Genomic DNA, 96932 nt, shown 5'->3' with positions numbered 1-96932 from the left:
TAAGCGATAAACTGCCAAGTTTATCCGAACCTCATCGGGTTCGGGTATTTCCTTAGAAAGGAGGTGATCCAGCCGCACCTTCCGATACGGCTACCTTGTTACGACTTCACCCCAATCATCTACCCCACCTTCGACGGCTAGCTCCCTTGCGGGTTACCCCACCGGCTTCGGGTGTTGTAAACTCTCGTGGTGTGACGGGCGGTGTGTACAAGACCCGGGAACGTATTCACCGCGGCATGCTGATCCGCGATTACTAGCAATTCCGACTTCATGCAGGCGAGTTGCAGCCTGCAATCCGAACTGAGACCGACTTTGATAGGATTGGCTCCACCTCGCGGTTTCGCTTCCCGTTGTATCGGCCATTGTAGTACGTGTGTAGCCCAGGTCATAAGGGGCATGATGATTTGACGTCATCCCCACCTTCCTCCGGTTTGTCACCGGCAGTCATCCTAGAGTGCCCACCATAATGTGCTGGCAACTAAGATCAAGGGTTGCGCTCGTTGCGGGACTTAACCCAACATCTCACGACACGAGCTGACGACAACCATGCACCACCTGTCTCCAATGCTCCGAAGAGGGGCACTATCTCTAATGCTTTCATTGGGATGTCAAGACCTGGTAAGGTTCTTCGCGTTGCTTCGAATTAAACCACATACTCCACTGCTTGTGCGGGTCCCCGTCAATTCCTTTGAGTTTCAGTCTTGCGACCGTACTCCCCAGGCGGAATGCTTAATGTGTTAACTTCGGCACCAAGGGTATTGAAACCCCTAACACCTAGCATTCATCGTTTACGGCGTGGACTACCAGGGTATCTAATCCTGTTTGCTCCCCACGCTTTCGCGCCTCAGCGTCAGTTACAGCCCAGAAAGTCGCCTTCGCCACTGGTGTTCCTCCACATCTCTACGCATTTCACCGCTACACGTGGAATTCCACTTTCCTCTTCTGTACTCAAGCTTTGCAGTTTCCCTTGCGACTTGGGGTTGAGCCCCAAGTTTAAACAACAGACTTACAAGGCCGCCTGCGCGCGCTTTACGCCCAATAATTCCGGACAACGCTTGCCCCCTACGTATTACCGCGGCTGCTGGCACGTAGTTAGCCGGGGCTTTCTTCTCAGGTACCGTCACCTTGAGAGCAGTTACTCTCCCAAGCATTCTTCCCTGGCAACAGAGCTTTACGATCCGAAAACCTTCATCACTCACGCGGCGTTGCTCCGTCAGACTTTCGTCCATTGCGGAAGATTCCCTACTGCTGCCTCCCGTAGGAGTCTGGGCCGTGTCTCAGTCCCAGTGTGGCCGATCACCCTCTCAGGTCGGCTACGCATCGTCGCCTTGGTGAGCCGTTACCTCACCAACTAGCTAATGCGCCGCGGGTCCATCTATAAGTGATAGATTACTCCATCTTTCCCGATTCAGTCATGCGACCATATCGCGTATCCGGTATTAGCATTCGTTTCCGAATGTTATCCCAGTCTTATAGGCAGGTTACCCACGTGTTACTCACCCGTCCGCCGCTAAGTATCAGAGGTGCAAGCACCTCATCAACTCCGCTCGACTTGCATGTATTAGGCACGCCGCCAGCGTTCGTCCTGAGCCAGGATCAAACTCTCCAAATTGGTGTTTGACTTGTTCAGTTTTCAAAGAGCAATCTTTTCTCTCTTGTCGACCGTGTATCTCGTTGGCGACCTAGATAATATATCATAGGCGCCTATGGCATTGCAAGTGTTTTCTTCATTATTTGCGAAAAACTTTTCTCATTAGCATTTCATACCTTCTTTTCGCCTTTGCGGCTAGCCATAATGACTTGTTTAAACAATATAACTTGCTACAACATATTATATAATTTCCTAACTTTCATTAATTATTCTTCTAATACAATAAAAAAAGCAAGTACAGTGTTATGGAGAGAAGACTTCGTTTAGTCTCCTTATCGTTACACAGTACTTACTTAAAGTTTTGACGAATTCGCTTATCTGAGCACTTCTTTAATATGAAGATGCCTGTCCACGATTAAGTTTACAATGATACCTTCAATGGAAACCCAAGGCCTAGTCGGATAATTACGATCCGAGAATACAATCTCTCCAATACGTTCATCGCTAAGCTTAACGACCGTTCCATTATGGAACTGAGTAGCCTTCTCTACAAATGTACGGACATAGGTAGGATCCAGCTTCCCGAAGGAATCGCTTTGGATTTGTTCCAATACGAGATACGGAGATGCAGCTTTCCTATATGCCTTGTTCAAAGTCATTGCATGAAATATATCAGCAATCGCTACGATCTTGGCATACGGGTTTATCTTCGTCGCATCAATGCCGAGTGGATAACCTGTTCCGTCAACCTTCTCATGATGCTGAAGCGCCGCCATCTTTACCCCCTCATTAAGAGCAGATACATTCTTGAGCAATTGGTACCCAAGAACCGTATGACGCATCATTTCTTCTTTTTCTTCTGTTGATAATGTATTAGGCTTCGTCAAGATTGCTTTGTCAATTCGGACGTTACCGATATCATGCAATAAACCGGCAAATGCAATTTGCATCCAATCCTTTTGAGGAAAGCCCGTCCACTGTGCAATTTGATAGGAGGTTAATGCAGACGTAATGCTGTTATGAAGCAAATAGTCTTTCTCCAAAAATTGACGCGGTACAAAGGTCAGCAAGTTGTAGCTCTTTATGTGCTCCAGCATTTTCTCAAGCTGCTTGCGTACATCCATGATCGGCATGGCTTGACCCGCTGCAACAGAATTAAATACTTGGCGTAAAACAATAATCATTTTGTCGTACTCTTCATGAAGGGGAGATGCGACTAATGCTGAACTCGGTTCTTGGCTTGCATCCTCATCGGTATCCTCTTTGGTCTTGCTCAAATCAATATTCGATTCAATCTCGACACTTGTGATGAGAAATGCTTGCAATATTTCTATTTCTTTAGGGGTAACGATCTTCCCCTTTTGAAATAAAACACTGCCAAGTGGGGTGAGGACATCTTCAATGATTTTGTCGCCTAATTTGAGATGTAATAATGTTACTGCTGCCACGAGAGTCCTCTCCCCTTGTGCCTGAATAGTATTATGTACTCCCATAAATAAAGCAAACCTAGGCTGACCCGTCATGCGACGGAGTCAGCTGCGTCTGCTTTCATTTATTCTTGCGTCGTTTCGCCGCCATCTTGCTCTTCATTTTCATCTATAGCTTCATTCTCTTCACTGCGAGCAACACGTGTAACAGTCGCTACCGTATCATCTTCGCGTGTATTAATCAGCCTTACGCCTTGCGTATTCCGTCCCATCGTAGATATGCCTTCCATGCTGGTACGAATCATCGTGCCAGATGAAGTCATAATCATAAGATCCTCATCATTCTCAACCACTTTGAGTGAGACGATCGGTCCATTCTTATCGGTTACGTTAAGCGTCTTAATCCCTTTACCGCCACGGTTCTGAATACGATAATCGGCCACTGGTGTCCGCTTGCCGTAACCTTTGGAGGTAACGATCAGGATATCATTACCCGGTACGATAACATCCATATCAATAACGGTATCTTCATCATCAAGCTGGATACCTTTTACGCCTGTAGCGGAACGTCCCATTGAACGGACATCCTGCTCAGAGTAACGTATGGACATGCCCTGAGCCGTTCCCATAATAATTTCCTGGTTGCCGTCAGTCAGCTTAACGCCAATTAGATCATCGTCCTCACGAAGTGAGATTGCGATCAATCCGACTTTCCGAATGTTGACGTAGTCATCAAGCGGAGTCTTCTTCACAACCCCTTGCCTTGTAGCAAAGAACAAGTAATGTTCCGAATCAAATTCTTGTACAGGTATGACCGCATTGATCGTCTCACCCTGTTCAATTTGAATGAGGTTGATAATAGGCGTACCGCGTGCAGTACGGTTAAGATCAGGAATCTCATAGGCTTTCAGCTTATACACCTTACCTTTGTTCGTAAAGAACAGCAGGTAGTGATGCGTATTGGATACAAATAGATGCTCAACAAAGTCATCATCCTTAGTACCCATGCCGACAACGCCTTTGCCGCCGCGCTTCTGACTGCGGTAAGTGCCAACCGGCAAACGCTTGATATAGCCTGTGTGAGTAATGGAGATGATAACATCCTCACGAGGAATAAGATCCTCATCGAGAATTTCCTCATCACTTGCCATTATCTCCGTACGACGCTCATCACCGAAACGGTCCTTCAATTCAGCAAGCTCTGTGCTAATAATATCGAGCACAAGCTGCTCATCAGCTAGAATCGCTTTATATTCAGCAATTTTACGCATAAGTTCTGCATACTCTGCTTCTATTTTATCTCTTTCCAGACCAGTCAGGCGCTGCAAACGCATATCCAAAATCGCTTGCGCCTGCTCATGGCTGAGCGAGAATCTTGTAATTAAGCCTTCACGAGCTTGGTCAGCTGTTTGGGAAGCGCGAATGAGTGCAATGACCTCATCCAAATGGTCAAGCGCTATTCGCAAACCTTCCAAGATATGTGCCCGTGCTTCAGCCTTTTTGAGATCATACTCCGTACGACGACGAATGACCTCGATTTGATGCTGTAAATAATGATAAAGCATATCGCGTATGTTAAGCGTCTTAGGCTCACCATTTACGAGTGCCAGCATGTTAATCCCAAAGTTGGATTGCAGCTGTGTATGCTTGTACAAATTATTAAGTACAATGCTCGGGTTAACATCACGACGAAGCTCAATGACTACGCGCATGCCGTTACGGTCCGATTCATCTCGCAAATCAGTAATGCCTTCAATTTTCTTCTCGCGAACGAGCTCGGCAATTTTCTCAACTAAACGAGCTTTAATGACTTGATAAGGCAGCTCATGCACAATGATGCGCGCTTTGCCGTTATTCTCTTCAATCGTCGCCCTTGCTCGCATTGTTACCGAGCCGCGGCCTGTCAAATAAGCTTGACGAATCCCCATACGGCCCATTACAAAACCGGCTGTTGGAAAATCCGGACCTTTTATGTGTTCGATGAGTTCGAGTGGCGTAATGTCTGGATTAACAATAAGCGCCTGTACGCCATCGATAACCTCATTCAAGTTATGAGGTGGAATATTCGTAGCCATACCAACCGCTATCCCAGTAACCCCGTTTACGAGAAGGTTTGGATAACGTGCTGGCAATACAACTGGTTCCGACTCTTCACCGTCATAGTTAGGAATGAAATCAATCGTTTCCTTGTTGATATCGCGCAGTAACTCCATTGCCATCTTCGAAAGACGAGCTTCCGTATAACGCATGGCAGCTGCAGAGTCGCCATCAACTGAACCAAAGTTACCATGTCCATCTACGAGCATATAACGCATGGAGAAATCTTGTGCCATCCGTACCATCGACTCATAAACTGCGGAATCACCATGCGGGTGATACTTACCGATTACTTCTCCTACAATTCTCGCTGACTTCTTATGGGGCTTGTCCGGTGACATGCCCAGCTCAGACATCGCATACAATATGCGTCGATGCACTGGTTTAAGTCCATCCCTAACATCGGGAAGAGCGCGACTTACGATGATACTCATTGCGTAATCCATAAAGGAATCCCGCATCTCCGTACCAATATCTCGATCTCTTACAGACATACGTTGTTCTTCCGCCATGATTTACCTCCCTGACGCCATCTATAGCTACTCTTAAATCAACATAACTCTTATATTACTTTCTCAAAAAGCGAGCATATAAACCTTTTGTGCTCATGCTTTTGGAATTCCTGCTAAACTTTCGTCTTTACTTGCTAAAAATAGGTGAATTACCGCTCTCCATACATGAAAACCTGCCATAAAATAAACAGACCCAACTTTCATTATACCACTCAATCGAAAGTCTGTCTCCTGCATCATTTCAAATCGATGACCTGTAAAAGCAGCATTTTGAAAGGAGAAAAATCGTTGAGCATACAACGCGTTACGAGCAAATGGGCCAAAACAAAAGTCATGTTGAAATCTGACTATTTGCGCTCATATATGCCCCCAACAAAACTATTCGGACGCGGCAGCCTTCAGTCAATGCTTAGTGAATATGGTATGGTCTACGTCAAGCCGATAAACGGTACTTTCGGCAATGGCGTCATCCGCGTGGAGAGAACTACTGTACCTGCTCTCGGATATCGCTATCAGTTAGGGACAAAAATCTTGTTTTTCTCAACACTCGACCAGTTATACCATAAGCTAGCTGGGCAAACGAAGAAGCGAAGCTATCTTGTTCAAAAAGGTATCCATTTGCTAAAACATCAAAAGCGGCGCTTCGATATTCGCGTTATGGTTCAGAAAAACCCTCATAACGAATGGGAGGCCACTGGCATTATCGGTAGACTCGCCCATCCTGCGAAAATAGTAACCAATTATCACAGCGGCGGGACTCCGATGGCACTTGAGCGGCTCATGGGCGATCATGCTAATGCTTCAGAGCTTGCTGCCTTCAAAAACAAATTAAGAAAAGTCAGCATTACGATTGCCAACCAGCTACAAGGTGCCTACCCCAATATAAAAGAGCTAGGCGTGGACATCGCCATTGATGCAAAACTGCATCCATGGATTTTGGAAGTCAATACATTACCCGACCCATTTATCTTCCGAAAGCTGCCTGATCAAAATGTTTTTCATAAAGTATATCGTTATGCAGTCGCCTATGGCCGATTTAAAAAAAGAAGCAGTCGTCCATAATGGGCGGCTGCTTCTTTACGAAATCCTTTATTTTAAACATCTAGATTCGTTACGTATCTAGCGTATTTTTGAATAAATTCGCGGCGCGGTTCAACATTATCGCCCATAAGCGTGTCAAACACGATATCCGCTTCAATTGCATCCTCAATCGTTACCTGGAGCATCGTGCGGCTTTCAGGATCCATCGTTGTCTCCCAAAGCTGAGTAGCATTCATCTCTCCCAGACCTTTATAGCGCTGAACGTTTACTTTTACGCCTTCTCCAAATTCAGCCAAAATCTTCTCGCGTTCCTTCTCGGTTTGCGCGTAGCGAATAACTTTATTACGCTCGATCTTGAATAGAGGAGGCTGTGCAATATAAATATAGCCAGCGTCTATAATTTCACGCATATAGCGATAGAAGAACGTTAAGATGAGCGTACGAATATGAGCGCCATCGACATCCGCATCAGTCATAATGATGATTTTGTGATAACGTGCTTTAGTTAAATCGAAATCATCACTAATACCGGTGCCCATCGCTGTAATCATTGCCCGAATCTCAGCATTGCCAAGAATACGATCGAGACGCGCTTTTTCTACGTTCAAAATCTTACCGCGAAGCGGCAAAATGGCTTGGAAATGACGATCGCGGCCCTGCTTGGCAGATCCACCGGCAGAGTCACCTTCTACGATGTACAGTTCGCTGATCGATGCATCCTTGGATGAGCAGTCAGCAAGCTTACCAGGTAGTGAGCCAACTTCCAGAGCGCTCTTACGACGAGTCAGCTCACGCGCTTTGCGCGCTGCTTCACGAGCACGAGCAGCAGATAGACCTTTTTCTACGATTTTGCGCGAAACAGAAGGATTCTCTTCTAGAAATTCCTGCAGCTTCTCGGCAAAAAATGATTCTACGATTCCGCGGACTTCGCTGTTGCCAAGCTTAGTCTTTGTTTGTCCCTCAAATTGCGGTTCCGGGATTTTGACAGAAATAATAGCCGTCAAGCCCTCACGCACATCATCGCCGGAGAAATTCGAATCATTATCCCTGATGAGATTTGATTTGCGGGCATAATCGTTAATAATACGCGTAAGTGCGCTCTTAAAGCCCGACTCATGCGTACCGCCCTCATGTGTATTAATATTATTTGCGAAAGAGTATATATTCTCGGTGTAGCTGTCATTATACTGTAGAGCGACTTCTACTTGGATATGATCCTTCGAGCCTTCCACATAAATTGGCAGCTCATGCAAAGGTTCGCGATTGCGGTTCAAGTATTTTACAAACTCGATAATACCGCCCTCATATTTAAACGTATTGGATACGCCAGTACGCTCATCACTAAGCACAATTTCAATGCCTTTATTCAAAAACGCAAGCTCGCGAATACGCGATTGCAGCGTCTCATAGTCGTATACGGTCGTTTCCGTAAAAATTTCTGTATCAGGCTTAAACGTTACTTGAGTACCTGTTTCCGTTGTCTCGCCGACAATTTTAATATCATACTGAGGAGCACCCTTGCGGTACTCTTGCTGATAGATATTGCCTTCGCGTTTTACTTGAACAATGACAAGCTCGGACAGTGCGTTTACGACAGATACGCCGACCCCGTGCAAGCCGCCGGATACTTTATAGCCCTCTCCGCCGAACTTACCTCCCGCATGCAAAACAGTCATAACGACTTCTAGCGTCGATTTTTTCAGTTTCGCATTCTCTCCTACAGGGATACCGCGTCCATTATCGATAACCGTTACGCTGTTATTCTCATGCACGATAATTTCGATTTTTGAGCAATAACCGGCCAAAGCCTCGTCAATACTGTTATCAACAACCTCCCATACGAGATGGTGAAGACCTTTGCCACTAGTGGAGCCAATATACATCCCCGGACGTTTGCGTACCGCCTCTAAACCTTCCAAGACCTGTATCTGACTCTCGTCATACGTATGCTGTTCCAAAGACATGCAACTTCACTGCTCCTCTCAACTGCTGTTCCTGATCGCCTTCGCTCTAGCCGTTAGCCACAAACTGATGGGCTCTTTTCTTAAGCGTAGAGGATGAAATAGGCGAATAATATATTTTTTGCTTCGTTACAACGATCGATTTTGGCTCTTCCTCGCCTATCGTTTCAACGTCCTTACGCTTGCGTGCTCCCGCAACGAATTGCTTGGATAGTTTAGAGGATTGCTCGATAGAAATATCAAAGATGGCCACGAGCTCCGCAGCCCGAATTATTTTCTCGCCGCCCAAATGGATGTACATGTCCTCTTCCTCACCTCTCCTATTCGCAATTTAACGTGTCACTCGGCCGTCATGCACATGATAGATGCCGGCATCTTGAAGCCTGCTCACATTCACGCTTTCAAGGCCGGTCGTTGTAATAAAGGTTTGTACTTTGCTCTGAAATGTCTCAATAAGCTGCGTCTGACGGTTCTGATCAAGCTCTGACAGTACATCGTCAAGCAGCAAAATCGGATACTCACCGATTTCCTCGTTAATGAGTTCTATTTCTGCCAATTTTAAAGACAGGGCCGTTGTTCGCTGCTGCCCCTGTGAGCCGTAGACTTGCGCTTCTTTTCCGTTGATATAAAACGCCAAATCATCACGATGCGGACCCACGAGCGTAACGCCTCTGCGAATCTCCTGATCTTTCACCTGTGTTAACTTTATCATAAATTGATCAAATAAAACAGATTCATCTTGCTGGGCATCTGTATCAAAAGAAGGACGGTACTCAATGGTGAGCTGCTCAGTCCCGTTCGTTATGCCTGCATGTATTCGTTCTGCAAACGTTTGTAATTTATGTATAAAGTGTTTCCTTTTTTTCATGATTTTAACACCATGCTCTGCGAGCTGCTGATTCCACACCTCGAGCATCGTTTGATTTGCCCCTCCAGGGTAGGAGGCTTTCAAAAAATTGTTGCGCTGCTGCAGCACTTTTCCATATTGCTGGAGTGTATACAAATAGCCGGGCTGTACTTGTCCGATTTCCATATCGAGAAACCGTCTTCGCACTCCCGGCGTTCCTTTTACAATTTCAAGATCCTCTGGCGCAAACATGACGACATTTACCGAACCGATGAAATCACTGAGCTTACGCTGCTCAAGTCCGTTTATTTTCGCTTTTTTTCCTTGCGCTGAGAAAAGGAGATCCAGCTTAATCGCTCCGTACTTCTTATCGACCTCGCCAGTAATGCGAGCGGAGCTTTCTTGCCAGCCAATAAGCTCCTTATCCTTAGAGGTGCGATGAGACTTCGTTAACGCAAGTACGAATATAGCCTCTAGCAAATTGGTTTTGCCTTGAGCATTTTGCCCAAGAAATATATTGACCTTATTCGGCGTTTGTAAGTCAATCTCGCTGTAGTTCCGATAATTTTGCAGCTGTATGCTCGTTAAAAACACGTTTTGACCTCCCGGTCCGTTGGTGCGTTACTCTTTACCTACCGTAAAGACGCCGCAGCCTTCAACTTCTACTTTATCGCCAGCATACAATTTTCTTCCTCTGCGGTTGTCCGCTTCTCCGTTAATAACGACAGTGTTTTCTTGAAGGAAAAACTTCGCATGACCGCCGGTTTGAATGCAATCAGAAAGCTTCAAAAATTGGCCAAGCGTTATATATTCCGTCTTGATGGCGATTTCTTTCATGAAAATAGGTCAGCCCTTTCTTGCTTATATTTGAGATTTAGCCCGTTGTTCTATAAGGCAAGATGACATACATGCTATATGCATGATCCATAGGACGAATAATAATAGGGCTCATTGCGCCTGTAAAGCCAATAAACAATTGCTCGCTATCAATGACTTTAAGGACGTCGAGCATATATTTAGAGTTAAATGCGATTCGAAGAGGCTCGCCGTTAAATTCTTTTGCTTCAAGCTGCTCCGTTACTCGTCCAAGCTCAGTCGAGCTGGATGAAATTTCAATCGTTCCATCTTCAAGCGTCATAAGGCGAACGATATTCGTTTTTTCCTCACGAGACATGAGATAGGCACGATCAATCGCGTCCATTACATTTTTTGTATCAAGTACAAGTTCTGTTTTGAACGTTTGCGGAATAATTTTAGAAGTATCGGGATAAGTTCCATCAAGGATACGTGTATAAAATAATACATTTCCGAGTTTAAACAACACTTGGTTGTCTGTTACAACGATATCGACAAGAGCATTTTGCTCCGGAACGAGCTTGGATAGCTCAATAAGTGTTTTTGCTGAAATGACGACATTGCTGAATTTGAGCTGTGCTTCTGTTTCAACTTGTGCCGTACGGCTTGCTAGACGGTGGCGGTCCGTTGCTACAAATTTCAATTCCCCTTCAAGCAAGTTCCAAAGTACACCTGTCAAAATAGGGGTTTGTTCACTTGCTGAGGCTGCAAGCACAGTTTGACGAATCATTGCTTTTAATAGATCGCCAGGCATTTGCAATATATCGTTTTGTTCGATGGAAGGAAGTACTGGAAATTCTTCCGGATCAAGTCCGACCATTTGTATTTCAGTAGAGCCCGAACGGATCATCGTCTGGTAAGTATTGCTCACATCGATAACGACTTGCTCGGATGGGAGTTTTTTTACAATCTCCACGAAAAACTTTGCGGGCAAAACGACGCTTCCCGGTTTATCCACATGTGCAATAACGAATTGATCTCTTTCCACAGGGATGAAGCTTTGAATAGAGATATCGGTATCGCTTGCTGTAAGTGTTACCCCAAGATGAGTAACCTCAATTTTGATACCGCCGAGAATAGGTATAGCTGGACGTGAGGAAGCAGCCTTTGCTACTTGCTGGATCGCATCGTTTAATTCATTTTTTGAGATTGTTAATTTCATGATTTCACTCCTAGCGTTCTTATAAATTCATCCAAGTATGAGCTCTCACAAACGATTTTTTTGAAAATGGCGTAATTTGGTTATGTGTTGATGATTTCGCATTTGATTTTAAACGTTATACAAACCTTATACTTCACCGCGAAGCGAGCTTTTGCCTGTAAAGGCTGGCATCAGCCGTTTTGCCGTATTTGATGATGTTTTTTTAAAGATTTTTAGTAGTCGTAGTAGTAGGGGCACTGAATATGTGGATAACCCCATGGAAGACCGATAAAGCAAGCCTATCCACATGTGCATAGCTTGTGCATAGGCTTGCTTAGTTGTTCACATATGATTTTTGATCTTTTCGGTCAGGTTTTGAATGATTTTGTACAGGTCCTGATCTATTTTAAGCTGCTGTGTAATTTTCTCATGTGCGTGGATAACGGTTGTATGGTCACGCCCGCCAAAAGCCTCGCCAATCTTCGGAAGCGAGAAATCGGTGAGCTCCCTGGATAGATACATTGCGATTTGCCTAGGATAGGCTACCGCCTTCGTTCGTTTCCGCGCTTTGAATTCCTCTAGCCGCAGCCCGTAGAACTCCCCAACCTTCGTCTGAATATCATGCATCGTAATCATTCTAGGTCTGCTTGAAGGAATGATATCCTTAAGCGCTTCTGCTGCCAAATGCGACGTAATGTCTGCATTTATCAAGGATGAATAGGCGACTACCCGAATAAGGGCACCCTCCAGTTCACGAATATTTGTATCGATTTGATTCGCGATATAGATCATCGCTTCGTTAGGAATATCTAGATTCTCAGCGCGTGCTTTCTTGCGCAGTATTGCAATCCGCGTCTCCAGATCCGGCGGCTGAATGTCGGTAATAAGTCCCCATTCAAAGCGAGAACGAAGCCTTTCTTCCAGCGTAGGAATTTCCTTTGGAGGCCGGTCACTTGAAATGACAATTTGTTTCCGCTCCTCATGCAGCGCATTAAAGGTGTGGAAAAACTCTTCCTGCGTCTGTTCTTTTCCGGCTAGAAATTGAATATCGTCAATGAGCAGAACGTCGATATTGCGATACTTTGTACGGAAACTTTCACCACGATTATCACGGATAGCGTTAATGAATTCGTTGGTGAATTTCTCAGACGAGATGTAAAGGACTTTCGTATTCGGGTTGTGATCCATGATGTAGTGGCCAATGGCATGCATTAAGTGGGTTTTACCTAGCCCAACTCCACCGTATAAAAACAATGGATTGTAAGCTTTGGCCGGCGCTTCCGCTACGGCTAGCGATGCTGCATGCGCAAAACGGTTGTTAGCACCGATAACGAATGTATCAAACGTATACTTCGGGTTAAGCATATGAGTAGGTGTCGCTTCCTCATTCATGACAGGGGAATGCACCGCTTTCGGCGGGAACATATATGCGGGCTCCGCACCCTTCGGTTCCTCAATAGAGAAGCGAACATCGACTTGTCTGCCCAAAAACTCAAACAGTGTCGTTCTTATTAGCTTCGTATAACGGCCCTCCAGCCATTCGGCCGCAAATGTTGTCGGCGCTGTTACTTCAAGCATGGAATCATCAACAAAATTAGCTTTCGTTGCTTTGAACCAAGTGTCAAAGCTCGGTTTGCTCAATTTCGTCTGTATGATCGACAACACTTGCTGCCATAAATCATAGGTATGGCTGTCCACAGACTGTCACTCCTTATCCAAATCGCCACAAGTGGCGCAGTTGCAAGAAAAAATGTCGAAAACAAGGGTATTATAACGAAAGCATCCACATTATGAAGAGAAATAAGTGAATGAGTTATAAATAGGGGATGAGTTTGTTCACAATGTTATCCACAGGCTGTTGATAAAACTGAGGCAATATTGATCTAATCCACAGTGAAAACATAATTATCATAGCAAAAGATGCCTTATATTTCAACGAAATCGCATATTTTATCCACATTCTCAACTGCTTGTGCATAAAAGTTATCTACACCACTACATATTGTTTATATCTTGTTAAGATTTCGACAAAGTTCGTTTAACCCGCCTGTGGATTGTGCACATGTTATTAGTTTTTGAAAAATGAAGTCAATTCATGCGTTTATCCACAGCTGACTTGAAATTATTTTTATCAACAAGAGGGCGCTGGAGCTGATCATTGACTTTTGGGGCTGGGCATGGTTTAATAAAAAAAGCGTTTTTTTAAATATAAGACGTTATAGGTGCATGCTTATAATGCTGCTTATATACACCGCGAAACGATGCTGCTCCGTCAAACTATGACGGCGAGAGCCGTTTACGCTTGATTGGAAACACGCAGTATAGGAGGTGCAGAACGATGAGACCTACATTTAGACCTAATGTAAGCAAACGCGCGAAAGTGCATGGATTCCGCAAACGGATGAGCACGAAGAACGGACGTAAAGTTTTGGCAGCGCGTCGTCAAAGAGGAAGAAAAGTACTGAGCGCATAAGCAGAAGACCACGTCCGGTGGTCTTTTTTTTTTGCTTGTGAGGATGAGGAGTGAGTGAGCAGCAGCTTAGGCTGCTCGCTTGCTGACTATACTTAGAAGATGAACAAGAGAACGGTGGCCAACAGTCGTGCATAGAAAATTGCGTCTTCGCAATCGTGAAGACTTCAGCCGGATTTATCGAGGCGGCAAATCGTTTGCGAATGGGCAATTCGTCGTCTATTGGTCGAAGCAACCATCGGCGGAACCATTTCGCCTCGGTGTATCGGCAAGCAAAAAAATAGGCAATGCGGTAGTACGTAATCGCATGCGCAGAATGATTAAGGAAATTGTTCGTCACCAAGCCAATCGAATCGTTCCCAGAACCGACTTCATACTAATAGTAAGAAAGCCTGCTACATTGATGAAGATGAAGGATATGGAGAAGAGCGTTCTTCATGTATTGAAGAAGGCCGGTTTGCTGAAAAGCACGAGTATTTCAAAAGAGAAGCAGGCAGATTAACGATATTTTGCCGGCTTGCTTCGCATGCCTAAAAAACGTGATACAGCATGCGCCAAGAAAGCGGATGCATGGATAGTCTCGTTGTTTCTTTGTCCCATAAATTATGGTATAGTCTAGATTGAAAATATAAGATTGTATTAGTCATACAATGCCTGTATTTTTCCACGAAACATATGCTGCGCCGCAAGAGTACGGCTATTGCCGCTGACGCTTGATGTAATGGCTTTCAGAGAGGAGTTTTAAAGTTGTTGTTTTGGACAAAAAACAAGAAAATGATTTTAGTGTTCGGTCTTGTTCTGCTTATGGGTGTGCTGGCAGGATGCGGCGCTCCATCAACAGAGACAACCGAGACTGCTGATCTATTGAAGGGGAACTTCTGGGAGAAGAACGTCGTTTATTACTTTGCCTTAACGCTTGATACGTTCGCAGGCTGGTTTGGCGAATCCTACGGACTTGCGATATTGCTCCTGACGATCATTGTAAGAACATTGATTTTGCCGTTAACGCTAAAACAGTACCGCAGCTCCAAAGCTATGCAGGCGTTGCAGCCGCAAATGGCTGAAATTAAGAAAAAACACAAAGACAATCCGCAAAAGCAGCAAGAAGAGACAATGAAGCTTTTCCAAACGCATAAGGTAAATCCGATGGCGGGCTGTTTGCCTCTAATTGTTCAAATGCCGATTTTTATCGCTTTGTACAATTCAATCTACAAAAACCCTGATATTCGTGAGCATACATTCCTGTGGCTTCAGCTTGGAGAGAAAGATCCGTATTACATTCTTCCTATTCTCGCAGCAGCTACAACGTTCATTCAGTCAAAGATGATGCAGAAGCAGCAAACACAAACAATGCCAGGTATGGGCATGATGCTGGCGATTTTCCCTGTGCTCATTTTTGTAATGGCACTTTCTTTCCCAGCGGCTCTTCCTTTGTACTGGGTTTACAGCAACATTTACACAATAGTTCAAAACTACTTCCTATACGTTCGTTCATCTGACAAAGGTAAGGAGGCCCCTGCGAAATGAAGAAAATCATTGCATCGGGGAAAACGGTAGAAGATGCTGTACGTAACGGATTATTACAATTGCAAGTAACTGAAGACCGCGTTAAACAAGTTGTGCTTGAGCAGCCAACCAAAGGTTTCTTTGGACTGTTCGGCGCAAAGGAAGCGAAAGTTGAGCTTGAGCTTATTCCCGATCCCATGCTTGAAGCGGAGAATTTTCTCCGTGAAGTAGCTGGCACGATGGGATTGCAAGTAAACATCGATCGAAAGCAAACAAGAGACGGTATTCATATTGCTGTAACAGGCAGTGGAGATCTTGGCATGCTGATTGGACGTCGCGGACAAACGTTGGATGCATTACAGTACTTGGTTAATATTGTGGCTAATCGTTATTCAGACAGTCATTTGCGTATCGTACTTGATGCAGAAGATTTTCGGGAGCGCCGCCGCAAAACGTTAGCGGATTTATCCGACCGTTTGGCGGGACGAGTTATCCGCACCAGGAAAGAAGTTGTCTTGGAGCCGATGTCGCCGCATGAGCGCAAAGTTATTCATTCGCAGTTGCAGAACCACCCTAAGGTGAAAACGTTTAGTAAAGGCGATGAGCCGAATCGGCGAGTCGTTATTGCATTAAGACAATAAGCTGTACAATATAAATGTATACGAATCAATACGCTATCCACAGCAATGGCTCATAATGGTCATTGCTGTTTTTCCATTTGAGAGGTGCTGACAGCAATGGTACATGATACGATAGCTGCCATTTCCACAGCAGTCGGAGAAGGCGGAATCGCAATAATAAGAGTAAGCGGTCCTGAGGCAATTGCAGGTATCGCGAGTGTTTTTCGTTCGAAAATAAATCTAAATGATGCGGATACACATACGCTGCATTATGGTCATGTTCTCGATCCGAGGTCTGGAGAAGAGGTTGAAGAAGTTCTTGTTACGGTGATGAGAGGTCCCCGTTCATTTACCGCGGAGGATGTTGTCGAAATTAATGCACATGGCGGCGTTATTGCTGTTAAAAAGGTGCTTGATGTCGTATTGCAGTTGGACGGCTATCGTACAGCGGAGCCAGGCGAGTTTACGAAGCGTGCCTTCCTAAATGGTCGAATCGATCTTATGCAGGCAGAGGCTGTTATCGATTTGATTCGTTCCAAATCTGATCGCGCATTTTCCGTTGCCCGCAAACAAGCAGAGGGCGTTCTGTCGAAGCGGATTAAAGCTTTGCGGCAGACGGTCATTGAGCTGCTTGCCCATATAGAAGTGAACATCGATTATCCGGAGCATGACGTAGAGGAAATGACGAGCTCGTTCATTCGTGACCAATGCGATTCTGCTATTAATGAAATAGATCGTCTGTTAAAAACCGCAAACGAAGGCAAGATACTAAGAGAAGGTATTGTAACAGCAATCGTTGGGCGGCCTAATGTCGGTAAATCGTCTCTAATGAATGTACTGACGCAGGAGAATAAGGCTATCGTTACCGATATCCCGGGTACGACTCGTGATGTCATAGAACAATTTGTAGCGCTAAACGGAATTCCACTTCGACTGCTCGATACGGCTGGTATTCGTGAAACAACGGATGTTGTTGAGCGAATTGGGGTGGAGCGCTCTCGCAATGCGCTTGAAGAAGCGGATCTCATTTTGCTAGTGCTGAACTATAATGAGCCGTTGCAGGCTGATGATCGAGAGCTATTGTTGCAAATGAAGGGTCGCCCAGTCATTGCGATCATAAATAAGACTGACTTGCCGCGTCAATTAGAAATTGAGGTGGTGGAGGAGTCGATTCCGGTCGATTCCATCGTTAAAATGTCGGTTCTTGAGGAAGATGGGTTAGACCGCTTAGAGAAGACGATAAGTGAGATGTTTTTTGAAGGCCAGCTTGAATCAGGTGATCTGACATATGTGAGCAATGTTCGACATATTGCTTTATTGAAGCGGGCAAGGCAATCGCTAGTCGATGCAATAGAAGCATCTGATACAGGAATACCGATTGACCTTATTCAGATCGATGCCAGGTCCGCGTGGGAATCGCTTGGTGAAATTTTGGGTGATGAGGCTGGAGATTCATTAATTGATCAAATTTTCTCGCAGTTCTGCTTAGGGAAATAGATGGAAGTAGGCTTTTGCAGCCGATATGAATTAAACTTACAACATGTGGCTTTAATGAATAAGTAATGTTTAGTTCGTTGCTAAAAAGTGATTTCGCTAATGAGGCAGAGTTTTCAGCTGTCTCTGTGATTTAAGATTAGTGCAGCTCTAAGTGTTAATTAAGGAAATAGAATATCGAGCTAATCGTTATTCTATCAGCATATAGGTTTCACTGAAATGATGGGCATAAGAAAGGCTTTCTATGAAAGCTTTTGGATATGCTTACGAAGTGGTTTTCTACGAAAACCTAAGTTAATGCTTACGAAGTTGGTTTTCTGCGAAAACCTAAGATAATGCTTACGAAGTGGTTTTCTACAAAAACCTTTAATATACAAAGTAGGTTTTCGTAGAAAACCTTTGGGAGGGTAAAGGACAATGAGATATATAGCTGGTGAATATGACGTGATCGTCATTGGAGCGGGGCATGCAGGCTGTGAAGCTGCACTTGCGGCTGCACGTATGGGCTGCGAAACGCTGCTGCTTACAATAAATCTAGATATGGTTGCTTTTATGCCATGTAATCCATCTATCGGCGGACCGGCAAAAGGCCATGTGGTACGTGAAATTGATGCGCTCGGCGGTGAGATGGGACGTAATATCGATAAAACGTTCATTCAAATGCGGATGCTTAATACAGGTAAAGGTCCTGCGGTGCATGCACTGCGTGCGCAAGCTGACAAGTTTGATTATCAGCATTTAATGAAGAAGACAATTGAAGAAACACCTCATTTGACCCTGAGACAAGGAATGGCTGAAGAGCTTATTGTTGAGGATGGAAAATGCTTGGGAATCGTTACAAAGACAGGCGCTGAGTATCGTGCAAAGACTACGGTTGTTACAACGGGCACCTATTTGCGCGGCAAAATTATTATGGGCGAGCTGATGTATGAGAGCGGACCAAATAATCAACAGCCTTCAGTCAGACTTTCGGCAAGCTTGAAGGAGCATGGTTTGGAGCTTGTACGTTTCAAGACAGGTACGCCTCCTCGTGTTCACAAAGATACGATTGATTTCTCGAAAACAGAAATTCAACCTGGTGACGACAAACCGAAGTTTTTCTCGCATGAGACGGAATCATCAACAAACGAGCAATTGCCTTGCTGGTTAACGTATACATCTGAAGCGACGCACAAAATTATCAATGACAATCTTCATCGTGCGCCAATGTTCTCAGGTGCGATTGAGGGAACGGGCCCAAGATATTGTCCTTCTATTGAAGATAAAATCGTCCGTTTTGCTGATAAGCCCAAACATCAAATCTTCTTAGAGCCAGAAGGCAAAAATACCTCTGAGTATTATGTACAAGGTCTCTCCACAAGTATGCCGGAAGATGTACAGCTTGGTATTTTACGTTCTATACCAGGTTTGGAAAAAGTTGAGATGATGCGTAACGGTTATGCGATCGAATATGATGCGGTAGTTCCTACACAGCTATGGCCATCCTTGGAGACAAAGGTAATTGACGGTTTATTCACAGCTGGACAAATAAACGGAACTTCTGGTTATGAGGAAGCAGCGGGGCAAGGCGTTATGGCTGGCATTAATGCTGCACGCAAGGTACAAGGGAAAGAACCAATTATTATCGGTCGTGCAGATGGCTATATCGGTGTAATGATCGACGATCTTGTTACGAAGGGGACGAACGATCCTTATCGTTTGCTTACTTCAAGAGCGGAATATCGTTTGCTGCTTCGCCATGACAATGCAGATTATCGTCTAACGCCAACTGGCTACGAAATCGGTCTTATTTCGGAAGAACGTTACAATAAATTTTTGCGTAAAAAAGAATTGGTTGAAATGGATATTGAACGTCTACGCGGAACTAAAGTAAAACCTGATCAAGCAAATGAAATGCTGATAGCAGCGGGTACGGCTCCCATGGAGCATGGCACTGATGCGTTATCGTTGCTTCGTCGACCGGAAGTTACTTATGCGATGCTGGAAACGGTTGTACCTTCCGTTCCTGAAATGACAGAGGAAATGAAGGAACAGGTTGAAATTCAAATTAAATATGCAGGTTATATTGAGAAACAGCTTGTGCAAGTAGCACGTTTGAACAAAATGGAGAAAAAACGTATTCCTGATGACATTGATTATAGTGATGTTCGCAGCTTAGCATCTGAAGCGAAGCAAAAGCTTTCAGTTATCAGACCGTTATCTATTGGTCAAGCATCACGGATTGCTGGTGTTACACCAGCTGATATTTCCATACTGCTTGTTTACTTGGAACATTACAACCGTGTTACTGCAGCGAGAGGATCATAATATGGACGAAACTTTAAAATGGTTTACAAAACGAATGGAGGAGAGCGGTATTCCGCTTTCTCCCGTTCAGCTTGAACAATTCGAAACTTATTATCGCCTGCTCGTTGAGTGGAATGAGAAAATGAATTTGACCGGCATTACCGAACGAGATGCTGTATACGAGAAACATTTTTATGATTCCGTATCGCTTTCTTTTTATACGAAGATGGACAGTGTTCGCAAGCTTGCTGATATAGGTTCAGGAGCGGGTTTTCCTAGTATTCCTTTGAAAATCTGTTTTCCTCATTTGCAAATCATGATTGTTGATTCTTTGAATAAAAGAATACAATTTTTAACGCATCTGAAAGAGCAGCTTGGTTTAGATCAGGTTTTATGCTTGCATGGCCGGGCTGAAGATATTGCACAATTACCAGACCACCGTGACAAGTACGATTTAGTAACGGCAAGGGCAGTTGCGAGATTAAATGTATTAAATGAATTTTGTTTGCCCTTCGTAAAAAAAGGCGGATTGTTTGCTGCAATGAAAGGCTCGCAATCGGATGAAGAAGTTCGGGAGGCAACTTTAAGCCTAAGAGAGCTCAAAGGAAAAATTAAATCTCAGCATCAGTTATCGCTTCCAAACGAGCAATCAGAGCGACATATTATTTTAATAGAGAAGCTAGATGCTACTCCGCGTAAATACCCTAGAAAAGCAGGCACTCCACTAAAACAGCCACTTATGTAGCTGGCATCTAATGTTCCACGTGAAACATTTTGCAAATGGTTACTTGGGGAAAAGAACTTCCATTTTCTTATAACAATTATTTGTTCTAAAATGATGTCAAGCAGGAGATCGTCCAGTGATAGTCGAATTATTATAGTAGATGAAGAGACTGGACGATACCGTTACATAGACGAACCAATAAACGTCTTCATGAGACACATTGAAGTTCGTATCACGGGCAAATATAAGCATCGTATCAAGCTTTACAGCCATACCTGATTATATTTTAACTGAAGCCTCTCCTATCATTTCCGAATGAATTTTGTTATGGATGTTCGCCGTGCAGTTGACGATTATTACCTGAGAGAGGTTCTAGTAACCGAAATAATCCAATTGGCAATGAACCAATCTTACTGCTGAAGCGTATTTATTGCAAAAACCTTGTAATTGCTTTTTAATAGAATGGAGACATTTTCCTAGTTTACTAGTGTTAATGCAGACATTTTGTGTGAAACGCATGCTTCCCATTACTATGATGGGGGATATGGTTTCTTTTGAAGTGATTAGAAACAAGGTTTATCTCATGATCGGGTGGTAATTATCGATATGAAAGAACAATTTTCTCGATTGTTCGGCCTGTCCGAGCAGCGCATACCGCAAGAAGAAGTTCGGCAAATACCGATTCAAGAAATCGACGCAAGCCCATTTCAGCCGCGGACGATTTTTGATGATGACCGAATTGAAGAATTATGTCAAACGATAAAAACGCATGGTGTTATTCAGCCTATCGTTGTTCGTATGCGTAATGGAAGATATGAAATCATAGCAGGGGAACGTCGCTGGCGTGCTGTTACTAAGCTTGGTTACGATACGATCCCTGGTATTGTTCGTGAATTCAACGATTCGCAAACGGCTTCCATTGCTTTAATTGAAAATCTTCAAAGAGAAGGTTTATCAGCAATTGAGGAAGCGATAGCCTATCAAAAATTAATCGAGCTTCATCAATTAACACAGGAAAGCTTGGCTCAGCGTCTAGGGAAAAGTCAATCGACGATTGCCAATAAATTAAGATTGTTAATGTTGAATGATACGATTAAGATGGCTCTAATGGAACGGAAAATTACGGAACGACATGCAAGGGCTTTGTTGTCGCTCGATAATGAAGAATTGCAGCTTAAAGTATTAGATGAGATCATAACTAAAGATTTGAATGTTAAGCAGACTGAGGTTAGAATCGCTTTCCTAAAAGAGTCGACCAAACTCAAGAAAGCGAAACGTATTTCTTTTACTAAGGACGTACGTCTGGCTCTTAATACAATCAGACAATCCATTGAAATGGTTTCTGGTTCGGGATTGCAAATTAAGACGAATGAAAAGGATCATGAAGATCATTATGAAATTACGATCCAGATCCCTAAAAGATAGAGTTATATCTTAAAATAGTATAATTTAATGCTTATTTGTGCCGTCCTCACTGAGGGCGGCGATGCCATTTGTAGCTAGTTTTTTATTAAATGTGCTGCACATGTATGATTCATGATAATTAACTAGTTTTATGTTATTAGCATTTTTAAGTTAGTGGATCTTAAGAAAATAGCACATAAAAGTTGTACACATAGAGGTGAGCCGGTTTTGTCGAAGATAATTGCAATAGCCAACCAGAAGGGCGGTGTCGGAAAAACGACAACGTCTGTCAATTTAGCTGCCTGTCTTGCATCACTTGGTAAAAAAGTGCTGCTAGTTGATATTGATCCACAAGGGAATACAACAAGTGGTCTCGGTATTAACAAAGGGGACGTAACGAATTGTATTTACGATGTGCTTATTAATGAAGTCCATCCAAAGGATGCAATGTTCGAGACGGCTGTTCCAGGTCTGAAAATCATTCCAGCAACGATTCAATTGGCTGGTGCCGAAATCGAATTAGTACCGACGATATCAAGAGAGCTGCGTTTGAAAAAGTCTTTGCATATGGTTAAGGATGATTTCGATTATGTACTTATTGATTGTCCTCCTTCACTTGGGATATTAACGATAAACTCGTTAACCGCAGCTGATTCTGTTCTTATTCCTATCCAGTGCGAATATTATGCTCTTGAAGGTTTGAGTCAACTGCTCAATACGGTTCGACTCGTTCAAAAGCATTTAAATACATCGCTTCAAATTGAGGGTGTTCTTCTGACTATGCTTGATGCGAGAACGAATCTGGGAATTCAAGTTATTGAAGAAGTGAAAAAATATTTCCAACAAAAAGTGTATCAAACGATTATTCCACGTAATGTACGTTTAAGTGAAGCGCCATCACATGGACAAGCTATTATCACATACGACCCGCGTTCTAAAGGTGCAGAAGTTTATCTTGAACTCGCAAAGGAAGTGATTATGTATGAGCAAGCGGCTAGGTAGAGGGCTGGATGCGCTTATCCCATCGCTTTCTGTGAATGACGATGATAAAGTGATTGAAATTACCTTATCCCAACTAAGGCCTAATCCGTATCAACCTAGGAAAACATTTGATGAGGATTCGATTAAAGAATTAGCAGAATCCATTAAGCAGCATGGCATCATTCAACCTATTATTGTTCGTACTGTATTGAAAGGTTACGAAATCATAGCAGGTGAAAGACGCTTCCGTGCTTCGCAATATTGTGGAAATGCAACAATTCCTGCTGTTGTAAGATCGTTTACTGATCAACAGGTTATGGAGATTGCTTTAATAGAGAATCTACAGCGCGAGGATTTGAATGCAATTGAAGTTGCGATTGCTTATCAGGCGCTTATCGATAAGTTCAAGCTTACGCAAGAAGAGTTGTCCATGAAGGTCGGAAAGTCCCGTTCTCATATTGCCAACTTCGTTCGGTTGCTTTCGTTGCCAACTGAAATAAAAGATAATGTTTCACGTGGAACAATTTCTATGGGTCACGCAAGAGCCTTGGTCGGCATTAAAGATGATAAGGTGCAAAAGGAATTAGCAGATCTTACCGTTTCTCAAGAGTGGAGTGTCCGCGAACTTGAAGAGGCGATTCAGAAGCTTGACTCGAAGCAGCCGGAAGATACAGCCAAGCCGAGTCAGAAAAAACGCGATCCGTATATTGACCATTTAGAGGAGTCGCTTCGTGAACGATTCAAAACGACAGTGAAAATTAAACAACAAAAAGATAAAGGTAAAATTGAGCTTCAATACTATAGTAAACAGGATTTGGAACGTTTGCTAGAATTGCTTCAATACATGGCATAGACTATACCAAACAATGGCATACCTTAGTTGTAATCTTGCTTTTGAAAGATTAAACTAAGGTATGCCATTGTTGTGAGCAGGCAGCTATGAAAGGTGTGAAATTCGTGAGCAATCATAATCAATCACTTATTTATTTGGATCATGCGGCAACCTCTTGGCCTAAGCCGCCTGCAGTAACAGAAGCAGTCGTTAATGCTATGTTAAATGATGCTGCTAATCCGGGAAGAGGCAGTCATGCTATGGCTGTGCGAGCAAGTCGAATATTATTTGAAACGCGTAAACAATTGGCTAAACTATTTAACATAAAAAACCCGAATGATATAGCATTCACCTCTAATACGACGATGTCATTAAACATGGCGATAAAAGGTTGGTTGAAGCCTGGTGATCATGTTATCGCAACCTCAGTTGAACATAATTCAGTAAGAAGACCTTTGTATTTTCTGGAACAGACAATCGGTATTGAAGTGACATATGTAGAATCGGATGAGCGCGGAAATATTAACATAGATGATGTTGCCTCAGCTATTCGTTCTAACACAACACTTGCAATTGTTAATCATAGTTCCAACTTATTAGGAACAATTATGCCTGTAGCGGATATAGCTGAACTAACAAGGAAGCATGGAATAAAATTGCTAGTTGATGCAGCGCAAAGCGCAGGTATTTTACCTATAGATGTAAGAACAATGGGCATTCACATGCTGGCATTCCCGGGACACAAAGGGTTACTCGGCCCACAAGGCACAGGAGGGCTGTACATCGATCCTGAGCTTGATTTGGTGCCTTTACTGCATGGTGGAACAGGGAGTCAATCTGAGGCTGTTGAGCAGCCTCAAGTGCGGCCTGATCGTTATGAGGCGGGAACACAAAATACACCGGGCTTGGCAGGGCTCAAAACCGGTGTACAGTATGTTCTGAATGAGACGGTGCACAATATCCATACTAAGGAATGGATGCTTACTCAGAGATTAATGCAAGGCCTTGAACCAGTAAAGGGAGTCAAAATACTGGGACCAGAGCTTGGGGAACAAAGAACAGGTATTGTAGCTTTTAACCTAGAGGGCGTTGATCCTTCTGAATTATCATTCATCTTGGATCAGCATTACCGAATTGCTGTGCGAGCTGGATTTCATTGCACTCCACTCGCACATGCTTGTGCAGGAACATTGGAAACAGGAGCTATACGAGCAAGTGTCGGTGTATTTACAACGAATGAAGAAATTGATGCGTTAACAGGTGCAATCAGAGAGATTGCACAGCAATATGGCGTTTAGCATTGAACTGGGGGCGGAGTAGCTAAGATGGAAGATTGGACATCAAATCCGATGAATGCAGTTACGGTGGGCATTGCGTTATTTGCCATCGTATTATTCATTTGGATAGCGGTTTTAGGCGGACGGCTGAAAAAGCTAAGAAAGCAATATACAGCGGTTATGGGGAATACAGGTGTGACGAATATGGAAGATGTCATTGTTGAATTGAAGCAAGGCCTTGCCGATCAGCAGCAAGCGAATACGGAGCTGAAGGCGCAGCTAATTGAAATGCAATCTACTGTAACAAAGCAAAAAGGAAAAGTAGGCGTCATTCGTTATAACGCTTTTGCTGAACAGGGCAGTAATCTCAGCTTTTCAATCGCAATTATCAATGATGAGAAGGATGGAGCCGTATTTTCAGGTATTCATAGCAGGGAAAATACTTATGTCTATGCAAAGCCTCTTGAAAAAGGTCAATCCGTTTACCCATTAACCCCTGAAGAGCATAAAGCTATTTTGGAGGCAAAATAGGAAACTTAATTGTTATTAAGTATTATCCGAAGCTGCAGTTTGTTCAAGAACGCTGGTCGTAATATGCGCATTGTTCGCAATAGCAGTAAATAGACTGAGCGAAATAATGTCGGCCATTTTCATAACGAGATGCAGACGAGTGTTTTGCAGCACAAAATACTCCATAAATCCGCCTACATTAACGATACCAGTAATATGAATGTCGCCAACAGGAGGAAGGTCCTTGTTGACGCCAGCACCAGGACGCACAGGGCCTACACCAACTTGAATGCTGCCTACGCTGGATACTTGACCAAGGCAGGCATCAATGCCAATCACAAATGGTTTGTGGAACCGCCGATTGATCTCGATAAGGGTATCATCTAAATTCATAGCATGAACCGGATTTTCAAGCGTGCCAAATAGTGAAAAATGAGGGCTGCGGTATTTCGATAGTGAGGTTCCAATCAGCGGTCCTAAAGAGTCTCCTGTTGAACGGTCCGTGCCTACGCAGACAACTACGATGGGGCGTGCAGCAGCCATTTCTTCGAGCATGGCTGTAAGTCGATTTACTAGCATGCCAATTACGTTTGCGGTGGTGTAGGGTATCTTCAAAGGCGTCTCTTTAATAAATGAAAGCTTCATAGAATCCCTCCGATTATACCGATATGCTACTAGTATATGGATAGGACAACCATTTTATACGTCAGATAGTTTTGATATTTTGTTTGCCAAGAAAGTTTGTCATGCTAATTTAATGGAGGTCTTGCTTGTGTTAATTGCCTTCGATTCAACTCAGCAAGCATTGCGTGCAGAAATGCTGCTCGAATACGCAGATATTGAAATTGACATATGTCCCACGCCGAAGGAAATTACAGCTGGCTGCGCATTATCTATTCATTTTCCTGAGGAAGATTTGATAACGGTTAAGGAAGTTATTGTGCAGGAAAACGTGGAAGTTAGAGGTATATTTAAGCCGATTGAGGCCGGTTATGAGCAAATCGACATGTGAATATATTTAAAGTTAATGAGGAGGAATTGTGATGTCAATCAGAGAACGATATGATGAATTTGTTGATTGGTTGACAAACAATGAATTATGGCAAGCATTTGGGAGTTCTGCGCTGCGAATCGTCATGTTCTTATTCATTGGCCGTGTAGTTGTATGGGTGATCCATAAAACCATTGATCGGATTATTTTAGAGCGTGAGAACAAGATGTTGATCAACCACACAAGGCGAATGACAACCGTAGGCAAGCTGATGAAGAATGTAACTTCTTACGTCGTCTATTTTATAACCATTATGCTCATATTGTCTGAATTCGGGATTAATTTAGGGCCATTGCTGGCAGGAGCAGGTGTACTTGGACTTGCTGTCGGGTTTGGTGCGCAAAGCCTGGTGAAGGATATTATTACGGGATTTTTTATTGTACTCGAAGATCAATTCGCTGTAGGTGATGTGATTCAGACAGGGCAATTCAAAGGAACCGTAGAAGTCATTGGACTTAGGACAACCCGTATTCAGAGCTGGACCGGGGAGGTTCATATTGTTCCCAATGGCATGATCAATGAGGTTACAAATTTCTCGATTAATAATAGCATCGCAGTTGTTGATATTTCGATTGCATTTGAGGAAGAAGTAAATCGTGCGCTAGAGGTCATTCGACATACGATGATCACGATGAAGGATGAGAATTTAATTAATGCACCGGAAGTGCTTGGTATTCAGGCTATTGCTCCAACAGGGGTAACGCTTCGAGTGATTGCTGAGTGTCGACCGAATACGCATCCGATCGTATCACGCAAGTTAAATATGGAGCTGAAAAAGGCATTAGATGCGAGTGGTATTGAAATTCCATATCCTCGAATGGTCACTTATCATCGCAATGGAAAGGGAGGCGAAAAAGATGGAGCGTAAGCAATTTGAGCTAGGTGATGTTGTTCAAATGAAAAAACAGCATCCATGCGGCTCTAATGAAATGGAAGTCATTCGAATGGGGATGGACATCCGCATTAAATGCGTCGGTTGTAAGCACAGCGTTCTCATACCTAGAGCTAAATTTGAAAAAAACATGAAAAAGGTGCTGCGCTCCAAAGCCTCTGAAGAAGACTTAACGTAAGCAGAAGTACGAACGGCTGAGGGGTTTTAAGGAAATACTTGCGCGTTGACAAGCACTGTGATACAATAATTTTTACATGCGGAGAGGTACCCAAGAGGCCCAAGGGGGCTGACTCGAAATCAGCTAGGCGGGTCAAACCGTGCGTGGGTTCGAATCCCACCTTCTCCGCCATTATGTTAAACATTTACGGTTCCTTCAGAGGAACCGTTTTTTTTATGTCTTTTTAATAGATTAGGAAATACGAAGGAATAAATAAAATAGAAAAGAGAGCTCTTGCGAGCCCTCTTCCTGACGGTGAATAATGGCTGAGTCGATCAATTCTCACTGCAAGCTGTTGAAACATCATTCGTCAATCGGAACAAATCAGCTAAAGCTTCATTAAATCCTTTTGAGCACAATCATACACGACCGATTGAACGGTAACATGTATCAATGCTCGAATGCGCGTGTGTTACAGACAAGTGTCTTTGGCACAACCCTCCGCTTCTCTCCTGAGTGGACGAAATCCTCACGCGATGAGAGCTAATCCGTTTTTAGACGGGTATAGTGTCTCCGCGTTTGCCGAAATGGTTCAATGGAACCACACCTCTCTTGCACCGTCAAAAATTAGAATGGCCAAACTGATGTTTTATTATTCAAAACCTTGTAGAAAAATTAATGGCCCATTCGTTTCCATTTACGTTCGTGATTAGAGGTGTCAGGAAAACGTTGCCCTTTGCTGAGCTTGACCTTCTTCGGATTATTGATTCCCATATGAAATGAGTTCACACCGTCCTCGATGTATGTGCCATCATTCGGAGCTTTGTCGCCCGGCGAAAACATTGTACCTTCACCCATTATGATCAGCCTCCAGCTTATATTTAGAGCGGATAGATAAATGCACATGATCTATCCCTTCATGGTGTAGTATTAGCGGGCAATGGAATTTGCATGAGTAGCAGATAACGGCTATAAAATGGATGAACCATCGCCAGAAGTTGCCTACGCAGTAACATCATCTATTTTCGCTTGTCATAGGCGTTCAGATTTGATATAGTATAGAGATGCGAGCAGAAGCTCGTTCCTTGCTCCATTTATGGGGCCGTTAGTCCAAGAGGAGGTGAAACAATATGCGCAAATATGAAGTAATGTACATCGTTCGTCCAGACGTTGAGCAAGAAGCCTTGCAAGCGATCGTTGACAAATTCCATGGCATTATCTCCAATGGCGGAGAAGTCACAAAGCAAGATGTGAGCGGAAAACGTCGTCTTGCGTATGAAATCAACAAGCTTCGTGATGGTTATTTTGTACTCGTTCATTTCAATGCAACTACTGAAGTTGTAAATGAACTTGACCGTATCATGAAGATTACGGATGAAGTTATCCGTTCGTTGATCGTCAGAGACGCCGCTTAATCCAAGCTGGATTGTTCGATTGGGAGGTCAGAAACGATGTTGAATCGTGTTATACTAATTGGTAGATTGACGAGAGACCCAGAGCTTCGCTATACACCTGCAGGTGTCGCAGTTACACAATTTACGTTAGCGGTAGATCGTCCGTTTACAAGCGGTGGTCAAGGTGAGCGTGAAGCGGATTTTATTCCGGTTGTAACATGGCGTCAACTGGCCGAGACTTGCGCCAACTATTTGCGCAAAGGCCGCTTAACAGCGGTTGAAGGTCGCATTCAAGTTCGGAATTACGAGAACAACGAAGGCAAACGCGTCTACGTGACGGAAGTTATCGCTGATAACGTTCGGTTCTTGGAATCCAACAAAGATGGCGGTGGATCGCGTGAAGAGGGTGGAAGCAGCTACAGCGGCGGTACAAGCACCGGCGGAAGCAATTTCGGCGGCAATGCGTCCCAAAGCAGCGGTAACCGTCCATCTGGTAATAACTCACGTAACGACAGCCGTGATCCGTTTCAGGATGACGGACGCCCGATTGATATATCAGAGGATGATTTGCCATTTTGATAATAGTGTAGCTCAGGCTGCACATGTCAATGGAGCAGTTGCACAGCCTTTAGCTGTTGTGTAATTGTAATATTTTCAACGATAAGGAGGATACCTATCATGGCTTTCAAGCAAAGAGATAACGGTGGCGACGAGCGTCCAGAACGTAAGTTCAGCGGACGTAAAGGCGGACGCAACAAACGCCGTAAAGTTTGTTTCTTCACTGTAAACAAAATTTCTAAAATTGACTATAAAGATGTTGATTTGTTGAAAAAGTTTATTAGCGAGCGCGGCAAAATCTTGCCACGTCGTGTGACTGGTACAAGCGCGAAATACCAACGCTTGCTTACAATCGCAATTAAACGTTCACGTCAAATCGCATTGCTTCCTTACACGACTGAATAGATCGCTGTCTGGAAACAAAAAGCCTACTGAGCTTTCTCAGTAGGCTTTTTTTGTATTTCTAATCGAATGATACGCATATATTCACGAGGTAAATAAGGGGAATAGGGCTCTAAATGATGGATAGAATCATGCGCTGAATATATTTTGTATTGAAGTAAGGATGCAGGCTGCAGCAGCTGTTTGCTTCGCTGCTGGTCCATTTGCTGATCCAAACGCCATGCGCCAGCTAAAATCAGAATGAAAATGAATGAGCTGATCGCTATTTTTGTATGCAGCATGATGATCACTCCTTTAGTAAGAGTAATCCCCATTTTCACTATTTTCATTCTCCCTGTTTTGTCATCTCAATTCTTTTGACAATTTTAGACTTGAACGATATACTAAAGTGTAGTCAAAAAACAACTAAATTAACTTTTTTTATCGGAGGAGCCTGCCAACAGCGGGCTCTTTTTGCGTTTTTTTAAGGCTCCGGCAGAAATGGAAGTACTTTTATAAAAATAGGGAAAAGCTATGGAAGTCATTTGTAGAGGAAGGGGAGAGTGTTTTTGCTATCTGTCATCATCATTTTACCATTTATTATGGCTGCTATTAGTCCTTTGCTGCGAAAGCTGCTGCATGGACTTCATACGGGTTGGATTATTCTGCCTTTGCCAATTTTGCTGTTTAGTTATTTTCTATGGAAAATACCAGCGATTCAAAGCGGTGAAACCATAACAGCAACCATCCCATGGATACCTTCATTAAGAGTCAATTTCACCGTATATTTGGATGGTTTAGGTTTATTATTTGCCTTATTAATTACGGGAATTGGCGCGTTAGTCGTCCTTTATTCGATTTATTATTTGGATAAAAATAAGGAAGCGATAACATCCTTTTATGTTTATTTGCTTCTATTTATGGGGGCTATGCTCGGGGTTGTCCTATCAGATAACCTTATTGTGCTGTATGGTTTCTGGGAGCTGACGAGCATTTCCTCGTTCTTGCTGATCGCTTTCTGGAACCATAGAGAGAAATCGAGATATGGCGCATTAAAATCTATGCTTATTACAGTATTCGGCGGCCTTTCTATGCTGGCTGGTTTTGTACTGCTGTATGTGATGTCAGGCACCTTTAGCATTCGTGAGATCATCGGCAGCGTTGATACGCTAAGCGGCCATGTATTGTTTTTGCCCGCGATGCTGCTTATTCTAGTCGGAGCGTTTACGAAATCGGCGCAGTTTCCATTCCATATTTGGCTGCCCGATGCGATGGAGGCTCCAACCCCTGTAAGTGCGTATCTGCACTCAGCGACGATGGTTAAGGCAGGTTTATATTTAGTCGCTAGGTTCAGTCCAATCTTCTCTGGAGAGTCGGCATGGTTCTGGCTCGTTTCGTTCTTTGGTCTTGTGACGATGATTTATGGCTCTTTCCGAGCGATGAAGCAGACGGATTTAAAATCATTGCTCGCATTCTCAACGATTAGCCAGCTCGGCTTGCTGATGAGTTTATTTGGACTCGGATCGGCGGCGGCTTTCTATACAGGAGGTACAGATTCACTCTTTTATGCAAAAGCAACGATGGCGGCCATCTTTCACTTGATCAACCACGCAGTGTTTAAAGGCGCTTTGTTCATGGTTGTCGGAATCGTTGACCATGAAACAGGGACGAGAGACATTCGCAAGCTAGGCGGACTTATGGCTCTAATGCCAATAACCTTCTCCATTGCGCTTATTGGAGCCTTCTCGATGGCAGGCCTGCCGCCGTTTAATGGCTTTTTGAGCAAGGAAATGTTTTTTACAGCGGCTCTTAATATTAGGCAGCTGGACTTTTTCAATGTTTCATTTATGCTGGCTATCATTCCCGTTATCGCATGGGTTGCAAGTATATTTACATTTGTATACAGCATGATTTTGCTATTTAGAACGTTTACGGGACCGGCACAATTCGAGAAGCTAGCGAAGAAGCCGCATGAAGCGCCGCTCGGCATGCTTATTTCCCCGGTCATTCTTGCTTCATTAGCTGTCGTTATCGGTTTTTTCCCAAACCTGCTTGCGTACTCTTTAATTGAACCTGCCATGGCTGCGATTCATCCGAATGTGCTGCTGCCCGGCGAGCGTTTCCTCGTGCATATTCAATTCTGGCATGGCTGGACAGCTGAAATATTTATGACGATGGGCGTCGTAATTGCAGGGACACTTTTGTTCAAGTTTCATCAACGTATCCAGTGGATCAATCAACCGCTTTTCCAGCACATCTCATTGAACCAAATGTATGATGGAGGACTTCGAGTATTGGATAGAGGATCCAATCGGTTGACCAACCGTTATATGACGGGTTCCATTCGCCACTATTTGATGTACATTTTTGTATTTCTAATTGTGTCGCTTGGGTTAACGATGATCCAAGAAAAAGTGAATGTGTTCCAGTTCTCGGACTACGCTCCAATATCCGTATATGAGGCGGTTATTATTATCGTCTTAGTCATATCGGTTATTGCTATACCGTTTACGAAGTCGAGAATGATGGCTATCATTTTGACGGGTGCGGCAGGTTATATGGTCACCTTGTTTTTTGTCATCCTACAGGCGCCTGATCTAGCTTTGACTCAGATGATTGTCGAGACAGTATCGGTGACGCTGTTCCTCTTATGTTTCTATCATTTGCCGAAGCTGAGCAAGGAAATAGCCGCCCTGCGTTTTCGACTATCTAATTTTGTTATTGCGCTTAGTGTAGGGATTATAATGACTTTAATTGCGCTTGGTGCAAGCGGAAATCGCGCGTTTGATTCTATATCAGACTTTTTCTTAAAAGAGAGCTACGAATTAGCGGGCGGCAAAAATGTGGTTAACGTCATCCTCGTTGATTTCCGTGGCTTCGATACAATGCTTGAAATTGTTGTCCTTGCCATCGCTTCATTAGGTATTTATGCCATGATTAAGCTGAAGCTGGATACAGAGGCAGAGGATGAAAGAGTGTTTCTACCTAAGCAAAGCAATAGAGGAAAGCTGGCATTTCCAGTAGTAAGAAGCAACGATGTTATTTTGAAGACGATAGCGAAAGTCGTTATCTTCATTATATTGACGTTCTCAGTTTATTTAATGTTCGCAGGGCATAACCATCCAGGCGGAGGATTTATCGGAGCATTAATGGCGTCGTCTGCATTTATTTTGCTTACGATGGCCTTTGGATTGCAGACGATGCGAGAGGTTATTCCTATCGATTTCCGAGTATTAACAGCAATTGGGCTGTCGATAGCTATTTTGACAGGAGTAGGATCTTTTATATTTGGCGCACCATTTCTCAGTCATGCCTTTGGACACTTCGAACTGCCGCTATTGGGCGATACGGAGCTTGCTACGGCAATGTTGTTTGATTTAGGGGTATATTTGACCGTTATTGGCGTGACGATGACCATCATTTTAACGATAGGGAGGGATAAGTAGCTATGGAATTGTATATGTCACTCGCAATCGGTGTTATTTTTACAGTCGGGGTGTATCTGATCTTGTCCAAAAGCCTGCTGCGTATCATTTTGGGAACCTCTATCCTTACCCATGGTGTTCATTTGCTGCTGCTTACGATGTCCAAGCTGAAAACAGGATCTGCGCCGCTGCTTGGCGAAAAGGCGGAAACGTATGTTGATCCGCTGCCGCAGGCTCTGATTCTTACTTCTATCGTCATCAGCTTCGGCGTGACTTCCTTTTTCTTTGTACTCGCTTATAAGGCTTATCAGAAGCTGGGTACGGACGATATGGAGCAGTTAAGGGGGAATGACGATGAATAATCTGCTTGTATTCCCGCTTCTCATTCCGCTGTGCACGGCAGTTATTCTTTTGTTTTTTAAAAATAGCGTGACCGGGCAGCGCTGGGTAAGTGCGATTGGTATGCTTTTTAATCTGGCTGCTGCTATTGTCCTTATCTATCAAGTAAAAACGGAGGGCATTCAAACGCTGCACATGGGAGGCTGGCTGCCGCCGTATGGTATTGTGTTCGTTGGGGATATGCTTGCCGCATTGCTTGTTTTGGCTACTTCGATTGTCGGCACCTTCTGTTTGTTCTTTACATTCGGGACGATCGGCAAGGAGAGAGAAAAATATTATTTTTATCCGTTTTATCAGTTTCTGCTTGTCGGTGTGAGCGGATCGTTTCTTACGGGAGATTTGTTTAATTTATTTGTTTGCTTCGAGGTTATGCTTATTTCCTCCTATGCGCTTATCGTGCTTGGAGGGACGAAGAAGCAGCTCCGCGAAACGTTGAAATATATTTTAATTAATATTTTATCCTCAACACTATTTGTTGCAGCAGTCGCCTATTTGTACGGAGTTGTAGGTACTTTGAATATGGCGGACCTATCACAGCGCATAGCTGAAGTAGGCCAGAGCGGCGTCTTGAACGTCATCGCGATATTGTTCATGATTGTATTTTCGCTAAAAGCGGGCCTGTTCCTATTTTTCTGGCTGCCCGGCTCTTATAGTGCGCCTCCGGCAGCGGTATCCGCATTGTTTGGTGCGCTGCTCACGAAAGTAGGCGTATATGCTCTCATACGGACATTTACGCTTATCTTTTATCATGAACCTGCGATTACGCATCATTGGATGGCTTGGATGGCCGCTGCAACGATGGTTTTAGGCGCTTTCGGGGCAGCGGCATATTCCGATATTGGCCGTATTTTGAACTACAATGTCATCATCAGCGTTGGTTTTCTAGCTTTTGGGTTAGCGGTGAGCTCAAAGGAAGCGCTAGATGGAGTCGTGTTCTATTTGCTGCACGATATGGTTGCCAAGGCACTCCTTTTTATCATTGGAGGAATGCTGATGTATATTGCTGGTACGGGGCGTTTAAAGGAAATGGGAGGCTTGATCAAGCGTTATCCGTTTATGGGCTGGATGTTTTTTATCACAGCGTTAGCCATTGCAGGCATTCCTCCACTTAGTGGATTCACTGGGAAACTGCTGATCATAATGGGCGGATTTCAGGAAAAATATTTTTGGCTTACAGCTGTGTCGCTAGCATCAAGCTTCATCGTGCTCTATTCCTTGATCAAAATATTTATGGCGGCTTTCTGGGGTGCAGAGATGAAAAATACCGATTCGCTGCCTGCCGTTAATAAAGGATTTATCGTTTCTGCAGCAGGGTTGTGCTTGATCGTTGTTGCGATGGGCATCGGCTCAGAGTGGGTGTATCAATACGTTTCTGAAGCAGGGCATACGCTTATCAATCCGGCGCAGTATATCGATGCCGTATTAAAGGAGTAGATGAGATGGCTTTGCAAATCTTATTAAACTTAATCATTTCTATCGTATGGATGTTTCTTCACAATGACTGGTCGGCTCCGCGGTTCATCGTAGGATATATCATCGGTATTTTATTTATAGGGCTGCTCAGCCGCTTTTGGCCGCATGACTTTTATATGAAGAGAGTATGGGCAATTCTTAAGCTTCTTGTCCTTTTCATAAAGGAATTGTTTGTTTCCAGCTTCGTTGTCATTGGACTAATCGTTCGTCCTAAGCTCGCCATACGTCCAGGGATCTTTGCTCTGCAAACCGAGCTCAAAACAGACTGGGAAATCACAGTGCTGTCCTGCCTAATCTGTTTGACGCCAGGGACGCTGACGCTCGACGTATCCAAGGATGGCCGAACGTTATATATTCATGCGATGGATATGGATGATGCGGAGCTGCTCTCACAGCAGATCAAGGATTCTTTTGAAAAAGCGATTATGGAGGTGACTCGGTAATGCTGTCCACTTTGCTTATTGCATCATTAGTTATACTGTCACTAGCTATTTTGGGTTGTATGTACCGGCTGCTCAAAGGTCCTTCCATAACGGATCGGATTGCTGCTTTGGATACGATTGGTGTCATTTTATTATCGATGATTGCAGTCATTTGCATGCTGCTAAAAACAAAAAATTATTTCGATATCATATTATTGATCGGCATATTGACCTTTATCGGGACAACCGCTTTTGCAAGATATATTGAAAGGGGTGTCGTTTTTGAACATGGAGATGATAAGTAAAGCAGGAGAGCTGATTATTGGTCTGATGGTTCTGTTTGGTGCTTTAATTGGTGCTCTAAGTGCTTTTGGCTTAATTCGGCTTCCTGACGTTTATTTACGATCACATGCGGCAACCAAAAGCGCGACGCTTGGCGTGTTGTTCATTCTGGTGGCTGCTTTCCTATACTTTATGATTTATTTGGAGCATACGAGCGCCAAGCTGCTGTTAGGCATTGTGTTCGTATTCATCACGGGACCGGTAGCCGGACATTTGAACGGAAGAGCGGCCTATCGTTCAGGCGTACCGCTATGGAATAAAAGCATACAGGATGATTTGAAGGACGCCTCTAAGGAGGAACAGGGTTAATTATGATTAAGGACGGCATATCTTTTTAGTCGATCCGCTTCAAAAAGGAATGAAACATGATCTTTAATAAAATAAGATGATAGGCGAGTCCGATGCCAAATGCCCCTAAAGCAGCTAAAGGCTCGCCTGCTATGCCTAATAAATAGCTTTTGGCAGGCCAGTAGCTTGGAATCCATGCTCCTAAATACTGCCATGGCAGGGAGGTGAAGGCAGCAATAATAGGTCCTGCAAAAAGTAAACCGCTTATCTTGGACAAGGCTAAGCCTTCGACCTTATTTGATGCAAAAGTCGCTAGAAACAAAGCCAAACATGGGGCCTCTAGGGTTAGCAATACGATGGTATACAAACTTTCGATTTGAAGCTTTGCAATGCCCGATAATAGGATGAATAAACTGGCCAAGCTTATTGCAAGAGCGCATGGCAGCAGTAATCGATACAAAAAATAGCCTTTGCGTGTGAAAGGGGTAATCGCATAATAAGCAATCATATTTTCATCCCGTTCATCGAGCATAAGAAGTCCAGCCATTGTCCCTGGAAGAAGCGGTATGACAAGCATAAGGAACGTTACCGCGAAATTGGAATAATCCATCAATAAAAAGCCGTACTGCTCCTGTATCCAATCGGATAATGGAGGGAAGGCATAACGAGCAACCACGATAATGGCTAGGGGACCAAATAAACTGGCCATAAGCATAGGATCCATCCTAATTTGCCTCGCATCATTCCTCATAAAAGCTTTAATTTTCAGTATCATCATGAATCCCTCTTTCCTATTTTCATAAGAATGACCTGCTGAAATGACCGTTTAGCCCATAAGAAAACGAGTGTGTTGCCTAATAATAAAATGAAAATGGCATACATCGTTTCTGCGACAGATGGCTGTTTGATCATCGATTTTAACAATAAGAGGGTTCCTTCCGTAGGGATGATCATGTATAAATATGGATTGCCAATCTGAAAGAAGCCGAGTAGAGGAAGCGCAAACGGCAGAGCATAGAGCTGTGAGAGTAGAATAAAACCGTTTACCGATTGCGAGCGTACAACTACGCCAATGGATAACAAAGTGAAAAAGCTGGATGTAAGCAGGATGCCAATCGTGAAATGAAAAGGTGAAGCGGGTACACCAATGGAAAATAGATGTATAGCCCAGGCAGATGAAATGGAGAGTAAGGCAAGAGAACAAGCTTTGGCAAGCAAATATTCGGTTACACGAAGCGGGGTAACGAACAGACTGTCATGAATGCCTTGGTCTTTCTCAAGCAAGACAATGCCGCCGGCTAGAATTAATCCTAACGCACTTGGATCAGAGAAGGTAAGCAATAGAGCAACGGTTGTTTTGTAGTCTGTGGGAATAGAGTGGAGCAATAGGAGATATATTGTGCAGACGAGCATGTAGATCAGGTAAAATTTATGGCGCCACTGGAAACGAAGATCATGACATACGGTCATCCACATTCTCATACTAAAGCCCTGCCTGTCACATCAATAAATATTTGTTCAAGAGTTGCTTCTAAGGAATGAATCGTTTCGATTTTTTCATGATGGATAAGGTTCATAAATTGCTGATTCCCCGCAAGCCCATCCATAGAAAAGTGTTCGGTTATCAGCTCATGCTGCTTTAAATATTCAATTCGAACACTGTTTTGGCCATGTCGCAGTCTTAGCTCTCTAGGAGAATCAATAAGCTTAATCTGACCATCGACAATAAAAGCAACACGGTCGCAAAGCTCCTCGGCTGCTTGCATGTTATGTGTTGTGATGACAATGGTAGTACCCGCAGCTTTCCTCTCCAAAATTAACTCTTTCATCCGCTTTGCATTTACGGGATCAAGGCCGGAGGTCGGTTCGTCGAGAAACAAAATGTTTGGTTGATGCAGCAATGCACGACAAAAATTCAACCTCATCTTCATGCCTTTGGATAGCTGTGACACCTTCATATTCGCGGCATCCTGCAGTCCAACCTGGGAGAGGAGCTGCATAGGGTCCAAGGTAACGCCTGCATAAAGAGAACGAAACAATTTTAAGTTTTCAAGGACTGTAAACTTGCTGTAGAAGTTGGGGAATTCAAAAGCAACGCCGATTTGTTCATAATAGTCGGGACCAGTGCTCTTGATTTCATGATCAAAAACACGCACACTGCCTGCGTAACCTTTAAGTGCACCGATCAATATTTTTTGCGTGGTGCTCTTTCCAGCACCTGATGGACCGAGAAAACCAAATACTTCTCCTGGCGCGATTGAAAAGGTAAGGCCGTGCAGAATCGTATTTGTGGTACCGGGATACTTGTACTCAAGCTGATTCACTTCGATCATTCGATAATTTCCCCTCCTAAATCACGCTTTGCATACATACCTTCCGCAACAATATCAAGCATAAATGAAATGGTATCGGAATAAATGCCTGGCCCGATTTCCTGCTTATGCAAGGTAAGAAGGACAAGCGCTCTGATCATACTAACGATAAGCTCAGGCTTTGTATGAGTGAGAATGCCAGCTGCTTGCCAATGGTGAATAATTGGCATTAAGGCATCTGCATCATCAGAGAAATTATGTTCCAAGAGCTCTGGAGGCAGCTTGCGTACAAGCTGAGCAAATTCACCTTCCAAGTACATTTGACGAACCATAGGGCTTTCTCCTAATAGACGGAAGGATTCAATAAGAAATTGATGAATACTCTCTTTGGTTACGAGTTCACTCCGATTTAGCGAAGCAAGCAGACGATTGCGGATTAAAGCCTCCTCTTCAAGCAGAATGTGATAAAAGAGCTCCTCCTTCGAATTGAAGAACATATAGAAGGAGCCTTGTGCAATGCCGCAAGCTTTCGTTAAATCTTCAATGCTTGTTTTGCGAAGACCAGCAGCTTCGAAGCAGCGTTTGCCTTCTTCGAACAGCTTTTTGCTAATCCATTGTTTCTCTTGCTCACTGAATTTTTTGGGCATAAGGATTCTCTTTTCTTTTTTGTGATTTTATGAATAATTTTATTTTATATTCACAATAAGCGATAAAGGAGATTCCAGTCAAGCATAATAAAAGAGCAGTACCCAAGTAGAGGATACTGCCCTGATTTTGATATCTTAGAAAGCAGATCGTTTGCTGCTGTTATCTTATATTTCTCTGCCAAAGAGGCTAGTATCAGCTTCAGCGTCTCCGTGAAATTCTGCTTTTGCCAACTTTAATGGAAGGTTTAGACGTTCGCGGCTTGGTGAATACTTTGCTTGAGCTATTCTTTTGCTTATTGTCTTTCACAATCTTGCCTTTGGTCGCTGGCTTTGTGGTGATTGTATTCGTGCTTGCTTTGGGGGAGGAGGAGGAAACACCCGCCTCTTTGGAGCGTCTCATAACCGAGCCGGTACGATTAACGGTAACTGGTGGTGCAAGCTTCTTATCATCAACGGTAGGTATGCGGTACGTTGTCTTAGGCTTGTAGGTATCCTTTGACGAATAACCTCGGTATTTGCCGCTGCCGTATTTGCCCTTATCGAACAGATCATCAAGAACACTCGCGATTAAGTAGGCTTGGAGAAAGCTTGAGCTATAATTCTGACGTACATATTCTGTTGAGTTAATTTCGATCAGTGTATCTTCCGGTGCATCAGGAGCCTGCTGCAAATCGATGACTTCATCGGAATAGACGAGAAACATCCGCTCTGTACTTGTCTCGCTCTGCTGCTTCGGTTTACGTTGATCGTTAAAATCAGAAGCGACATCAGGAACGGAACGATTTGCGGCACGATAGACGTAAGAGGTTTGATTGCCAGAGCCGTTGACTGATTCTAACGGGTACTGCTCCTTAACTGTATCTGAAATGGTGCATGCTGTGAGAAGCGGGATGATAAAGCTAAGCAGAAGCAGGTATTTCAAAGATTGATGCCACCATTTGTTCATTGTTATCCTCCTAGCCGCCGCGCAGCACGCGAACATCTGCAGGCAGCACGCTTTCTCCTTCATAGAGCATGAAGCGCCCGTTTTGCCATTCGATACGAAGCAGCTTCATATCATCCGATTGATATTGCCAGACAGACTGTTCGCCTCCCTGCATATATGGCGTTTTGCCGGTCGCCGTAATTAAACCGGAGAATTGCTCCTCCATATGATATGTACGTTCATCCAGCTCCAAAATGGTAGGCACCTCGTCAATTGATTCCAAGCGCCCGTCTATAGGGTCATAAAGCGCAAATACGGTTCTTTCTCGCTCCTCTATCGTTAAATAACGAATGGTTATGCCATCCTGAAGCGTGAGGACAATCGCGTTGCGTGCACGATTATGAGTTCTGCCTGTGACGTTATAAGTTATTAAGGAAACCTCACAAGCATCGCCAGGTGACAATGTCATTATGCTCTTCTCAGCAATGGGCGGAGGAGAAGTAGCAATCAGGTTTTTGATCCGTTTGAACAAGCTCATCGTATATACTCCTTCTGAATAATTAGATAGACCCGATAATTAGTGCGCCTGCAACATGCAGAGAGCCTGCGAATAACGCGTAGTTGACTTTACCCTCATGAATACCTTGCTCCAGCTTCATACCGCTGACAGCAATGACGATTTTCTCTACGATCCACTCCAGTATGAGCAACAGCACGAAGGAGATGAGCGAGATGAGTAGAGCTTCCCACATTTCACTTGATTTACTGATGGATTGGGACAGTATGTACGCTTGAGCAAATAATTTGAGTACGAAGCGAGTCGTTACCGCAGTATTTCCTTTTTTAATTTCCTGCAAATCATTGTACTTCGTAAAACGCGAGTCTAAAAACATGATGATGATTAACAAAATTGCTCCAGCACCTGTCCAAATCGGAATTCGAATAAGGTCAATCCAAGACATCGTCAGTTCCTCCAATGGTTCAATTTATAAAAAAGACCGCTTCCGTTAAAACCGGTCCTCCGATTCGTAACATAAGCGGCCACACTAGATAATATTTATGAAGTGACTAAGCTATTACTGTTTCTCGTATTGCTTCATCAAGGCGGCAAGCTCATCATCGACCGCTTTATCCTTGCCGAGCTTCTCAAACTCAGCATCAAGCGATTTTCCTTTGGCGCTTAATTCGTTACTGGCTTCAGCTTGCGCTTCCATTTGCAGCATCTTCTCTTCCATACGCTTCATGCCTGAAGCAGCTGAATCGGTACCGAAGCCAGACATTGCTTTATTAATTTCCGTTTGTGCCTTGGCTGCATTGTAACGAGCGACGAGTGTTTCACGTTTGTTTTTAAGCTCAGTGAGCTGTTGGCGCATCTCATCCAGCTTGCCGCGCAAATTGTCTGCGAGCAATTTATTCTGATCGAAGCTCGTTTTGTACTCCGTTGATTTCTGTTCGGCTGTTTTCTTCTCTTCCAAGGCACGACGAGCGAGCTCAATGTTTTGCGCTTGTGCTGCAAGATGGGCTTGCTCACTGCGCTTCTCAACCAGCTGTGCTTGCTCTTCATAAAGCTGCTTGAATTTTTTCTCAATGGCAATTTGTGCTGCGACTGCTTTCTCGGCATCGGCTAGATCCTCTTGCATGTCGCGAATATATTGATCGGTCAACTTAACAGGGTCTTCCGCTTTCTCAATTAGAGCATATACATTCGATAAAGTAAGATCACGCAGTCGTTTAAATATGGACAATGAAATCCCTCCTAGAATCGTAGTACGCATAAGTTATAATACGCGAAGAGCAAGCGAGTCGTTGCAAGTAAATGCAGAATCGCTGCCATTCGCGTTTATATTTAAAGAAATGCTACAATAAACCAAAATGATTACCTGTATGAGAAGAAAAGAGGGAGCATAACCATGGAAAATAGCAAAACTGGAACGGAGCGGTTTAAGCGATTTATTTTGAACAATAAGTTCGTATTATTTCTGCTTGTTTTGTTGCTTGTTGGACTAAATATTATGGTGCTGACGAAAATTTCATACATTTTCACGCCTTTAACCGTGCTGCTCAAGACCTTGCTGCTGCCGGTCATATTGGCGGGAATTGCTTATTACTTACTTAATCCGGTCGTCGACTTCTTAGAACGAAAGGGAGTCAAACGGATATATTCTATTATTATGCTGTTTCTGGTTGGCGCAGGACTGATTACAATTTTGCTTGTCATCGTCATTCCATTATTAAATGGGCAAGCCGTGAGCTTCGTGAACAGCTTCCCTAAATACGGCGAGCAATTGCGGGTTAAATTTGAGCAGTTTATGGATAGCGCTGGATTTATTCAAGTACAAGAGTGGTTTAATTTAAATCCGGAGAAGCTGACGTCGAATATTACAGAGCAAGCCACGTCCATTTTGAATGGAACGTTAACAAGCGTGGGTTCCTTTGTGGGAGCACTTAAAGAGGTTATTCTTGCGATATTGACGCTTCCGTTTATTTTGTTCTATTTGCTAAAAGACGGAAAAAGGCTGCCGGAAACGATCGTTAGTGTCCTGCCTAACAAGCTTCAGCCGCACACGAAACGAATTATGGCAGAGATGAACGGACAAGTCAGCAGCTATATCCGAGGTCAAATTATAGTGTCTTTCTGTATTGGGCTGCTGTTATATATCGGTTACTTAATTATTGGCCTGGAATACTCACTTGTGCTTGCGCTGGTAGCTGCATGCACAAGCGTTATTCCGTATCTAGGGCCTGCCATTGCGATTACACCAGCTTTAATTGTTGCTATGGTGACGTCGCCAGTCATGCTCCTGAAGATGGTGGTTATATGGACGATTGTTCAATTAATCGAAGGTAAGTTCATCTCGCCGCAAATCATGGGAAAATCGCTTCATATCCATCCGATCACTATTATTTTTGTTATTTTGACAGCAGGCAACTTGTTTGGTCTTGCAGGGATTGTACTTGCTGTACCGGGTTATGCAGTCATCAAGGTTGTTGTAATTCATCTGTTCGAATGGTTTAGAAGCCGCTCCATTCTATATGAAGAAGATAAGAAAGGCGAAAACGTGCTATAATAACCGATTTCGCTTAAGCAGCTTGAAATATATAAAGACAATACCGAAAGCCAGCAGGTAGGATAAAAAGGTATACCCTATATTCCAGCCGTTTCCGTAGGATACTTTGCCATAGATTAGAGCCATAAACTCAAGCAGTGTAGTGCCTAGTATGAACAAGAACAAGATTAGCACGGTTAATACGGGGCGTGAATTGATCAGCCAGATCATAAAGCATGCTAGTAGCGGGTAAAGACCGATATCAAGCGGCAAGGCGGAAACGGACTCGTCATTGGGGATAAGAGGTGTGAAATCCCAAAACTTTAATTGAAAACCGATTGAGTTGATGACTAAAGAGGAGACCGCTCCGATAGGGAAAATAAGAAGCAAGGTTTTGGGGCTTTTTACGCCCAAATATATACCGGCAATCCAAGGAACAAAGAACCCAAATATAATATTGATAAGCATTATAAGTTCCTTTCTTGAACATTTTTTATTAGAATGTCCTGAATCCAGATCAGCATGCGTGAAAAAGAAAAAAGGAAGGCGCCAAGTGCGCCTTCCTTTTTGTTTTAACCTACCTCTGGTTTGAGCAGTCGAATAGGTGGACCGATCGTCAGCTCAACTTTATTAATGCGATGTTTGCTTACTTCACGAACGGTAAAGGTCAAATTATGAAAGCCAAATTGTTTGCCTGGCTTAGCTTCTTCCATTTCACTGTACAGCCAGCCGCCGACCGTGTCGACCTCTTCATGCTCAAGCTCGGCTCCTATGAGGTCGCCTAGCTCAGTGAGCGATACCTTGCCATCCAGCATATATGAGGTATCCGACAGCATCTCGATATCTTTGCGTTCATCGGCATCAAATTCATCTCTGATATCGCCGACAATTTCCTCCAAAATATCCTCAATCGTTACAAGGCCGGAAGTGCCGCCATACTCATCTACGACGATCGCAAAGTGTACGCGCTCCTGCTGCATCCGTTTTAGCAATGTCTTGACAGGCATCACCTCGGATACGGACATGACAGGCTGTATAAGTGTTTGCAAATCAATTTCTTTGTTTACTTGATATTGAAGAAACAATTGCTTCGTGTTGATCATCCCGACGATATGGTCTTTGCTGTCGCCGGCAACAGGGAAGCGGGTATACTGTTCCTTGCGAATAATATCCATGTTTTCTTGCAGCGTATTGTTCTTATATAAGACGGTCATGTCTGTACGCGGAACCATAATTTCTTTAGCTAAAATTTCATCAAAAGCAAAGATTCGATTTACGTAACCATATTCCGTATTGTTGATTTTACCGCTCTCTAAGCTGTCTGTTAAAATAATTTGAATTTCTTCTTCGGAATGGGCGTTCTCATGCTCCTTCGCTGGCTTTAAGCCAAACAAACGAACCAACGCATTGGCAGATCCATTCAAGACCCAGATGAACGGGTACATGACTTTGTAGAAAAGAATAATCGGTTTTACGACAGTGAAGCTGACAAGCTCTGCCTTCTGGATGGCAATGCTCTTAGGAGCAAGCTCACCAACGACCACATGGATAAATGTGATGAATAGAAAGGCGATTAGAAATGACAAAATGTGACTCAAATTACTGTTTAGATTCCATTGCTCGAATAGAGGGAGAAGCAGTTTTTCAACGGTAGGTTCTCCTAACCAACCAAGTCCGAGCGCTGTAATTGTAATGCCAAGCTGACAGGCAGATAGGTAACCATCCAAATTGCTTACAACACGTTGAACGGCAATTGCGTTTTTCTTGCCTTCAACGACTAACTGGTCGACACGGCTGGAACGAAGCTTAATGATTGCAAATTCAGTAGCTACGAAAAAAGCGGTTAACACAATTAGTAAAGCAACTAAGAGCAGATTAAGTCCTATACCCATAATAAATGTTCACAATCCTTCTTATTCGTATTTAATTGATGTTATTTAATAGTACGAACTTTCTGCCAATTCATCAAACCGCTGAAAGAGGGTTATACGGCTGCAAAAGCTCAATTTTACCGATTTAGAGAAGCCAGTAGAACAATATTAGCCGATACCTAGCGATTACGAGATTATTTGTCTGGTTTAATGAATAGTTCTTATGAACTTGAAATGAATAAAAAAAAGAACGGCAGCAGGCCGTCCATTTTTTTTGAAATATAAGAAAGGATATGATTTACTGTTACTTACCTTATATTTCGTAGTCCAGGCGATATTAAAACTTATTTGCCTGCTGCTCTGACCACTCACCGATGACAGGCAGCTTATTCAGCTTCCCTTGCAGCGTGAGCAGCATGAGGCCAATCCATGCAATAAAAGCGGCTAGACCGAGCAATATCCCTAGCAGCCAACCAATTATCGGGATAAAGCCTAACAAAATATTAGCGGCGATGAAAGCGACCGATAAGACGATAGACTGTACAGCATGCAATCTAACGAAGCGGCTCTTCTTCTCTAGCACAAGGAATATAATGCCGGTTATAAAACCTGCCAGGTAGCAAAGCAAGCCTGCTACTTTCGGATCAAGTCCCGTTGATGAGCTGTCTGGATGTAAGGATGGAGGTTGATTCAAGAGATTCACCCTTTCTATTTTACCTATACTTGCAATGATTGTATTCGTCATACATTTTCAGTAGACCTCTTTATTTTATAAAATATTATCCAAAATTGGTATCAAAACTTTGTAAAAGGTTTGTAACCTGTTTCGACAAATTATCGTCTAAACTAAAGAATGCGTATTTATAAAAGAATTGATAAGATAGGAGAAGTCATCATATTATGAATAAAATGAATAAACGCAGATGGTTAATTGCTGCATCAGCTGCAGTAGTGCTTCTTGGTGTTGTTGGTTTTTTCAACAGAGGAACATTGGCTATGCTAGGGTTTGATTGGTTTCTGGAAGGTCAGGTAAAGAAGCAGCTCGAGCAATCTTATAAACCTATCGATGGACGGGAACCCGTTCCAGTGAGTACAATTAATAAGAAACAAGATCCATTCTCCATCCTGCTGCTCGGCATTGACCAACGCGGCAAGGAGACTGGACGGTCGGATACGATGATCTATACGGTCGTTCGTCCAAATGACGGCGAGATGCTCATGGTTTCCATACCCCGTGATACGTATGTAGATATCGTCGGTAAAAATAAAGAGGACAAGATTACGCATGCATATGCTTTTGGCGGTGCGGGAATGGCAATGAACACGGTTGAGAAGTTTCTAGACACACCTATTCAATATTATGCTTCAATTAACTTTGAAGGATTCCGTAACGTGATCGACACGCTTGGCGGAATTTCGCTTCCTATTGAAGAGGATATTGTGAACAAAGATGCTGATCATGAGAAATTTGTCATTAAAGCAGGCCAGGACACTTACAACGGTAAGGATACACTGAACTATGTTCGTTATCGTGAGGATGCTGGCGGCGATATCAATCGTACAGAGCGTCATCAGATTTTCTTGAATCTTCTTATGGATAAAGCGAAACAAATGAATCAATGGTCCAAAATTCCTGAGCTTATGGATATTATGGGCGATAATTTCAGTACAGATATGCGTCCGCAGCAGCTAGTCGATTTAGGTCAAATCATGCTCATGGCGAAGGATCGCAAAATCTACAGCCATTCGCTGCTTGGTGATGGACATCGCTTGAAGAGTGGCGGAGCTTGGTATTATTTTGCCGATGAAGAAGATTTATCGAAGGTACAGACCATGATCAAAAACTGGTTAGATGCAGATACACCTGCTTCCAGCTTAATATTGCCTGATAAGTACAATGAAGATAAGGTCAAAGATGTAGGTGCATTATCAAGCAGCGAAACGACGACTAAGCAGCCTTAATGCTGCTTGCTCCGCTCCGTCTTGCTGCTTTAGGACCAATGGGAATGGAAAGAGCAAACGGATCGGAGTGGTTTAAGAAAAATGAATATCGCGTTTTTTTTGTTGCCGAAGCAAGAGGTTGTGTGTGTTACTCAGGATGTAACGTTAAGACAAACGCTAGAGCGTATGGAGTATCATCGCTATACGGCGGTTCCTATCATTAATGATGATGGCGGTTATGCAGGTACGGTTACGGAAGGCGATTTGTTATGGTATTTTAAAAATCATGCTGACTTATCACTGGAACAAACCAATAAGGTGAAGCTAATTGATGTACCGCTTCGTATGAACAACAAGACGGTACGAATTGATGCCAATATGGATGATCTGATCTCGCTGGCGAAGGTGCAAAACTTTGTACCGGTTGTCGATGATATGAACCGTTTTATTGGCATTGTACGCAGAAGCGAGATCATTGATTATTGCCAAAAAATTATTATGGAGCAGCATAATGTGCTGCAGGATAAATAAGAAACGGCAGCGATTGGGATCGTCTTCAGGTACTATTTTCAAACTAGGCAGGGCAATATAATAAGCAATAAGACGGAATAAGCTTGCTGTTCCGTCTTTTTCTTTTATAGGAAGCGCCTAAGCGGACGTTTCGACTAAAGAGTGTGCCTGCTGGAATGTGAGTGATATGTTTAGCTTTTATGCTATAATGAGTTGTAAAAGTTTCGTAAGAAACCAGATTATATAAGCAAGAGGTGAACGGTTTGAGAACCGGCTTGAAACCAGTGCTGTGGAGCTTTGCGGCACTCCTTTTATTATTGTCCCTTCTAGTACCGCTATTTAATGTAATTACCATGCTGCTGCTTATGGTGCCGTATGTCGTGCTGTATACGATACTGTCGCCAAAGTCATTTGTGCTGCATCTGCTTCCGGTATGGGCGCTGGCATTTATTATCGGCGGGCCAGCTACACTTATTATCGGATTGTTTTTCCTCATACCGTCTATTGTGATGGGCCACTTGTATATGAAACAAGCGCCTGCCTCAAAAGTCCTTCGGACGGTCAGCGTCGTCGTTCTTGCTCAGTTGATGCTTGAGTTGATCATATTCGAGGCGTTCTTGAATATTTCGCTCATTAAAGAGCTCAGAACATTTATAAGGTCAACAGTCGATGAACTGATGACGAAGCAGCTGCTTCCTACAGAATGGAATTCGGATCTAACTGAGGTTGTTGCTCGTACGATGGTCAATTCTATTCCTGTAACCTTTATTATTATCGCTTTCGTACTCACTGCTATATCGCAATTTATAGCTCGCAGAGCTGTAAAGTGGAGCGGCGGCCCGGAAGTGCCTAGGTTTACGCGTGCCAAAGACTGGCGTTTGCCTCGTATACTCGTTGTGCTTTATTTAATTACTTATGTAATCGAGCTGTTCTCGTCGACGACGAGCGATTCTTTTTTTGCAGTGGCTTTGATGAACTTGGTACCTCTGCTTAGTTATGTTTTTGCGTTTCAGGCTGTCGGATTTTTCTTTTTCCTTGCTCATCAGCGAGGATGGAACAAAGCGGTACCGATTCTTATTGCGATTCCGGTGCTATTGATCCCGCCGCTTAGCTTGATCGGCGTGCTGGATACTGCTTTTCCAATCCGCAAGTCGTTTACGAAACCATAGCACAGGAGCGGATAGGAAATGCCGAAGTTTTTGGTTACACGATGGCACGGAATGCATCAAATGTGGGCCTTTGCATTGATGGTGCTCATGTCAGTGGGACTTGCATGGTTCGAGTGGCTGCTTGGGCTGCTCGGATTACTGCTCACGGCCTTGGTATTGTTTTATACCATAATGGCAGAACGTGCTTTCCGCAAAGATTTGAAATCGTATCTAGGCACGTTGTCCTACCGGGTTAAAAAGGCAGGAAACGATGTCGTCAGCGAGCTTCCTTTCGGAATTATTTTATATAACGAAGATCGTATGGTGGAATGGCATAATCCTTATATTGCTAATATGGTGGAGCGGGAAACCGTCATTGGCGTTCCGCTTGCGGAGCTGTTCCCATCATTGCAGCAAGTGAAGGAACGCGAAGGAACGATTGAAGCTACAGTAGGCTCGCAAGTTTACCAGCTGATTTTCAAGCAGAAGGAACGCATTCTTTATGTGAAGAACATTACGGATCTGTGGCAGCTTGGTCGCAAATACGATGATGAGAAGCTCGTTATCGGTATTGTAATGATTGATAATCTTGAAGAAGTTACGCAGGGTCTCGACGATCACCAGCGCAGCTCTATGCTCTCAAAGGTGACGACGGAAATTACCGAGTGGGCTCAAAAATATCATATTTATTTGAAGAGGCTCACGTCGGATCGTTTTCTGCTCGTGACGGATCAAAAAACGTTAAAGCAGCTTGAGCAGTCTCGTTTTGTCGTGCTGGACGAGGTTAGAGATATTACCGGCGATCACAAAATTCCGGTTACGCTGAGCATCGGTTTTGCGGCAGGGGCTGAGCATATCATCGAGCTCGGTCAATGGGCGCATATGAGTCTTGATATCGCGCTCGGACGAGGCGGCGACCAAGCAGCGGTGAAGGTTGGCAGTCGGCAATCCTTTTACGGCGGCAAGTCGAATGCGGTGGAGAAACGGACACGCGTGCGCGCACGGGTGGTCGCACATGCATTACGTGATCTGATACGCGAGAGCCATAACGTAGTCATTATGGGGCATAAAATGCCCGATATGGATGCGATTGGAGCAGCTATCGGTGTTATGAAGGCAGCGCAGCTGTTCGGCAAGGAAGCTTATATTGTGTTAGAAGGCGTAAATCCAGCCATTCAGAAAATGATGGAGCTCATCCGCGAAGATGAGAAGCTGTCCAAACGCTTTGTCTCACCAGAGCAGGCCTCGGCATTGATTACACCTCAGACGCTCGCTGTCGTTGTTGATACGCACAAGGTATCGATGGTGAAGGAGCCTAAGCTTCTTACACAGACAGACCGCATTGTTGTTGTCGATCATCACCGCCGCAGCGAGGAATTTATCGCGAATGCGATATTAATTTATATGGAGCCTTACGCTTCATCAACATGTGAGCTCGTAACGGAGCTGCTGCAATACATCCATGATCGAGTTGTACTCGATGTACGGGAATCAACAGCTTTGCTTGCCGGTATTACGGTAGATACAAAGAGCTTCTCGCTTCGCACTGGTGCGAGAACGTTTGAAGCGGCATCGTTCCTGCGCCGCAATGGGGCAGATTCGATGATGATTCAGCGGATGCTGAAAGAGGATCTTGAAGAATACGTGCGCAAGGCTGAAATTATTAAGCATGCTGAGGTGCTTTATGAGCATGTCGCCATTGCAGTAACCGAAAGCGGTCGTAAATATTCGCAGCTGCTCATCGCACAATCAGCGGATACGCTGCTGAATATGACGGATATACTCGCTTCCTTCGTTATCGGAGAGCGCCAAGATGGACTTATTGGCATTAGTGCGCGTTCACTAGGCCATATGAATGTACAGGTCGTCATGGAGAGAATGGGCGGAGGCGGACATTTGACGAATGCTGCCGCTCAGCTGGAAGGCTCTGTGGTGGAAGTAGCGGAGCGTTTGAAACAAGTGTTAGAAGAAATTGAAAAGGAAGAGGGGTTATTTGAATGAAAGTAATCTTTTTGCAGGATGTTAAAGGGCAAGGGAAAAAAGGGCAAGTAAAGGATCTGTCCGAAGGGTATGTACGTAATTTTCTATTGCCGCAAGGGCTTGCGAAGCTGGCATCCGACGGCAACCTGAAGACGCTTGAAGTACAGCATGCTTCTGAACAGAAGCGCAAGGATAAGGAAAAGCAGGACGCGCAAGAACTAGGCAAGAAGCTTGAAGAGATGACCATCGTAATTAAGACAAAAGCAGGCGAGGGCGGCAGACTATTTGGTGCCATTACGAGCAAACAAATTGGCGAAGCATTAGCGGCGAAAGGCATTAAAGTAGATAAACGCAAAATCGAGCTTGATGATCCAATCCGTACGCTGGGTGTTACACAAGTCGTTGTGAAGCTTCACCCTGAAGTGAAAGCAAAGCTGAACGTGCAGGCGTCTGAAGAATAGAGCAGTCTAAAGTATAAGCCAAGGTTTGTTACAGAACCTTGGCTTATGCTTACGAAGTAGGTTTGCTACGCAAACCTTTTAGGAGGGGCCCATGAGCACTGAATTGATGTTTGATCGTGTTCCACCGCAAAACTTAGAAGCGGAACAAGCTGTTATCGGAGCGATATTGCTGCAATCAGAAGCCTTGATTACAGCGATGGAGCGCGTGCGCAGTGAAGACTTCTACAGCGGTCCTCACAGACAAATATATGAGGCGATGGTTGAAATCGCGGAGAACAACCAGCCGGTTGATCTCGTGACCTTGACTGCGCATTTGCAGGATCAGCATTTGCTTGAGGAAATTGGCGGAGTCAGCTATTTGGCGAAGCTTGCCAACTCGGTGCCAACCGCAGCAAACGTTGACTACTATGCACAAATTGTAGAAGAGAAGTCGATGCTGAGGCGCCTTATTCGCACAGCAACAAACATCGTATCCGATGGTTATGCGAATTCGGAGGATGTAGGTGTACTTCTCGGAGATGCAGAGAAACAAATTCTCGAAATATCGAATCGCCGCTCCGGCAGCGGGTTCATCTCCATTAGAGACGTATTGATGGAGGTATTCGAGAAGGTAGAGCAGCTGTACCAGGATAAAGGCGGCACAACAGGCATTCCATCCGGATTTACCGATCTGGATCGGATGACGGCCGGCTTCCAGCGAAGCGACTTGATCATCGTTGCTGCCCGTCCTTCTGTAGGTAAAACGGCATTCGCGCTTAACGTAGCACAAAATGTCGGCGTTCGCGCACGCGAGACCGTCGCGATCTTTAGTCTCGAGATGTCAGCGGCACAGCTTGTACAGCGTATGATTTGCGCAGAAGCAAATGTAGACGCCCAGCGGATGCGGACAGGGCACCTTGAAGGCGATGACTGGGAAAAGCTGACGATGGCGATTGGATCGCTTTCGGAGGCACAAATCTTTATTGATGATACACCGGGCATTACAGTCGCAGAAATTCGCGCCAAATGCCGTCGCTTGAAGAAGGAAAAAGGGTTAGGCATGATCATGATAGACTATTTGCAGCTCATCTCCGGCCGCGGCAAAGCGGGCGAGAATAGGCAGCAAGAGGTTTCCGAAATTTCACGTACACTGAAGCAAATTGCGCGTGAGCTAGAAGTTCCCGTTATTGCACTTTCTCAGCTGAGCCGGGGCGTTGAGCAGCGGCAAGACAAACGTCCGATGATGTCCGACCTTCGGGAATCGGGATCTATCGAGCAAGATGCTGATATCGTATCGTTCCTTTACCGGGATGATTATTACGACAAAGAGTCTGAGAAAAAAGATATTATCGAGATCATTATCGCTAAGCAGCGGAATGGACCGGTAGGCACGGTTGAGCTCGTGTTTCTCAAAAAGTACAATAAATTCGTAAGTATCGATCGCGCGCATCAAGATCCGATGCAAGCGTCGTGAATATCCGAACAATTGCATGTGTAGTTATGCAATTGTTCGTTTTTCGTTTGACTTCTCGATGTTGGACTGCTACACTATTAATGCTGTCTTTTGACTTGTGACACGGGCCCTTTTATAAAAGGTTTGCTGGTGTATAAAGCATTGGGACGGTAATTTTCGGTGCTTATAAACACCGGACGGGGGTATAATTATGTCTACGGTTGTTGTAGTTGGTACACAGTGGGGAGACGAAGGTAAAGGCAAAATCACTGATTACTTGGCAGAGGGAGCCGACGTCGTCGCTCGTTACCAAGGAGGAAACAATGCCGGACACACCATCCTTATTGATAACAAAAAATATAAATTGACGATGATTCCATCGGGTATTTTCAATCATGATAAAACTTGCGTCATCGGTAACGGAATGGTTATTAATCCGGAAGCTCTGATTGACGAAATTAACTATATTCACGAAAATGGCTTCTCTACTGATAATTTGAAAATTAGCGATCGCGCTCATGTCATTATGCCTTATCACCTTGTGCTTGACGGTCTTGAAGAGGATCGTAAAGGCGATAATAAAATCGGCACAACTCGCAAAGGGATCGGCCCTTGCTACATGGATAAAGCGGCACGCAACGGCATTCGTATTGCTGATTTGATGGATGCTGAGGAATTTGAATCCAGAGTTCGCAGCATCATCATCGAGAAAAACCAATTGATTGAGCAAGTATATGGCGGAGCGCATCTTAATGCGGATTCCATTGTTGCGGACTATCTTGGTTATGCAGAAGTGCTTCGCAAATATGTAACAGATACTTCTGTTATTCTAAACGATGCTATCGATGCTGGTCAGAAGGTTTTGTTCGAAGGCGCTCAAGGCGTTATGCTTGATATTGACCAAGGAACTTATCCGTACGTAACATCATCCAACCCATCAGCTGGCGGAGTTTGTATCGGTTCTGGCGTTGGCCCGTCAAAAATCCAGCAAGTTATTGGTGTTGCTAAAGCATACACAACTCGTGTAGGCGATGGTCCTTTCCCAACAGAGCAAGACAACGAAATCGGTCAAATGATTCGTGACAAAGGCCATGAATACGGTACAGTAACAGGTCGTCCACGCCGCGTTGGCTGGTTCGATACGGTAGTTGTTCGTCATGCACGCCGCGTTAGCGGTATTACAGGTCTTTCTCTGAACTCGCTAGACGTTCTTACAGGCCTTGAAACAGTTAAAATTTGCACAGGCTACAAATTGCGCGGCGAAGTGATTGATACTTACCCAGCAAGCCTCAAAATGGTATCAGAGTGCGAAGCGATTTACGAGGAGCACCCAGGTTGGTCAGAGGATATCTCTGGCGCGAAAACACTTGAGGATCTTCCAGTGAATACACGCAATTACTTGAACCGTGTATCCGAGCTTACAGGGATTCCAATTGCGATTTTCTCCGTAGGCCGTAACCGCGAGCAAACAAATCCGGTTCGTCCGATTTACGAATAAAATGTTTTTTACAAAGGGTGGCCTGCGGGCCATCCTTTTTTTTGTATATAAAAATGTTGAAAACTTGTTTTAAAACACTCAATTTATAGGAAATTAATAGAGTGTGGAAGAATGGTTGTCCCTAATGTTGACCATAATGGTATATAACAGTTTATGGCAATTGCAGCTGCTAAATAACAATTTGTCAGCTGCTGGACGAAGGGATTGGTGCGGCAATGTTGAAAAAAGTAGAATGGCTGGCGAAAATTGTAGCAGCAGGATTAATCGTAAGTTTCTTATCCATTTGGACGACGGGATATATTGTAACCAGCTATGTGGAAACGATATTAAAACAATTCAATTTACCGCTTGAAGTGCCGCCGATGGCAATGTCAGGCGTATGGGGCAAACTATGGGGAGCAGATCCGCTGGTAACGACGGATATTGCAGATAAAGAAGAGAAGAAGACTATAGTGGATGGTGAGGACACTCCAGCAACAGATGCAGGTGGAGATGAGCAGGCTGATCCACCGGCAGCCATCGACGCCTTTGGCCAAGCAACGGATGCTCCGCTTACCGATATGGGCATTGGCGGGGGCACCGAAGCAGGAAGTGGAGCAAAACCTGAAGATGGCAGTGTTGAAGAGGGAACAGCAGGTGTTGATGATACTGAGACAGCGATGACAACGGATGATTTAACTGAGGTAAAGGATCAAATGAGCGATGAGGATAAGGAAAAGTTATTCAGTCTGCTTATGACAAAATTACCGCAAGAATCGTGGCAAACAATCTCTCAATATATCGAAAATGGGCTGACAGAACAAGAGTTGACAGAGATTCAACAAATAATGGCACAACACCTCGACAAGACCGAATATGGGCAAATGATGGAGATTCTGAAAAAATATTAATATTGTGAATAGGGTGTAAAGGTTGCTCCAATTGTTGGGCATATGTTACAGTATTAGGCGAACGATCCGACAGGATAATTCGTCTTTTTTTATGTCGGAAATCGGAAAAAAAGTTGCATTAGCGCGAAAAGGAGACAATCATGACCGTTTTCAGGGACAAGGGTCGGATTCAGAAAGTATGGAATCAAGCGATTCAGTACTTTCGGCATGACCGATCGCAACAACTGGATGGCAAGACACAGCAACAATCCGCAAGTGATCAGGCAAACAAGCCATTTTGGCGAAAAAAGCCGGTTCAGTTAGCGGGCGGGGCGCTCGTACTCCTCACAGTAGCCGGATTTAGCGGAATCCAATATGTTCAAGCAAACACAGTCGAATTTTATAACGTATATATGAATGGAACAGCCGTTGGAACCGTAAGTGATCCACAAGAAGTAGAGCAGCTAGTTTTGCTGGAAACCGAAGAGGTTCAGCAAGCTAACCCGGGCATTAACATGGTGCTTGATACAGGAACAATTACCTATGAGCCTGATCATGCATTCAAAGGAACTCCAGAAACTGCTGGTACGCTGGACAAGCTTGAAGGGTTGTTTACCTCTCATGCGGTTGGTGTCGAAGTGAAGGTTGATGGAAAAGTCATCGGCATTGTAAAAGACCAACAGACAGCAGATGAAGTTTTATTGCGCGTGCAAAGCAAGTTTGCACCAAAGCTTGCCGCAGCGAAGAAGGAAGCAAAGGAAGTGAAGTCGCTTTCGTTCAATGCAAAAGATGCAAAGCCGCCAGCGCTTGATTCGAAGGCAGCCTCTAAGCAGCCTGGGCGTGAAGTGACAGAAGTTGAATTCATTGAAGCGGTAATGATGGAATCAATCGATACCGATCCAGAACAGATCATGGAAGCAGAAGCTATTTATAAGATGCTGGTTCAAGGCAGTATTCAACCAACTAAATATACGGTACAAGCAGGCGATTGCGTCGGTTGTATCGCACAGAAATTTGATATTTCCCCAGAGGTTATTTATAAGAATAACGCATGGATTAAAGATGATAAGATAACGATTGGTGATGTTCTTGATCTAACGGTGCTCCAACCGGAGCTCACAGTAAAGACAACCGAGAATTTAGTTGAAGTTGAAACGATTGAACCACCCGTTGAAATTAAGAAAAATGCGAGCATGCGTGTAGGCGAGTCGAAGACGATAGCAAATGGTACGGCTGGCTCTAAACGAATGACTTATCGAATCGTGAAGCAAAATGGTTACGTCGTATCCGAAGAGCTACTCACGAAAGAAGTAATTAAAGAAGCGACTCCAAAAATTGTTGAACGAGGAACGAAGGTTGTTTTGGGCGAAGGATCAGGACGGTTTGCAATGCCTGTCTCCGGATCTAGAATGACTAGTAAGTTCGGGAAACGTTGGGGACGCATGCATAACGGTATTGACCTTACTGGCAACAAGAGCATTCTTGCATCCGATACAGGAAAAGTTGAGTTTGTTGGAACGAAGCCGGGTCTAGGCAAAACGGTTATTATCAATCATAAGAACGGCTACAAAACCGTATACGGTCACCTTAGCTCTTACAATACCAAAGTAGGGGATATTGTTGAGAAGGGTGAAAAGATTGCTATCATGGGCAGTACAGGAAACTCTACTGGCGTTCATTTGCATTTTGAAGTACACAAGGACGGCGTCTTGCAAAATCCATTAAAGTACTTATAACATATACCCATAATTTACTAGAGAGAAACACTTTTGCTATAAGCGAAGTGTTTCTTTTTTTTGCGTATAAAATGATGTGTATGGACATGGAGTATTTAACTTATTCATGCAGTGATGGCGGACTGAGGAAAAACCTTTCAACATGAGGGAAGTTTCATTGTGAAGCAAGGGATAACAGTGTTAAAATAGAAGGTAATAAAAAGGACAAGCGACGGGCGGGTGTAGCGATGCACGGAAAAATATTAGTGGTCGATGACGAACAGCCGATTGCAGATATTATAAAGTTTAATTTGGAGAAGGAAGGGCATCAAGTTATTTGCGCTTTCGATGGCGGTGAGGCGGTTCGGCTTGCGTTCGAGGAGCTTCCTGATCTTATTTTGCTGGACCTGATGCTGCCTGTAAAGGACGGTATGGATGTATGCCGCGAGGTTCGCGCCAAGCTGCAAATGCCAATCATTATGCTGACGGCCAAGGATACGGAAATTGATAAGGTGCTTGGGCTTGAGCTGGGCGCTGATGATTATGTGACAAAACCATTTAGCACAAGGGAATTGCTCGCGCGAGTGAAGGCGCATCTGCGCAGGCAGCAAAAGACAGAAGAAGCTGCAAGCGGTGATCATTCTGGCACTGCCGATCATTCCGCCGAACAAGAGCAGCAGGGCTTTAAGCTGTTCAACCTATTTGTGGATACAGACATGTATGTCGTTTATAAGGACGGCGTACCGCTTGATCTGACACATCGTGAGTATGAGCTCGTTTATTATATGGCCCGCAACAGCGGCAAGGTGATGACGCGGGAGCATCTGCTTCAAGCGGTATGGGGATTTGAGTATTTCGGAGACGTGCGAACGGTTGATGTTACGATTAGAAGATTGCGCGAGAAGATTGAGGATGATCCAAGTCGCCCTGAGTACATTATGACACGGCGAGGTCTCGGCTATATGATGCGCAACTCCAAGTCCGGAGGCTTCGGCCCAGGATGAAGGGCAAAAGTTTTTTTCGCACAATCCAAGTAAAGCTGGTCATCATCTATTTGTTGCTTATATTGGTGGCTATGCAGTTGATCGGTGTTTATTTTATAAGTACGGTCAAAAACTCCTTAATTGACAGCTTCACGAAAAATTTGAAGGAGCAAGCGGATATTTTATCTAAGTTTGCAGCTCCGAGCTTAGCGGCTAAACCGGATACTGAGGGTGATTCTGCGGAAAGCACGACAGAGGATCTTAGTTTGGTCGTTCGCAATCTGTTCAGCATTAGCGGCGCCGAGGTGCAGGTGCTTGATTCGAACGGGAAGATGGTAGCGACGTCCGTTCAAAGCAATGAGACCTATATTGGCCAGAAGAACAAGTCGCTTGCTGTAAGCCGGGCACTTCAGAACATTACAGACAATGAGCAAGAAATTATAGATGATGATAATACTCGCAAAAAGATGATTGCCCAGCCAGTGACGATTAATGACAACAAGGTGGTTGGGGTTGTATATGTTGTTGCGTCGATGAACGAGCTGTATGAGACCGTCAACAGGGTCAATCAAATCTTTTTCTCAGGGACGCTTATTGCGCTTGGCCTCACGGGTGTGCTTGGCATATTGCTTGCTCATACCATTACGAGCCCGATTCAAGGTCTGACGAGGCAAGCAGAGGCGATTTCACAAGGGAAATTCGATCTGCAGGTGCCCGTGCTTGGCGATGATGAGATTGGCAGCTTGAGCGTTGCCTTCAACGACATGACGATTCGGCTTAAAGAAGCTCTATCGGTAAATGAAGAGGAAAATGAGAAGCTGAATTCCGTTCTCTCCAACATGAGCGATGGCGTTGTTGCTGCGGATGAGAACGGCAAGGTCATCGTATGGAACAGGAGAGCGCTAGAACTGCTCGATGTACGTTCCTGTGAAGGACTTGAATTGTCCGAGCTGTTCGATCTATCCGAGGAGCGGCTCGAAGAGCTGCAGCAAGGGCGCGGTCAGACACTGCTTATTGAACGTGATGAGGATGGGCAGGAGATGAACGATAATGACGAAGGGCTGCTTAAAGTGACATTTACGCCTATTCATCGTCGGGATAAGGGCATTACCGGAACGATAGCTGTCTTGCAGGATGTGACAGAGCAAGAGAAGCTTGAGCAATCGCGGCGTCAGTTTGTCGCGAATGTATCGCATGAGCTGCGTACACCGCTTACTACAATTAAGAGTTATGCAGAAGCACTTAATGACGGTGCGCTGGATGAACGGGAGTTATCCGAGCGGTTTGTTGGCGTTATTCGCAATGAAACGGAGCGGATGATTCGGCTCGTTACTGATCTGCTGCATTTGTCGCGGCTCGATTCAAACCAAGCGCCGCTGCGCCGCAGACAGACAAATGTTCATGACATGCTTGATGAAGTGGCTGATCGTTTCTCATTTCAGCTTAGGCAGAAGTCGATTAAAGCCGCAGTGAGCGTTGATCAAGGGCTGGAGTCCGCATGGCTGGATCGCGATCAGATAGATCAGGTGCTTGATAATTTATTCTCCAATGCAATCAAATATACGCTGGACGGTGGAACGATTGAATTAACGGCGAAGAAGCCGGCCGATTCGGCATCGCTTTCAATTAGTGTGAAGGATACTGGCATAGGAATTCCAAAAAAGGATTTGAATCGTATTTTTGACCGCTTCTATCGTGTAGATAAAGCACGCTCACGCAATATGGGCGGTACCGGCCTTGGGCTTTCGATTGCCCGGGAAATTGTGAAGGCACATAGCGGTACGATTTCACTTGATTCCGAGCTAAATGAAGGAACTACGGTTACATTCACTCTTCCACTTCTACAGGAAGGGGGCGAGCTGGCATGAAAGAAAAAATAAAGACAACAACGCTTATCCTGCTGGTTGTGCTTAGTCTCCTTCAAAGCTATTTGCTTGCATACAGCATGCCTGGTCTTGGCGCTACAGTAAGAAGCGATCAGGATTATGTTAACGCAGAGCCAATAGGAAAAGTGACAAGCGTAGAGAGTGTTATTTTTCCAGAAGCGTTAGTTATCCACTTGGGCGGCAATAAACATACCATCATCTATCCGGGGACACAGTTCTACGAGATGATTCTTAACCAGCGCATTCAGGGTAGAGAATTTAAAGGGTTCCAGCGAAGCCCTTCGGATGTGCTCAACTGGGAAGAAATTCGCAAAAACGATATCGGTATCGAACTTCGCTTTGATAACGGCATTCCAGTAGAGCTGCTGCAGAAGCTGCTCAAGCTGGAAGGCGATTTGCTGTTCTTGAACGAAACGATTGACCGCATCTGGATTTTCAAGACATCGGGCACCGAGGAAATTCGAACGTTCTTTTTTAGCGCTGATGGCGAGATGGTTTATGAGTCCGTTCGTGCGGATCTAACGGTACGCGATGTGCAGGATTATGTCGGGTTCGGACAGTTCCAGCCTAAGTACACCATGACAGCAGACGGCCTATATATTCCGGTTGCGCCGATTCAGTCAACGGAAATCGTATTTCCTTATGAGACGTATTCGCCGGATTTGATGAAACGAAGCTTACCCTTCGATCAAAGCACAACAAGAGCACTTGAAGACCGAGGCGGTTCGCAAATTTATACAGACGGCAAGCGGGGATTGCAGGTAGAACAGAACGGCAAGTGGATCAGCTATACAGATCCAAGCGCTCCGCAAATAACGGAAAATCTACTTAGCGACAATGTTTATGCCTCAGTAGACTTTGTCAATCAGCATGGCGGATGGGACGGCACACATCGTTTTGTGAATGCTATGCCGGGCAGCGAAGGCAAGGATATTAGATTTAAGCAATATGTCGAGCAGTATCCTGTTATAGACACGAAGCCGTTCCGCTATGGGTATATGAGATTAAGGCTTCAGCAAGGTGTCGTAAACGAATATTCGAGATCACTTATTACGCTTGGAGCACAGTCGGAATCGAGGAATGTTCGCTGGTTGCCAGGCGGGGAAGAGCTGGAGAAAACGCTCAGTAATTACGATAGACGCAGCGAAGTGACCGCTTTGTTCCCAGCACTGCAAGCAGCTCCGATCGACGAGAACAGGCTTCGGTTCATACCGGTATGGGCTGTTCGCTTGAAAGACGGTACGGAAGAAATATTGTTAGAGGCATATCGGAGCGGATATACGCCGCCTGAGCAGAAGGATGAGGACGCTGTGCAAGGTGAGGCTGATGGCAATTCAGATAAGCCAAATGATACGACAGCTACAGCAACTAATGCTGCAGGAGCTGTAAGCTTATCAGCAGGTGCGAGCCAGATTCGTTCGCTTAATGGACCATAGAAATAGAATACAAAAGCAGGAGGTGAAGGCGATTGGATTGGGGACGAGCGAAAAACGTGCTTATTATTTCGTTTTTGCTGCTCAATGTATTACTTGGTTATCAGCTATGGCTGGATATCAGGGAACAGTTGAACATTAATGTAAATACGGCGGAGCTGCCGCAGGATAAGTTACTGCTCATGCAGCAGAAGCGTATTTCGTTAGAAGCCAATCTGTCGCTGGAAACACCTGAGCTCAAGGATTTAACTTATTTGCTCCACTCTGACAGCCGCAAAAATGCGGAGCCGGTCATATTGAAAGAACCGGTGGATAGTACGATCATCTATTCCAAAAAAGAATTAATAAAGACACTGGGAGATCGTATTCCTGAGCTTGATCAATATGCATTTGATTTGCTGAACAGCAGCGTAGGCGAGTCTGTTTTTTATCGAGTAGTAGAAGGACGTCCGATGTTTGATGTGAAGCTGAAGCTTTATATTAAGGATCAGAAGATTACTTCTTTTTTGCAGGATCGCGTAGAGCTGCTCGGATCTGGTGAAGCCAAGCAGGTGCTGCCAGCTGCCAAGGTGGTAGCGAGCTTAATTGAAACTTATTTACCCGATGGTGCGGTCATTACCGATATCCAGCTTGGCTATAAAGGACAAATCTTTGATTCGGAGCGTCAAGTGTCGGTGCCGTCATGGCGTGTTATGCTGGAGGACGGCCATCAGTTTTACGTGCATGCCATCAGCGGCGAGGTTGCAACGGATGATGAGCAAGGGGAAGCGGCAGCGAACGGTTTACGTTAACGGGAGCAGGAGAAGGGACAGGAAAAAGCAATTATGGGACTTCGATTCACAGTACTAGGAAGCGGATCGACCGGCAATGCAACCATCGTGCAAGGGAATGATAAGATGGTCATTGTAGATGCCGGTATGAGCGCGAAGAAGCTGGATGAACTCATGCGCGAGCGCGGAGTAATGGGTCATCAATTGGACGGGCTGTTCGTCACACATGAGCATTCCGATCATATTAAGGGATTGGGTGCTTTTGCAAGGAAATATGATTTGCCCATTTATGCCAATGAGGCAACGTGGGCTGCAATGGAGAGGCATGTTGGCACGATTGCACCAGAGAAGCGAGTGTTTATGGAGACAGGTGAAGAGGTGAACCTCGGTTCAATGGCCATTCAATCGTACCCGATCTCTCATGACGCGGCAGAGCCTGTAGGTTATTGCTTTGTAGAGAATGGCGAGAAGCTAAGCCTAGCTACTGACCTAGGGTATGTAAGTGAAAAGGTCAAACGTCAAATTATTGATTCCGATGTGCTTGTGCTTGAGGCCAATCATGATACGGAAATGCTTCGTATGGGGCGATATCCGTGGAATACGAAGCGCCGGATATTGAGTGATGTTGGCCATTTATCCAATGTAGCTGCAGGCGAAGCGCTGCTAGAGCTTATGACAGATCGAACGAAACGCGTTTATTTGGCTCATTTGAGCCTTGACCATAATTTAATGGATTTGGCAATGCTGACCGTGAATACTATATTAGAGGACCATGGAATATTTTATAAGAAAGAAGAACACCCTCTACGCGCAACCTATCACGACCGACCTACGTCATGGGATGTAGTGAAGCAGAAATAAGGGATTCCAGCTGTGCATCAAGCGCATCCGCTTTAGCACTTAGCTCTTCTCTAGTAAGTATGCCCTTATCTATAAACAATTCTAGCATCGCACTTAAGGTGAGAACGGTACGGTAGTGATCATCCTTTAAATCCGCTAGCTTTGCAGCAAGCTGAACATGTTCCCAAGCGACAGGCGTTTTGGATTTCATATATCATTTCTCCTTTAGTGGAACGACTTTTGAAGCGCAACAAAAAACTTCTGATAAGCATCGCATGATTCTATTATTATTTTAGTCATTTCTTCCGAAAACATTCCTAGATTCAAAAAAATAGTCTTGATGTCCGAGGCATTGAGAGGGGCGATAGTAATGAGCTTATTCGACGACGATTTTTATTCAACCAAAGTATCCAAGCGTGCTGCTCGCGAGAGTAAGAAAGGAGACTTTGCATTTCGATATAAGAGCGGTGGACGCAAGTGGTCCAACGTTCGTATTGCATTTGTATCTTCTATCACGAGCGCGGTAGCTGCAACGTTGTTGTTCGGTGCTGTGTTTGGCGGCGGAGGCAGTGGTACGACCAGCGGCGGCGGCGGTGCACCGGTAACGGGTGGTATACAAGTGATTGATCCGCTTGAGCGTCCTATACAGGCTTCAGCGAAAGTAAGACCGGCCGTCGTAAGCGTCATTAATCAGCAAATGTTCTCTCTTGGCATTGGAAAAGACAAATCGCAGCCGGAAAAAGAAGAAGGTAAAGGTACGCTTCGTGAAGCGGGTGTGGGCTCAGGTGTCATCATTAGCAAGAAAGATGGCAAAGCGATTATTATTACGAATTACCATGTCATTGATCAGGCACAAGCGGTAAAGGTTGTACTGATGAATGGAGAAGCGCGTGAGGCACGTATTGTCGGTAAAGATCAAATTACGGATCTTGCAGTGCTGGAAATTGACGCAAAAGGAATCGAAGTCGTTGCAGAAATTGGCGATTCGTCTGCGCTTCGCCCTGCTGAATATATTATTGCGATCGGCAACCCGCTCGGACTCGGAGAGTCTGTGACAACGGGCAGCGTGAGCAAGACAAGACAAATTGTACCGGTATCACTTAATCAAGATGGAGTATACGACTGGGAACAAGAGGTTATTCAAATTGATGCATCCATAAACCAAGGAAACAGCGGTGGGCCGCTTATCGATTTGAATGGACGTGTAGTTGGCATCAACAGTATGAAAATAGCTGATCTTGGCGTAGAGGGCATTGGCTTTGCTATCCCGATCAATCTGGCTATGCCGATTGTTGAAAGCTTAATCAAGCTGGGCCATGTGCCGCGCCCATATCTTGGCGTATACACGATGGATTTGGAGCAGTATTGGGAGCAGCAGGACTTTGAGGATGCGTACAGCAATCCTGGCGAAGGCGGGATTTTGCCGGAGGGCGATGTTCCTCATGACGAAGAAGAGGCTGTTCCAGGTGATGATCAGATTCTTGAGGGCGGACAGAAGCTTACGCTGCCAGACGAGGTTTACGATGGTGTAATCGTACTTGAAGCGGTTGGCCCTGCTAAGGATGCAGGTTTGCTGTTCAATGACGTGATCGTTAAGCTGGATCGTCATCCGATCAGCAGTACGATGGACCTTCGCAAATATTTGTACCAACAGAAGAAGATTGGTGACGAGATTGAGATTAGCTTTTACCGTGATGGGAAGCTGAAGGTTACGAAGTTTAAGCTGGCTGAGAAGACAGATGAGGAATAAGTTCGAGTGCATAAGCTGGATAAAGCTTGGTTAGTTCAAGCTTATTGAGCTGGAATTTTAGGAATAGCCCGAATGAGCCGCGGTATGCAAATGGTAACCCATTTGTGTGCTGCGGTTTTTTTTGTGCGTGGATGTGGGGAGCATACTGGGAAAGGGATCGTGCGGAGATAATACGAAAATTGTCGTCTTCACATGGAGAGGCGTTTTCTGATATGCTGTGTATAGACAATAAGGACGACCATCAACTAGGGATAGGAAGCGTGCAGACGATGTATTGTGTATGTAAAGAGCATATTGAGAAAGCATTGGACCGTTTTGTAGATGAGTATGAGGATGCACCAGACGTAGTAGATCTGAAGGAAACACAATTCGCAGATTGGGATCCACCGCGCAAATGTGATTTTTGTGAAGAACCAGCTACTTTTTTGGTGGTGTAGAAATGCATATACAGATAGCTGCTGTTGGTAAGCTGAAGGAAAAGTACTTAGTGCTTGGCATAGCGGAATATGCCAAGCGGTTAGGGCCTTACGTGAAGCTTACGCTCACGGAAGTGCCCGATGAGAAGGCGCCGGAGACGATGAGTTCGGCGGAGGAAGCGATTGTGCGCGAGCGAGAGGGCGAGAGGCTTCTAGCGCAGCTGAAGCCTGATGCGCATGTTGTCGCGCTCGCGCTGGATGGCGAGCTCTGGTCAAGCGAGGATCTCGCGGGCCAGCTCGATAAATTAGCCACGTATGGGCGCAGCCACGTGGCTTTTGTTATTGGCGGGAGTACGGGATTGTCTCCCGCAGTAATTAAGCGCGCCCAGCAGAAGCTGAGCTTTGGGCGCATGACCTTGCCGCACCAGCTCATGCGACTGGTGCTGATTGAGCAGATTTATCGCGGAGTGAAGATAAATCGTGGGGAACCGTATCATAAGTAAGCCGAATTATTTTGAACAAATTTCTTATTTGATACTGCATAGTACAATTGGGTTAGGGTGAGACTTAACATAGATAATATTCAAACATATCAAAAAGCCGATTCTTCCTTCTGGGAGAATCGATTTTTCGTTAAAGGGGCTTGTTGGAATTACGGGAAAAGAACGACAAAAAGGGCAAGAGGAATTGTCCTTGTTTATCCTATAACATTCAAACTAAATTGAAATAGGGTGGGAAAATGGATAAGGAATATAAATTAGCTAGCCAACTATTAACACTGCTTGATACGGAACAAAGGTGGTTTACCTTAGCCGAAGTTGAGAAAAGTTTAGGAATCTCAGATAAAACCATACGTAAGATGGTTGAAGAGATAAGCAAGCAGCTGCCACCCGATATCACCATTGAGGTGACAAGAGGAAAGGGAGTATTTCTTCGACGTGATGGGCGAGGGAAGACGATTAGTGAAGTGGTTTCTTTTATGCTCAGACAAACCACTTTTTATCGGCTGATGAATCTATTGTTTACCACTGACGGACGATTCTCAGTAGAGGAGCTTGCTGGTGAAATGTTTATGAGCACCTCGTCTTTGAAGAAGTTGATTGTAAATTTAAATAATAATGATCTGAAGCCGTATAAGCTGCACATTACTTATTCCACCCCTAAGATCAAAGGGAATGAAATGAATATACGGTATTTTTATTGGAAGTTGTATTGTGATGCCTATGACTTTACTGGATGGCCCTTTGAGAATATTGACTTTGCTTATATTAATGAGTTAATCACAAATATAGAGAATGAGAAAAATATAGTTTATTTTATCAATTCCAAAAGGAAATTATCCTTTTTGCTGGCGATTGTAGTAGATAGAGTTACAAGAGGGAAATGTGTAAAAGTCGACGAGGTTAGATATCCCTGGGAAAAAGGGATGTTTTATTTGCCGGTGAAAGCTCTTGCGAAGAGTCTAGAAGAACAGCTTTCTATAGCATTTCCTGAAAGTGAAATATTCTTTATGCAATCACGAGTGAGACTCAGCCAATACCATTATTACGAAGGATCGGAAATGACACCGATGAAAGAATTCGAATTATACAAGGATAAAGAAGAGTATCAAATGGGTAATCTGCTTTTTACATTACTGGCAAAGGTATATCCGAATATGGATATGGAAGAACGATTTACATTGGAGGTATATGACTTCATTGACAAGCTTTTAATGGATAATGCCATTCCTGAATGGATGATGATTTCAAAAAGCAATTTATCGACATATGTTCAAAAAGAGTGCCAGCAGATATATCAACAATTGCAAGACTGCATGAAAACGTGGAATGAAGCTTATCCTTCTGTCATGTATAATGATTTCCATTTAACAAAACTCACCTTAATTGTTCGTTCAAGCTTGCGTTATAAAAGAAAAAAGGCCTTCTTAGTGATCGGTGAAGAATTTTCGATTCGCCATTACATAGCGGATTTGATTAAAAAGGAAATTGGGGATCAGTTGATCGTTAATACTTCCATTATGAAAGGACTAACCGACGAAATGGTGCAGCAGCATCAAATCGATTTTGTCATTAGTAACTTCCCGGTTTCATTAAAGACAGTACCTGTTGTTACTATTTCTACGATTCCATCTAAAAGAGACCTGGACAATATTCGTAAAGAATTACTTTTATAATTTGACCAATTATTTTCCGTACCCTACGTAAGATTTTGGTCTAGTTTGCGATGATAAAAAACCTTATGCTCAAAGCAGGTTCTAAACGATTAAGGCTGACCTTCCTTAAGGAAATTCGTTTGGAAAATACTAAAGCATCTATTTTCCCGTCGGTAAATGGAAGCGATTTCGGAAAATCTGAGTGCAGTATTCAGATTATTGGAGGAAACCATATGAGCAGGCATTTAGGTGCAAAAAAAGGAGAAATAGCAGAACGTGTTTTGCTTCCAGGAGATCCTTTGCGTGCAAAATTTGTAGCAGAGAATTTTTTAGAGGAAGCCTATTGCTATAACGAAGTAAGAGGTATGTATGGATACACTGGGTTATACAACGGTGTGCCGGTGTCGGTTCAAGGGACAGGGATGGGGAACCCATCGATGAGCATATATGCAACGGAACTGATCATCGATTACGAAGTGAAGAAATTGATTCGCATTGGCACATGTGGCGCGATGCAAGAAGAAGTAAATATCCGTGATATTGTATTAGCCCAAGCCGTGTCTTCAGACAGCAATCTGACGGAGAAGATTTTCCATGGCTGCAACTATGCGCCTACGGCGGATTTCTCATTGTTAATGAAAGCATATCAACAAACACAAGGTAAGCAAGCGAAAGTCTTTGTTGGCAACATTTATAATTCTGATGAATTTTATCGTGAAACGTTGGATCGACTTCACAAATTTATGGACTTTGGCGTATTAGCAGTAGAAATGGAAAGTACATCGCTCTATACGTTGGCTGCTAAATATGGTGTAAAAGCACTGTCCATTTTGACCGTGGGCAGTCAATTATTAACGCAGGAGCACTTAACTCATCAAGAAAGTGAACAGTCCTTTTATGAAATGGTAGAAGTAGCTCTTAATACAATCATTGATGAAACTAGTTTATAGGTTTAAGGGTTAGGAAAAGAGAGTGAGAAAGAAATGAGAGTAATTCTGTCCGGATTGCAGTGGATGATTTTTATGATCGCAGGCGCAATTGCTGCACCAATTGCTATCGCAGATTTATATAACTTAACACCCATTGAGACTGCTGGACTCATCCAGAGTACCATTATTACTTTGGGGATAGCAGGCTTTTTACAAGGCCTGATTGGTCATAAACTTCCTATTCATGAAGGTCCGGCAGGGTTATGGTGGAGCATTTTTACCATTTACGCGAGCTTAGTGGGGGTATTATATTCTTCTAACATTGATGCTCTGCAAGCTTTAAGTGGAGGAATGATCATTAGCGGTGTCTTATTTATCCTCATTTCAGCCTTTAAGCTAATGGATAAAATAGCCCGATTATTTACACCAACCATCACTTTTATATATTTACTGTTATTGATCTTTCAATTAAGCGGTTCTTTTATGAAAGGGATGATGGGAATTACATCTAGCCATACGACGTTAGATGTTAAAGTGTTTTTGCTTAGTGGGATTGTGGTTTGCATTACCTTTTGGTTAGGGAGCTGCCGCATCGCGTTACTTCGACAATTTTCGGTGATCATTAGTATATTGTTAGGTTGGCTATTATTTATAGTTTTTGGTAATATACCGGTTTTTTCACAAGCAGAAAACCTAGTTAATCTACCCGAAATGTTGCCATTTGGATGGCCGCGATTTGACGGTGGGACCATCACTACAGCGTTGTTATTAACACTGCTGTTAATAACCAATGCGATTGCATCCATCCGGTTGATGGAAACCGTGATAGAGCAAAAGCAATCCACGGATCATCGCCGTTATTGGCGTGCTGGAATTATTTCCGGGGTTACACATTTTATTGGCGGCTCTCTAGGAGCGATTGGCTCGGTGCCTATTTCGGGAGCAGCGGGATATGTTGAACAGACAGGTATGAGAGAGCGTAGGCCGTTCTTAATAGGGTGCAGCTTAGTGATCGTTTTATCCTTGTTTCCGCCAATTATGAATGTCATATCCGGCATTCCAGCTCCGATTGGCTATGCTGTTACATTCGTTATTTTTGTGAAGATGGTTGGAATATCGTTGAGGGAATTGCGAAAGGTCATTCATGAAGAGCGACCTTTTATTGTTAGTGGAGTTTCTCTGCTAGTGGGTGTGGGGTTAATGTTTATCCCTTCATCAGCCACAATCCATTTGTCTCCGATCGTGATCGCCATTTTAAATAATGGGTTAATATGCGGAAGCCTGTTAGCGATTATTTTGGAACAGGGGTTCATGTGGAGGGAAAAACAGCGGAGTAAGGTAAGACAATAAACAAAAATTTGGAGGGGTAAAGATGCATTATCTCATTTCTGTTGCTGGTCTAATTCTTGTTCTAATACTGGCATGGCTTGCAAGTAATGATAAGAAAAAGATTAAATATCGACCAATTATTGTCATGATTGTGGTTCAGATTGTTTTAGGAATACTTCTACTAAAAACGAGTATAGGGGAATTATTAATTAAGGGCTTTGCCAATAGTTTTGATAAATTACTGGGATATGCAAATGAAGGGATTAACTTTATTTTTGGTGGAATGGCAAACGAAGGGGCACACACGTTTTTCCTCTTTGTATTGATGCCTATCGTATTTATGTCAGCGATTATCGGGATTCTGCAACATTATAAAATACTGCCGTTTATTATAAAGTATATTGGTCTGGTCCTAAGTAAAATAAATGGTATGGGAAAATTGGAATCCTATAATGCGGTTGCGGCTGCCATTGTCGGACAAAATGAAGTGTTTATTTCGGTGAAAAATCAACTCGGATTATTGTCTAAGCAGCGTCTGTACACATTATGTGCATCAGCAATGTCGACGGTATCCATGTCAATCGTTGGTTCCTATATGACGATGCTGGAGCCTAGATATGTTGTAGCTGCATTAATACTAAACCTATTTGGCGGTTTTATTATTGCATCCATCATCAACCCATATGAGGTTAAACCTGAAGAGGATATTGTTGAAGTTCAAGAACAAGAAAAACAAACGTTTTTCGAAATGCTGGGTGAGTATATCATGGATGGCTTTAAGGTAGCCGTCGTGGTTGGGGTTATGTTGGTTGGTTTCGTTGGGTTAATTGCTTTAATTAACGGCGTTTTCGCTGGAATATTCGGTATCTCGTTCCAAGAAGCATTAGGTTATGTCTTTGCACCGGTTGCCTTTGTTATGGGTGTGCCATGGTCTGAGGCTGTTAGTGCAGGCAGCATCATGGCGACCAAATTAGTGGCGAATGAATTTGTGGCTATGCTTGATTTTGTAAAAATTCAAGACAGCTTTAGTGATCGTACGACAGCCATCGTCTCTGTGTTTCTAATCTCATTTGCTAACTTTGGGTCCATTGGTACAATCGTGGGTGCCGTAAAAGGCTTGAATGAAAAACAAGGGAATGTGGTTGCTCGATTTGGATTAAAGTTGTTATATGGCGCGACACTTGTAAGCGTTTTATCAGCCATCGTTATCGGAATCATATTTTAGTTGAGTACAGCTAAAATAGAAGGAGCATCAACATGAAACAAACACCTCGGTTTAAGCGGATTTTCGTCATTGTTATGGATTCTGTAGGCATCGGAGAAGCTCCGGATGCTGAAAAGTTTGGGGATACAGGATCACATACATTACGGCATATTGCAGAAAGAATGAATGGGCTGCATGTTCCAGTTTTATCTAAGTTAGGGTTAAGCCATATTGACCAAATACCCGGAGTACCCAAAGTAGAGCAGCCTTTAGCTTATTTCACCAAAATGCAGGAGGCTTCGAACGGGAAGGATACAATGACTGGACACTGGGAGATTATGGGCATAAAAATCGATGTTCCTTTCAAAGTGTTTCCTGAAGGGTTTCCAAATGAATTAATTAACGAATTAGAACAAAAAACGGGACGAAAGGTTATTGGCAATAAGCCAGCTAGCGGTACAGCTATTCTGGATGAACTTGGGCAAGAGCATATGAACACTGGTACACTCATTGTCTATACTTCAGCAGATTCAGTGATTCAGATTGCGGCTCATGAAGAGGTTGTCCCTGTGGAAGAACTTTATCAAATCTGTGAGGTAGCTAGAGAAATTACGTTACGCGAGGAATACATGTTAGGCAGAGTGATCGCCAGGCCATTCCTCGGAGAGTCTGGAAAATTCAAGAGAACATCGAACCGTCATGATTATGCCTTGAAGCCTTATGGAAGAACCGTGATGAATGAGCTCAAGGATGCTGGGTTCGATGTATTAGCGATTGGCAAAATCTCAGATATATATGATGGTGAAGGTGTCACCAAGTCTTTGCGCACAGTGTCGAACATGGATGGCATGGATAAACTCATGGACACCATTCATACTGATTTTACAGGACTTAGTTTTTTGAATCTTGTTGACTTTGATGCACTTTATGGACATCGTAGAGACCCGATCGGGTATGGGAAAGCGCTAGAACAATTTGATGATCGATTAAATGAAGTGCTTGCCGAGCTGAGCGATGATGATCTTCTCATGATTACAGCAGACCATGGCAATGATCCTGTTCATGTGGGTACAGATCATACCCGTGAATATGTTCCTTTACTCCTCTACAGCAAGAGTTTCACTCAGCAAAGTGAGTTACCTGTAAGTAAGACATTTTCGGATATTGGGGCAACGGTTGCAGATAACTTTAATGTGAAAATGCCGCAGTTTGGACAGAGTCTCTTACAGGAGCTTAAATAAACTTGATCTGGAACCGCCTGCCCATTTTAAATTAGGGAGTATCACACTACAGATGATCGACATCTGCGAACCAAAAAAATGCTAAAACGCTACTGACATTACGTTGTCAGTAGCGTTTTTGTATATTAGGTGTATGCGAATAGCGCAGTGTTTTGGAGATAGGGTGACCTTTCTCATAATCCTATTATAGAGGTGGAATTTATTCATGAGTAATATCAAATGGGAAGTGGATCCGGACCACAGCTCCGTCGAGTTTTCGGTGACGCATTTAATGATTAATAAAATTAAAGGAGTATTTGAGCGTTTCCAAGCGATTTTAAGTTTTGATCCCAACGAGTTAACAACCATGGGTATTCAGGCTTCCATAGAAGCAAATAGTATCACAACTCGTCAAGCACAACGAGATGAACATTTGAGGAGCGACGATTTTCTTCATGCTGACAAGTATCCAACTATTGTGTTTCAAAGCACCAACTGCGTCTTTGCTGGCGAACGACAGTATGAACTTACGGGCAATCTAACTCTGCATGGAATAACCAAACCTGTCACTTTTCATACCGTTTTTGAAGGACTAAACAAAGACCCTCGCGGCCGTGAACGTGTAGGCTTTCATTCAACAGCCAGTATTGATCGTAATGAATTTGGTTTGAAATTCAACTCGCCTCTTGAAACGGGTGGAATTATTGTCGGAAATGAAGTGATAATCGAACTTTATATTGAGGCAATTAAAATAAATTAGAGATCCCAAAGACCATCCTTTTATCGGGATGGTCTTTGTTCAAAAGCTAGCCGTTGCAGACAAAGCGGAGAACCATGCCATATGTGACGGTGAAAAGCTTTGTTGTGAAAATTTGGAGAGATCAAGGCTATATCTCTAACATTGCAACCGTAAATTCCAAAATTCAGGTGAAAAGTAGGTAGACTCAGGACAAGCGATCACTATAATGGAAATAAGATACATATATAGAACCAATCTATAAGATATAAACAAGAATCAGGTTGAGTAAAAAAGTGATTAGAGGAGGCGATCTCGTGGGAAGATCATTTGCGAATTTGCATATTAAGTCGAAAAACCTTGAGAAGACTGTTGATGCATTAAGAGAGCTAAGTGAAGGGCATGCCACAGTATTAGGCGAGCCAAATAATGAGGCTCAAGAGATCAAAGTCGTCATGTACATAAGCAAAAGCAACGAAAACTGGATTAGCGTGCTGCACGATTATTTTGTATGGGGTACGGTGAAGGAGGTTGGCAAAACATTGTCCCGGCTTATCGAAGAGCCAGTGATGACCGCCGGATATATGAATGAGGAATTATTCGAGTTGTCGTTTTTCGAGAATGGAGAGATTAGGGCCGAAAAAATCTTTTGTGAACAGTGGATGAGGGATGAATATGAACAACTCAAAGAAGAGCGTATTAATGATGACTACCTGCGGATAGCGTTGGATATTCGTAATGAGGATTTTGACGACTTCATTAGCATTACGAGTCCAGTACAAGCCGTAGATAAGCTGTCAGAACTCGTAAAAATGTCTTTATGGAGTGATTCGGAGTGGATACCGCACGAAGAATCTCTCAGAAAACAGTTTGGGAAATATGAATTTTGAAAAGAATTTTCCATGAAGTACATCCGACTGCCAACAGCGGCAGACTTAATAGTCCAAATAGGGGGAGTATTCATGTACATTGTATCGCGGCCAAAACCGCTGTCAGATGGTCAAAACCAAGCACTTGCAAAGGAAGACGCCGCTGTTTATCCACCGGGCTACCTCCGGTTTTTGCGGCGATTTGGCGAAGGGACTTACAGAGGTTGGTTGAATGTTCAGCTGCCGGATACGGAGGTGCTTAAACCCTTTGCTGAGTACGGGTTATGGGAGCATGACGAAGACAGCCCCATTACTGAGCAACAGATCAGTGAGTGTACCGTTATAGGCACAACGGTAGACGGCGATTTTCTGGCCGTGCATCCCCAGACGGCTGTACTGCTCTGGCTGCCTCGGCATGCGGAGCACGTTAAGGCGATTTCGCTGCAGGATCGGGAGCAGGAAGACGAAGGGATGTACGCCTTGGTGCTGGACGAAATATTTCGTCAGGTGTATGGAATCAGTCAAGATGAAGCTGTCTATTATGAACCGTGGACAGGTACTCGGAGCCATCTCTTTTTACGTTTGCCACAAGGGCAGGATCAGCTTTCGCTACCCGATTTGGCTGGGATGTGCCAAGCAGATTTTCCACCGGATTTGTCCATTGAGACCCCATATGCATGCTTCCTGTTCTACCGGCAACTAGGTGGCTATGTACGATTGAATTATGCTTACCAACAAGAGGTGGCTGTTTTCTATGAACAGGATGTACAGCAGGCGTTTGCCGTTATGAAGCAGTGGCTCTTGTCAAAAGGGTGCGAAGCAATTTCAGAAAATAACAGTTGAGCTAGGTGTAGGAGCGATTAATGAATGATAAATCTAAAAGATATTGGGAATTTCGAGGATCTGCCGGAAATCGCGATGCACATTTACAAAGGAAATATTCCTGCTTTGCAAGCTGCAATTACAGCAGGCTGGGATATTGAAGCTGGCATCATACTCAGCAAGCATACCACCTTAAGTCCGCTTGATCTGGCGCTTATATTGCAGCAAATGGATGTTGTAAAGCTGCTGGTAGCGCACGGCGTCAACCTGAATGTCAATCATAATCCGGCCTTTTTGCGAGCAGTTCGCTATTGCAAGGAAGACATCATTCGCTACATTGCAGCGCAAGGAGCCAAGCTGGACAAGCTCAATCAAACCGGGTCTGGCGCATATTCACAGGCTTACTATGGCAACAAAAGCAATATCCCGCTCATTCATGAGCTGGGGTTAGATATGAAGTTGCATGGCGGTGCTGTATTGCGTCAAGCTGTATCGGATCATGACTATAAGACACTCACCTATTTGCTCGATCATGGGGTGAACATCAACTATAATAAACCGGATATGGTCTATCCTTACCAAGCGACTCCGTTAACCGTTGCCGCGCGCATGGGTAATCTGGCCATGGTCAAATTTTTGATTGAACGCGGTGCGGACGTGACTTTTGCGGAAAAGGACGGCGAGCGCCCGTATACGATTGCGGTCAGCAATAAGAATACAATCTTGGCTGACTATTTGAAATCGCTGGAGCCGGCAGAGCTTCATAATATGGAAAATAAAAAGTTTGAGCTAAAAAAATATAAACTGACCGATGAACTGGTCAGCTTTCTTATTGGAGACAAGCTGCGCCTTGAGCTTGCGCAAAATGAATATAAAATCGGGTATATCGATTTTTTTACATTAACTGATACGATCGAGATGAAAGTTGGCAGGCAAAAGCTGTTGCGTCTGTCAGCCGATATCGACAATTACTCTGATCTGCAGCTAGTATGGAATCCGAAGAAAAAAGGCTTGGTAGGCTGTTATGACGTGGAGCACCAGGAGTATGCGGATTTGTGCAGCTTTACAGAGTTCCTCGTGCAGCCTGAAATGTACCTCATTAAGTTTCTTGAGGGAGAGTTATAAATAAAGAATCGCTATTGGTCACATTAGTAAAGGAGAAAGTGTACAAAGGAGATTAACTTATGAAGGATGCGTTAATGGAGAGATTAAAGAATTTCCTTCATCGGGAGGATAATAGCACACTAGTAGGCATTCCGGCGAGCCAAGAGGAAATTGCTAAGGCACAGCAACGGCTGAATGTAAGCTTTCATGAAGATTACGTACATTTTATAAGGACGTTTGGCGGAGCATATGCAGGTCTTGCGGTACATGCATTCTCTAACGGTTCTAGTCTCGGAAATGAAACGGTTATTGATTTGACGTTGGAGTTCCGAGAGCAATTCAAGGAGCTTCCCTGCGCAGAGGTTTTACGAACTAGTTATGTCATTTCTATGGATGGTTCCGGCGACCCGATTATCATCGATCGGTCAGGAAAGGTACTCATCTGTTACCACGATACCGGGGAGATCAAGTTAGTAGCGGATTCATTTGAGTTGCTGGTCGAGGAAAACTTTTATGAGTGGTGATTAGTCCAATTCGGTAGACCCGTTAAGGCGAACCGTATTATAAGTAGGGCAAAACTCTTTCAAGAAGCCTTACGAAGCATAGTAATAGCGCTCGCTGTATTAAACCTATAGTCTTGAACCACCTGTTTAACTACGAGGGTGGTTCTTTTTTTTGTTTGAGGTAAATCATCATATGCTGCCGTATCCTCGCGACCATTGGACAAACGTGCTTTTTTTTCCTTGTCCACATTTATACCTTACCAAAATCTATTAATTTGCATTTAATGAACTATACCAATATCAAGGAGGTTTTGAAGATGGGAAATAGAAGACCTACGGGTTACGACCCTGTTCAGATATTTAACTCCACATCGTTTAATGCGTTTGGAAAAGTTGAATATGCATCCATCTTTTGTAGTGACGACAATTATGCGGTTCAGCGTGACGAGACTTGGACAGCTTCTAGCCGTGGTGTTTGCTTGGTGACTAGAATCACCGCAACGGTTAGAACACCGAGTGGAAATATTGAGGCGGAACCGTATACTTCTTCCGGCACTTCTTTCAGCAAGTTTGCCATTATACAGGTAGGGGTAAACAAGTTCCAAGTGACGCGTGTTGTAAGTACAAGTAGACGCAAGTAAAATCCCAAACGGGGCATGAACAAGAATAGGTTATAAAAATGAAAAGACGACAAGCCAAGGATAAAAGGCTGGTCGTCTTTTTTCGCTCTAATGTTTCTTATACCATGATATTCTGCGCTGCATCGAGGAATCTTTCAAGAGCCGAAAAGGGCGCAAGTCTGGTTGATAATTGCCTTCAATGATCCAAATTCGATGCTTTCTGTCGATGCCTATATCGAACCCGACTTGTCTAAGCTTGGGGTAACGCTCTCCTAGTCTTTTGGCAGCCAATAGTGCGATCCGTTCCGCTTTGACAAGCAAGCTTCGATCTCCGATTCGGGCTAAATTTAGCGCCTCAAGCACTGGAATGGTGCGGCTAGTTACATTTGTGACTAGATATCCTTGCGCCGCTACTTTTGCGTATGAGCCTGTCACGTTCCAAGGGGAAGAAGAGTCTTTTTTCCGCTGAGTTATTATGCGAATGTCGAATGGCTTGTGCCCAATTTGAGCAAGCTGCAGACGTCTTTGGACAATATATCCATGAGTACTGTTTTTTTTACGGAGCCATTTGAGTATTTTATCAGTGTCTCTCATGGTAACCGCATTCTGTTCATTATGAATACGGTAGGCATTTGCACCGTTCCGTTTGATGAACACGATATCCCTTCCGTAACTCCCGTTGCGAGGTTTCAGTACGACGCTTTGATATTGAAGCAGCATTTTCGATAAGGTGTTCTTCTTAAGTAACTGTGTTTGTGGCAACCGTCCGGCGAGAGAGGGCCTGCTGCGAAAGATGCGATATTGCAACCATTTGTCTCTTTTGATTAACATTAGAATCACAGCCTTTTTCAATCTTATATGGTAATTCTAAGTCAAATTAGTGATCAGCATAAGTGACGATTCGTCCATATTTATAAACTGAAGCAGGTAAATAAGGCTTTTGAACCCGTACCGCATATCATTTCTGTTTTCTCCGCTTTGCGTAGTAGAATGGTGGGGATAAGGAATGATATTATAAATAATGACAAGTTTTGTTGGAAATAATGTTATAAAAGGAGAGATGGACATGTCTTATATCGTTGATTTTAAAAATGTGTCTACGGTTGGTTTAGAGTCTTCACCTGTAGCAAAAGCGCTTGCTGGTTTGCGCGCTAATGAAGCCCGTTACTTTATGAATAAATACAAACATGAATTTACGGTTGTGCCAGCTAGCGAAAGTCAGGATACACTTGATTATGTGAACCAAGTTTTGAAAGAGCGTGATATTGCGTTTGCGGCCAAGCCTTTAGAAACGTCGCGTTTTCAAGTGGAGAATATTAAATTTGCTTACGTCTTTTATGAAGACGGTCTTGGAATTAATGTCATGTATACAGTTGATGACGCTAAGAAGCGGGCCGTTGGCTTTAAGCTTTCCGAGGGGATGGAGATACCAAAGGAGTTAGAAGAAAAGTTTAAGTTTGCGAGGCAGAAGTCTAAACTAGCTGGAACAATACGAGGTTCGTTTTTTGTAATTAAAAAAGAATATTAAATAAGCAACAGCGAAAATTTGGACTGTAGAGGGCTAGCGGCCTGTAAGCTCGAATCGTAATAAGAATGTCTAGGGGCTGTCCCATAAGCATCAAGCTCGCTGAGGAATAGCTCGCTTTGAACGGGTGTATTGGTAAATATATAGCAGTACAGGAGAGCTATTCCTGTACTGCTATTTTTCTATTCTGGTCTATGGTTGCTTGCTTCATAGGATTATGGGCAAGCGAAAGCCACCCGACCTCCAGACTTACCTTAGGTAAGCTGCGAAGCAGAAACGCCGGAATCCTTGGTTATTCTTTATCTGCCCTAAAATACTTTCGGGTTCAATCATTCGTCTTACCGACAGCGAATATCCTTCCTCGCAGCTCAGTTTTTCCCTTGCTTGCTGCTTGTAGCGCATAATAACTCAGACTGACCATATCCAGCATCAGCGATGATCGTCGTATGATTGTAATGTGCGCGAACCGATAGTGGAGAGTAAATAAGTGTAAAAGTGCACCTGTTTTTAACAAACAAGATTGGAATGTTGCAAATAGGTGTACTAATACCTCTAATTGATCAGATTTGAAGAAAATTTGGTTAAATAAGTGCATTTCTGCACTTAGATGAAGATGCTGCAGGCGCTGCCGCAAAAGTCTTTGCATCAGGGAAACATCCCCGTTTTCAAATGAAAGGACTTCAAATTCCACTGTATAGTGGAGCTTGAGGTTCTTTTTCTCGATGAAAATAAGTTCTAAGTAGTGCTCAAAAAATCGCAAAATGACTTTTGAGACAGCCCCTTTTTTATATGCAGAAAACAACAACGTTTTCCATATCATGGTATAATTTTGCTAATAGTCCTTATGTATTTTAATGATAAGGAACAATAATATCCTAGGAGTGTTGCATGGAATTATACAAGCTTTTGTCTGAGCTTCTATCACGAATAGAAGAAAATGTTTCTGGTACTAGGGAGGCAGAATATGTGGTCGATCTCCCGATTTCCATTGTTCATTTGCGTCGACTATTCAAATTCGCTTTTGGTGTGCCGCTACAAAGCTATAGCCGCTCTCGAAAGCTTGCCGCGAGCTTGGAGCATTTGATGCTTACCGAGAAACGAATTCTCGACATTGCAATCGAATGTGGTTATGAACATGATCAAACCTACATACGCGCGTTTAAACGCGAATATGGGCTTACGCCTGGCGAATGCAGACATTCCGGAAGAAACATTCATATAACAGCTCCTCTTCATCTATTTCCGAAAACAATGTTTGCGGAAACTTGGTATACGGGCTGAATATGGTCATGATGCCATCGTTTCATTTAATTGGGCAAATGTATCGAATTGAAATTGCTGAAGCGCCGACAAAAGCGCCCGAGGCTGCTAAGCAATTTTGGTGGAACAATCGACATAAAGTGCCAAGTCCAGTAGAACCCAATATTTATTATGGTCTAACAAAGACACTTGATCCATCACTTAGTTGGACGCACTATCTACCGTCTATACGGGTACAGAATCTGAACGATATTCCTGACGGCTTTTCAGGTGACACCGTCCCTGCTTCCTTATGCGTCGGCTTTCGTTATATAGGGAACCATCATTATGAGGAGATTAGTGAACTGCGCGCAGAGGCGCTATATCATGCTATCGATAGGCTTGCAAAGGAGAACGAAGGGAAATATGAGCTTCTGGATAGCGAATTTTTCGTAGAAAAAATCGACACGGATGCATACGATGGCGAGTACTGTCAGATGGAATGGTTTGCGCCCATCAGAGTAAAATGATCAAAAAAGTCCATTGAGCGTGCCGCTATTATGGTACGTTCTTTTTATAGAGTAAGAAAAAATAAATGTTTGTGCGGAAAGGGACTTGTATGAATTATAACGAGGTTGTTTCAATCAGTGATACCTATTTGCTTACAGTAGTATCGGAGCTATTCGGATTAGAAGGCTATGAAATTCAGCTGATTCCGGCTCATGATGGAGGAAGGAATGTCGTATATACCTGTGTGAAAGAGGGCGCCGACGCAAAAATACTTAGAATCGCTTTTTTACCTGACAGGAGCCGGGAAGATTTTCTGGGAGAAGTTGAGTATGTTAGATATTTATTCGAGCACGGAGGAAGTGTCTCTAATGTAATCAGCTCCCGGAAGGGGAATCTGCTGGAGGAGATTACACATAATAACCACACCTTTTTTGTCTGTCTGTTTGAAAAGGCTAAAGGAAAAATGCTTGTAGAAAATAATTATCAGTACCGAGAAGGAGCTCCAATTACCGAATATTATTACAATTGCGGCAAAGTCTTGGGGAAACTGCACCAAATATCGAAAGGGTATATGCCTGTCCATCGCCGGCATAGTTTTTTTGACAAATACAATGCCGAATATATTGATAAATTGATCCCAGACTCCTTATCTCTGCTTAAAGAAAAACTGGTAGAGCTCCTTAATACCTTAAAAGGATTGGACAGCAACCAGGATACTTTCGGAATGCTCCATTTTGATTACAACGATGGGAATTATTCCATCGATTTTGATACCGGACAAATAACCGTATATGATTTCGATAATTCATGCTTCGGTTGGTATATGTTTGACTTGGCAGGCCTCTGGACAAGCGGAGTGGGCTGGATACAATTTGAGCCCGACGCCGGTAAACGTAAAAAGTTTATGGATGACTATTTTGAAACAGTCCTCGCGGGATACAGATCCGAGACCAAGCTCGAAGATTCGGCGTTGGATAAGGTGCCTTTATTTATCAAAGTAAATCTCTTGGAAAATATTATTGATGCATTCGAGGTCATGCAGAACAACGGTGAGGAACCAAAGTGTGATGAGGAGCTGTCGTATCTTATAAAATGTTTGGAAGACGATATCCCGTACAAAGGGTTTTTTCATGAAATGTACTCTTGTGAAGAACCCTTTGAGTATGAGGAACGAAATATTTAGTTTTTACAGAGAAACCGTGTTGTAGACGGCTGAAGTCGACATCAAATATTTAGATTTTTATCCATTTTGATAGGTGTGGCATCCTCTTAAAACGCCCCTTTTTGAAAAGATATGGTAGAATTAGGCTATTGTTGAATAGTAGGGGGAAGGTAAATGAAGAAGAAATATTGGGTGGGGATTATTGCAGCAATGTTCTTGCTTGGCAACGCAACTGGAGCCTGGGCAGGATCTGCTTGGAAGGAAGTAAAGGCGCTCTTTAATCCTTCAATTAAAGTGGAGATGAACGGTCAGGAAATCGATGGTATCAAAGCATTACAGTACAATGGAAGCTTATATTTGCCAGCCAAGAGTGTTTCCGATTATTTCGGTCTAACTTCGAAGCTCGTTTTCGACAACAAGACAAATAAATTAATCATCGGTGGTCCTATGTATGTGAATTTGTCTGATCATGACACCGCGAACTTCTTCCAGATTGTCATTAATGGCAATTGGAGACCCTCTGTAATGACTGATAATCGGAAGTTGTACAGCAACTATTATATGGGAGTGGACTTCCAATTGGAGTCAAAGAAAGGCTTGGGCTTGGACGAGTATGCCAAGCAGGCTTTAAAGAATGGGTACAATTACGTTAAAGTGAACAAGCAAACGAACACAAAGATCGCCGGAGCAGAAGCGCAGGTGATCGATTACGAGACAAGTGACACGGTCGGCAAGCTGGTCTTCATCCAAAAAGATTCTAATTTCGCAACCCTGATGTTTTTTGTCGATAAGACTCGGTATCAAGATAAAGATTTGAAGGAATACGACAAAATTATTGCCAGCTTCAACATTCAATAGACTCTGGGACATAGAATCATGAGTCGAATATCAATATAAATTAACGGGCGCGCCGGATTGGGCGCCCGTTTTTTTAATAAAACTTGCTGTTACAGACATTGCGGAGAACCGTATCATAAGTGACGGCGAAATGAGGTTCAATTACGCGAGGAAAAGAGGCGGCCACTATGGCAAAATGGGATAACATGCTGTCTATGCTGTGGATGCTGCGTTCCGGAAGGAAGCTCACCGCCGCGCAGATTGCAGATAGTTTGGAGATTAGCGTCCGCACCGTGTACCGGTATATCGACGCACTATGCGCCAGCGGTGTGCCGGTCGTCGCGGAATCGGGCCATGACGGCGGCATTCGCATTATGGAAAGCTTCAAGGAGACACCATTGTTTTTCAATCCCTTAGAGCTGAAGGCGCTTGTAGACGCGTTTAAATTTACGCAAGGCGCTGGCTACCCCTATACAGAACAGCTGGAAAGTGCGTTGAAGAAGGTGGAGAACGGGCTGCACGAAGATCAGCTTAACGATCTAACCCGTCAGACGAGCGGCATGGATGTAATTGCTCTGTCGCGTCCGCCTTCCGTCGTTCCGCTGTTGCGAGACCTGGAGCAGGCGGCGGATGACGGACAAACAATGCGCATCACCTATCGTAAACCAAATGCGGAACAGTCGGGCGAACGTAACATCGATCCCTACGGGCTGGCTTATGTCCGAAACGAATGGTACGCTGTCGCATTCTGCCATCGGTCGCAAGCGGCTCGAACGTTCCGCGTGGACCGTATCTCACGGTTGGAGCCGACCGATATGCGGTTCGAAAAACCGGAGCACTTCTCAGCATCCGCCTATTTCCATGACCAGTCCAAGCGGGAACGAGAAGCGGACGGACCGTTGACGGTCATTCGCATCGAGGGGGACCCGGTCACGTTGAACGCAGTTTGCGGGCACTGGCATATGCGCCACTATTTGACGGAACGGACCGACCGGGAGGCGCAGTTCCTGCTCGATACCCCAACAATGAACAAGTACCTTCCAATGTATCTGATGACGTTCGGCACGGCCATTCGCATTCGGGAGCCGCTGGATCTGAAATATCGCATTCAGGAATTAGCGATAGGAATTGCAAAACATTATGCAGACGATTCCGATTGTACTTCGCTGACAACAGTTGTCAACAAACCCGGTGTATGATAGTGGAAAGGCTGCAGCAGCCGAACGACGATGAATAAAGGAAGGTGGATTCACCCATGCTTAAACAAACGCATCAATTGTACGATTATCACGTTTGGGCGAACGAGCGTTTATTCGGACATCTAGAGCAGCTTCCGAAAGATGTGTTCCATGCGGAAGTAACGAGCGTTTTCCCGTCCGTGTCACAAACGTTCGGGCATATGTACTTGTTCGAACAGCTTTATCTGTGCGTGCTCGCGGGAGTTCCGAACGAGAACATTTTTCCGAGGATGCCGGTCTGGGCGGAGCAAGCGCAAGGCAAAACAGTGGACGAGACACGGCAGCTGTTCGCCGGCGTCGCCGAACAGTACCGAGATTTGCTGCAGCGAACGCCAGGCCCAGACAAGGAGATGACGATCGAGCATCCGAAGTACGGTAGTCTCAATACGCGGTTCTCTGAGATTCTGCAGCATGTGGTTAACCACGGGACGTATCATAGGGGCAATGTGACCGCGATGCTGAGGCAGCAAGGATATGCGGGGTTCCCGACCGATTATCTGTTTTATTTGTTGAACCAACAGGAAAGTCAGCGGTAAATCGAGCGAAACGAGCGGGGACGATATTCGTCTAAAGCAGGGAGAAAATTAAAAAAACTCAAAAATGCGCTTGGAACCCCAAGCGTATTTTTTTATTACAATTGCATAAAATAGCGCCGCGGCGGAGTTTGCGCCATTAGACAAAATAACCTGTGTTCAAAATTAGCGACGCAAAAAAAATGGGAGAGAGATACAATTCCACTTGCACCTTACGTAACGTAATGTTTTACAATAGAGCTACCGGTATATAGCTAGCGCCAAAGATCGGAGATGGTTAATGAAGAAACATTGGAAGGTCGGGGACCTCGCCAACCTGACGGGGCTGACCGTAAGAACGCTGCGCTTTTATGATCAAATCGGTTTGTTATCGCCATCTGACCAGACGGAATCGGGTCACCGGCTATATAGTGAATCGAACTTATCACGCTTGCACCAGATATTATCGCTTAAGGAGCTGGGGTTATCTCTCGAGGAGATTAAGCTGGCCTTAAGCGGCGGGCAGATCAGCCCGCTTGAGATCGTCAACCTGCAGATCAATCAAATCAAAGAACAGATCAAACGACAGCAAAAACTATTGGAGCAGCTCAGGCATGTATCCAAGCTAATGCAAGGTCAAGCGGAATTAACGGTTGAAGATTTCACAAGCCTTCTGCAAGCGATGAAAATGGAATTCGAGAAACCGGTCATTGAACGGCAAACGAGTTGGGAGCGACATTTGAATCTATTAGGGGACTTTCTAATCGAGGAGAGCGGAAGTCCAGAACATAAGGAGGAAAATCAATGAACGAACGATTTGTCAAACATGGAACTTTTGTCGTCGAGCGGACTTATGCAGCTTCGCCGGAGAGGGTTTATCACGCATGGGCCGATCCAATTGCCAAAGCGAAGTGGTTTTCGAAGCCAGAAATCTTCGATTTTCAGGTCGGCGGGCGTGAGTACAGCAGCGGCGGGCCGCCGGAAGGACCCGTTTTTACCTTTGACGCCTACTATCAGGAGCTTGTTCCAGAGCAGCGCATTGTTTACACGTACACGCTGGATTCAGGAAGCACACGCATCTCCGTCTCGATTACAACGATAGAGCTTATTAAAGTGGAGGACGGTACAAAGCTGATTTTCACGGAGCAAGGTGCGTTCTTTGACGGACACGATACGCTAGAAATACGGGAGCATGGTACAAACATCATGTTGGACACACTTGGAAAAACAGTAGACGGGGAGTAGGAACATGACAATAGTTGAAAATCAACTTATGGCTACTCGCGAATACAATTTCCCGCGGGAGCTCGTGTTTCGAGCTTGGACAACCCCCGATTTGATAGCCCAGTGGTGGGGGCCGGAAGGCTTCACGAATACGAATCAAGTGTGTGATATCAAGCCGGGAGGCACATGGCGGTTCATCATGCATGGACCGGATGGAGCGGATTATCCTAACCATAACGTCTTTGTTGAAATCGTACCGTCAGAGCGAATTGTGCTTGATCATGTGTCCGGTCACGAATTTCGGATAACGGCTACTTTCGAGAGCATTGAAGGCAGCACCAGAGTCACCTTCCGTCAACGTTTCAAGGAAAAAGAAGAGTTTGAAAAATCCAAGCCGATCTGTATAGAAGCTAATGAGCAGTTGCTTGATAAACTTGGAGAGCTGCTGGAGAATTTGACCGACTAGCGTTGCTAAGTTATATCGGCTTTTAGTTGAAAGAACTAGTACTTACGTGATGACTCTAAAATTGTCGCCGTTCAAGCTCCCTATTGGGAACCAGACGGCGATTTTATTTTTGGATAAGGGTAGTTGAAACCAGGCAGCTTATGAATTCGGGTTTTTCAACGTTCGCATAAAAGCCTCTAGATTATCTGTCAATAACCTAGTGTTTTCAAACCCAGTATTAGCAATGATGTCCCTAATATTTTTGACAAACTCATTCAAGCTAGCAGTAGAGACATTTTCAAATCTATTTTCGCCGGCAATATCCCCAATATGGTTGGCTGCTCCTTCTCTATATTCCTGCACCCAATCCTTGCGAGTCGATACTTTCTCAGCGAAGTTTAGCAAGATGTTGCCCCAGTCTTTTCCGCTCACAATAGCTGCTTGCAGCTTGTCCAGCGTTTCCGGCTCAAATTTCTGCATCATATCGGTTAATTTAATATAATCGTCAGGAGCTCCGATAGGTCTTTGCGGCGGTGTTTCGTAGCGGATTTGTTTCGTTTCAGGGTCTATGGTTCTGGTTTTGGATAGGGCTCCGATCTGATGAATTGTATTCATAAATTCTGCCGCTCCGTCATCCTTTAAGTAGTTGTCTGCGATATACTTAGCTTGAGAGAGTCCGAGTTCTAACAATGCTGCTCTTTCCTCTTCATCGGTTATGTCTGTAATGAAATTGGATTGAATGATGCCGTAAACAGCTTCCTTCACCTCTGAAGGCTGATCTTTAAGAAGGCGGTTCAGTGAATCATTGATTTGCACGGTTCCAAAATATACAGCTGAATGGTTCACAATATCCGATGCCGCCAGCTGCCTGGCGGTCGGGCTGATTTCAACTGTATCAGTGTCATGTGACAGCTCGGGTATCGTTCCTGTAACCAAGGCTGGTTTATCGGTTTGCTGTTTCGAGTTCATATATAAATTCAAGTCATGCGGGGTTGATCCGTAAATTTTCATCTTTAACCACCTGCTCCTATGTCGTTTATTCATTCAAGCTTTACTCTTCTATTCATAATATCGAAATATTCTTCCATATTTTTTTATAGAATTGGGCAAAAAAGTAATGGGGAGTTTTATGAGTTCACCTATCCTGTTTTTATCAGTTGGAGTAGTGAAGGAATGGTTTATAATAAATAGGGATAAATACATTGTCTTTTACTAAGCTAGAGCAATATAGTCTTCACATCTGTAGAGGAGATTGTTGATGTTGAATAAGAAGGAAAATGGACCTGATAAGATCGTCCAAGCCTCAATCGAAACGATTGAGGAAGTGGATTTTCTGCTCATCACGCAGTTAACGGCATGGTTTGTTCTTTCTGGTTATTTGGAAATTATGCGTAACGGTTCGGATATTTTGATTCGGACAGGCGATATATTTGTTCTGAATAAAGGTGATATTGTTCGTGTGATCGGCAGCGAAGAGAACTCGACGCTCACAGTGAAATTCTTAACGGGTGAGTATCAAGAGGAGTTTCCGCCATTTAAGCTTAATATTCCATTATCGATGGTTTACAAAAAAGATGGCTATGAACTTGTGAAAAATGGTATGGCATATTTGTACCTTGAAATGATTTATCCCGGAGACGGTTCTGATTACATGATTGAGGGGTATTCGAAACGATTAATTGGACTTTTCTACAGATATCTTGGGGCGGCAGATGATAAGGAGCAAGCGCATGCTGCTTCGGACAAAGTGAAAGAAATTGTATCCTATATTAATGTCAATTACGCTGAGAAGCTCAGTTTGGATGAGATAGCTGAAAAGTTCTATAGCAGCAAGTACTACTTGGCGCATTCTTTTAAAACGCAGTTAGGCATTTCAATCGGAAACTACATCAAAGAAGTGCGGTTATTTCATAGCTTTCGAATGCTGGAAAGTACGAACAACAAAATAGTTACGATTGCTTTAGAGTGTGGCTTTCCCAATGTACGCTCATTTAACGAGGCGTTTAAAATGAGGTATAATCTAACGCCTGCTGAATTTCGTGAGGAGCGTCAAATTAGAGCGGTGCAGAATCATGCAGATGGAGCACTGTCTCAAGATGTATTAGCGCTACTATCACCTTATGTACCTATAGGCGATCTGCCAACTGCTTCAGCTTCAGCCCCCGATCGTATCGAGGTTAAAATAGATTTGCATAAAACGATTGGCCGGCATTCAAAGGTCAATCATGTGCTGAAAGTAAAGGGAGAGCTTACGGATAGCCGTTTGCTTGAAGTGCGCCAGCGCCTCGGTGTGAAGTGGGTAGCCGTTGCCCATATTTTAAAAAAAGTAGACATACAGCTAATTGAAGGCAAGCTCGTTTGTTCATTTAGAGAGCTGGATCGAAAGCTGAAGCAGATTGTTTCTGTCGGTATGGTGCCTTACCTTCAATTCCAATCCATCGATTTCGATGATTGGGAGATGCGAGGTTTTCCTAACAAAAAAGGGTTTCAAACGGTACTGACCGAATTAAGTCTCCATCTGCAGCAAAATTACGGGACAAGCCAGGACTGGATGTATGAGTTTCGCTGCTTTTATGAACAGCAGAATAGCCGGGAGCTATGCATGCCGCTTGTAAATGCTATTTCAATATTTAAAGGTTACCTGAACGTTATCATTCATTTTCCCATGCGGCCTGAAGGTTCGGTATCGCTGGATATGGATTGTCGTAATGCTGTGTATTGTATCGATGATTGGACACATATGCGCAAGATTCCGCTTGAGTCTGCGCTTAATTATTTGTTCGATGAAGCCTTTATTCGGGTCATTGGCTCGAGTACGAATATGAAAGCTCAGGACCGTATTTTAGACCGTATGCAGATTTACGAACACGATGATGATCTACACGCCTATTCGGAGTTAGCGCAAGCAAGCGCAAATATTTGGCAGTACATAAGCCTGAGGAATCAAAATGAAGTAGCAGGCCACTACTTCTCTCCGTTGTCACTCGATTCGGCGAAGCTGTTTGAATATTTTCCAGATGAACTGGCAAGTAAACTGTCATTATGTACGCTGGATGGTCGTTACAAGGACAACTGGTATGCGACAGAGTTTGTGAACCGACTGTTTGACGAGCTTGTATTTCAAAATAAATCTTGTATCGTGACCAAGCGGCAAGAAAATTACCGCATTTTAATTGTTTATCCAGAGGAAGAGCTTCATCTGATGATCAATCAAAATCATGAACCATTCAAATTGGTTTGGCATAAGGCAAAAAGTCCGTATGTTTATGTGAATCTTGAACTTACAAGCCTTGAAGGAAATTACCGATTGATAAAGCAACGATTAACACCTGAGCAGGTAGATCAGCGGTTGGATCTTGCCGAATTAAGGAAATGCAAAAAATTGTCCTCCGAAGATATTGCCTATTGGAATGCGATTAATCGACCTTCAAGAAGCGTCGAACAGCTGAAAATAAAAGGAAATCATACACTTGAATTCGAAGTCCCCCTATTCGGAATCGTTATGATTGACCTAGAAAAAACAAACGATTAATGCTAAATGTTGCGCTTTGGATTTCGTGAAAAATCCGAGGATCGCAATATTTAGCTTTTTTTTCGACAAGATCCTCATAGTTTTAATGTAAGCGCTGTATTAAGATTAAGCAAAAAAGATAGATGAAACCGGAGGGGATCACGGTGTGGGACTATTTTAAGAAAAAACAAGCAAAAAAAAGTGAACTCGTACGAAAAGTGAAGGAAGATAAAGCGAAGCTGCGAGAAAGAAAGCAAGAATTTAAGGCTCTGCCTGAAGCAGCACGCAAGGCTGCGATAGATCACGATAAACAATTACAGCATGAGCAAAAGCAACAAAGAAAAATGGAATTGAAAGCGTTAAACCGCAAAGATCGCAGGGCGATGAAAAAGAAAGCAAAACGTTACAAGAAAATCAAAAACAGGCCAAGGCGTTTTACAGGCTGGTCGATTGTGGCAGTTATTGTCGTATTATTATTTGTACAATTCGGTCCCATTGCTTCTGGTCTCATCGATGCGCTGACAGGAAAACATATTACGGCTGTTACCGATTCACCTGAGGGAATTGCAGCACGTGAATATGGCGGGAAAGTAGCTGAAGAAATCGCGAATGAAGGCATTGTTCTATTGAAGAATGAAGATAAACAGCTGCCGTTGAACGATAAAAAAGTTAACGTCTTCGGATTAGCGGCACTAGAGCTGCGTTATGGCGGCGGCGGATCGGGTGCTGGTGATACTTCCCGTGCGGTTAATCTCTTTAAAGGCTTAGAAAATGCTGGCATCGCTTACAATACGGAGCTTCATGATCTGTATCAAGAAGTTGGTGCAGAAGCGGGAGTGGGTGCCAAGGCAAGCACGGGCATCGTTCAAGTTGTCAAAGGTATGCTGGGCATGAATTCAAGTGATGAGCCAAAAATTGATTACTTGACTGACGAAGCAATCAAACAAGCAAAGGCATATTCAGAAAATGCGCTAATTGTTATTGCGAGTGAGAGTACAGAAGCTAGCGATGCAACTGCTGAACAATTGAAATTAACAGAAAACAAGCGTGCCTTGATTGAAAAGGTTGCAAATAGCTTTAAAAATGTGACGATTGTCGTCAATGCAGGGAATGCGCTGGAGCTTGGTTTCGTAGAAGAATACGAATCCATTAAATCTGTATTGTGGATTGGAACACCTGGTCCTTACGGAGCGAATGCGTTAGGAAATATTCTTGCAGGGAATGTCAATCCATCTGGCCGTATTACGGATACGTATGTTTATGACAATTCAACTTCTCCGGCAAGCGTGAACTTTGGAGACTATAAATACGATAATTTGAAATATTCATTCCTCAATTATCAAGAAGGCATTTATGTAGGTTACCGGTTTTATGAAACCTACTTTTTAAATGATGAAGCAGGCTATAAAGATACGGTGTTATATCCTTATGGACATGGGTTAAGTTATACGGATTTCGAATGGAAGGTTCTTAATCAAACCTTATCGGAAGAGAAGATTGAACTGCAAGTTGAAGTGAAAAATGTTGGCGACAGAGCCGGCAAAGATGTGGTGCAGGTTTATTATTCGGCGCCATATATTGCAGGCGGTACTGAAAAGTCGGCAATTGAATTGGCGACCTATGCAAAGACGTCTCAGCTGGAAGCTGGTGAATCCGAAGTGCTCACGCTTTCGTTTGCTGCCGAAGAGATGGCTTCTTATGATATGAACGTAGAAGAAGCTTATGTATTGGATCCGGGTACCTATTCGATTAAAGTAGCTCGCAACGTCCATGATATTGTAGCAAGCTATGACCTTGAGCTGGCACAGAAAAAGGTCTATAAAGAAGACAAGGATACTAAGACGGCTTACGAGAATCGTTTTGACCTAGCAAAAGGTGAAATCACCTATTTGTCGCGTAATGATTGGAAGAAGACGTATCCTTCTGATGAGAATATTAGTCATGAAGCACCGGAATATGTGCTCGATGCCTTCTCGAAAAAGAAGGAAGCTTCAACTATGGAAATGCCAACGATTGGTGCCGATAATGGCTTGAAATTGGAGGATTTGAAAGGTTTAGCTTTTGATGATCCGAAATGGGCTACCTTCTTGGATCAGTTAACCATGGATGAAATGATCGATTATGTAGCAAACGGCGCCTATCGTACGATGGCTATCGACCGTTTGGGCGTTCCAAAAACGCTGTTGATGGACGGACCGGCTGGATTCAGCTACTTCTTTAAGCAAATCGAAGCAGCATCATATCCGTCTGAAATCGTCATCGCAGCAACATGGAACAATGATTTGGCGTATCGAATGGGAGAAGCGGTCGGCAAAGAAGCGCGTGCGTATGGCATTCAAGGCTGGTATGCACCGGGTATGAATATTCACCGTACGGCACAAGGCGGCCGCAACTTTGAATACTTCTCCGAAGATCCCGTGCTTTCAGGTAAAATGGCAGCTTCTATGATAAATGGTGCAGAAGACCAAGGCATTATTGCCTTCATGAAGCATTTTGCTTTAAATGATCAAGAAACAAACGCTCGTTCAGGCAATTTAATATGGGCTAATGAGCAAGCGATTCGCGAACTCTACTTGAAGCCGTTTGAGATTACGGTGAAAGAAAGCAGCCCTCTAGGCGCAATGTCCAGCTTCTCCATCATCGGAACAAAGTGGGCCGGAGCAAATTCTGTCTTGCTAAATGATATTTTGCGCAAAGAATGGGGCTTCGAAGGTTTTGTTTCAAGCGATGCAGTTTTTGGCTTTATGAAAGCACCGGATGCTGTTGTAGCTGGCAATGACCTCATGTTGGATATTATGACGCCGAGTAAAAACGTTAAATTGTTGAAAGAAGCATACAAGAAGGATCCTTCAGGTATTGCAAACGGAGTTCGCACAAGTGTTCATCATGTGTTGTACACGATCCTGCAAACCTACTTATTCAAATCATAAGCGTTTGGAAGCAGGGTGAATGAAATGAAGTATAAAGCATTAATCGAAAGCATGACCTTAGAGGAAAAAGCGTCCTTAATGTCTGGCGCAAATTTCTGGAATACAAAAGCGATCGATCGATTAAATATTCCAAGAATTATGCTGACAGATGGGCCTCATGGACTCAGGAAGCAAGGCGGAAAGGCAGACCACTTGGGCTTAAATAAAAGTCTGCCTGCCACTTGTTTTCCGACAGCAGCAACCTTGGCTAATAGTTGGGATAGGCAATTGATTTATGAAGTGGGCCAAACGATTGGAAAAGAAGCGGCTAGTGAAAAAGTGAGCGTGCTGCTTGGCCCTGGATTAAACATCAAGCGGAATCCGTTATGCGGCCGCAACTTTGAATATTTTTCCGAGGACCCTTATCTAACGGGCGAATTAGCGAGCGAGATGGTGAAAGGCATTCAAGACAACGGCATTTCTGCCTGCCCAAAACATTTTGCGGTCAACAGCCAAGAGCATATGCGAATGACGATTGATGAGGTTGTAGATGAACGCTCGTTAAGAGAGCTGTATTTGGAAGGGTTCAGACGTGTAGTGGAGAAGGGTCAGCCCAAAACAATCATGACCTCATACAATAAAGTAAACGGCACGTTCGCGAATGAAAACGACTATTTGCTGCAGGATATTCTTTACGGAGAATGGGGATTTGATGGCGTAGTCGTTACCGACTGGGGCGGTAATAATGACCGTGTTGCGGGCTTAAAAGCAGGCAATCAATTGGAAATGCCCGCAACCAATGGGATTACGGATAAAGAAATCGTGCAAGCGGTTAGATGCAATGAATTAGCTGAAGAGGTGCTGGATGAAGCCGTTCATCGTCTGTTAGAGCTGGTCTTTACTACCCAGTTGAACGATAGCCCTGCGCCGCGCATTGACTATGAGGAGCATCATCACAAAGCGATAGAAGCTGCCAAACGTTCAATAGTGCTACTGAAAAACGAGGGTCATATTTTGCCGCTTGGACAGGATAAAAAGATTGCGATTATTGGCGATTTTGCCAAAAAACCTCGCTACCAAGGTGCTGGAAGCTCGCTTATTAATCCTGCTAAGCTGTCCAATGCCTGCGATGTGCTCAGTCAATCTGGCTTGCCGATTATTGGGTACGCAAAAGGCTTCAATCGAATGGGCGGAAATAATGATCGGTTAGTAAAAGAAGCCGTAACGTTAGCTGACCAAGCCGATACCGTTCTGTTGTTCTTGGGACTGGACGAAGGCAGTGAAGCGGAAGGCGTCGACCGCGAGAATCTCAGCTTACGCGAGAACCAGCTGGACTTGCTTCTTTCATTGACGAAAGTTAATTCCAATGTTGTAGTAATTGTTGCTGGCGGCGGTGCCATTGAAATGCCGTTTGTACACGATGTGAAAGCCATCATTCATACCTATTTATCCGGACAAGGTAGCGCCGAAGCATTAACGAGTGTTTTGCTTGGGGCGTACAACCCAAGCGGCAAGCTTAGCGAAACCTTCCCGATCTCATACGGCGATGTTTCTTCTGCTCCTTATTATCCGGGCAGGGAAGCAACGGCAGAGCATATCGAAGGTATTTTTATCGGTTACCGTTATTTTGATACCGTGGAGAAGCCTGTATTATTTCCGTTTGGTTACGGGCTGTCCTACACAACCTTTGAGTATACAGATTTAACAGTTGATCAGTATAAAGCTTCGTTTACGATTACCAATACAGGTGCTGTCCCGGGGGAAGAGGTTGCGCAGCTGTACATCCAGAAGCACGATTCCTCCATATTCAGAGCAAATCGTGAATTAAAAGGTTTTGAAAAGGTGTTTTTGGAGCCGGGCGAAAGCAAAAGGGTTACGATAACGCTGGAGGAACGTGATTTCTCCTATTACAATCCGACAATTAATGAATGGACAGTTGAACCGGGGGCTTATGACATTCAAATCGGTAGTTCGATTCAATCCATTCTGTTAAGTGAACGGATTACGCTTGCAGGGGATTCCGTTCCTTGCGAGCATACGGAGGACCAATTCCCGCATTATTTTAGCGGACATGTTCACGAAGTAACGGCAGCGGAATATAAGCGGCTTTTGGGATACGAGCCTCCATCGCCTACCTGGAACCCAAAACATGATCTGGGTTTAAACGACACCATCGCTCAAGCTAAATATAAGAACGGACTGGGGAAAACCATCTATCATGTTGTGTTTTTCTTTAAAAAGTTTTTTGACGCCGTTAATAGGCCGCTATTAGCAAATAATGTCTACTTTGTTCTGAATATGCCGTTTCGTCAAATCGATCGTTTTACTGGCGGAAAAATTAGCCGTAAGCAAATTTTGAAGCTGTTGAAATGGATAAACCGATAACGCGTGGTTAAGCGTCAATTAAATAAAGAATGGAAAAGGAGATACCATGGTATCTCCTTTTTCACTTCCAACAGAATTATTTTGTGCATAGATAAATAAGAACATAACAGGCGTGACAGAGGAGATAACGAATAATATGAGCGTAATAGAGATGAAAAAAAATAAAGGAATAATCGGTTTTTGGAATAAACAAAAGGAACGGCATCCTAATATTACACAATTTATCGTATTCTTAATATTGAGTGTTGGGATTACATCATTGCAGCTTATTTTGATGCCTTTAATTAAACTTATATTCGCGCAGACATCCTTACTAACGATAAGCTTTCAAATTTTACAGCTCGGCAGTAATTTTGATGGAAGTGCTTATTATGTATTCGATTATGCAGCTGGATCGCTTGCGTCAGGAGGCGGAGGCGGTCTTGGCTATTTCCTTGCTGTTCAAATAACGCTCGGCATTGCACAGATTATTAATTTTTTCGCACAGAGAAATATTACATTTAAATCGAACAGCAATATTTGGACGGCTGCTTTTTGGTATGTATTAGCGTACATTGTGATAACCTTTGGTGCTGCAGCAGCCCAAGGATTTTATAAAGCTCCAATTTATAACCTATTCATGAACACATGGGGAATGGGTTCATTTGGTGAAACAGCCGCTGATATTATTACAATGGTTATCAATAGTACAATTTCATTTTTAGTATTTTACCCTATATTTAAAATTATTTTTAAACAAGAGCCTGCAAAGTAGAGATAGTCACGGTAGTGTGAGTATGACACTCTTTATGGTTGAAGAAATAGGAAAGGCGAGGGGGAACATTCCCCCTCGCCTGTTTGAGATTACTGCCTCGCTTGCTATTCTGGATTAAGCCAGGTTCATTCAGGCGTTCCTTGCGTTACCCCATGAATATAGGTGAGCCAAGGAGTATCCAGCGCGCCTTGCCCCGGATTATAGGTAAAGAAGTATTCGACGGTATCCCCAGATTGCAGGTTGTTTACAGGGTAAGTATAGTTGCCGTTTCCTGCTGAGGTCATGGCTACGTTTTGCTGTGCACCGTTATTTATCTTATAGTGCAAATCGGCAAAGGTTGCGCCATTCACATAAAACGTCAAGTTATTGCCCGCTTTTTTCAGGCCGCGCACCGCATCGCCAATGACAATAACGGTTGATGGCGCGGGTACAACCGTGATGGTAGAGCTGGCTGTTTTGTTGCCGTCAGCCGTTGTTGCCGTAACCGTTGTTGTTCCTGGAGCGAGCCCTGTCACCACCCCGTTCTGATTTACGGAAGCGATGCTGGTGCCCGAAACGCTCCAAGTGACCTGTTTATTTGTTGCATTAGAGGGTGCAACATTGGCGTTTAATTGTACACTCTGTCCTACTTGCAGCTGTGCAGTGCTCTGGTTTAAAGTTACACCGGTAACAGGCACGTTCGTAGGATTTTGGCCACCGTTTTCTTTGTAAACCCGCACATAATCCACCAGCATCGTCGCAGGAATATCAGATGGACTTGGTGCTAAGCCACCATCAAAATGACCGCCGATCGCGAGATTCATAATGATGTAGAAAGGCTGGTCGAATGGAGCGTTCGGATTGTTTGGTGCAGCTACAGAGTACCATTGGTCTCTGGAGACTTTAAAGAAGAATTCCCCATCCACGTACCATTTAATGTTATCCTCTTCCCAGATCATCGTATACACATGATAATCATTGGCAAAGGTTTGCCCCTCCGAGAAATGATATTCCCCAGCAATATATCGATTCACTGGCCATTGTCCGCCAAAGTGCACAGCGCCGCTAGTTGTGCCAGGCAAACGTCCTTTGGCTTCCATAATATCAATTTCACCCGATGCGGCCCATGCACCGTAAGCTGAATCTTTTGGAAGCATCCAGAGCGCAGGCCAGACACCATTGCCTGTAGGCAGCTTCGCGCGAATATCCACTCTGCCGTACTGGAAGGATAGATGATCTTTGGTATTAATTTTGCCTGAGGAATATAGAGCATACCGGCTTGGGTCCTGCGGGAACGATTTTGGATCGTTTAACGCCCGAATATTCAGCTTTCCGTCCTGTACAAATACATTTTGTGTACTATTGGTATAGTGCTCCAGCTCTGCATTGCCCCAGCCCCAGCTGTTGGGATCGTTACCGATATAATAGCCGGTTTCATAGTTCCACTTGTTCGTATCGAGCATTGTACCGCTAAACTCATCCTGCCAGATGAGATTCATGCCCGCAATGGCTGGGTCGCTTGGCGTTCCGATTGCCACATCGTCATGATCGGATACATCTGGACGTGGAGCATCTGGATTGCCGATAAAGGTATAGTTAACGAAGTTGCTGCCGACACTTCCGCCTGCCTGCCCATTCAATGGGTAGCCGATTCGAATTTGCATATTCACCTGGACGGGCTGGAACCAAAGGCCATAGATATAGTCGGCCCAATATCCCCACTGATTGGCATCGGACATGTTATTGTAACCATTGCCGGAATATGAAAATCCGCTCTGGCTGGAGTTCGCCATATCCACCCATTGCCCGTTGATGTTAATTTGATATACGAATTTTCCAAGCTCAGTGCCTATTGGCGCGCCACCATCGATTTTAGGCAGCGGTATGCCGATGACGCCTTTCGCATCTGCTGTGTAGGTTGTTCCATCGTAGGGAGTAATGACATATGAATTTCTTACGGGTTGATTAAAGGTTATCGTATAAATGACGTTAGCCGAAGAGGTTTTTGATTCAAGTTTTACGTTGATCGACTCCGTTACCGTAAACCAGAAGCCGCCGCCTCCTTCGGTGAATTGACCGAAGTTGCTATCATAGATCCAGCCGCTGGCAGCATTATTGTTGATATCAATCCAAGTGCTGCTGTTTACGGGTTTTACAAACACCTTCAAATCATCCGCTACAGCCTCATAAATAATGGCTGGATTATTGTTGAAGGTAGGATAAGTAAAGCCTGCACCTCCTGTAAAGCCTGCAGTAATTTGTGGCCCTTGGGTAGGGGTCATGGCCGTAATCGTTGTTTTGTTTATATTTTGAAACACAAGCGTGTAGTTAAGGGTCGTTCCATTAGCTTTAGAATACAGCTGAATTTCTGTTGTTGCGGACAGAGTGAACCAGTAGCCATACGTTCCGCTGTCGTTCC

General features: G+C 43.9%; 95 protein-coding genes, 1 tRNA gene, 1 rRNA gene and 1 pseudogene (1 of these 98 only partly in view). 69 read left to right on the top strand and 29 right to left on the bottom strand.

Translation table 11 applies throughout. The annotated features are described in order from the left end of the window. Window positions 1–56: 56 nt before the first annotated feature. The 3 genes from BK120_RS06270 to gyrA form a co-directional block, all read right to left on the bottom strand. Window positions 57–1612 (bottom strand): 16S ribosomal RNA (locus BK120_RS06270). Between the two features lie 353 nt (window positions 1613–1965). Then, window positions 1966–3039 carry an HD-GYP domain-containing protein gene (locus tag BK120_RS06265; RefSeq protein WP_076266601.1) on the bottom strand — a complete coding sequence of 358 codons (1074 nt, stop codon included), beginning with the start codon at window positions 3037–3039 and terminating at the stop codon, window positions 1966–1968. 104 nt (window positions 3040–3143) lie between these two features. Next, a complete protein-coding gene (gene gyrA, locus BK120_RS06260) occupies window positions 3144–5627 on the bottom strand; it encodes a DNA gyrase subunit A (protein WP_076266600.1) in 2484 nt (827 codons plus the stop codon). 288 nt (window positions 5628–5915) lie between these two features. Between gyrA and BK120_RS06255 the strand changes: the two genes are divergently transcribed. Beyond that, a complete protein-coding gene (locus BK120_RS06255; protein WP_256710812.1) occupies window positions 5916–6689 on the top strand; it encodes a YheC/YheD family protein in 774 nt (257 codons plus the stop codon). A 32-nt stretch (window positions 6690–6721) separates the two neighbouring features. Here the strand turns inward: BK120_RS06255 and gyrB are convergent, their stop codons facing one another. From gyrB to dnaA, 6 genes are all read right to left on the bottom strand, one after another. After that, a complete protein-coding gene (gyrB, locus tag BK120_RS06250; protein WP_076266599.1) occupies window positions 6722–8632 on the bottom strand; it encodes a DNA topoisomerase (ATP-hydrolyzing) subunit B in 1911 nt (636 codons plus the stop codon). 46 nt (window positions 8633–8678) lie between these two features. Beyond that, complete coding sequence (gene remB / locus BK120_RS06245) at window positions 8679–8930, bottom strand: extracellular matrix regulator RemB (RefSeq protein ID WP_054025778.1); 252 nt, start codon at window positions 8928–8930, stop codon at window positions 8679–8681. Between the two features lie 30 nt (window positions 8931–8960). Then, a complete protein-coding gene (recF, locus tag BK120_RS06240; RefSeq protein WP_076266598.1) occupies window positions 8961–10070 on the bottom strand; it encodes a DNA replication/repair protein RecF in 1110 nt (369 codons plus the stop codon). A 27-nt stretch (window positions 10071–10097) separates the two neighbouring features. Then, complete coding sequence (yaaA, locus tag BK120_RS06235) at window positions 10098–10313, bottom strand: S4 domain-containing protein YaaA (protein WP_076266597.1); 216 nt, start codon at window positions 10311–10313, stop codon at window positions 10098–10100. 37 nt (window positions 10314–10350) lie between these two features. Beyond that, a complete protein-coding gene (gene dnaN, locus BK120_RS06230) occupies window positions 10351–11493 on the bottom strand; it encodes a DNA polymerase III subunit beta (protein ID WP_076266596.1) in 1143 nt (380 codons plus the stop codon). A gap of 321 nt (window positions 11494–11814) precedes the next feature. After that, a complete protein-coding gene (dnaA, locus tag BK120_RS06225; protein WP_076266595.1) occupies window positions 11815–13170 on the bottom strand; it encodes a chromosomal replication initiator protein DnaA in 1356 nt (451 codons plus the stop codon). Window positions 13171–13810: 640 nt separating this feature from the next. Between dnaA and rpmH the strand changes: the two genes are divergently transcribed. The 12 genes from rpmH (at window position 13811) to BK120_RS06165 (ending at window position 25597) form a co-directional block, all read left to right on the top strand. Further along, window positions 13811–13945 carry a 50S ribosomal protein L34 gene (rpmH, locus tag BK120_RS06220; protein ID WP_054025773.1) on the top strand — a complete coding sequence of 45 codons (135 nt, stop codon included), beginning with the start codon at window positions 13811–13813 and terminating at the stop codon, window positions 13943–13945. Between the two features lie 127 nt (window positions 13946–14072). After that, window positions 14073–14444: a ribonuclease P protein component gene (gene rnpA / locus BK120_RS06215; protein WP_076266594.1), complete on the top strand. Its 372-nt coding sequence runs from the start codon at window positions 14073–14075 to the stop codon at window positions 14442–14444. A gap of 272 nt (window positions 14445–14716) precedes the next feature. Then, window positions 14717–15469 (top strand): YidC/Oxa1 family membrane protein insertase, encoded by a 753-nt coding sequence (locus BK120_RS06210; protein ID WP_076266648.1) that lies wholly within the window; start codon window positions 14717–14719, stop codon window positions 15467–15469. After that, complete coding sequence (gene jag, locus BK120_RS06205) at window positions 15466–16089, top strand: RNA-binding cell elongation regulator Jag/EloR (protein WP_076266593.1); 624 nt, start codon at window positions 15466–15468, stop codon at window positions 16087–16089. Before BK120_RS06210 ends, jag begins: the two co-directional genes overlap by 4 nt. A 96-nt stretch (window positions 16090–16185) precedes the next feature. Continuing rightward, entirely contained in the window at window positions 16186–17565 is a 1380-nt protein-coding gene (gene mnmE, locus BK120_RS06200) for a tRNA uridine-5-carboxymethylaminomethyl(34) synthesis GTPase MnmE (protein WP_076266592.1), read from the top strand. 414 nt (window positions 17566–17979) lie between these two features. Next, a complete protein-coding gene (gene mnmG / locus BK120_RS06195; RefSeq protein WP_076266591.1) occupies window positions 17980–19869 on the top strand; it encodes a tRNA uridine-5-carboxymethylaminomethyl(34) synthesis enzyme MnmG in 1890 nt (629 codons plus the stop codon). A gap of 1 nt (window position 19870) precedes the next feature. Continuing rightward, window positions 19871–20593 (top strand): 16S rRNA (guanine(527)-N(7))-methyltransferase RsmG, encoded by a 723-nt coding sequence (gene rsmG, locus BK120_RS06190; RefSeq protein ID WP_076266590.1) that lies wholly within the window; start codon window positions 19871–19873, stop codon window positions 20591–20593. A 585-nt stretch (window positions 20594–21178) separates the two neighbouring features. After that, window positions 21179–21997 (top strand): nucleoid occlusion protein, encoded by an 819-nt coding sequence (gene noc / locus BK120_RS06185; RefSeq protein WP_076266589.1) that lies wholly within the window; start codon window positions 21179–21181, stop codon window positions 21995–21997. Between the two features lie 207 nt (window positions 21998–22204). Further along, window positions 22205–22978 (top strand): ParA family protein, encoded by a 774-nt coding sequence (locus tag BK120_RS06180; protein WP_076266588.1) that lies wholly within the window; start codon window positions 22205–22207, stop codon window positions 22976–22978. Then, window positions 22959–23810, top strand: coding sequence for a ParB/RepB/Spo0J family partition protein (locus BK120_RS06175; RefSeq protein ID WP_076266587.1), 852 nt, complete (start codon window positions 22959–22961; stop codon window positions 23808–23810). The genes BK120_RS06180 and BK120_RS06175 overlap by 20 nt, the downstream gene beginning before the upstream one ends. A gap of 104 nt (window positions 23811–23914) precedes the next feature. Next, window positions 23915–25087, top strand: coding sequence for an aminotransferase class V-fold PLP-dependent enzyme (locus tag BK120_RS06170; protein ID WP_256710811.1), 1173 nt, complete (start codon window positions 23915–23917; stop codon window positions 25085–25087). A gap of 27 nt (window positions 25088–25114) precedes the next feature. Beyond that, window positions 25115–25597 carry a DUF4446 family protein gene (locus BK120_RS06165; protein ID WP_076266585.1) on the top strand — a complete coding sequence of 161 codons (483 nt, stop codon included), beginning with the start codon at window positions 25115–25117 and terminating at the stop codon, window positions 25595–25597. A 15-nt stretch (window positions 25598–25612) separates the two neighbouring features. On the opposite strand, the gene yyaC is transcribed toward BK120_RS06165, so the two are convergent. Beyond that, on the bottom strand, window positions 25613–26221 hold the full coding sequence (gene yyaC, locus BK120_RS06160; RefSeq protein WP_076266584.1) for a spore protease YyaC: 609 nt from the start codon (window positions 26219–26221) through the stop codon (window positions 25613–25615). A gap of 112 nt (window positions 26222–26333) precedes the next feature. Here yyaC and BK120_RS06155 point away from each other — a divergent pair, with 112 nt between their 5' ends. The 4 genes from BK120_RS06155 (at window position 26334) to BK120_RS06140 (ending at window position 27868) form a co-directional block, all read left to right on the top strand. Further along, window positions 26334–26588: a putative Se/S carrier protein gene (locus BK120_RS06155; protein ID WP_076266583.1), complete on the top strand. Its 255-nt coding sequence runs from the start codon at window positions 26334–26336 to the stop codon at window positions 26586–26588. 31 nt (window positions 26589–26619) lie between these two features. After that, window positions 26620–27495, top strand: a complete 876-nt coding sequence (locus tag BK120_RS06150) for a mechanosensitive ion channel family protein (protein ID WP_076266582.1) — start codon at window positions 26620–26622, stop codon at window positions 27493–27495. Then, complete coding sequence (locus BK120_RS06145; protein ID WP_076266581.1) at window positions 27485–27697, top strand: DUF951 domain-containing protein; 213 nt, start codon at window positions 27485–27487, stop codon at window positions 27695–27697. The genes BK120_RS06150 and BK120_RS06145 overlap by 11 nt, the downstream gene beginning before the upstream one ends. 80 nt (window positions 27698–27777) lie before the next feature. After that, a tRNA-Ser gene (locus tag BK120_RS06140) sits at window positions 27778–27868 on the top strand. Window positions 27869–28351: 483 nt separating this feature from the next. On the opposite strand, the gene BK120_RS06135 is transcribed toward BK120_RS06140, so the two are convergent. Beyond that, window positions 28352–28534 (bottom strand): YjzC family protein, encoded by a 183-nt coding sequence (locus tag BK120_RS06135; protein WP_076266580.1) that lies wholly within the window; start codon window positions 28532–28534, stop codon window positions 28352–28354. A 272-nt stretch (window positions 28535–28806) separates the two neighbouring features. Between BK120_RS06135 and rpsF the strand changes: the two genes are divergently transcribed. The 3 genes from rpsF (at window position 28807) to rpsR (ending at window position 30033) form a co-directional block, all read left to right on the top strand. Next, window positions 28807–29091 carry a 30S ribosomal protein S6 gene (rpsF, locus tag BK120_RS06130; RefSeq protein ID WP_054025758.1) on the top strand — a complete coding sequence of 95 codons (285 nt, stop codon included), beginning with the start codon at window positions 28807–28809 and terminating at the stop codon, window positions 29089–29091. A 36-nt stretch (window positions 29092–29127) separates the two neighbouring features. Continuing rightward, entirely contained in the window at window positions 29128–29649 is a 522-nt protein-coding gene (gene ssb, locus BK120_RS06125) for a single-stranded DNA-binding protein (RefSeq protein WP_054025757.1), read from the top strand. A 99-nt stretch (window positions 29650–29748) separates the two neighbouring features. Beyond that, window positions 29749–30033, top strand: coding sequence for a 30S ribosomal protein S18 (rpsR, locus tag BK120_RS06120; RefSeq protein WP_054025756.1), 285 nt, complete (start codon window positions 29749–29751; stop codon window positions 30031–30033). 23 nt (window positions 30034–30056) lie between these two features. Here rpsR and BK120_RS06115 read toward each other — a convergent pair whose 3' ends face one another. Continuing rightward, a complete protein-coding gene (locus BK120_RS06115) occupies window positions 30057–30311 on the bottom strand; it encodes a hypothetical protein (RefSeq protein ID WP_076266579.1) in 255 nt (84 codons plus the stop codon). A 261-nt stretch (window positions 30312–30572) separates the two neighbouring features. Between BK120_RS06115 and BK120_RS06110 the strand changes: the two genes are divergently transcribed. The 6 genes from BK120_RS06110 to mnhG are packed head-to-tail and all read left to right on the top strand — an operon-like array spanning window position 30573 to window position 36379. Then, the gene (locus BK120_RS06110; RefSeq protein ID WP_076266578.1) at window positions 30573–33455 is read left to right on the top strand and encodes a Na+/H+ antiporter subunit A; all 2883 of its coding nucleotides are present in this window, start codon (window positions 30573–30575) and stop codon (window positions 33453–33455) included. A gap of 2 nt (window positions 33456–33457) precedes the next feature. Further along, the gene (locus BK120_RS06105) at window positions 33458–33796 is read left to right on the top strand and encodes a Na(+)/H(+) antiporter subunit C (RefSeq protein WP_076266577.1); all 339 of its coding nucleotides are present in this window, start codon (window positions 33458–33460) and stop codon (window positions 33794–33796) included. Then, a complete protein-coding gene (locus BK120_RS06100; protein ID WP_076266576.1) occupies window positions 33789–35267 on the top strand; it encodes a Na+/H+ antiporter subunit D in 1479 nt (492 codons plus the stop codon). Before BK120_RS06105 ends, BK120_RS06100 begins: the two co-directional genes overlap by 8 nt. Before the next feature lie 5 nt (window positions 35268–35272). Continuing rightward, on the top strand, window positions 35273–35749 hold the full coding sequence (locus BK120_RS06095) for a Na+/H+ antiporter subunit E (RefSeq protein WP_076266575.1): 477 nt from the start codon (window positions 35273–35275) through the stop codon (window positions 35747–35749). Further along, window positions 35749–36033, top strand: a complete 285-nt coding sequence (locus BK120_RS06090) for a Na(+)/H(+) antiporter subunit F1 (protein WP_076266574.1) — start codon at window positions 35749–35751, stop codon at window positions 36031–36033. The genes BK120_RS06095 and BK120_RS06090 overlap by 1 nt, the downstream gene beginning before the upstream one ends. Continuing rightward, complete coding sequence (mnhG, locus tag BK120_RS06085; RefSeq protein ID WP_076266573.1) at window positions 36017–36379, top strand: monovalent cation/H(+) antiporter subunit G; 363 nt, start codon at window positions 36017–36019, stop codon at window positions 36377–36379. The genes BK120_RS06090 and mnhG overlap by 17 nt, the downstream gene beginning before the upstream one ends. 25 nt (window positions 36380–36404) lie before the next feature. On the opposite strand, the gene BK120_RS06080 is transcribed toward mnhG, so the two are convergent. The 8 genes from BK120_RS06080 to BK120_RS06045 all read right to left on the bottom strand — a co-directional run bounded on the left by BK120_RS06080 (window position 36405) and on the right by BK120_RS06045 (window position 41987). Beyond that, complete coding sequence (locus BK120_RS06080; RefSeq protein WP_256710810.1) at window positions 36405–37136, bottom strand: hypothetical protein; 732 nt, start codon at window positions 37134–37136, stop codon at window positions 36405–36407. Next, entirely contained in the window at window positions 37133–37840 is a 708-nt protein-coding gene (locus tag BK120_RS06075; protein ID WP_076266572.1) for a fluoroquinolone export ABC transporter permease subunit, read from the bottom strand. The genes BK120_RS06080 and BK120_RS06075 overlap by 4 nt, the downstream gene beginning before the upstream one ends. Further along, a complete protein-coding gene (locus tag BK120_RS06070; RefSeq protein ID WP_076266571.1) occupies window positions 37837–38691 on the bottom strand; it encodes an ABC transporter ATP-binding protein in 855 nt (284 codons plus the stop codon). Before BK120_RS06070 ends, BK120_RS06075 begins: the two co-directional genes overlap by 4 nt. Next, the gene (locus BK120_RS06065) at window positions 38688–39317 is read right to left on the bottom strand and encodes a TetR/AcrR family transcriptional regulator (protein WP_076266570.1); all 630 of its coding nucleotides are present in this window, start codon (window positions 39315–39317) and stop codon (window positions 38688–38690) included. Before BK120_RS06065 ends, BK120_RS06070 begins: the two co-directional genes overlap by 4 nt. 199 nt (window positions 39318–39516) lie before the next feature. Then, complete coding sequence (locus tag BK120_RS06060) at window positions 39517–40263, bottom strand: DUF4247 domain-containing protein (protein WP_076266569.1); 747 nt, start codon at window positions 40261–40263, stop codon at window positions 39517–39519. A gap of 10 nt (window positions 40264–40273) precedes the next feature. Next, a complete protein-coding gene (locus BK120_RS06055; RefSeq protein WP_076266568.1) occupies window positions 40274–40780 on the bottom strand; it encodes a DUF4178 domain-containing protein in 507 nt (168 codons plus the stop codon). 22 nt (window positions 40781–40802) lie between these two features. Next, window positions 40803–41204 carry a DUF350 domain-containing protein gene (locus BK120_RS06050; RefSeq protein ID WP_076266567.1) on the bottom strand — a complete coding sequence of 134 codons (402 nt, stop codon included), beginning with the start codon at window positions 41202–41204 and terminating at the stop codon, window positions 40803–40805. A gap of 114 nt (window positions 41205–41318) precedes the next feature. Next, complete coding sequence (locus BK120_RS06045; RefSeq protein WP_076266566.1) at window positions 41319–41987, bottom strand: PspA/IM30 family protein; 669 nt, start codon at window positions 41985–41987, stop codon at window positions 41319–41321. Between the two features lie 165 nt (window positions 41988–42152). On the opposite strand from BK120_RS06045, the gene BK120_RS06040 reads away from it, so the two are divergent. After that, window positions 42153–43310 (top strand): AI-2E family transporter, encoded by a 1158-nt coding sequence (locus tag BK120_RS06040; RefSeq protein ID WP_076266565.1) that lies wholly within the window; start codon window positions 42153–42155, stop codon window positions 43308–43310. Here the strand turns inward: BK120_RS06040 and BK120_RS06035 are convergent. From BK120_RS06035 to BK120_RS06025, 3 genes are all read right to left on the bottom strand, one after another. Next, window positions 43305–43757, bottom strand: coding sequence for a CBO0543 family protein (locus tag BK120_RS06035; protein WP_076266564.1), 453 nt, complete (start codon window positions 43755–43757; stop codon window positions 43305–43307). The two genes, BK120_RS06040 and BK120_RS06035, sit on opposite strands and share 6 nt — an antisense overlap. A 104-nt stretch (window positions 43758–43861) precedes the next feature. Next, the gene (locus BK120_RS06030) at window positions 43862–45181 is read right to left on the bottom strand and encodes a hemolysin family protein (protein ID WP_076266563.1); all 1320 of its coding nucleotides are present in this window, start codon (window positions 45179–45181) and stop codon (window positions 43862–43864) included. A gap of 316 nt (window positions 45182–45497) precedes the next feature. Continuing rightward, a complete protein-coding gene (locus BK120_RS06025) occupies window positions 45498–45905 on the bottom strand; it encodes a DUF4870 domain-containing protein (protein ID WP_256710809.1) in 408 nt (135 codons plus the stop codon). Between the two features lie 155 nt (window positions 45906–46060). Here BK120_RS06025 and BK120_RS06020 point away from each other — a divergent pair, with 155 nt between their 5' ends. From BK120_RS06020 to BK120_RS05955, 14 genes are all read left to right on the top strand, one after another. Then, window positions 46061–47122 (top strand): LCP family protein, encoded by a 1062-nt coding sequence (locus BK120_RS06020; RefSeq protein ID WP_256710808.1) that lies wholly within the window; start codon window positions 46061–46063, stop codon window positions 47120–47122. Window positions 47123–47203: 81 nt separating this feature from the next. Next, window positions 47204–47632 carry a CBS domain-containing protein gene (locus tag BK120_RS06015; protein WP_076266562.1) on the top strand — a complete coding sequence of 143 codons (429 nt, stop codon included), beginning with the start codon at window positions 47204–47206 and terminating at the stop codon, window positions 47630–47632. 242 nt (window positions 47633–47874) lie between these two features. After that, window positions 47875–48780: a DUF2232 domain-containing protein gene (locus tag BK120_RS06010; RefSeq protein WP_076266561.1), complete on the top strand. Its 906-nt coding sequence runs from the start codon at window positions 47875–47877 to the stop codon at window positions 48778–48780. Window positions 48781–48798: 18 nt separating this feature from the next. Further along, window positions 48799–50760: a DHH family phosphoesterase gene (locus BK120_RS06005; RefSeq protein WP_076266560.1), complete on the top strand. Its 1962-nt coding sequence runs from the start codon at window positions 48799–48801 to the stop codon at window positions 50758–50760. Beyond that, window positions 50757–51200, top strand: coding sequence for a 50S ribosomal protein L9 (rplI, locus tag BK120_RS06000; RefSeq protein ID WP_076266559.1), 444 nt, complete (start codon window positions 50757–50759; stop codon window positions 51198–51200). Before BK120_RS06005 ends, rplI begins: the two co-directional genes overlap by 4 nt. Before the next feature lie 91 nt (window positions 51201–51291). Continuing rightward, window positions 51292–52653, top strand: coding sequence for a replicative DNA helicase (gene dnaB / locus BK120_RS05995; RefSeq protein WP_076266558.1), 1362 nt, complete (start codon window positions 51292–51294; stop codon window positions 52651–52653). A 190-nt stretch (window positions 52654–52843) separates the two neighbouring features. Continuing rightward, window positions 52844–54130, top strand: coding sequence for an adenylosuccinate synthase (locus tag BK120_RS05990; RefSeq protein ID WP_076266557.1), 1287 nt, complete (start codon window positions 52844–52846; stop codon window positions 54128–54130). Window positions 54131–54345: 215 nt separating this feature from the next. Next, the gene (locus tag BK120_RS05985; RefSeq protein WP_076266556.1) at window positions 54346–55020 is read left to right on the top strand and encodes a hypothetical protein; all 675 of its coding nucleotides are present in this window, start codon (window positions 54346–54348) and stop codon (window positions 55018–55020) included. A gap of 140 nt (window positions 55021–55160) precedes the next feature. Further along, window positions 55161–56735: a M23 family metallopeptidase gene (locus BK120_RS05980; RefSeq protein ID WP_076266555.1), complete on the top strand. Its 1575-nt coding sequence runs from the start codon at window positions 55161–55163 to the stop codon at window positions 56733–56735. 227 nt (window positions 56736–56962) lie between these two features. Further along, window positions 56963–57718: a response regulator YycF gene (gene yycF, locus BK120_RS05975; RefSeq protein WP_076266554.1), complete on the top strand. Its 756-nt coding sequence runs from the start codon at window positions 56963–56965 to the stop codon at window positions 57716–57718. Then, window positions 57715–59565, top strand: coding sequence for a cell wall metabolism sensor histidine kinase WalK (gene walK / locus BK120_RS05970; RefSeq protein WP_076266553.1), 1851 nt, complete (start codon window positions 57715–57717; stop codon window positions 59563–59565). The genes yycF and walK overlap by 4 nt, the downstream gene beginning before the upstream one ends. Beyond that, window positions 59562–61019, top strand: coding sequence for a YycH family regulatory protein (locus BK120_RS05965; RefSeq protein WP_076266552.1), 1458 nt, complete (start codon window positions 59562–59564; stop codon window positions 61017–61019). Before walK ends, BK120_RS05965 begins: the two co-directional genes overlap by 4 nt. Window positions 61020–61051: 32 nt before the next feature. Next, the gene (gene yycI / locus BK120_RS05960) at window positions 61052–61807 is read left to right on the top strand and encodes a two-component system regulatory protein YycI (protein WP_076266551.1); all 756 of its coding nucleotides are present in this window, start codon (window positions 61052–61054) and stop codon (window positions 61805–61807) included. 33 nt (window positions 61808–61840) lie between these two features. Beyond that, window positions 61841–62647: an MBL fold metallo-hydrolase gene (locus BK120_RS05955; protein WP_076266550.1), complete on the top strand. Its 807-nt coding sequence runs from the start codon at window positions 61841–61843 to the stop codon at window positions 62645–62647. On the opposite strand, the gene BK120_RS05950 is transcribed toward BK120_RS05955, so the two are convergent. Beyond that, window positions 62616–62837 (bottom strand): hypothetical protein, encoded by a 222-nt coding sequence (locus tag BK120_RS05950; RefSeq protein WP_076266549.1) that lies wholly within the window; start codon window positions 62835–62837, stop codon window positions 62616–62618. The genes BK120_RS05955 and BK120_RS05950 overlap by 32 nt on opposite strands. Before the next feature lie 159 nt (window positions 62838–62996). Here BK120_RS05950 and BK120_RS05945 point away from each other — a divergent pair, with 159 nt between their 5' ends. The 14 genes from BK120_RS05945 (at window position 62997) to BK120_RS05880 (ending at window position 76304) form a co-directional block, all read left to right on the top strand. Continuing rightward, window positions 62997–64376, top strand: a complete 1380-nt coding sequence (locus BK120_RS05945) for a S1C family serine protease (RefSeq protein ID WP_076266548.1) — start codon at window positions 62997–62999, stop codon at window positions 64374–64376. A 269-nt stretch (window positions 64377–64645) separates the two neighbouring features. Beyond that, entirely contained in the window at window positions 64646–64813 is a 168-nt protein-coding gene (locus BK120_RS05940) for a CxxH/CxxC protein (RefSeq protein ID WP_063847536.1), read from the top strand. Window positions 64814–64815: 2 nt separating this feature from the next. Beyond that, window positions 64816–65295, top strand: coding sequence for a 23S rRNA (pseudouridine(1915)-N(3))-methyltransferase RlmH (gene rlmH, locus BK120_RS05935; RefSeq protein ID WP_076266547.1), 480 nt, complete (start codon window positions 64816–64818; stop codon window positions 65293–65295). 236 nt (window positions 65296–65531) lie between these two features. After that, a complete protein-coding gene (locus BK120_RS05930) occupies window positions 65532–66968 on the top strand; it encodes an AcpB/EbpR/MafR family transcriptional regulator (RefSeq protein WP_076266546.1) in 1437 nt (478 codons plus the stop codon). A 212-nt stretch (window positions 66969–67180) separates the two neighbouring features. Further along, window positions 67181–67897 (top strand): purine-nucleoside phosphorylase, encoded by a 717-nt coding sequence (gene deoD, locus BK120_RS05925; RefSeq protein ID WP_076266545.1) that lies wholly within the window; start codon window positions 67181–67183, stop codon window positions 67895–67897. Window positions 67898–67930: 33 nt separating this feature from the next. Beyond that, the gene (locus BK120_RS05920) at window positions 67931–69226 is read left to right on the top strand and encodes a purine/pyrimidine permease (protein ID WP_076266544.1); all 1296 of its coding nucleotides are present in this window, start codon (window positions 67931–67933) and stop codon (window positions 69224–69226) included. A gap of 22 nt (window positions 69227–69248) precedes the next feature. Next, entirely contained in the window at window positions 69249–70430 is a 1182-nt protein-coding gene (locus BK120_RS05915) for a NupC/NupG family nucleoside CNT transporter (RefSeq protein WP_076266543.1), read from the top strand. Window positions 70431–70462: 32 nt separating this feature from the next. Then, complete coding sequence (deoB, locus tag BK120_RS05910) at window positions 70463–71650, top strand: phosphopentomutase (RefSeq protein ID WP_076266542.1); 1188 nt, start codon at window positions 70463–70465, stop codon at window positions 71648–71650. Window positions 71651–71855: 205 nt separating this feature from the next. Continuing rightward, window positions 71856–72389, top strand: a complete 534-nt coding sequence (locus BK120_RS05905; RefSeq protein WP_076266541.1) for a YceI family protein — start codon at window positions 71856–71858, stop codon at window positions 72387–72389. A 293-nt stretch (window positions 72390–72682) separates the two neighbouring features. After that, complete coding sequence (locus tag BK120_RS05900) at window positions 72683–73255, top strand: hypothetical protein (protein WP_076266540.1); 573 nt, start codon at window positions 72683–72685, stop codon at window positions 73253–73255. A gap of 72 nt (window positions 73256–73327) precedes the next feature. Beyond that, window positions 73328–74077 (top strand): hypothetical protein, encoded by a 750-nt coding sequence (locus tag BK120_RS05895; protein ID WP_076266539.1) that lies wholly within the window; start codon window positions 73328–73330, stop codon window positions 74075–74077. Between the two features lie 24 nt (window positions 74078–74101). Then, the gene (locus tag BK120_RS05890) at window positions 74102–75181 is read left to right on the top strand and encodes an ankyrin repeat domain-containing protein (protein WP_076266538.1); all 1080 of its coding nucleotides are present in this window, start codon (window positions 74102–74104) and stop codon (window positions 75179–75181) included. A 59-nt stretch (window positions 75182–75240) separates the two neighbouring features. After that, window positions 75241–75684: an SMI1/KNR4 family protein gene (locus BK120_RS05885; protein ID WP_076266537.1), complete on the top strand. Its 444-nt coding sequence runs from the start codon at window positions 75241–75243 to the stop codon at window positions 75682–75684. Between the two features lie 296 nt (window positions 75685–75980). Next, window positions 75981–76304: a hypothetical protein gene (locus BK120_RS05880; protein WP_076266536.1), complete on the top strand. Its 324-nt coding sequence runs from the start codon at window positions 75981–75983 to the stop codon at window positions 76302–76304. Window positions 76305–76391: 87 nt separating this feature from the next. Here BK120_RS05880 and BK120_RS05875 read toward each other — a convergent pair whose 3' ends face one another. Further along, complete coding sequence (locus BK120_RS05875; RefSeq protein ID WP_076266535.1) at window positions 76392–77114, bottom strand: YheC/YheD family protein; 723 nt, start codon at window positions 77112–77114, stop codon at window positions 76392–76394. 235 nt (window positions 77115–77349) lie between these two features. On the opposite strand from BK120_RS05875, the gene BK120_RS05870 reads away from it, so the two are divergent. Beyond that, a complete protein-coding gene (locus BK120_RS05870; protein ID WP_076266534.1) occupies window positions 77350–77811 on the top strand; it encodes a phage tail protein in 462 nt (153 codons plus the stop codon). A 157-nt stretch (window positions 77812–77968) separates the two neighbouring features. Here the strand turns inward: BK120_RS05870 and BK120_RS36505 are convergent. Together BK120_RS36505 and BK120_RS35165 are read right to left on the bottom strand one after the other, a co-directional pair. Beyond that, window positions 77969–78210, bottom strand: a pseudogene (locus tag BK120_RS36505) (transposase); the annotation flags it as partial. After that, the gene (locus BK120_RS35165; RefSeq protein WP_179089739.1) at window positions 78134–78628 is read right to left on the bottom strand and encodes a hypothetical protein; all 495 of its coding nucleotides are present in this window, start codon (window positions 78626–78628) and stop codon (window positions 78134–78136) included. The gene BK120_RS35165 and the pseudogene BK120_RS36505, both read right to left, overlap by 77 nt. A gap of 68 nt (window positions 78629–78696) precedes the next feature. Between BK120_RS35165 and BK120_RS05860 the strand changes: the two genes are divergently transcribed. The 9 genes from BK120_RS05860 (at window position 78697) to BK120_RS05820 (ending at window position 84996) form a co-directional block, all read left to right on the top strand. Next, window positions 78697–79089 (top strand): helix-turn-helix transcriptional regulator, encoded by a 393-nt coding sequence (locus tag BK120_RS05860; RefSeq protein WP_076266533.1) that lies wholly within the window; start codon window positions 78697–78699, stop codon window positions 79087–79089. Window positions 79090–79097: 8 nt separating this feature from the next. Further along, window positions 79098–79577, top strand: coding sequence for a hypothetical protein (locus BK120_RS05855; protein ID WP_144376693.1), 480 nt, complete (start codon window positions 79098–79100; stop codon window positions 79575–79577). A gap of 89 nt (window positions 79578–79666) precedes the next feature. After that, the gene (locus BK120_RS05850) at window positions 79667–80740 is read left to right on the top strand and encodes a phosphotransferase enzyme family protein (protein WP_083681654.1); all 1074 of its coding nucleotides are present in this window, start codon (window positions 79667–79669) and stop codon (window positions 80738–80740) included. Between the two features lie 153 nt (window positions 80741–80893). Beyond that, window positions 80894–81577 carry a hypothetical protein gene (locus tag BK120_RS05845; protein WP_076266531.1) on the top strand — a complete coding sequence of 228 codons (684 nt, stop codon included), beginning with the start codon at window positions 80894–80896 and terminating at the stop codon, window positions 81575–81577. 167 nt (window positions 81578–81744) lie between these two features. Continuing rightward, a complete protein-coding gene (locus BK120_RS05840; RefSeq protein ID WP_076266530.1) occupies window positions 81745–82755 on the top strand; it encodes a helix-turn-helix transcriptional regulator in 1011 nt (336 codons plus the stop codon). Between the two features lie 56 nt (window positions 82756–82811). After that, window positions 82812–83330, top strand: coding sequence for a DinB family protein (locus tag BK120_RS05835; protein ID WP_076266529.1), 519 nt, complete (start codon window positions 82812–82814; stop codon window positions 83328–83330). A 277-nt stretch (window positions 83331–83607) separates the two neighbouring features. Further along, complete coding sequence (locus BK120_RS05830) at window positions 83608–84114, top strand: MerR family transcriptional regulator (RefSeq protein ID WP_076266528.1); 507 nt, start codon at window positions 83608–83610, stop codon at window positions 84112–84114. Further along, window positions 84111–84551: an SRPBCC family protein gene (locus BK120_RS05825; protein ID WP_076266527.1), complete on the top strand. Its 441-nt coding sequence runs from the start codon at window positions 84111–84113 to the stop codon at window positions 84549–84551. The genes BK120_RS05830 and BK120_RS05825 overlap by 4 nt, the downstream gene beginning before the upstream one ends. Window positions 84552–84555: 4 nt before the next feature. Beyond that, a complete protein-coding gene (locus BK120_RS05820) occupies window positions 84556–84996 on the top strand; it encodes an SRPBCC family protein (protein WP_076266526.1) in 441 nt (146 codons plus the stop codon). 138 nt (window positions 84997–85134) lie between these two features. On the opposite strand, the gene BK120_RS05815 is transcribed toward BK120_RS05820, so the two are convergent. Further along, window positions 85135–85986: a hypothetical protein gene (locus BK120_RS05815; protein ID WP_076266525.1), complete on the bottom strand. Its 852-nt coding sequence runs from the start codon at window positions 85984–85986 to the stop codon at window positions 85135–85137. Between the two features lie 247 nt (window positions 85987–86233). On the opposite strand from BK120_RS05815, the gene BK120_RS05810 reads away from it, so the two are divergent. The 4 genes from BK120_RS05810 to BK120_RS05795 all read left to right on the top strand — a co-directional run bounded on the left by BK120_RS05810 (window position 86234) and on the right by BK120_RS05795 (window position 94534). Beyond that, a complete protein-coding gene (locus BK120_RS05810) occupies window positions 86234–88507 on the top strand; it encodes a helix-turn-helix transcriptional regulator (RefSeq protein ID WP_076266524.1) in 2274 nt (757 codons plus the stop codon). Window positions 88508–88650: 143 nt separating this feature from the next. After that, entirely contained in the window at window positions 88651–91416 is a 2766-nt protein-coding gene (locus BK120_RS05805) for a glycoside hydrolase family 3 protein (RefSeq protein ID WP_076266523.1), read from the top strand. A gap of 24 nt (window positions 91417–91440) precedes the next feature. Continuing rightward, a complete protein-coding gene (locus tag BK120_RS05800; RefSeq protein ID WP_076266522.1) occupies window positions 91441–93780 on the top strand; it encodes a glycoside hydrolase family 3 C-terminal domain-containing protein in 2340 nt (779 codons plus the stop codon). Between the two features lie 136 nt (window positions 93781–93916). Continuing rightward, complete coding sequence (locus BK120_RS05795) at window positions 93917–94534, top strand: hypothetical protein (RefSeq protein WP_256710807.1); 618 nt, start codon at window positions 93917–93919, stop codon at window positions 94532–94534. A 125-nt stretch (window positions 94535–94659) separates the two neighbouring features. On the opposite strand, the gene BK120_RS05790 is transcribed toward BK120_RS05795, so the two are convergent. Continuing rightward, window positions 94660–96932, bottom strand: the 3' portion of a protein-coding gene (locus BK120_RS05790) for a family 16 glycosylhydrolase (protein WP_076266521.1). It continues 355 nt past the right edge of the window; 2273 of the gene's 2628 nt are visible here — the last part of the coding sequence; the start codon falls outside the window, past its right edge; the stop codon is at window positions 94660–94662.

Origin of the sequence: Paenibacillus sp. FSL A5-0031 (assembly GCF_001956295.1) — a bacterium.
GTDB lineage: Bacteria > Bacillota > Bacilli > Paenibacillales > Paenibacillaceae > Pristimantibacillus.
Note: the sequence above shows the minus strand (reverse complement) of the source record. Positions and strands in the feature narration are given on the sequence as shown.

Excerpts from the sequence above, each read along its gene's own strand:
- gyrA (WP_076266600.1), bottom strand. The coding sequence starts at position 5,627 with ATGGCGGAAGAACAACGTATGTCTGTAAGAGATCGAGATATTGGTACG.
- gyrB (WP_076266599.1), bottom strand. The coding sequence starts at position 8,632 with ATGTCTTTGGAACAGCATACGTATGACGAGAGTCAGATACAGGTCTTG.
- remB (WP_054025778.1), bottom strand. The coding sequence starts at position 8,930 with ATGTACATCCATTTGGGCGGCGAGAAAATAATTCGGGCTGCGGAGCTC.
- yaaA (WP_076266597.1), bottom strand. The coding sequence starts at position 10,313 with ATGAAAGAAATCGCCATCAAGACGGAATATATAACGCTTGGCCAATTT.
- dnaN (WP_076266596.1), bottom strand. The coding sequence starts at position 11,493 with ATGAAATTAACAATCTCAAAAAATGAATTAAACGATGCGATCCAGCAA.
- rpmH (WP_054025773.1), top strand. The coding sequence starts at position 13,811 with ATGAGACCTACATTTAGACCTAATGTAAGCAAACGCGCGAAAGTGCAT.
- BK120_RS06210 (WP_076266648.1), top strand. The coding sequence starts at position 14,717 with ATGATTTTAGTGTTCGGTCTTGTTCTGCTTATGGGTGTGCTGGCAGGA.
- jag (WP_076266593.1), top strand. The coding sequence starts at position 15,466 with ATGAAGAAAATCATTGCATCGGGGAAAACGGTAGAAGATGCTGTACGT.
- mnmE (WP_076266592.1), top strand. The coding sequence starts at position 16,186 with ATGGTACATGATACGATAGCTGCCATTTCCACAGCAGTCGGAGAAGGC.
- mnmG (WP_076266591.1), top strand. The coding sequence starts at position 17,980 with ATGAGATATATAGCTGGTGAATATGACGTGATCGTCATTGGAGCGGGG.
- rsmG (WP_076266590.1), top strand. The coding sequence starts at position 19,871 with ATGGACGAAACTTTAAAATGGTTTACAAAACGAATGGAGGAGAGCGGT.
- noc (WP_076266589.1), top strand. The coding sequence starts at position 21,179 with ATGAAAGAACAATTTTCTCGATTGTTCGGCCTGTCCGAGCAGCGCATA.
- BK120_RS06175 (WP_076266587.1), top strand. The coding sequence starts at position 22,959 with ATGAGCAAGCGGCTAGGTAGAGGGCTGGATGCGCTTATCCCATCGCTT.
- BK120_RS06165 (WP_076266585.1), top strand. The coding sequence starts at position 25,115 with ATGGAAGATTGGACATCAAATCCGATGAATGCAGTTACGGTGGGCATT.
- yyaC (WP_076266584.1), bottom strand. The coding sequence starts at position 26,221 with ATGAAGCTTTCATTTATTAAAGAGACGCCTTTGAAGATACCCTACACC.
- BK120_RS06155 (WP_076266583.1), top strand. The coding sequence starts at position 26,334 with ATGGAGGTCTTGCTTGTGTTAATTGCCTTCGATTCAACTCAGCAAGCA.
- BK120_RS06150 (WP_076266582.1), top strand. The coding sequence starts at position 26,620 with ATGTCAATCAGAGAACGATATGATGAATTTGTTGATTGGTTGACAAAC.
- BK120_RS06145 (WP_076266581.1), top strand. The coding sequence starts at position 27,485 with ATGGAGCGTAAGCAATTTGAGCTAGGTGATGTTGTTCAAATGAAAAAA.
- BK120_RS06135 (WP_076266580.1), bottom strand. The coding sequence starts at position 28,534 with ATGGGTGAAGGTACAATGTTTTCGCCGGGCGACAAAGCTCCGAATGAT.
- rpsF (WP_054025758.1), top strand. The coding sequence starts at position 28,807 with ATGCGCAAATATGAAGTAATGTACATCGTTCGTCCAGACGTTGAGCAA.
- ssb (WP_054025757.1), top strand. The coding sequence starts at position 29,128 with ATGTTGAATCGTGTTATACTAATTGGTAGATTGACGAGAGACCCAGAG.
- rpsR (WP_054025756.1), top strand. The coding sequence starts at position 29,749 with ATGGCTTTCAAGCAAAGAGATAACGGTGGCGACGAGCGTCCAGAACGT.
- BK120_RS06115 (WP_076266579.1), bottom strand. The coding sequence starts at position 30,311 with ATGCTGCATACAAAAATAGCGATCAGCTCATTCATTTTCATTCTGATT.
- BK120_RS06105 (WP_076266577.1), top strand. The coding sequence starts at position 33,458 with ATGGAATTGTATATGTCACTCGCAATCGGTGTTATTTTTACAGTCGGG.
- BK120_RS06100 (WP_076266576.1), top strand. The coding sequence starts at position 33,789 with ATGAATAATCTGCTTGTATTCCCGCTTCTCATTCCGCTGTGCACGGCA.
- BK120_RS06095 (WP_076266575.1), top strand. The coding sequence starts at position 35,273 with ATGGCTTTGCAAATCTTATTAAACTTAATCATTTCTATCGTATGGATG.
- BK120_RS06090 (WP_076266574.1), top strand. The coding sequence starts at position 35,749 with ATGCTGTCCACTTTGCTTATTGCATCATTAGTTATACTGTCACTAGCT.
- mnhG (WP_076266573.1), top strand. The coding sequence starts at position 36,017 with ATGGAGATGATAAGTAAAGCAGGAGAGCTGATTATTGGTCTGATGGTT.
- BK120_RS06080 (WP_256710810.1), bottom strand. The coding sequence starts at position 37,136 with ATGATGATACTGAAAATTAAAGCTTTTATGAGGAATGATGCGAGGCAA.
- BK120_RS06075 (WP_076266572.1), bottom strand. The coding sequence starts at position 37,840 with ATGAGAATGTGGATGACCGTATGTCATGATCTTCGTTTCCAGTGGCGC.
- BK120_RS06070 (WP_076266571.1), bottom strand. The coding sequence starts at position 38,691 with ATGATCGAAGTGAATCAGCTTGAGTACAAGTATCCCGGTACCACAAAT.
- BK120_RS06065 (WP_076266570.1), bottom strand. The coding sequence starts at position 39,317 with ATGCCCAAAAAATTCAGTGAGCAAGAGAAACAATGGATTAGCAAAAAG.
- BK120_RS06060 (WP_076266569.1), bottom strand. The coding sequence starts at position 40,263 with ATGAACAAATGGTGGCATCAATCTTTGAAATACCTGCTTCTGCTTAGC.
- BK120_RS06055 (WP_076266568.1), bottom strand. The coding sequence starts at position 40,780 with ATGAGCTTGTTCAAACGGATCAAAAACCTGATTGCTACTTCTCCTCCG.
- BK120_RS06050 (WP_076266567.1), bottom strand. The coding sequence starts at position 41,204 with ATGTCTTGGATTGACCTTATTCGAATTCCGATTTGGACAGGTGCTGGA.
- BK120_RS06040 (WP_076266565.1), top strand. The coding sequence starts at position 42,153 with ATGGAAAATAGCAAAACTGGAACGGAGCGGTTTAAGCGATTTATTTTG.
- BK120_RS06035 (WP_076266564.1), bottom strand. The coding sequence starts at position 43,757 with ATGCTTATCAATATTATATTTGGGTTCTTTGTTCCTTGGATTGCCGGT.
- BK120_RS06030 (WP_076266563.1), bottom strand. The coding sequence starts at position 45,181 with ATGGGTATAGGACTTAATCTGCTCTTAGTTGCTTTACTAATTGTGTTA.
- BK120_RS06025 (WP_256710809.1), bottom strand. The coding sequence starts at position 45,905 with ATGACGAATACAATCATTGCAAGTATAGGTAAAATAGAAAGGGTGAAT.
- BK120_RS06020 (WP_256710808.1), top strand. The coding sequence starts at position 46,061 with ATGAATAAAATGAATAAACGCAGATGGTTAATTGCTGCATCAGCTGCA.
- BK120_RS06015 (WP_076266562.1), top strand. The coding sequence starts at position 47,204 with ATGAATATCGCGTTTTTTTTGTTGCCGAAGCAAGAGGTTGTGTGTGTT.
- BK120_RS06005 (WP_076266560.1), top strand. The coding sequence starts at position 48,799 with ATGCCGAAGTTTTTGGTTACACGATGGCACGGAATGCATCAAATGTGG.
- rplI (WP_076266559.1), top strand. The coding sequence starts at position 50,757 with ATGAAAGTAATCTTTTTGCAGGATGTTAAAGGGCAAGGGAAAAAAGGG.
- dnaB (WP_076266558.1), top strand. The coding sequence starts at position 51,292 with ATGAGCACTGAATTGATGTTTGATCGTGTTCCACCGCAAAACTTAGAA.
- BK120_RS05990 (WP_076266557.1), top strand. The coding sequence starts at position 52,844 with ATGTCTACGGTTGTTGTAGTTGGTACACAGTGGGGAGACGAAGGTAAA.
- BK120_RS05985 (WP_076266556.1), top strand. The coding sequence starts at position 54,346 with ATGTTGAAAAAAGTAGAATGGCTGGCGAAAATTGTAGCAGCAGGATTA.
- BK120_RS05980 (WP_076266555.1), top strand. The coding sequence starts at position 55,161 with ATGACCGTTTTCAGGGACAAGGGTCGGATTCAGAAAGTATGGAATCAA.
- yycF (WP_076266554.1), top strand. The coding sequence starts at position 56,963 with ATGCACGGAAAAATATTAGTGGTCGATGACGAACAGCCGATTGCAGAT.
- walK (WP_076266553.1), top strand. The coding sequence starts at position 57,715 with ATGAAGGGCAAAAGTTTTTTTCGCACAATCCAAGTAAAGCTGGTCATC.
- BK120_RS05965 (WP_076266552.1), top strand. The coding sequence starts at position 59,562 with ATGAAAGAAAAAATAAAGACAACAACGCTTATCCTGCTGGTTGTGCTT.
- BK120_RS05955 (WP_076266550.1), top strand. The coding sequence starts at position 61,841 with ATGGGACTTCGATTCACAGTACTAGGAAGCGGATCGACCGGCAATGCA.
- BK120_RS05950 (WP_076266549.1), bottom strand. The coding sequence starts at position 62,837 with ATGAAATCCAAAACGCCTGTCGCTTGGGAACATGTTCAGCTTGCTGCA.
- BK120_RS05945 (WP_076266548.1), top strand. The coding sequence starts at position 62,997 with ATGAGCTTATTCGACGACGATTTTTATTCAACCAAAGTATCCAAGCGT.
- BK120_RS05940 (WP_063847536.1), top strand. The coding sequence starts at position 64,646 with ATGTATTGTGTATGTAAAGAGCATATTGAGAAAGCATTGGACCGTTTT.
- rlmH (WP_076266547.1), top strand. The coding sequence starts at position 64,816 with ATGCATATACAGATAGCTGCTGTTGGTAAGCTGAAGGAAAAGTACTTA.
- BK120_RS05930 (WP_076266546.1), top strand. The coding sequence starts at position 65,532 with ATGGATAAGGAATATAAATTAGCTAGCCAACTATTAACACTGCTTGAT.
- deoD (WP_076266545.1), top strand. The coding sequence starts at position 67,181 with ATGAGCAGGCATTTAGGTGCAAAAAAAGGAGAAATAGCAGAACGTGTT.
- BK120_RS05920 (WP_076266544.1), top strand. The coding sequence starts at position 67,931 with ATGAGAGTAATTCTGTCCGGATTGCAGTGGATGATTTTTATGATCGCA.
- BK120_RS05915 (WP_076266543.1), top strand. The coding sequence starts at position 69,249 with ATGCATTATCTCATTTCTGTTGCTGGTCTAATTCTTGTTCTAATACTG.
- deoB (WP_076266542.1), top strand. The coding sequence starts at position 70,463 with ATGAAACAAACACCTCGGTTTAAGCGGATTTTCGTCATTGTTATGGAT.
- BK120_RS05905 (WP_076266541.1), top strand. The coding sequence starts at position 71,856 with ATGAGTAATATCAAATGGGAAGTGGATCCGGACCACAGCTCCGTCGAG.
- BK120_RS05895 (WP_076266539.1), top strand. The coding sequence starts at position 73,328 with ATGTACATTGTATCGCGGCCAAAACCGCTGTCAGATGGTCAAAACCAA.
- BK120_RS05890 (WP_076266538.1), top strand. The coding sequence starts at position 74,102 with ATGATAAATCTAAAAGATATTGGGAATTTCGAGGATCTGCCGGAAATC.
- BK120_RS05885 (WP_076266537.1), top strand. The coding sequence starts at position 75,241 with ATGAAGGATGCGTTAATGGAGAGATTAAAGAATTTCCTTCATCGGGAG.
- BK120_RS05880 (WP_076266536.1), top strand. The coding sequence starts at position 75,981 with ATGGGAAATAGAAGACCTACGGGTTACGACCCTGTTCAGATATTTAAC.
- BK120_RS05875 (WP_076266535.1), bottom strand. The coding sequence starts at position 77,114 with ATGTTAATCAAAAGAGACAAATGGTTGCAATATCGCATCTTTCGCAGC.
- BK120_RS05870 (WP_076266534.1), top strand. The coding sequence starts at position 77,350 with ATGTCTTATATCGTTGATTTTAAAAATGTGTCTACGGTTGGTTTAGAG.
- BK120_RS35165 (WP_179089739.1), bottom strand. The coding sequence starts at position 78,628 with ATGATATGGAAAACGTTGTTGTTTTCTGCATATAAAAAAGGGGCTGTC.
- BK120_RS05860 (WP_076266533.1), top strand. The coding sequence starts at position 78,697 with ATGGAATTATACAAGCTTTTGTCTGAGCTTCTATCACGAATAGAAGAA.
- BK120_RS05855 (WP_144376693.1), top strand. The coding sequence starts at position 79,098 with ATGATGCCATCGTTTCATTTAATTGGGCAAATGTATCGAATTGAAATT.
- BK120_RS05850 (WP_083681654.1), top strand. The coding sequence starts at position 79,667 with ATGAATTATAACGAGGTTGTTTCAATCAGTGATACCTATTTGCTTACA.
- BK120_RS05845 (WP_076266531.1), top strand. The coding sequence starts at position 80,894 with ATGAAGAAGAAATATTGGGTGGGGATTATTGCAGCAATGTTCTTGCTT.
- BK120_RS05840 (WP_076266530.1), top strand. The coding sequence starts at position 81,745 with ATGGCAAAATGGGATAACATGCTGTCTATGCTGTGGATGCTGCGTTCC.
- BK120_RS05835 (WP_076266529.1), top strand. The coding sequence starts at position 82,812 with ATGCTTAAACAAACGCATCAATTGTACGATTATCACGTTTGGGCGAAC.
- BK120_RS05830 (WP_076266528.1), top strand. The coding sequence starts at position 83,608 with ATGAAGAAACATTGGAAGGTCGGGGACCTCGCCAACCTGACGGGGCTG.
- BK120_RS05825 (WP_076266527.1), top strand. The coding sequence starts at position 84,111 with ATGAACGAACGATTTGTCAAACATGGAACTTTTGTCGTCGAGCGGACT.
- BK120_RS05820 (WP_076266526.1), top strand. The coding sequence starts at position 84,556 with ATGACAATAGTTGAAAATCAACTTATGGCTACTCGCGAATACAATTTC.
- BK120_RS05815 (WP_076266525.1), bottom strand. The coding sequence starts at position 85,986 with ATGAAAATTTACGGATCAACCCCGCATGACTTGAATTTATATATGAAC.
- BK120_RS05810 (WP_076266524.1), top strand. The coding sequence starts at position 86,234 with ATGTTGAATAAGAAGGAAAATGGACCTGATAAGATCGTCCAAGCCTCA.
- BK120_RS05800 (WP_076266522.1), top strand. The coding sequence starts at position 91,441 with ATGAAGTATAAAGCATTAATCGAAAGCATGACCTTAGAGGAAAAAGCG.
- BK120_RS05795 (WP_256710807.1), top strand. The coding sequence starts at position 93,917 with ATGAGCGTAATAGAGATGAAAAAAAATAAAGGAATAATCGGTTTTTGG.